Source organism: Puerhibacterium sp. TATVAM-FAB25 (assembly GCF_046535855.1).
Classification (GTDB): domain Bacteria; phylum Actinomycetota; class Actinomycetes; order Actinomycetales; family Cellulomonadaceae; genus Puerhibacterium; species Puerhibacterium variabilis_A.
In genome coordinates this window covers 1-81,547 of record NZ_JAXUAK010000015.1, presented here as the reverse complement: position 1 = coordinate 81,547, position 81,547 = coordinate 1, and the positions used below count along the sequence as shown (strand labels likewise).

The window sequence follows — 81,547 nt, the reverse complement described above, 5'->3', positions numbered from 1 at the left end:
AGGTCCCGGCCGCCGCGCGGCCGGGACCCGGCCCGCGGGTCAGTCGCGGGTGCCGAACTCCCAGTGCCAGGCCTCGGGCTTGCGCCCGTCCGCCTGGGCCCACTCGGGGTTGCGCCAGCCGAAGCGGCCGGCGTTCTCGACCATCCACGCGTGCTGGGCGCTCGAGCGCTCCTGGATACCGCCGCCCAGGTCGACCGCCACGCCCCAGCCGTGGTTGGAGTAGCCCGGCTTGGCGGCCCAGAACCCGCGGGCGGCCTTGGTGGCGACCTGCGCCTCGAACGAGCGGTAGGTGTCGTTGATCGTCAGGTGCGTCCCGAACCGGGCGCGGTAGGCCTCGTCGAGGCGCTCGAGCGCCTCGGTGGCGTCGCAGCGCAGCCGCTCGCCCGACGCGAACGACAGGTCGCACAGCGCCTCGACGGGCACGTAGCCGTTCCTCGCCCCGGCGGCCAGGCGCGCGGCCTTTTCGGCGCGGCTCTTGTCCACCTTGGTCTTGGCGGCCTGCTGGTCGGCCGCCTCCGGCCGGTCCACCGCCTTCGGCTTCGGCTTCGGCTTGGGGACCGGGCGCGGCGTGACGTCGACGGCCGCCGCCGCGGTGGTCTTCTGCAGCAGCGACTCGAGCGCCTTGGTGGTCTTCGCGAGCTCGGCCGCGGTCTTGGCGCCGAGGGCGCGGGGCTCGGCCGCGCGGGCGGGGGCCGCCGGGGCTGCTGCCGCGGCGTTCGCCGTGGTGCCCTTCGACAGGGTCTTCGACAGCGCCTTCGGCAGGCTCTTCGCGAGGCTCGTGGTGCCGCCCGGCGCGGCCTGCGCCGGCGTGAGGGTCGGGCCGGCGAGGTCCGCCAGCGCGGGCACCGCGGCGACGGTCGCGGACGCGGCGAGGTGGCCGCCCGTGGCGGTGCCGCCGCCGCGGGTCTGCGGGGCGCTCGCCGCGGCCGTGGTGGCGGCGCGCTCCCCGGCCCGGGACGCCACCGCGCCGCGCTGCTCGACGGCGGCGTCGGCCGGCGACGTGGCGGCGGGGGCGGCGCTGGTGCTGCCGTCCACGAGCTTGCGCAGCTGCGCCGTGGCCTTCGCGATCTGCGAGCGCTGCGCGCGGCTGGCGGCGGACTCGCGGACGACGAAGTCGGCGCGGCCGAGCACCTGCCCGGCCTTGGCGAGGGCCTCGGGCGTGGCCTGGGGCACCGGGGCGGTGGGCGTGGCAGGCGTCGTGGCGCTCGCCGCCGGTGCGGCGTCCTGCGCCGGCGCGGCGGCGGCGGTGGTGAGGTTCGCCGTGACGAGGGTGGCGGCCAGCGCGACGGTGGCCAGGGTGGCGCCGCCGGAGCGGCGCAGGCGTGCTCGCCGGGCGTCCCGCTCTCGGCGCAGGGAAGATCGGGTGGGGTTCGTGACAGTCAAGCGCTCGGTTCCTCGAAGGTCCGGTGCGGCGAGCGGATCGCTCGTCTTGGTCGGTCGTCCATGTAAGGCGGCGGCCGGAGGCGTACCAAATATGGTTCCGGTCTGCAACCCGGCCAGACCCGGACAATCCCGGACGACCCGGGGTGCCCAGGCGCGCCCGAGGTGAGTGACCTCACCGCCGGCGGCCCCGCCCGTGGCGCCGCGCGCCGCCGCCCCGCGGTCCGGTGCGCCGGCCCCGCGCGAGCCGCGCCGGCGACCCGCGTGCCCGGCATCCGGGACGCGGCGTCCCGCGGCGGCCGTCGGGACGCGCGGCGGACGCACCGGCGGCGTTCACTGGCTCGCTATGACGACCCCTCGCCCCCGACCGGACGGCACCGGCCCCGTGGACGGCACCGCCCCTGCGGACGGCAGGGCGGACCGCGCCCCGGCCGGGCCCGCCGCCCCCGTGACGGTGTCCGTCCACCGCGTCGTGAGCCCCGACCGCGTGCCCGAGGTCACCGCCTGGGTCCAGGCCGGCGTGCGGCTGGCGAACCGGTGGGACGGCTTCCTCGGTTCCGGCTGGATCCGCGCCGCCGAGGGCTCGAGCGACTGGTACATGCTCTACCGCTTCGCCGACGCCGCGCGGCTCGAGGCATGGGAGCGCTCGGCCGAGCGCGCGCAGTGGCTGGCGCAGGGCGCGGGGCTCGTGCAGGAGCGGCGCGTCGAGCGCCGCACCGGCATCGAGGGCTGGTTCGACGCGCCGCTGCGCACCGACGAGCCCGCGGGCGCCCCGCTGCTGCCCGCCCCGCCGCGGTGGAAGCAGGCCACCGCCATCTGGCTCGGCTTCTTCCCCGTCAACCTCGCGTTCACGCTGCTGCTCGGCTGGGCCGCGCCGTCCTCGGCGCAGTGGCCCGTGCTGGTGCGGGTGCTCGTGTCCACCCTGGTGCTGACGCCGATCATGGCGTGCTGGGTGCTGCCGTGGGTCACCGCCCGCCTGCGGCCCTGGCTGCACGCGCCCCGGCGGGCGCGCGCCGCCGCGGGGTGACCTCGGCGGGCGCCTCGGCGGGCACCTCGGCGGGCACCTCGGCGGGCGCCGGCCACGCCGGGCGTTCGCCAGGAGAGAGACGCCCAGCGAGCACCCAGGGGGACGTTCCTAGGGTGGAGCCATGCCCGCCGACATGCCCTCCGACGCCGAGCTCGAGGCGACCGCGAGCCTGGGCGTGACCTTCGCCTGGGCCCTGGGCGGGGTCGCCGCCGCGTTCGTGCTCGCCACCGTCCTGTCCGTGACCGTGCGCCGCATCGGCCGGCGCAGCCCGCTGGCGCGGGAGATGTCCCTGCGCATGCGCCGTCCCACCCGCGTCCTGCTCATGGTCGTGGCCGTGGCGCTCGCGGTGCGCTACAGCGCCGACCCCGACGAGCCGTGGCTCCCGGTCCTGCAGCACCTGCTGCTCATCGCCGGCATCGTCGCGTTCACGTGGCTCGTGGGGGCGTTCGCGTTCGTGGTCGAGGACCGGGTGCTGGCCCGCGTCCCGCTCGACGTGGCCGACAACCGGCACGCGCGGCGCCTGCGCACCCAGGTCACCATCGTGCGGCGGCTGACCGTGGCCGTCCTGGTGGTGTGCGGCGCGGCCGCGGTGCTGCTCACCTTCCCCGAGGCGCGGGCCGCCGGCGCCAGCCTCTTCGCCTCCGCCGGCCTGCTGTCGATCGTGGCCGGCCTCGCCGCCCAGACCTCGCTGGCCAACGTCTTCGCCGGGATGCAGATCGCGTTCACCGACGCCATCCGGGTCGACGACGTCGTCGTCCTCGAGGGCGAGTGGGGGCGCATCGAGGAGATCACCCTGACGTACGTGGTGGTGCACGTCTGGGACGACCGGCGGCTGATCCTGCCCTCGACCTACTTCACGACCACGCCGTTCCAGAACTGGACGCGCCGCTCCGCCGAGCTGCTCGGCACCGTGGAGCTCGACCTCGACTTCCAGGTGTCGTTCCGGGCGATGCGCGCCGAGCTCGACCGGCTGCTGGCGCGCACCGAGCTGTGGGACGAGCGCGTGGGCATCCTCCAGGTCACGGACGCCGTCGGCGGCACGGTGCGGGTGCGCGTGCTGGTGAGCGCGGTGGACGCGCCGACCCTGTTCGACCTGCGCTGCTTCGTCCGCGAGGGCCTCGTCGAGTGGCTGCAGGCGGAGGCGCCCCAGGCCCTGCCGCGCACCCGCCTCGAGGGCGTCCCGCGCGACGGAGGCTTCCTCGCCGAGCCGGCGTTGCCGCCGCTGGAGGCCGGCGAGGCGGTCGGGGAGGCGGCCCCCGCGCCGGTCGCCGCCGACGGCGGCGCGCCCGTCGGGGCGGGGAACGGCGGGTCGCCGGACCGCGAGGTCCGCCCCGCCGCGGCCGAGGCGCCCGGTGCCGCCGCAGGGCCGGGCCGGGAGCCCCTGGAGCGGGCCGAGGAACGGCCGCACGAGCGGGAGGGCGAGCCGCGCACGGAGCGGCGGCGCACCCCGGCGCGGCGCTCGGTGCGGGTGCGCGTGGCCCCGGACGGCGGCTCGTCGCCGGCGGCGCCCGAGGACCCGACCGTGCTCGTCGCGCCGCCGGGCTCGCGGCGTCGTGCCCACGGCACAGAGCCCGAGGCGGCGCCCGAGGCGGCGCCCGAGGCGGCGCACGAGACGGCGCACGCGGCGGCCGCGGCGCTGGCCGCGGGCGAGACCGTGGTGCTCGGGGCCGTGCGGGCGCCGGACGCCCCCGAGCCGGACGGGGGCGGCGCCGAGCGCTCGGCCCTGTTCACCGGCAGCCTCGCGGCCGTGGAGCGGTCGCGGCACTTCAGCGGCCCGTCGGAGGAGGTGGTCCGCGAGCGCGAGCTGCGCGCGGAGCGGGACCCCACGGTCGAGGCCGCGCCCGCGTCCCACGACGGGGCGGGCGGGGCGGGGCGCCCGGCGGGCGCCACGGCCGTCGGGCCCGACGACGCCGGGCGCGAGCCCTGAGCGGGCCCGCGCCCGGCGGGTGGTGCTGAGCGGCCCCGCGGCGGTCGGCGACCGCCGCGGGGGGGCTCACGCGCGCTCGGTAGCCACGGCGTCGGCCACGAACGCCGCCGGCGCGTCGAGCGCGGCGGTGACCTCGGGCTCCTCGAGCGTGGCGGCCGGCAGGGCCACCGGCTCCCGCTCGGTGGCGCCGACCAGCAGCTCCACCATCGCGGCGCCCTCGGCGTGCGGCAGCGCCAGGCCGAGCGCGGCGGCGAGCGTGGGGGCCTCGTCGATCATCCGGCGGCGGCCGGCGTCGGCGCCCGGCACGAACGCCGGCCCGGCGGCGAGGAACACCGGCTGCGCCCCGTGCCGCGGGTGGTGGCCGTGGTTGCCGAGGTAGCCGCGGAAGTCGTCGTCGCCCTTGCGGACGACCACGCGGCGGTCCAGCGCGCCGCCGACGATCACGCCCGGCTCGGACTCGACCACGTAGGCGAACGGCCCGCCCAGGCCGGTCTCCGCCCGCGCCTCGGCCTCGGTCCACACCCGCTCGACCCGGTACTCCGGTGTCGCCTCGACCTCCCGCAGCAGCTCCTCGACGGCGGCGCGGCGCTCGGGCGTGATGTCGTCGGCGAGGAAGACCTGCCCGGACAGCCCGGCGCTGTGGCAGTAGGCCTCCCAGCCGAGCAGGCGGTGCTCGTCGTCGGTGCGCAGGAAGCCCCGCTCGCGCAGCAGCACGTTGAGGTTGGTGTGCTGCTCGGTGTCGAGGTGGCCGTGGTCGGACACGATGACGACGTTGGTGCGCTCGTGGTCGCCCGTGGCGTCGAGCGCGGCGAGCGCCCGGCCGATCCGCTCGTCGGTGGCCCGCAGCGCCTCGCGCACGTGCTCGCCGGTGGCGCCGTGCAGGTGGCGCGCCGAGTCGACGTCGACGAGGTGCCAGAACAGCACGTCGGGGCGGTCCTCGAGCAGGGTGTCGACGACGACGGCGGTGGACATGTCGTCGTGACGGCGCTTGGGGTGCCACACGGTCTTGTCGCGGTGGCGCTGCCACAGCTCGTGCCCGCGTGGCGAGCAGAACCGCTCCATGGCGGCCTCCAGGCCGCCGAAGTGGTCCTCGTTGGCGATCTCGGGCACCACGACGTCGAACGGCGCCCCGGCGGTGACGGGCCACTGCACGGTCGCGACCGTGAGGCCCGCGGCCTTCGCGGCGTCCATGAGCGTCGGGGCCTGGAGGCGGTCGTACTCCCAGAACCAGTCGGGGTGGGTGATGCCCGGCTGCATGAGGACGTTGTTGAAGATGCCCGAGACGGCCGGCGTGCACCCGGTGACCTGGGCGGTGTGGTTCGGGTAGGTGAGGGTCGGGAAGACCGCCTCGATCTCGGCGACGGCGGCGCGCCCGAGCAGGCGGCCGAACACCGGCAGCGTCCGGGCGTAGGCGATGTCGTCGGCGCCCGACATGGCGTCGACGGAGATGACGATCAGCTTCTGGTTCACGGGGAGCTCCTCGGCGGGGTGCGGCGGGGCGTGCGGCGGGAGGTGCGGGAAAGGGGACGGCCCGGCCGCCCCGAGCGGGGCGACCGGGCCGGCGAGGTCAGGAGCCGAGGACCTTCGCGATGCTCTCGGCGTTCTGCTGGAAGATGCCCTCGAGCTTGCCCTGGAGGTGGGACACCACGGTGGGCACGTCCGCGCCGTCGCCGTAGACCTGCGCCATCGCGGCGTTGATCTCGGTGAGCGACGCCTGGTACCAGCCGATCGGGTCGGCGGTCTGGGCGTTGGCGACCTGCTTCAGCGCCGTGCCGAAGTTCGGGTCGGCCGCGACCAGGTCCTTGACCGTCTGGGTCTCCTGGGCCGCGGTGACGATCGGCAGGTAGCCGGTGTCCTTGTGCCACGTGGCCGAGTTCTCCGGCTGCGCGAGGAACTTGAACAGCTCGGCGCAGGCGTCCTGGCGCTCCTGCGACTCCGCCTTGACGATGCTCAGGCCGGAGCCGCCGGTGGGGACCTTGGGGCCGGGGGTGTCGTGGCCGAGCATGAAGGCCGTGCCGATCTCGAACTCGGCCGCCTCCGTGGCCCCGCGCAGCGACGCCGTCGAGCCGTGCGTCGCGGCGGCGACGCCCGTCTGGAAGTCGGTCATCGCGGCCTTGGCCATGTAGCCGTAGCCGTCGCGGTGGATGAAGTCCTTCTTCCACTGCAGCCACTCGGCGGCCGGGCCGGCGTCGGCCGTCACCTCCGTGTCGGTGGACCACCGGCCGTCCCACGCCCAGATGTGCGACTGGCCGAACCAGCCGTCCTCGGCGCCGAACGCCATCGGCTTGAGCGACTGGCCGCCGGCGTCGAGGGCCAGCAGCGCCGGCGCCATCTCGGCGAACTCGGTCCACGTGGTGGGGCCGGTCTCCGGCAGGCCCGCCTCGCGGAAGCGCTCCCTGTTGAAGTAGAACAGCGGCGTCGAGCGGGCGAACGGCACGACGAACGCCTCGCCGGCGGCGGTCCCCTCGCCGACGTAGTTCTGCATGTACACGTCGAGCGACCACTGGTCGTCGAAGTAGCGGTCCAGCGGGGCCAGGGAGTCGGCCTGCCAGAACTGCAGCCACTGGCGCTCCGGGAAGCAGACGATGTCCGGCACCTGGCGGGCCTGGAGGGCCGCCGTGTACTTCTGGTTCAGGTCGGCGTACGAGCCCTGCGACTCCGCGGCGGCGTAGATCTCGTCCTGGGACTCGTTGAAGGCGTTGAACTGCGCCTGCACGGCCTCGAAGTTCACGCCCGTGAACGGCGCCCAGAACAGGATCGCGGTGCGGCCGGCGTACTGCGACGGCACCTTGACCGGCGCCTGCGAGAAGCCGGAGCGCAGGTTGCTGCTGCCGCCGCTGCTCGCGCCGCCGCCCGCGGCGGGCGACCCGCCGGCGCACGCGGCGAGCGTCGCCGCCGCGCCGCCCGCGCCCAGCAGCGCGAGCAGGGTGCGGCGGTCGAGGACGAGCTGGGAGAGGTTGCTGGACACAGAGGTCTCCTCGGAGTGGGTGTGCAGACCCGGCAGGGGGCCGGGGCGAGGGGGACGGCCCGCAGGCCGGGGGAGCCGGCCGAGGACGCGGCCGGAGGGGGAGCCGGCCGTCGTGGCGGCCGGCCGGGGGCGTCAGCCCTTGAGCGCACCGGCGGCGATGCCGCCCATGATCCGCTTCTGGGCGAGGAAGAAGACGACGAGCATCGGCAGGCCGACCATGACCGTGCCGGCCAGGATCGAGCCCCAGTTGGTGTAGCCCTCCTGGCTGCGCAGGAACATCAGGCCGATCGGCAGCGTGCGCATGTCCGCGGTGCTGGTGACGATGAGCGGCCAGACGAAGTCGTTCCACTTGCCGATGAGCACGATGAGCGTGCCGGTGAGGATCATCGGCTTGCACAGCGGCACGACCAGCGTGAGCATCCGGCGCAGGTGGCCCGCGCCGTCGACCAGCGCGGCGTCGACGAGCTCGCCGGGGACCTGGCGCATCTGCTGGTAGACCAGGAACATCGCGAAGGCGCTGCCCATCCCGGGCAGGATCAGGCCGGCGTAGGTGTTGAGCCAGCCCAGCTCGCCCACGGTGATGTAGTTGACCAGCAGCGTCACGTGGCCCGGCAGCATGAGCGAGCCCAGCACCAGCACGAAGACGGCCTTCTTGAACCGGAACCGCACGAACGCGAACGCGTAGGCGGACAGGACCGCGCAGCCCATCTCGAGGACGGTGCCGACGCCCGTGGTGATGATCGAGTTCACGAAGAACCGGTCGAACGGGGCGGCGTTCCAGGCCTCGGCGAAGTTGGACCACTCGAGGCCGGTGGGCAGCCAGCGCAGCGGCCAGGCGTAGATGTCCTGCTCGGGCTTCACCGACGAGCTGAACAGCCAGTACACCGGGACGACGAACAGCAGCAGCACGCCCGCCAGGAGCACGTACTGGACGATCGTCAGCGGCAGCGGGCGGCGCGTCACGGCGGAACCGGGGCCGGAGGTGGTGGTGCTGCGCCGGCGGCGGCCGCCGCCGCGGGGGCCCGCGGGAGTGGTGGGCGCGGCGTCGGCCGGCGCGGTGGGGGTCTCGACGGCGGCGCTCACGAGTAGTGCACCTTCCTCTCGGCGAAGCGGGTCTGCAGGACGGTGACCACCATGAGGATCACGAACAGGACCGTGGCCGCGGCGGCGGAGGAGCCGATGTCGAACCGCAGGAAGGCCTGGTCGTAGACCATCCAGGTGAGGGTCGTGGAGGAGACCCCGGGCCCGCCGGAGGTCAGGATCGCGATGATGTCGAAGGCCTGGGCGCTGGTGATGATGCCGGTCAGCAGCAGGAAGTAGGTGACCGGGCTGAGCAGCGGCAGCGTCATGCTGCGGAACAGCTTCCAGCCGTGCGCGCCGTCGAGCGACGCTGCCTCGAAGAGGTCCTTCGGCAGGTCGAGGATCGCGGTGTAGTAGATGATCGCGACGAAGCCCAGGCGCTGCCAGGCGTACGCGACGGTGATGGCCCACAGCGACCAGTCCGACGTGGTGGTCCACTGCGGCGAGTCGGCGCCGAAGGCGTTGAACGCCAGGCGGCTCAGGCCGTAGGTGGGGTCGAACATGAACAGCCAGACGATGCCGACGGCGGCGCCCGGCAGCATGTGCGGGGCGAACGTCATGGTCCGGGTCAGGCCGGCGAACCGCAGCCTCCGCGACAGCAGGTAGCCGATGCCCAGCCCGCCGACCAGGGTGCCGCCGACCGTGACCGCGGTGAAGATCCCCGTGTTGGCGAGCACGGTGCCGAACTCCGGGTCCCGGAACAGGTCCACGTAGTTCTGCAGGCCCACGAACACGGGGGACGGGGAGATGAAGTCCCAGTCCATGAGGCTCAGGACGAAGTTGTAGATCGTCGGCCAGTACGAGAACACCAGGATCGCGGCGAGGTTCGGCGCGACCAGCGCGGCGAACAGCAGGCCCTCGCGCAGGCCGCGCCGGCGGCGGACGCGGCGGCGCTCGGCCGACGGGGCCGGGGCGGGAGACGACGCGGGACGGGAGGTGGCCGGGGTGCCGCCCGGGGCCTGCGGCCCGCCGACGTCGGGCCGCGAAGGGGCGGCCGGTTCAGCAACGGTGTGGGTCACGGGCCACATTCGATGGGCCCGCGGTTGCGAGCAGCCGACCGTCAGGCGAATGTGCGCCGAAGCAACGAAGAAAGGTCCGGGAAGGTCCGGCGACCTCGGCGCGAACGGAAGATGACCGCCAGGGGGCGGCCCCGTGCGCGTCGCCCCGGGTCACCCGCGGGCGAGACGTGGGCAGCGCTCGTGGACCTGGTCAGCCCTCGTGCCGCCCGTCCAGGGCGCGCAGCACCTCGGTCTCCTCGGCCGCCGTCAGCCCGGTGACCGTGGCGGCGGGCGTGGCGCGCAGCCACGCCAGCGTGTCGCGGGCGGTCTCGGCGACCGGCCGCGGCCGCAGCCCCGCCGCGAGGGACGCGGCGACGTCGTGGGCGGCCATCCCGCCGAGCTCCGGGCGGGGCAGCCACAGCGGCAGCGACCGCTCCCCGGACCACGGCACCACCCCGGCGGCCTCGAGGGCCCCCCGCGGCACCCACCGCCAGGCCGGCGCCGCGCCGCACCCCGCGGCGACCTCGGCCAGCAGGTCGCCGAGCGGAACCGGCGGCGCGACCGCGTCGAGCACGCCGTCGGCCCGCGCCTCCGCGAGGTCGACGAGCCACGTCGCGAGGTCGCGCACGTCGACCACCTGGACGAGGTCGGCGGGGTCCCCGGGCGCCAGCACGGGGGCGCCCGGCTGCCCGGCCGCCCGCGCCAGCCGCGCGACCCAGTAGGTGAACCGGCCCGTCGGGTCGCCCGGGCCCACGATGAGGCCCGGGCGCACCACCGTGCTGCCGGCGGCGCCGGCCCGCACGAGCTCCTCGCAGGCCACCTTCGCGCCGCCGTAGGTGGCGGGGTCCAGGCCGTCGGCGTCCTCGGGGATCGCGGCGCGCAGCGGCAGCGTGCCGGGGCGGCCGCCGGGCGTCGACTCGTCGGCGTAGACGTTGATCGTCGAGACGAAGACCCAGTGCGCGTGCGGCACGGCGGCCACCGCGGTGCGCACGTGCGAGGGGCGCCGGGCGACGTCGACGACGGCGTCGAACGGCTCGGCGGCGAGCGCGGCCGGCAGGCCCGCGTCGCGGTCGGCGACGACGTGCCGCACCCCGGGCGGGACCGTGCCCGAGACGCCGCGGCTCACGGCCACGACGTCGTGGCCGCGGGCGAGCGCCTCGGCCGCGACGGCCTTCGAGAGGAACACGGTCCCGCCGAGCACCAGGAGCCTCATGCGGCCACCCTGGCCGCTCGCTGCCCTGGCGGCGAGGGGTGTCGCTCAGGGCAGAAGCCCGGCCCCCGCGGCACGCGCGGCACGGCCCTCGAGCCAGCCCGCGAGCCGGTCCGGGCGGTCGGTGATGACGGCGTCGACGCCGGCGGCGAGCAGGCCGTCCCACTGCTGCGCGTCGTTCGCGGTCCACGTCATGACCCGCAGGCCGGCGTCGTGCAGCCGCCCCACGAGCGCCGGGTCCGTCAGCACCATCCCGACGTACGGGTTGCACGCGACCACCGCGAGCTCGGCGGCCACCTCGAGCAGGCGGTCCCACGCCTGGTGCACGAGCCAGCCGCGCGGCAGGTGCGGGGCGACGTCGCGCAGCGCGGCGACGGTCACGGGGTGGAAGGACTGCACGACGACGCGGTCGGCCAGGCCGGCCGCGTCGACCGCGTCGGTGACCCGGCGGGCGTCGTCCGTGGCCCACGAGCCCTTGAGCTCCAGCAGCAGGTCGGTGCCGGGCCGGGCGGCCAGCAGGTCGAGCACCTCGGTGAACGTCGGGACGCGCTGGCCGGCGTACGCGGGGGAGAACGTCACCCCGGCGTCGAGCGCCCGCAGGGCCGCCAGCGGCATCGCGCCGACCGCGCCCGAGCCGTCCGTCGTGGCGTCGACGGTGTCGTCGTGGATGACGACCACCTCGCCGTCCGCGGAGAGCTGGACGTCGATCTCCACCGCGTGGGCCTGCGCCCGCCATGCCGACTCGAGGGCGGCGAGCGTGTTCTGCGGGGCGACGGAGGAGTTGCCGCGGTGGGCGACGACGACGGGGGAGGGGGCGGCGCCTGAGGGCGACGGGGACGGCAGCAGCGTGGTCACGCCGCCACGCTAGGGGCCGGCGAGCACGGTGCGAGCGCCCACCCCGTGGCGCGGGCGGAAGTTCGCCGAGCCTTCACGCGCGCGTCGACCCCGCGCCACCGGACGCCAACGGACGATGGCCCCGGGCCACCGTCGGCGGCCGTTGCCCGGAGCGTGGAACGCCCTGACGTGCAGCGATGTCGAGAATTGAGGACTTTCGCAGAACCGTTGCGAACTTTCACCCTGCGGTCGTCCCGATTCAACCTTGTGGCCCCGCTCACGCCGCACGTCTACTGGTCGCACCACGTTGCAGAGCAGGCGCCAGGGGGGCGCAGGCCGGCTCGAGAAAACGCCGCACGGAGCGGCGTCACATCCGGTCCACCCGTCACAGGGGCACCCATGAGCTCTCGCCGCAACCCCCCGCCGCCGCCCGGCACGCCGCACCCGCACGGCCGCTGTCGAGCACGTCGGTCCCTCGCCGCCCCGCGCAGACGCCCGGCGAGCTGAGCCGCCCCAGCGAACCCACCATCCTCGGCCGACGGCCGCCCGCGCAGCGCGGAGCCACCGCTCCTGGCGCGCCGGCCGCGTCGTCGCCGCCCCGTCCAGAGGAACCTCCATGGTCGTCGAGAAGGACTTCGTGCGCCCAAAAACGGGTGCACCCACGCTCACCCGGGCGCGAGTGCGGTCGCTGTCCGCCCGCGTCTGGGAGCGGGCGGTGCGACGCCGCGTCGCGCTGACGGACGCGGGCGCCGTCGCCATCACGCTCACCGTCGCCTACGTGCTGCGGTTCGAGCAGATCGGCCTCGGCGGCGCCGAGACCGTGCACGTGCGCGACCAGTACGTGCTGGTCTCCGTCGTCATGTTCCTCACCTGGCTCGCGGCGCTGCGCTTCGGCGAGGCCCACGACCCGAAGCTCATGGGCACCGACCCGCACGAGTACATCCGCGTCACCAACGTGACGCTCGCCTACTTCGGCGCCGTCGCCGTGGTCGCCTACCTGCTGCGGTACGACCTGGCGCGCGGGTACGTCGCGATCGCCATGCCGCTGGGCCTGGTGCTGCTCAACCTCGGGCGGCTGGTGCACCGGCGCCTGCTCGAGTCGGAGCGGCGGGCCGGCCGGCACATCACGCGGGCCCTCGTGGTCGGCGGCCGGGACAGCGTCACCCAGCTGGTGGACGAGCTGAGCCGCGACCCCCGGGTCGTCCTCGAGACCATCGCCGCCTGCGTGCCGGGCGGGGCGATCGAGCCGTTCGAGGACGTGCGCGGCGTGCCCGTGGTCGGCGACGTCCCGGACGCCGCACAGCGGGCGCGCCACCTGGGCGCCGACGCCGTGATCGTCACGAGCTGCGACATGGTCACGCCGCGCTCGGTCAAGCGCCTCGCGTGGGACCTGGAGTCGGTCGGCGCCGACCTCATCCTGGCGCCCGCGCTGACGGACGTGGCCGGGCCGCGCGTGCGGACGCGGCCCGTGGCGGGCCTGCCGCTGATGCACGTGGAGGCGCCCGGCTACACCGGCCCGCAGCTGGTGGTGAAGCGCACGTTCGACCTGGTGGGTGCCGTGGCCCTCCTGCTCGTCCTGGCGGTGCCGCTGGCCGTGATCGCCCTGGCCGTGCTGCTGACGAGCCCCGGGCCGGTCTTCTTCGCGCAGGAGCGCATCGGCCTCGGCGGCCGCCCCTTCACGATGTACAAGTTCCGGTCGATGGTGCCGGACGCCGAGGCGCGGCTGGAGAGCATCCGCATCCTCGACGAGGGCAACGGCCTGCTGTTCAAGATGAAGGACGACCCGCGGGTCACCCGGATCGGCAAGTTCCTGCGCCGCTACTCCCTCGACGAGCTGCCGCAGCTGTTCAACGTGGTCACCGGCGCGATGAGCCTGGTGGGCCCGCGCCCGCAGCTGCCCCGCGAGGTCGCGCTGCACGACGGCGAGATCGGCCGGCGCCTGCTGGTGCGGCCCGGGCTCACCGGGCTGTGGCAGGTCAAGGGCCGCTCGGACCTCTCCCTCGAGGAGAGCAAGCGGCTGGACCTCTACTACGTCGAGAACTGGAGCCCGGTCGCCGACATGGGGATCCTCCTCAAGACCTTCCGAGCGGTGGTGAGCCGTCGTGGCGCTTACTGACCTCGCCCGCACGGGCACCGCGCGCACCGCCGGCGCCCGGTCGGCCGCCGAGCCCGACGCCGTCCGCGGCGGAGGGGTGCTGGTGCACGAGTGGATCGAGCGCACCGGCGGCGCCGAGCGCGTGCTCGACCACCTCGTCGAGGAGTTCCCCGAGGCGCCGGTCATGTGCCTGTGGGACGACGCGCCGGGACGCTACCCGGGCACCACGGTCCGCGAGTCGGTGCTGGCGCGCACCCCGCTGCGGCGGCACAAGGCGCTGACCGCCCCGCTCATGCCGTCGGTGTGGCACCGGCCGTGGCCGGGCGTCGAGGACCCCGAGTGGGTGCTCGCGACCAGTCACTCCTTCGGCCACCACTTCTGCACCGGCCCGGCCGCGCGCGGCGCGCGCACCCTCGCGTACGTCCACACCCCGGCCCGCTTCCTGTGGGCGCCGGAGAGCGACCCGCGCGGCCGGCACCCTGTCGTCGGGCTGGCCGCCCCCGCGCTGCGCCGCGTCGACCGTCGCCGTGCGCGGCGGCTCGACGACGTCGCGGCGAACAGCCGCTTCGTCCGGGCCCGCATCGCGCTCAGCTGGGGCCGCGACGCGCGCGTCATCCACCCGCCGGTCGACGTGGCCGCCCTGACGCGGGTCGCGGACTGGGCGGACGAGGTCGCCGGCGACGAGCGCGCCGTCCTCGACTCCCTGCCGGCGGCCTTCGTGCTCGGGGCCTCCCGCCTGGTGGCCTACAAGCGCCTCGACCTGGTCATCCGGGCGGGCGAGGCGGTGGGCCTGCCCGTGGTGCTGGTCGGCGAGGGGCCGCAGGCGGGCCGGCTCGCGGAGCTGGCCGCCGCGGCGTCCGTGCCGGTGCGGTTCGTCGGCGCGGTCTCGGACGCGCTGCTGCGGGCGCTCATGCAGCGGGCGCTGGCCTACGTGTTCCCGCCGGTCGAGGACTTCGGGATCCTGCCCGTCGAGGCCATGGCGCTCGGGGCGCCCACGGTGGTCAACGCCGAGGGCGGCGCCCGCGAGAGCGTCGAGCGGCTCGGCCTCGGCGTCGTCGCCGAGAGCCTCGACGACGCCGGCCTGCGCCGTGCGGTCGAGGCCGCCGCCGCCCTGCCGCGCGCTGACGTCAGCGCGCTGGCGGAGCGCACCTTCGGTGTCCGTCGGTTCCGTCGCGAGGTGCGCGACTGGGTCGACGGGGGATGACTCCGGTCGCCTTCGGGCGTCCGGTGCGCCACGCCGGTCGGGCTGCCATACCCCCCTGGGCAGCCCGACCGGCGTCGGTGTTTCCTGTGCCGGTGTCTCCAGCGGGTGCCGACGGTGCCGGCGTCAGGCGTGCGGCACGACGACGGCGCGGCCGCTGAGCTCGCCGGCCTCGAGGCGGCGGTAGGCGTCGAGCGCGTCGTCCATGGCGAACCGCTCGACCTGCGGGGTGATCTGGCCGGCCCGGTACATGGCCACGACCTCGTAGAGCTCCTCGATGGTGCCCCAGTAGGTGTTGGTCAGCTCGGCCTCGTACGGGTTGCCGAAGAAGGACCAGTCCACGGTGCCGTTGGCCACGCCGACCACGGTGATGCGGCCCTGGCGCGCGACGACCTGCTGCGCGGTGCGGATCGTGGGCGCGGCACCGACGAAGTCGAACACGGCGTCGACGCCCCGGCCGCCGGTGAGCTCGCGGATCGCCTCGACCTGGCCCTCGCCGCCCGGCACGGTGACGGCGCCGTTCGCCGCCGCGCGCTCCATGGCGTCGGCCTTCATGTCGGTGGCGATGACGGTGGCACCGGTGAGCGCGGTGAGGATCTGCACGGCGACCTGCCCGAGGCCGCCGAGGCCGATGACCAGGGCGGTGCGCCCGCCGCCCGCGAGCTTCGGCAGGGCGAGCTTGATGGCGTGGTACGGCGTGAGGCCGGCGTCGCTGAGCGGCGCGGCGGCCACCGGGTCGGCGTCGCCGAGCGGCACGAGGTTGCGGGCCGGCACGGTCACGTACTCCGCCATGCCGCCGTCGCGGCCGATGCCGGTGGCCAGGTAGTCCATCGACGCGACGTTGTGGCAGTAGGTGTCCTGGCCGCGGGAGCAGGCGGGGCAGTGGCCGCAGCCGATGGGGCCGTACACGAGGTAGGCGGCGCCCTTCTCGAACCCGGTCACGCCGACGCCGACCTCCTCGACCCAGCCCGAGACCTCGTGGCCCAGCACGAAGGCCGGCGGGATGGCGCCGGGGGTGTCCGGGGTGAACTCCTTGTAGATGCTGACGTCGGAGTGGCAGGCGCCCGAGCCGGCGACCTTCAGCAGCACCTCGCCGGGGCCCGGTGTCGGGCGCGCGACCTCGGTCAGCGAGGGGAACGTCTGGAAGTGCTCGAAGACGACGGCGCGCATCGCGGCGGCGGTGGTTGCGGTGCCCTCCGGGGCGGTGGTGGTCACGTCCTGGCCTTTCGACGGAACGGCGGACGGACCGGGCGGCCCGCCCTCCCGGTCAGTCTTCGCCCCGGTACGGGGCTCTCGGCGCCAGGACAGGTGGTGGGGGTGATGTTTGTGAGCCGATTCACGACCGTCCGGTCGGGGTGCCGCCCGGTCGGGTGAGGAATCGGGTGAGCCGGGGGGTGAAAACCCCGCCCGGCCCCGGCGCCGGGCGGTCGGCCCTGCCCTCCGGCGCGATGCTGCGGTGATGGAGGAGCGGCTCCACCGGTACGTGCGCCTGGTGCTCGAGGTCGAGGTCGAGGTGGTCGACCCTGCGGCGCTGCGCGCGGCCGTGCTCAAGTGCTCCTCGGACGACGAGCTCTGGGCCGTGATCGAACGGGCGGTGTCGGAGCGCCCGCTGCGGGACCGCAACGAGCACGACGCCGCCACCGCGGCCACCGACGCCCTGTGGGAGTCGCGGGCGTGGCCGATCTTCGTGCAGCGCCTGCGGGCTGCCGGGCTGTCGGCCGTCGCCTACAGCAGCTTCATCCCGCGGATCCGCAAGGACGACGACCCGGACACGCTGCGCGCGATCCCGGAGCTGCCGGCGCGGCGCAACGACGGATCGGTGCCGCGCGCGGCGGAGCGGTCGGCGTCGGTGGAGGAGGACGGGCTGTCCTGACGCGTCCCGAGCGGTCCGCTCGGTGCCGTCGACCGGTCAGCCGCCGGAGCCCGTGGGGTCGACCGGCGCCCGGTCACCCGCCGGCAGGTCACCCCGCTCGACCGGCCGGGACGCCTCCGGGACGTCGGCGAAGAGTTCGCCGAGCTCGCCCGCGGTAGGCACGCGCACGGCGCCCGCCGCCGCCCGCATGGTCGCCGCGTCGACGTCCGTGCCCTCCAGGCGCACCGTGGCCTGGCCCAGGGTGGCGGTGCACGCGTAGGCCGACCGTCCGACGTCGGGGAGCGTCTCGCAGGGCTCGTCCGCGCCCCCTCGGTCGGTCGTCAGGAGCACCGTGGCGACGCCGGCGTCACCGCTGCGGACGTACGCCGCAGACATCCCGTCGGTGCCCGAGACGCCCACCGACTGCGGTGCCAGCTCGAAGCCCTCGAGGTCGAGCACGTACACGAGCTCGGGTGCCACGCCGGCCGGAGCGGCCCGGGCCGCGATCGCCGCCGGGTCGGCCCGCTCGGCGGGGCGGGCACAGCCGGCGACCGCGACGCCGACGGCCAGCCCGGCCGTGACGGCTGCCAGGGCGGCGCTCGTGAGGCGGTGCCGGTCGGGAGCCATGGCGGCACGCTATCGGACCGTGACGGCGGTCACGTCGAGCACCGACGACGAGGACGGGTCGTGCCGGTCGGGTGGGCCCCGTGGGGATCGAACCCACAACCCGCGGATTAAAAGTCCGCTGCTCTGCCGATTGAGCTAGAGGCCCGGGGGCGGCGCACTTCAGTCGGGAGAACCCAGGGGACCAGGGGAAGGGAAACCCTGCCTCGACGCCCAGCGCTGACCGCTCGGGACAGCCTACGCGGGCGTGTGGACTGTCGGCGGGCATCAGGCGCCCGCGGAGTCGGGTGCGGTGTGCCGGGTGTGTACCTGCGGGTACCGCCACTGTCGAGGGGCGAGCCGCCCGTGACGACGCTACCGGCCTTCATCGCCCACACGGTTGGATCGGCAGCGGGATGCTCACGGTCCGCTCGACGAGCGTCCCGCGGCCCCCAGTTCGATCATGAATCCGTCAAGGGCCGCCCAGCCCACCGACCCCTTCGCCGAGGACGGCCACACCATGTCGCTGCACAGCACCCAGAAGTCCATCGCCGGGCGCATCCGGCCCACCGCGGCCCATCTGTGGGCGGCCTGACCGATCGCCCGCGTGCCGTGGTCTGAGCGACGACGGGCCGCCCGACCGTCGCCGGCCGCACCGCCCCGACACCGGCCGCATCTGCGACGGATCGCGCGCCACCGATCCATGGACCCGACGGAGGATCCACTCTTGACGACCGACGCGCCCCCGTGGGCCGGCTCATACGCACCCGGGGTGCCGCTGCACCTGGACTACCCCGACCGCTCGCTGGTCGACCAGCTCGGGTCGACCGTGGAGCGGTACGGGGACGCCGTGGCGCTGGACTTCCTGGGCCGCACCACGACCTACGCCGCCCTCGCCGAGCAGGTCGAGCGGGTCGCGGAGGGTCTGCGCCGGCTCGACGTCGGTCCCGGTGACCCGGTCGCGCTGCTGATGCCGACGTGCCCGCAGCACGTGGTCGCGTTCTTCGCCGTGCTGCGTCTCGGGGCGGTCGTGGTCGAGCACAACCCGCTCTACACGACCGAGGAGCTGCGGGCGCCCTTCCGCGACCACGGAGCGCGGGTGGCCGTGGTGTGGGACAAGGTCGTGCCGGTCGTCGAGGCACTCCAGCAGGACTGCCCGCTGGAGCACGTCGTCGCGGTCGACCTGACCGCGGCGCTGCCGCTGGCGAAGCGGCTCGCGCTGCGGCTGCCGGTCCCACGGGCCCGCGCGGCCCGCGCCGAGCTCACCGCGTCCGCGCCGGGCGCCGTGGCGTACGGGGAGCTGCTCGCGGCCCCACCGGTCGCGCCCGATCACCCGCGCCCGGCGCCCGACGACGTCGCGCTCGTGCTCTACACCTCCGGGACGACCGGTGTCCCCAAGGGTGCGCAGCTGCGGCACCGCAACCTGGTGGCCAACTGCGTCCAGGGCCAGGCCTGGGTGCCGGGGCTGCGCGAGGGCGAGGAGACGTTCCTGGTCGCGCTGCCGCTCTTCCACGCCTATGGCGCCACCGCGTCGATGCTGTTGGGGGTGGCGCTCGGCGCGCGCCTGGTCCTGCTGCCCCGGCCTGACGTGAACCTCGTTCTCGACGCGGTGCGCCGCCGGACGCCGACCTTCGTGCCCGCGGTGCCGCCGATCTACCGCCGCGTCCTCGAGGAGGCCGAGCGCCGCGGGGTGCCGCTGCGCGGCATCCGCTACGCGCTCTCGGGCGCGATGCCGCTCCCCGCGGAACTGGTCGAGAAGTGGGAGGCTGCCACAGGGGGTCTGCTCGTCGAGGGCTACGGCCTCACCGAGACCTCGCCGGTCATCGTCGGCAACCCGATGTCATCCGCCCGGCGACCCGGCGCGATCGGCGTGCCGTTCCCCGACGTCGAGGTCCGCGTTGCAGACCGCGACGACCTGGACCACGACGTGCCGCTCGGTGAGCCCGGCGAGCTGCTGGTGCGCGGACCGCAGGTCTTCGACGGCTACCGCGGCCGGCCGGAGGAGACGGCGGCGGCGTTCCACGACGGCTGGTTCCGCACGGGCGACGTGGTCACCATGAGCGACGACGGCTTCCTCACGGTTGTCGACCGGGTCAAGGAGCTGGTGATCACCGGCGGCTTCAACGTCTACCCCAGCGAGGTCGAGGCCGCCCTGCGCAGCCACCCCGACGTCGCTGACGCCGCGGTGGTCGGGCTGGCCGACGGTTCGGGGAGCGAGCAGGTGGTCGCCGCGGTCGTCGCCGCGCCCGGGCGCACGCCCGACCTGGCGGTGCTGGACGCGCACGCGCGCGCAGCGCTCACGCCGTACAAGGTGCCGCGCCGCTACGTCTTGGTCGACGAGCTGCCGACGAACCCGATGGGCAAGGTGCTGCGCCGCGAGGTGGCGGCACGGCTGGGCTCCGCGAGCTAGACACCTGCGCCGGCCCCAGGTCCGGCGCGGCGGGCCGCCACGACGCGCCCGGGCGCGCGACACGCTGGGGAGAGGGCGGCAGGCCGATCGCTGGGGAGCTCGCGGAGCTGACACCGACGGCGGCACTCACCGCGTCGAGGCCCATTCCGGTCGTCGCAGGGATGCGTTCCATGACGGGGCGGGAGGCGTCCTGCAACCCGAGTGATCGTTCCTGGAGGTCAGGCACCAAAGTTGCAGGTCCGAGCCAAATTGTGCTTCCCCCAGAGGCCCGGGGGCTCGCTCGACTCGTCCCAGCGCCGACCTTCCGGGCCTGGCGCGTGGAGCGTCCGGGTGCCGGGTGCCGACGCGGCGAACGGCCCGGGCACGACCGTGCCCCGGGGGACGCCGAAGATGTCTGCGCTCAGGTCCAGGTCGGACCCGTCGGGGTTGGTGTAGCCCGTCTCGGCCTGGTAGCTCAGCCCGAGGCGCGCGGTCGTCACCGGGGCGACGGCGTCGAGGGCGCCCGTGTCGGAGATGTCGACGCGCACGGTGCCGCGCTCGGCGTCGACCACCTCGACGCGCACCGGTGACGTGCCGACGACCTGGGCCGTGGCCTCCGCGCGGAACGGCTCGGCGCCGTCGGCGTAGAGGTTGCCCTCGACCCAGACCGGGAGGCGCGGCCCGGCCAGCGCGCTGCCGTCCTCGTGCGGGTACTCCTGCGGCGTCGGGCAGGCGTCGTACTGCGAGGTGCCCACCGGGGTGGGGACGAAGGTGGCCTGGCCGGGCACGCCGTCCATGTCGATCGCGCCTGACCAGAAGCTCGCCAGCGCCGGTTCCGCCGGGGCCTGCGGGTCGGCGCGGTCGTGGCGCGCACCGTCGCCGACGAAGACGTTGTTGTAGAAGTGGTCGTCGCCGCCGAGGATGTTCGAGACGCCGTAGACGGCCGTGGAGTGCGGCAGGTGGTACGGGGTGTACCGCTGGTGCTCGGTGCAGCTCGCGATGCGGCCCGCGACGTAGTTGTGCACGTAGGCGCCCCCGGTGGACATGTCCTTGACCGCCCACGGCGACAGGAACAGGTTCGAGTCCACGAGGTAGGGGCCGTGGCAGACCTCGACCATGAGGTCCTCGGCGGTGGAGGCGTAGAAGACGTTGCGCCGCACCAGGGTGCCCTGGGCCTGCCAGTCGAGCCACAGGGCGCGGTGCGTGTGATGGATGGTGTTGCCGCTGATCACGGTGTCGATGGCGGCATGCAGCTTGATCCCGGCCACCTCGGCGCCGTGCCACTGCCGCTTCACGTGGATGCGCGAGATGTGGTTGTCGGCGATGGTCGAGAACGCCGCCCCCAGGTGCCCGACGATGCCGGCCTGCTCGCAGTCCCGGATCGTGTTGCGGCGCACCGTGTGGGAGCCGACGTGGTCCCGGCTCCACGGGTGCGGCTCGCCGGCGCCGGGCCCGCGCAGGGCGAGCGCCCGCTGGATCACCTCACGCTCGCGCTGCGTGCCGCCCTTGGCGCCCTTCGGCCCCGCGGCTGCCTCGTTCTGCCCGGTGCTGGCCTCCTTGCCCAGCGAGACGCCGACGTTCTTCGAGTCGGTGATCGTGTTGTCCTCGATCACCCAGCCCTTCGACCAGTGCGGGCCGACGAGGCCCTCCTGCAGCGCGGTGGGCGGGGCCCACTGCGTGGCGGCCTTCGTCAGGGTGAAGCCGCGCACCGTGATGTGGTCGATGCCCGTGGCCGCGGGCCAGAAGACGAACGTGCGCACGTTGATCTCGATCTCGTGCTCGGCCGGGTCGGCGCCCCCGAAGTTGGCCCAGATCGTCGTGACGTCGTCGCCCACCTCGCAGTACCAGGTCAGCAGGGAGCCGGCCGGGTCGAACGAGTCCCTGGTGAACTGCGGGCGCTCCACGCCGTCCAGCGTCAGCGACTCGTACATCGACGTGCAGTCGAGGTACACCTCGCCGGTGTGCCAGGTGTTGACCCGGTCGAAGAACCAGTCGCCGCCGATGCGCTCGGCGTACGGGTTGCGCGACCCGAACAGGGTGTTCGGCACGGACGTCACCCACACCTGGCCCGCGGAGCCGGGGTGGGGACGCCAGTCGGTGATCACCTCGGCGCCCGAGATCGTGACCGGTTCGTACCGGCCGTCCGCGCCGCGCGCGGCCTGGTAGGTGATCGGCGCAGCGGCCGTGCCGCCGCGCGGCGGGTTCACCCACTCGCGGTACACGCCCTCGTGCACGACGACGGTGTCCCCTGGCCGTGCCAGCGCCGCGGCCGCGCCGATGGTGAGCAGGGGCGCCTCGGCGCTCCCGACGGCGGTGTCGGACCCGGACTTCGCGACGTGCAGCTCCACGCCCGCAACCGTAGCCGCGGGCTCCCCGTGCGGAGGGACCCACGCGGCGGCCGTGTCCGCCCGGCCGCTCCGCGGTCCGCCGGTGACCCCTTCCACGGCCGATGCCCTCACGATCGGCGGAGCGCGGCCGATAGGAGGGCACCAGGAGCCGAGCCAGGGGGCCCAGTGCTCGGCGACGTCAGACGGTGGTCCAGGAGGACGACGTGACTCACGTCCACGACGTCGCGCGCCAGCACGACCTCGCGCTGGTGGCGGTCGCGGCACTGCTGTGCCTGGCGGGAGCCTGGGCCACGTCCCGGTTCTTCCGCCGGATGACCGAGGACGGCGCCACGCAGCGCTACGGCTGGCTGTTCCTGACCGCCCTGGCGAGCGGCGTGACCATCTGGGCCACCCACTTCGTGGCGATGCTCGGGTTCGACGTCGGCGTGCCCGTCGCGCTCGAGACACCGCTCACCGCCGCGTCGCTGCTCGTCGCGGTGGCCGGCAGCGCGGTGGGCTTCCTGACCGGCGCGACGGGGCACAGGTCGTCCGTCCGGCCCGTCCTCGGCGGGGTGGTCGTCGGCCTCGCGGTCTCCGCCATGCACTACGTCGGGATGGCGGCCTACCGCGTGGACGGCGTCGTCTCGTGGGACACGCCGCGCGTCGTGCTCTCCGTCGTGCTCTCCGTGCTGCTGTCCACGGCAGCCCTGCTCGTCGCCCGACGCGCCCGCCGGCACGGCTGGGACGCCATGGCGGCGTTGCTCGCGCTGGCGGTGCTGGCGCTGCACCTCACCGGGATGAGCGCGATGCACGTCACGCCCGCGGGGGCCGAGGGCGAGCTCCCGGCGCCGGGCTCCCGGTACGTCCTCGCCATCGCCGTCGCAGCGGTCGCGTTCGTCATCATCGGTGCCGGGACGGCGGGCTACCTGATCGACGCCCGCAGCCGGGCGGCGTCGGTGGAGCGCTTCCGGCGGCTGGCCATGCAGGACGTCCTGACCGGGCTGCCCAACCGGGCCAGCTTCAACGAGCGGCTCGAGGCGGAGATCGGACGGGCGTGGGAGCGGCGCGGCCGGCTCGCGCTCGTGGTGCTGGACGTCGACAACTTCAAGGAGATCAACGACCAGCGCGGGCACGGCGTGGGCGACGAGGTGCTGCGCGCGCTCGGGGGCCGGTTCGCTGCGCTGGCGGACCACGTCGACGGCGCGTTCGTCGCGCGGGTGGGCGGTGACGAGTTCGTCGCCACCGTCCGGGTGGGCGGGGAGGGGGACCTCGGCTCCTTCCTCGCCGAGCTGGCGCGGACGCAGTCCGCACCGGTCCGCGTCGGCGCCGACGTCGTCCCGCTGCGGGTGAGCACCGGCGTCGCCGTCTTCCCCACGGACGCCCCGGACGCCGAGAACCTCGTCAACAACGCGGACCTGGCGATGTACCGCGCGAAGCGTGACCCGGTGCAGGACGTCTGCTTCTACGACGCCGCGGTGGACGAGCGCACCCGGCAGCGGCGCAGCCTCGCGACGGACCTGCGCGGCGCGGTCGACCGTGGGGAGCTCTTCCTCCACTACCAGCCGCAGACCGCCGTCGGGACGGGCGAGGTCGACGGGTACGAGGCGCTGGTCCGCTGGCGGCACCCGCAGCTGGGGCCGGTCTCCCCGGGCGAGTTCATCCCGCTGGCCGAGGAGAACGGCCTGATCGTGCCGATCGGTGCGTGGGTGCTGCGGACGGCGTGCGCCGAGGCGGCCACCTGGGACCCGCCGCTGCGGGTGGCGGTGAACGTCTCGGCCGTCCAGCTCGCGCACACCGACCTGGTGGAGACGGTCCGCCAGGCGCTGGAGGAGTCCGGGCTGCCCCCGGAGCGGCTGGAGCTCGAGGTGACGGAGACGGCCGTCTTCACGGACCGGGAGCGTGCGCGCCGGGCGCTCGAGGACCTCCGGGCCATGGGCGTCGGCCTCGCGCTGGACGACTTCGGCGTCGGCTACTCCTCGCTCGACGTGCTGCGGTCCTTCCCGTTCGGCCGGATCAAGATCGACCGCTCCTTCTTCTCGGGCGAGGCCACCGTGGCGCAGACGGTCGAGCTCATCCATGCCGTCCTCTCGCTGGGCAGGACGTTCGGGATGTCCGTGCTGGCGGAGGGCATCGAGACCGTCGACCAGCTGGCGCTCCTGCACGACGTGGGCTGCGAGGGCGCGCAGGGCTACCTGCTCGGGCGGCCCGCCCCGCTGGAGGAGCTCGTGCGCTCGGGCCGCCTGCGCCTCGCCGCCTGACGGGGCGGCGCTACGCCAGGCTCAGGCGGTACCACCGCGGTGCGGTGCGGTCCATCGGCCAGCCCAGGCCCGCCGTGCTCGCGGGCTCGTCGGCGTCGACGGACCAGCCCGGGAACGCCGCCTCGACGTCCGCGCGAGACGCACCCCCGATCATCGAGCGCAGGCGGGTGGGACCGAACGCCAGCATCAGCAGCGCCGCGCCGGGGTTCGCGAGCGCGGTCACGCCCCGACCCTCGGCGGCACGCTGCCGTGCGTCGAACCCCTGGAAGCAGCCGACGTCGAGGAACAGGTCGAACGTGCCCAGGTCGGCCGTCTCCAGACGGGTGACGTCGCCCACCACGAACGTGACGCCCGCGCCTGCTCGTCGTCGCGCCTCGTCCACCGCCTGCGGCACGAGGTCGACGCCGACGGCGTCCCAACCGCGTCGGGCCAGCTCCGGGGTGTACTGCCCCCGGCCGCAGCCGAGGTCCAGCGCCCGGCCGAGCGGGGGTGCGCGGCCGGCCACCTCCCGGTCGAAGAGGGCGTCGACGCTCGGGGCCGCGGCGGTGCGATAGCCCTCCCAGGGGCGCAGGCCCGCCCGGTAGAGGGCGCGGTACGCCAGCCCGTTCAGGAGCGTGCGAGTCGTCATGGCAGTCTTCGCCTCCTGGGCGCCCGGCGCGCCGCCGTCCGCGGCGACGCGCCTCTCCACGTCCCAGGCGACGCCCTGGGGCCGCCTGGCGGACCACCCGTTCCGGGTCATGCGCGCGCGACGACGCGGCCGCACGATGACGGTGGGCGCCGCGGCTGCCGCGGCGGTGGTCGCGGAGGGAGCAGTCGTGGCCCTTCCCTGGCGGGTGCGCATCCTCGGTGCTGCGATCGATCGCGCGGTGGGGCCGTACGCACGGATGTCGGACGCCAAGCTGCGGATGCTCCGCGCGCACCCGGGCCCGCGGTGGGTCGGAGAGCTCCTCAACGGCCGACCCGCACCGACGGTGAGCATCGCGGAGCTCGCGGTGCCCGGACCGGCCGGGCAGGTGCCGGCCCTGTGGTACCGGCCCCACGGGTGGCGGACGACCGACCGGCGGCCGGTCGTCGTCGACCTGCCCGGCGGAGGCTTCGTGTTCGGCGACCGCACCATGACGACGTGGCTCGGCAGCCGGCTCGCCGCGCGGCTCGGTGCCGTCGTCGTGGCGCCCAGCTACCGACAGGCTCCGGAGCACCCCGTACCGGCCGCGGGCGAGGACTGCTACGCCGTCACTGCGTGGGCCGCGGAACATGCCGCCGACCTCGGCGCCGACGCGGGGCGTCTGGCGGTGGTGGGAGAGAGCGCCGGGGCGACGTTGGCCGCCGTGGTCACCCTGATGGCGCGGGCGCGCGGGGCGCCGCGGATCCGCGCCCAGGCACTGCTCCAGGGCGCTTTCGACCTTCGACCCGACGCCCCGGCGATGACCGCGCGCCAGGGCTGGCCGTTCGGGCGGTCCGCCGACGTCCCGGACCAGGTGGCCGCCTATCTCGGCGGTCACGGTCACCCGGAGGACCCGCTCGTCTCGCCGCTGCTGGCGCCCGACCACGCCGGGCTCCCGCCCGCCTTCGTCCTCACCGCCGACCACGACTACGTCCAGGAGGACGGACGCCGCTACGCCCGGGCGCTGCACGCCGCCGGCGTGCCCGTCGAGCACGCGCACTACGCCGACAGCCCGCACGGGATCTTCTCGTTCCCGGGGTGGTGCGCGGCGTCGGGCCCGGCGCTCGACCGGCCGACGGCGTTCCTCGAGCGCGCGCTCGCGCCTCGCCCGGCGCCGCCGGACCGACCCCGGGCGACGGCTCAGGGCCGCGGGTCCCGGCGTGACCAGGGCTTCTCGTCGCGCCGCGCCCCCAGGCCGGCCGCGCACCGGCGGCAGACGCCGGTGACCCGGTCGGCGTAGCCGCCCGTCGCCGGCTGCACGTCCGCCCAGGTGACGTGCGGGAAGCGTCGCAGCCCCTCGCGTGCCAGCGGGAGGCCGCAGACGGTCTGGTTGGTGCCCGGCAGCCAGGCGTGCACGTCGCCGGCCGGCGCGCGCACGTTGTCGTCGGGGTCCGTCCACTCTCCGGTGGCGGCGACCGAGGCGTTCTTGAGCCGTGGCGGCACGTCGTCCCCTTCCGCGAGTCCGGCGGCCCCGTCCGGGGCCCTCGCTGCCCAGGATCGCCCAGCGCACCGACGCCGGCATGCGGGCGCCCGCCGCCGCTCCGCGGAGACCTCGAGCGGCGCAGCGGCGCACCGTATCCCCGCGGCGGCGCACCTGTCCTGCGCAGTCTCGTCATGCGGGAGGTTTCGCCGAATCCGCGTCTCAGCCTTGCGTCGCTCCAGTCCCGTTGCTTCGGTGGAACGTGCCCGCAAGAACCGATGAGAAGGAGCTCAGCGTGCTCACCGTCACCGACAACGCCCGCTCGGTCGTCCAGGACCTGGCCCAGCAGGCCGGCGTGCCCGCCGAGGGCGGCCTCCGCATCGCGCAGTCCGCCGGCCAGCCCGGCAACTTCGAGCTCGCGCTCGTGCCGTCCCCGCAGCCTGAGGACCAGGTGGTCGACGAGGCCGGCAGCACCCACGTCTTCGTCGAGAAGGAGGCCGCCACGGCGCTGGACTCCCTGACGCTCGACACCGACCCGGGCGCCTCCGGCCCCGGGTTCGTGCTCACGCCGCAGGACTGAGCTCCCGCGGCCCCCGTGGGACCGACGTCCCGCGCCAGGCACGCCCGACGGCGGGTCGCCCCTTCGGGGGCGGCCCGCCGTCGTCGTGCTGGCGCGACCGCGACCGCGGCCGCCGCGCCCGCGGCGCGGCGTCAGGCCGCCGGCCCCACGATCCACCACGCGCCGAGCACCAGCGCGCCCACGGTGACCAGCAGGAACATCGCCACCCAGAACAGCCCGGGCAGCCGGGTCAGCCGCGCGAGCTGGTCGGCGTCGGACTGGCGCGCCTGGCCGCGCGCCCGCTGGGACTGCAGCTCCAGCACCGGCCGCACGGACCCCAGCAGCAGGAACCAGGTCACCGCGTACGCCACCGTCGACTGCGCGTCCGGCTCCAGCCACCATGACACCGCCACGAGCGCGACGCCGGCGAGCAGCACCGACCACAGCCCGAACAGGTTGCGGATCTTCAGCAGCAGCACCGCCAGCAGCGCCACCAGGAGCCACAGCAGCCCGACGGCGTAGCCGGCGCGCAGCAGCCACGCGGCGCCGAGGCCCACGAGCCCCGGGCCCACGTACCCGGCGAACGACGTCACGACCATGCCGACGCCGCGCGGCCGGCCGGCGGAGATGGTCAGCCCGGAGGTGTCCGAGTGCAGCCGGATGCCGTCGAGCCGCCGCCCGGTCAGGGTGGCGGCCAGGGCGTGGGCGCCCTCGTGCGCGATCGTGACCACGTGCCGCGCGGTGCGCCAGACCGGCGTCACCAGCACGACGGCGAGCGCGGCCAGCCCGGCGGCGAGCACCACGGCCTGCGGCGGCGCCGCGACCGGCGTCGTCGCTGCCGTCCAGATCTGCTGCACCACGTCGCCGGCGGCGGCGAGGAACCCGGAGAACGAGGCGGGGGAGTCGTCCACGGCGGCCATGCAACCACAGCCGCCTGGGGCTGGGCGGCAGGCCGCGGGGAGGTCCGGTGCAGGGGCCGCGCGGCCGCGGCAGGGCCTCCGGCGGACCGCTGCGGGGTCGCCGGGGGCAACGGCATGAGACACTGGGTGCTTCCTGGCCGCGCGGCGATCCGCCGCGCGCCGCGCGTCGTGGTGAACCTCCTTCGCGACGCACCACCACCGCCGCGGCAGCCGCGCGCTCGACGGAGCCCGTCGACGAGGCGTGCGCCGCGCCCTGCCCGAGAGACTTCTTTTGACCTCCTTCGCCGATCTCGGCCTGCCCGCGCCCGTCGTCACCTCGCTGACCGACCGCGGCATCACCACCCCGTTCCCCATCCAGGCGGCCTCGCTGCCCGACTCCCTGGCCGGAAAGGACGTGCTCGGCCGCGGCCGCACCGGCTCCGGCAAGACGCTCGCGTTCGCGCTGCCCGTCGTCGCCCGCCTCGCCGCCGGCGGCGCGCGCCGCAGCGCCCCGCGCCGCCCGCGCGCCCTCGTCCTGGCCCCCACCCGCGAGCTCGCCTCGCAGATCGACGCCACGACGGCGCCGCTGGCCCAGGCCCTCGGTCTGCGCACCACCACGGTGTTCGGCGGCGTCTCGCAGAACAAGCAGGTCGCGGCGCTCGACGCCGGCGTCGACGTGCTCATCGCGTGCCCGGGCCGCCTCGAGGACCTGCTGAACCAGAAGCTGCTGAGCCTCGACGACGTCGAGATCACGGTGCTCGACGAGGCCGACCACATGGCCGACCTGGGCTTCCTGCCCGGCGTCAAGCGGATCATGGACCGCACCCCGGCCCGCGGGCAGCGCCTGCTGTTCAGCGCCACGCTGGACAACGGCGTCGACGTGCTGGTCAAGCGGTACCTGCACGCCCCCGTGACGCACTCGGTCGACGAGGCCGCCGCCCCGCCGCCGAAGATGACCCACCACATCCTCGCCGTGGCCGACGCCGCGGTGAAGCGCGACGTGGTGCACCAGCTCGCCTCCGGCACCGGCCGCCGCGTGCTGTTCACCCGCACCAAGCACCAGGCCAAGAAGCTCGCCAAGCAGCTCACCGCGGCCGGCGTGCCCGCCGTGGACCTGCACGGCAACCTCGGCCAGGGCGCGCGCGAGCGCAACCTCGCCGCGTTCTCCTCCGGCGAGGTCCGCGTGCTGGTCGCCACGGACATCGCCGCGCGCGGCATCCACGTCGACGACGTGGAGCTCGTCGTGCACGTCGACCCGCCGGCGGAGCACAAGGCCTACCTGCACCGCTCCGGGCGCACCGCTCGCGCCGGCTCCGGCGGCGACGTCGTCACCGTGATGCTCCCCGAGCAGCGCGGCGACGTGAAGGACCTGACCCGCAAGGCCCGCATCGACGCCCGCCCGCGCGACGTGGTGGCCGGCGACCCGGTCGTGACGGCCCTGGTGGGCGAGGTCGCCGCGTACGTCCCGCCGGCCCCGCCGGCGCCGGCGCCCCAGCAGGGCGGCCGGTCCCCGCAGGGCGGCCGCTCGCGCGGCCGCGGCGGCCGCCAGGGCGCGCCGGCCGCGGGCGGCGCCCGCCCCGCCGGCACGGTGACCCCGGCGGCCGCGCACCCCGGCACGCACGGGCCCGCCGCCTCGTCGGCGCACCCCGGCGGCGCGCCCGCGACGGCGGACGGCGGCTCCACGGGGGCGCGGCGTCGTCGCCGCGGCGGCCGCGGCCGCGGCGGTGCCGGCACCGGCGGCGGGAACACCGGCGGCCGCGGCACGGTTGCCCGCGGTGGAGGTGTGTCGCGATGACCGAGCAGACCAAGTACGACGTGACCAAGACCGACGACCAGTGGCGGGTCGAGCTGAACCCCATGGAGTTCGCCGTCCTGCGGCAGGCGGCCACGGAGCGACCGTTCACCGGTGAGCTCCTCGGCGAGCACCGCACCGGCGTCTACCGGTGTCGGGCCTGCGGCAACGAGCTGTTCCGCTCCGACACCAAGTTCGACGCCCACTGCGGGTGGCCGAGCTTCTACAGCCCGCTCGCGGGCGACCGGGTCGAGCTGCTGGAGGACCGCAGCCACGGCATGGTGCGCACCGAGGTGCGCTGCGCGCGGTGCGGGTCGCACCTGGGGCACGTGTTCGACGACGCCCCGCAGACCCCGACGGGCGACCGCTACTGCATGAACTCGGTCAGCCTGTCCTTCGAGCCGGTCGAGGACTGAGACAGGACTGAGCCGTCCGCCCGGCCCGCTCCCGCAGGCCGGGCGGACGAGGACGCCGACGCCGCAGGGCCGGTGCACGCGAGTCGCGTGCACCGGCCCTGCGTCGTTCGCGGGAGCCCGGCGGCGGGCGTCACTGGTTGGCGTCGCGCCAGCGCACCCAGTCCTCGGAGTAGCGGCGCAGCAGCGTGGCGAGCTGTGCGACCTCGCCCTCGTCCCACGCGCCCAGCGACTGCCGCATCGCCTCGACGCGGCTGTCCCGCGCCCGGGCGAAGCGCTGCTCGCCGTCGGCGGTCAGGGTGATGCGCTGGCCGCGGGTGTCGTCCGGGTCCACCTCGCGGTGGATGAGCCCGAGCGCCTCGAGCCGCGACAGCTGCCGCGACACCGTCGCGCGGCCCACGCCGAAGTGCGCCGCGAGGTCCGAGCCGCGGGTGCCCGGGTTCATGTGGATGTGCGCCAGCAGCGGGTAGGCGCTGGCGTCGAGCTCCGGGTGCACGCGCCGCGCCGTCTGCGTGCCCGTGGACTGCGCGCGACGCACGATGAGGCGGATCTCGCGCTCCAGCGCCCCGAACGGGTCCGTCGCGGGGTCGGGCGGCGTCTGGTGCGACTCGGAGGTCATGCGCCCATCATGGCGCCTCACCGGTTCGTTCGGGACCGGAAATCGCCCCTGCGGAGCGGAAATCGCCCACCCCGGGTGGCGGCTCGCCCGGGGACGACGGCGGCGCGGCACCCCGGGAGGGTGCCGCGCCGTCGTGGGGCCGTGGGCCGGGCGGGCGCGGTGCCGCGGTCAGCCGCGCGGCGCGGCGTCCCGGCCGCCGGCGCGCGCGCCGTCGTCGCCCGCCACCGCGGCGGCGGTGAGCTCCTCGCCGACCGTGTCGGCGCCGGCCGCGATCGCGGTCTTCGACCGCTCCTCGGCCGCCTGCTCCTCGAGCAGCTGCTCGACCCCGGAGCGGGTGCCCAGCGGGATCTCCTTGAGGAAGATCACGCAGACCAGGGCGACGACCGCCATCGGCACGGCGATCAGGAAGATCTCGCCGATGCCGTGGGCGTAGGCGTCCTGGATGATCGTGCGCACGGGCGCCGGGACCTGCGACAGGTCCGGCACGGCGGCGGAGCCGCCCATCACGTCGGCGGGCACGCCGAGCCGGGCGAGGCCGGACGCGATGTCCTCCTTGACCGTGTTGGCGAGCACCGCCCCCAGGGCCGAGACGCCCACCGCACCGCCGAGGGAGCGGAAGAACGCGACGGCCGACGTGCCGGACCCCATCTCGCTGACGTGCAAGGTGTTCTGCGTGGCCAGGACGAGGTTCTGCATGAGGGCGCCGACGGACAGGCCGAGGCCGAACAGGTAGACCGAGATGAGCACGAAGCTGGTGTGCGCGTCGATGGTCGACATGCCCACGAGCGCGGCGATGAAGACCACCGCGCCGCCGACCATGATCGCCTTGTACCGGCCGGTCCGCGAGATGATCCGGCCGAACACGATGCCGGCCAGCATGGTGCCGACGACCATGGGGATCGTCAGCAGGCCCGACTCGGTGGGCGTCTTGCCGCGGGCCAGCTGCAGGTACTGCGACAGGAACACCGCGGTGCCGAACATGGCGACGCCGACGGCGATCGAGCCGATGACGGCCAGCACGAAGGTGCGGTTGGCGAAGAGGTGCAGCGGGATGATCGGCTCGGCGACCACGCGCTCGACGAGCACGGCCACGACGAGCGAGGCGACGGCGCCGCCGACCATCGCGGCGGTCTGCCACGAGCCCCAGGCGAACTGGTCGCCGGCGAACGTGACCCACAGCAGCAGGAGCGCCACGCCGAGAGAGATGAACACCGCGCCCCAGTAGTCGATCCGCACGGTCCGGTGCGGCCGAGGGGGCAGGTGCAGGGTCTTCTGCAGCACGACGATCGCGGCGATCGCGAACGGCACGCCCACGAAGAAGTTCCAGCGCCAGCCGAGCGGGCTGTCGGTGATGACGCCGCCGAGCAGCGGGCCGCCCACCTGGGAGATCGCCATGAACCCGCCGATGAGGCCCATGTACCGGCCGCGCTCGCGCGGCGAGACGATGTCCGCGACCAGCACGGTCGCCAGCGCCATGAGGCCGCCGGCGCCGACGCCCTGCACCGCGCGGAACCCGATCAGCATGCTCATGTTCTGGGACAGGCCCGCGGCGGCGGCCGAGAGCACGGTGATCACGAGGGCCAGCTGGACCAGCATCTTGCGGTTGAACAGGTCCGCGAACTTGCCCCACAGCGGCGTGCTGACGGTCTGCGTCAGCAGCGTGGCAGTGACGACCCAGGTGTAGGCGTGCTGCGAGCCGCCCAGGTCGCTGACGATGCGGGGCATCGAGGTGGAGGTGATGGTCGCCGCCAGCAGGGCGACGAACATGCCCAGGATGATCCCCGAGAGCGCCTCGAGGACCTGGCGGTGCGTCATCGCCGGGGTGTTCCCCGGCGACGGCGCCGCGGGGGCCGTGGTTCGGTCAGACATTCGTGCTCTCTTCTTTGGCGTTCTCGTAGCTCGTGATGGCAGCCGCGACCCTGCGGATGTGGAAAGCCGCTTCGGCGACGTCCTGGTCGGTCCAGTCGACGAAGACCTTGGCGAAGACCTGGGAGAACTCGTCCTTGACCTGGTCGACGAGCGCGCGCCCGGCGTCGGTCAGCTCGAGCAGCCGCACGCGCCGGTCCGCCTCGTCGACGGTGCGCCGCACGTACCCGCCGTCCACCAGCTGGCCGACCTGCCGGCTCGCCACCGACACGTCGACGCGCAGCCGGGCGGCGACGTCGGTGATCTGCACCGGCCCGCACAGCGCCAGCATGCGGATCACCCCGATGCCCGCGCGGGGCCAGCCCAGGCGGTGGGTCAGCCGGGCGGCGGCCTCCCGCTGGGCGCGTCCGAGCTCCTCCAGGGCGGTGAGGATGTCGCCGTGGCTGCCGGTGTCGGCGGGGGTGTCGGCGGGGGTGTCGGCGGGGGTGTCGACGGCGGTGCCGGAGCCGGGGGCGGCGGGCTCGGAGAGGGATGCGCTCGTGAGCATCACGGTCCTCCTTGGTTGCTGCACACAACTATATTTCTGGTGCTTGCAGCAAGCAAGTAGTTCGGGTGTGACGTGCGCGACGGCCCGCACCCCCGGCAGCACGACGACGGCGCGCGCCCCGGGTGGGGACGCGCGCCGTCGTCGTGCCGCCGCTGGGGGCGCGGCCGGCGGGTGGCTCAGGCCGCGGCCGTGCGGGCCTCCTCGCCCATGTCCTCGAGCTCCTTGCCCTTGGTCTCCTGCACCTTGCCCAGCACGAAGAAGAAGGACAGCGCCGCGAAGATCGCGTACATGAAGTAGGGGATCGAGGCGCCGAACGCGTCGAGCATCGGCGGGAACGTCATCGTGATCGCGAAGTTGGCGATCCACTGCATCGCCGCGGCGACGCCGAGCGCCGCGGCGCGGATGCGGTTGGGGAACATCTCGCCGAGCAGGACCCAGACCAGCGGGCCCCAGGTGGCGCCGAAGAACACCACGAACAGGTTGGCGGCGACGAGCGCCACGACGCCCCAGGCGCCCGGCAGCGTGATGTTCTCGCCAGAGCCGGTCGACTGCGTGAACGCGATCGCCATGAGGGCGAGCGTCACCGTCATGCCGGCCGAGCCGATGAGCAGCATCGGGCGGCGGCCGACCTTGTCGACCAGCGCGATGGCGATGAACGTCACGACGACGTTGGTGACCGACGTGATCGTCGAGACGGTGAACGCCTGCGACTCGTCGAAGCCGACCGCCTGCCACAGCGTCGTCGAGTAGTAGAAGATCACGTTGATGCCGACGAACTGCTGGAACACCGACAGCAGGATGCCGACCCACACGATCGGCTTGAGGCCCAGCGCGCTGCCGCGCAGCGTGCCGAGCTCGGCGTTCTGCTCGTCCGCGGCGATGGAGCGGTGGATCTGGCCGAGGCGGTCGTCGACGTCCTCGTCCGGGCCGAGCACGGACGCCAGGACGGCGCGGGCCTCGGCGTCGCGGCCCTTGGCCGCGAGGTAGCGCGGCGACTCCGGCATGCGCAGCGCCAGGATGCCGTAGACGGCGGCCGGCACGACGCAGACCAGGAACATCCAGCGCCAGGCCTCCCAGCCGAGCCACAGCTCCTCGGCGGCGCCGCCGGCGGAGGTCGCCAGGACCTGGTCGGAGAGGAGGGCGGCGAAGATGCCGACGGTGATCGCGAGCTGCTGCAGCGAGCCCAGCCGGCCGCGCATCGCGGCCGGGGCGATCTCGGCGATGTAGGCCGGGGCGATGACCGAGGCGATGCCGATGCCGACGCCGGCCATGAAGCGCCAGATCGCCAGGTCCCAGGCGCTGAAGGCGATCGCCGACAGGACCGACGAGACGAAGAACAGCACGGCGCCGAGCACCATGACGCGGGTGCGGCCCTGGCGGTCGGCGAGGCGGCCACCGGCCCAGGCGCCGAGGGCGCAGCCGAGCAGGGCGACCGCCACGACGAAGCCGGTCACGGCCGCGCTGAGCGAGAACTGCCCCTCGATGGCGTCGACGGCACCGTTGATGACCGACGAGTCGAAGCCGAAGAGGAACCCGCCGACGGCGGCGGCGAACGCGAGCCCCAGCGCCTTGCGGTGCGCGGAGCTCGCGGTGGTTCCTGTCGGACTGGGTCTGGTGCTGGGCGCGTCGCTCACGCGGGGCTCCTCGGGTCGGGTGCGGGTCAGGGAGATCAGCGGAACTCCGCGGTGCGCCGGCCGGTGCTCGTGGCAGGCGGGCGCCGTCGAGTCCGGCCTCGATGCTACGACTGGTCCGGACCACCGGCGCGCCAGGGGTGCCGGGCGGGCGGTCGCCCCGGGGCGCCGGACGGGCGGTCGCCCGGGGTGGTGGCGGGCCCCGGCCGCGGTGCCAGACTGGCACGGTGAGCGACCGCGACCCCCGCCCCCGCTTCCGCCGGCCCGCCATGCTCGACCCCCGCGAGGCCGAGGCGCTGCCGGGCTCCGTCGACCCCGCGCTGCGCGACGAGGTGGCGCACACCACCGCCCGCGCCGTCGTGCACCGCGCCCGCGCGGCGGAGGACCCCGAGGTCGTCGCCCGGCTGGTGCAGCTCGTGGAGCGCGAAGGGCTCGACGTCGTCGCCTCCCTGTGGGCCGACGCCGCGCCCGTCTCGCTGCCCGGCGCCCTGTGGCGGCTGTACGTGCTGCGCGAGTGGGTGCGGCGCGACGCGCACACCATCGGCCTGCGCTACCGGCTCGGCGTCGACGCCGCCCCGGTGCACGAGGCGGTCGCGGGCGTGCCGCGCCCGCCCGCCCCCGAGGACCTGCGCGCCCTGGCCGACCAGGTGCTGTCCGGCGTCTACGCCGGCGACCTCGCCGTCGCGCTGGAGCGCGCCGCCTCGTTCTGCCGCATCCTCGCCACCGGCGCCGCGTTCGACGCCGACGCCCGCGAGGTCGCCGACCCGGCCGGGGCCACCCAGATGACCCGCGGCGCCGCCGACCTGCAGCGCACCGCGCAGGAGCTCGAGCAGGCGGCGGGCCTGTGGCGCGCCGACCGGCTCGACTGAGCCCGGACCGAGCCGGACCGAGCCCGGACCCGGACCGAGCCCGGACCCGGACCGAGCCCGGGCCGGGCCGGGCGCGCCTCAGCCGGCGCGGCGGCGTCGCGCAGGCCACACCGCCCCGGGAATGCGCGCCGCGCGAGGTCGGTTAGTCTGGTTCGTGCGACGCCGGGCTGCGGTAGCCCCGGGCTCCATCTTCAGCCGCTACGAGCGGCCACGCGCCGAGAGGCGCTCCCGGTCCGGCGTCGCACACCACTCCTTCCCCGGACCACCGGGACCCTCGGCGTCGTCCCCACGACGCCCCGGCGCTGTCGCCGCTGGCCGCGGCGCCGCAACCGTCGACCGGACGACACACCGCGCGTTGGTCGGCACCGCTCGCGTCGCCCTACGCTGTGAGGGATCTGTCCTCTCGACCAGGAGAACGACGTGCGCCTGCGCCTGACACCGCGCGACACCACCTACTTCGACCTCTTCGCCGCGCTCGCGCAGCACAACGTCACCGGCGCCGGCCTCCTGGCCGAGCTGCTCGGCGCCGACCGGGCGGGCCGCAAGGCCATCGCGAAGCGGTTCGTCGACGCGGAGCACCTGGCGGACGACGCCGCGCACGCCATCATGAAGCGGCTCAACCAGACGTTCGTCACCCCGTTCGACCGGGACGACATCTACGGCCTCGCCTCCGCGCTGGACGACTGCATGGACGCGATGGAGGAGGCTGCCGACCTCATCGTGCTGTACAAGGTCGAGGCCCTGCCGGCGCGCGTGTCCGAGGTCGTGCAGGTGCTGCAGCGCAGCGCCGAGCTCACCGCCGAGGCGATGCCGCGGCTGCGCTCGATGGAGCAGCTCTCCGAGTACTGGGTCGAGATCAACCGGCTCGAGAACCAGGGCGACAAGCTGCACCGCAAGCTCGTGGCGGAGCTCTTCGACGACCTGGCCGGCGACCCGGTCACGCTCATCAAGCTCAAGGAGATCGTCGACGTCCTCGAGGACGCCTGCGACGCCTTCGAGCAGGTGGCCAACATGGTCGAGACGATCGCGCTCAAGGAGTCCTGAGGCGTGGAAGCAGCCCTCGTCGTCCTCGTGGTGGCCCTGGCCCTCGGGTTCGACTACACCAACGGCTTCCACGACGCGGCGAACGCCATCGCCACGTCGGTCTCGACGCGGGCGCTGACCCCGCGCGTGGCGCTGCTCATGGCCGCCGTCATGAACTTCGTCGGCGCCCTGCTCGGCACCGAGGTGGCCGAGACGATCGCGCACTCGATCATCGACCTCGACAGCCAGACCAGCCACACCGTGCTGGTGGTGGTGCTGTGCGCGCTCGTCGGCGCGATCGTGTGGAACCTCATCACCTGGTGGTTCGGGCTGCCGTCGTCGTCCACGCACTCGCTCATCGGCGGGCTCGTGGGCGCCGGGCTCGCCGGCGGGCTGCTGGTCTACTGGGGCAACGTGTACGACAAGGTCGTGCTGCCCATGGTGATCTCGCCGCTGGTCGGCTTCGGCCTGGCGTTCCTTGCCATGGTGGCGGTGCTGTGGATCTGGCGGAACGCCGCCCCGTCCCGCACCACCCGCCGGTTCCGGCACGCGCAGACCGTCTCGGCCGCCGCGATGGCGCTGGGCCACGGCCTGCAGGACGCCCAGAAGACGATGGGCGTCATCTACATGGCGCTGCTCACCGTCGGGTGGGCCGACCGCGACGCCGGCATCCCGCTGTGGGTCAAGCTCGCCGCCGCGGCCGCCATCTCGCTCGGCACCTACTCGGGCGGCTGGCGCATCATGCGCACGCTCGGCCGGCGCATCATCGAGCTCGACCCGGCGCGCGGCTTCGTGGCCGAGTCGGTCGCCGCGACCGTGCTGTACGTCAACGCGTTCGCGCTGCACGCCCCCGTGTCGACGACGCACACGATCACCTCGGCGATCATGGGCGTCGGCGCCACCCGCCGGCTGTCGGCCGTGCGCTGGGGCGTGGCCAAGAACATCGCGTTCGCCTGGATCCTCACCATCCCGGCCGCGGCGCTCGTGGCGGCGCTGGCCACGTGGGCGCTGACCCCCCTCCTGGGCTGAGGCGTCGCTCCTGCCTGCACCGCTCGCCCTTCCAGGGTGTCAGCGCCGGTGTCAGTACGAGCGCAGGCCATGGCGTGCGCTCGTGCTGACAGGTGCGGCCGCAGCCGCGGCGCCGGGTCGCAGGTAGTGCTCGAGCACCGCCCGCACGCGCTCCGGTTCCACCCGCAGCGCTGCCGCGGGGATGCGCAGGCGCACCGTGCGGTCGTCCGGCAGCAGCTCCGCGTCGCGCATCAGGTCGGCGTACCAGCGCGCGGCCTCCATGTGCCCGACGCCGTCGACCTCCACGACGAGCCGCCGCCCGTCCGGGAGCTGCCACACCGCGTCGAGGTAGCGCCACCGGCCACGAGAGTCCCGACGGCGTTCCTGCTGCAGCGGCGGCGGCAGCCGCGCCTCGCGACACAGGCGCACCAGGTCGATCTCGCTCAGGGCGTCGGCCCCGCCGGCGATGTCGGCGAGGCTGCGCCGCATGAGCGTGCGGAAGCGCACCTTGCCCACGCGGTCGAGCTGCTCGGCGAGCCGGTCTGGTGTCGTGAGCCCTTGCTGCACGGTGGCGGCGAGCAGCCCGACGGCGGTCCGGCCCGACGGCTGCCACGCCGCGGCGTCGACGGCGCACCGTTCCACGCGAAACACCGGCAGGCCGTCGCGCCGCACCATGTCCTCGGCGGCGAACCGCCGCGACTCGTGGACCACGACGCCGACCGGCCGGAAGGGCTTCGCCCCGCGCGGCACGACGACGTGCTGCCCCGGCCGGTCCCAGCCGGTCAGCCCGTGGCGCGCCAGGCCGGTCCACGACCCCACGGCCACGTCGCCTGGTGCCCCGAGGACGGCGAGCCACAGGCGGCCGTCGGCGTCCAGAGGACCGGTGTGCACGATGACGAGGTCCTGGCAGACCAGCCGCCAGCGCCCCGCGGCGACGTGCTCCGCCACGTGCCCGCGCCGGTACCCGAGCGCGCGGAGCTGTTCGCGGTTCACCACGCCGTGCTGCCGTAGCGCGAGGGCGGCGAGGGCCGTGTCCTGGAGAGCCTGCCGCGATCCCGTCATGGCACCCGAGCGTGCGTGCTCGGCGGGCTGCTGGGCTCCGGTCGGCAGCCCGCCTGTGGACGACGCCACGGAGGACCGCCTTGTGGGAGCGGTCCGGCGGACTCGCTCCCCAGGTTGTCAGTACCAGCGCAGGCCATGCCGTGCGCTGGTACTGACAGGCGGGTTGGCGGGGCAGGATGACGGGAGTCAGGTGAGCGGCGGGGTCACGTGCTCCGCCGCCACCACCCGCGGGCCCTTGGCCGTCAGCGCCACGTGAGCCACCAGCATCTCGCCCGGCTCCAGGTACGGGTCCTTGCCGGGCAGCGCGTCGGCCACCGAGCGGCGCGAGTGCTGGCCCAGCACGTCGAGCACCGTGGACAGCACCGGGCGGTGCGTGCACAGCACCGACGACCGCGGCGTCTCCAGCAGCTGGCGCACCGCCGCGGCCACCCGTGCGGGGGAGCGCTCGTGCTCCACCTCGGCCAGGTGCTCGCTGTACTCCGGGCGCACGCCGGCGGCCCGCACGTACGGCTCCACGGTGGCGGCGCACCGCTCCCAGCGCGAGCTGAGCACCGTCGTCACGCCGTAGGCGGCCAGCACCGGCACCACCGCCGCGGCGTGCGCGTACCCGAGCGGCGTGAGCGGCCGGTCCGGCTCCTCGCCGTGCCAGGCGTCGCGCGGCGTCGCCCGCCCGTGGCGCACGATGACGACGGCGTGGGTGTCCAGGCGCCCGTGCTCGAACTCGTTGACCAGCGCCGCGAGCGGCTTGCGGTCGGCGCGGCGCGTGAGGATCCGCGGCGCGTCCGCGGCGTCGACCCACTCGACCTTGTCGATCTCGTCGGGGCTCGCCGGGGCCAGCGGCGGGCGCGCCGCGAGCGGCGCGCGGTCGCCCGGCACCCTCGCCTCGCGCGCCGCCCAGTACCGCACGGTCTTCCACCGGCCCTCGGGCAGCTTGTACCGCAGGCCCGGCAGGGACGGGCCGATGATCACGGGGCCGCCGGTCTCCTCGGCCACCTCGCGCACGGCCGCGGCCTGCTCCGGCTCGGCGGCCTCGAGCTTGCCCTTGGGCCACGACCAGTCGTCGTACCGCGGGCGGTGCACCACCTGCACCTGCAGCCGGCCGTCCGCGACGCGCCACACGAGCCCGCCCGCGGTGCGCACCGCGGGCGTCCGGGCCGCGGCGCTCACGAGGCGGGCCCGGCAGCCCGCCGACGGCGGCCCGCGCCGCCGCAGAGCACGCACCCGCGCGGGGTGGCGCCCCCGCGGCCGGCCGGCACCTCCCGCCGCCCCCCGGGCGTCACCGGTCGCGCCCCGGGCGTCACCGGTCGCGCTCCGGGCGACGGCGGTGGCGGCGCACGAGCTCGGCCTGCAGGTCGGTCAGCGGCCGGCCGTCGTCGTCGTACGCGTGCCGCACCCACGACCCGTCGGCGTGCAGGTGCCAGCTGGCCGTCTCGTCCGCCATGGAGCGGTCGACCAGGCCGACGAGCTCCTCGATCTGCCCGGGGTCGGTGATGCGCACGAGCGCCTCGACGCGGCGGTCGAGGTTGCGGTGCATGAGGTCGGCCGAGCCGATGAACACCTCGGGGCCGCTCTCGGGGCCCTCGCCGAGCGCCGGGCCGGCGGCGTTGGCGAACGCGAAGATCCGCGAGTGCTCGAGGAACCGCCCCAGGAGCGAGCGCACCCGGATGTTCTCGCTGAGCCCCGGCACGCCCGGGCGCACCGCGCAGATGCCGCGCACCACCAGGTCGACCTGCACGCCGGCCTGCGACGCGCGGTACAGCGCGTCGATGGTGGCCTCGTCGACGGCGGAGTTGACCTTCATCTTGATCCACGCCTCGTGGCCGGCGCGGGCCGCGTCGGCCTCCCGGTCGATGCGCTCGACGAGGCCGGCGCGCACGGACCGCGGCGCCACGAGCAGGCGGTGGAACCGCGACTGCGGCGCGTAGCCGGACAGCTGGTTGAACAGCCGCGTGAGGTCCTGGCCGACGTCGGAGTCGCACGTCAGCAGGCCGTGGTCGGTGTACAGGCGCGCGGTCTTGGGGTGGTAGTTGCCGGTGCCGACGTGGCAGTAGCGGCGCAGCCCGTCGCGCTCCTGGCGCACCACGAGCGAGAGCTTGGCGTGCGTCTTGAGCCCGACGATGCCGTAGACCACGTGGACGCCGGCCTCCTCGAGCTTGCGGGCCCAGGAGATGTTGGCCTGCTCGTCGAACCTCGCCTTGATCTCCACCAGGGCCAGCACCTGCTTGCCGGCCTCCGCGGCGTCGATGAGCGCGTCGACGATCGGCGAGTCGCCCGAGGTGCGGTACAGCGTCTGCTTGATGGCCAGCACGCGGGGGTCGGCGGCCGCCTGCTCGAGGAACGTCTGCACCGAGGTGGAGAACGAGTCGTAGGGGTGGTGCAGCAGCACGTCGCGCCGGCGGATGGCGGCGAAGACGTCGGTGGGCTTAGCCGACTCCACCTCGGCGAGCTGGCGGTGCGTCGTCGGCACGAACGAGGAGTAGTGCAGGTTCGACCGCTCGATGTCGGCGATGATGTTCAGGCCCGTGAGGTCGAGCGGCGCGGGCAGCTCGTAGACCTCGTCGTCCTCGACGCCCAGCTCGCGCACGAGCAGGTCGCGGATGCGCGGGCTGATCGTCTCCGCCAGCTCGAGGCGCACCGGCGGGCCGAACCGGCGGCGCAGCAGCTCCTTCTCCATCGCCTGCAGCAGGTTCTCGGCGTCGTCCTCCTCGACCTCCACGTCCTCGTTGCGGGTGACGCGGAAGGTGTGGGACTCCACGACCTCCATGCCCGGGAAGAGGTGGTCGAGGTGCTGGGCGATGACCTCCTCGAGCGGCACGAACGACGTCGGGGTGGTGCGGCGCGAGCTGCCCGACGCCGTCGGGTCGCTCGGGCGGCCGCGCTCGTCGACGGCGATGAACCGCGGCAGCAGCGGCGGCACCTTGACGCGGGCGAAGTGCTCCTTGTCGGTCAGCGGGTTGCGCACCACGACCGCGAGGTTGAGCGACAGGCCGGAGATGTAGGGGAACGGGTGCGCCGGGTCCACCGCCAGGGGCGTCAGCACCGGGAAGATCTGCTTGCGGAAGAACTTGTGCAGGCGCTCCTGCTCGCGCTGCTCCAGGTCCTGCCAGTGCACGATCGTGATGCCCTCGGCGGCCAGGGCCGGCTGCACGTCGTTCGCGAAGACCTCGGCGTGCCGGGACATGAGCTCATGCGCGCCCTTGCTGATGCCGGCGAGCACCTCGAGGGGCGACAGGCCCGACGCCGCGGTGACCGCGATGCCCGTGGCGATGCGCCGCTTGAGGCCGGCGACGCGGACCATGAAGAACTCGTCGAGGTTCGAGGCGAAGATGGCCAGGAACCGCACCCGCTCCAGCAGCGGCAGGTGGGGGTCCTCCGCGAGCTCGAGGACGCGCTCGTTGAACGCCAGCCAGCTCAGCTCGCGGTCGGCGAACCGGTCCTCGGGCAGCGGCTCGGGGCTCACCGGCGAGGGCTTGGCGTGCTCCAGCAGGCCGTCGTCCGGCTCCTCGGCGATGTGCTCGGCGATGTGCGCCGCCAGCTGCGGGTCCAGCGGGGTCCGGCGCGCCGCCTTCTCCTCCTCCGTCGACGGCGCGAACCGGCCGCTCGCGTCGCGCTGGCGGGGCGTTCGCGGGCTCGTGGCGCTCATGGTGCCCATCGTGGCACCGAATGGTGAACCGCGGGTGACGGGACGGCGGTGAACCCGCTGCTGGCGCGTCCGCAGCCCGGTCCGAGCAGGGTCGCGGGACGCCCGGGCCGGGGCTCTGGCGCGAGGCTCAGGACCGGCCGTACTGCACGTCGACGGCGGCGCGCTCGAACCCGACGCGGGCGTACGTGGCGAGCGCGGGGGTGTTGTCGCCGTCGACGTAGAGCACGCCGCGCGAGCAGCCGACGCGCGCGAGGTGGGCAAGCCCGACGGCGGTGAGCACCCCGCCCAGGCCGCGGCCCTGGTGGTCGGGGTCCACGCCCACCGCGTAGACCTCGCCGTCGCGGGCGCCGGCCCCCTGGTCCGGCTCCACCTTGGTCCACACGTACCCGGCGGGGCTGCCGTCGGGCGCCGTCACCAGGAAGAGCCCGGCGGCGTCGAACCACGGCTCGGCCTGGCGCTGGCGCAGGTCGGCCACCGTGAGGCGGCCCTGCTCGGGGTGCGCCGCGAACGCGCGGGCGTTGAGCGCCACCCACGCCTCGTCGTCGTCCCCCGGCCGGATCGTGCGGACCTCGTACCCGGCGGGCAGCCGGCCGAGAGCGGCGGCCATGGCGTCGGGGGCGGCGCCCGGGGTGGCGTCGGCCGGGGCGTCGACAGTGGGGAGCGGCGTGGCGAGCAGCAGGAGCTCGCGCACGACGGCGTAGCCGGCGGCCGCGGCGAGGGCGCGGGCCGCGGGGAGGTCGCCGTGCGCCCACACCCGCAGGTCCTTGCCGCGCTGGCCGGGCGTGCCGGAGAACATGGGCAGGCGGGCGTCGCGCTCCGCGGTGCGCAGCAGCAGGCGTCCCACCCCGCCGCGCCGGTGCTCCGGGGCGACCACGAGCTCGGCGCTGGCGACGTCGCCGGAGCGGTCGTCCTGCAGGTAGCCCACCACCTCGCCGGAGCGCGAGCGCGCCACCGCATGGGTCAGCCACGGCTCGTCGGCGCCGAGGCGCAGCAGCGGCTGCTCCGACAGCGGCGCGACGCCGTCGACCTCCTCGGCGCGGGCCGCGAGGGCGCGGACGGCGTCCTGGACGGCGGGGGCGAGCGGGCCGATCTCGAGCGGGGGAGGGGTGCGCACCGGCCCATTGTCGCGGACGGCGCCGTGGGGCATCAGTCGTCCGCGGACCTGTTGGTCGACAGCCCGGCCGCGATGAGCTCCATCACCGACGAGTCGGCCAGCGTGGTGGCGTCCCCGACGGTGCGGTTCTCGGCCACGTCGCGCAGCAGGCGGCGCATGATCTTGCCGGAGCGCGTCTTGGGCAGCTCGGGCACCACGAGGATGCGCTTCGGCTTGGCGATCGGGCCGATCTCCTTGGCCACGTGGGCGCGCAGCTCCTGCTGCACCTCGTGGGCGCCGTCGGGCGTGCCGGCCCGCTCGGCGTGCTCGCCGCGCAGGATGACGAACGCGACCACGGCCTGGCCCGTGGTGTCGTCCGCGGCGCCCACGACGGCGGCCTCGGCCACGATGTCGTGCGACACCAGCGCCGACTCGATCTCGGTCGTGGACAGGCGGTGGCCCGAGACGTTCATGACGTCGTCGACCCGCCCGAGCAGCCAGATGTCGCCGTCCTCGTCCTTCTTCGCGCCGTCGCCGGCGAAGTACAGGCCGGGGAAGCGCGACCAGTACGTGTCCTTGAAGCGCTGCAGGTCGCCCCAGATGCCGCGCAGCATGGACGGCCACGGCTCGGTGAGCACCAGGTAGCCGCCTCCGCCGTCCGGCACCGGGCGCGCCTCGTCGTCGACGACGTCGGCCGCGACGCCTGGCAGCGGCACCTGCGCCGAGCCGGGCTTGGCCGCGGTGACGCCGGGCAGCGGGCTGATCATGATGGCGCCGGTCTCGGTCTGCCACCAGGTGTCCACGATCGGCGTGCGGTCGCCGCCGATCACCCGGCGGTACCACATCCAGGCCTCGGGGTTGATCGGCTCGCCGACCGACCCGAGCACCCGCAGGGACGACAGGTCGAACCCCGCGGGGACGTCCTCGCCCCACTTCATGCACGTACGGATGGCGGTCGGCGCGGTGTACAGGATCGAGACCTTGTACTTCTCCACCAGCTCCCACCACCGGCCGCGGTGCGGGGTGTCCGGCGTGCCCTCGTAGAGCACCTGCGTGGCGCCGTTGACCAGCGGGCCGTAGACGACGTACGAGTGGCCGGTCACCCAGCCGATGTCCGCGGTGCACCAGTACACGTCGGTCTCCGGCTTGAGGTCGAAGACGTTCTTGTGCGTGTAGGCCGTCTGGGTCAGGTAGCCGCCGGTGGTGTGCAGGATGCCCTTCGGCTTCCCCGTGGTGCCGGAGGTGTAGAGGATGTACAGCGGGTGCTCGGCCCCGACCCACACCGGCTCGTGGAAGGTGTCGGCCGCCTCGACGGCCTCGTGCCACCACACGTCGCGGCCCTCGGTCCACGCCACGTCCTGGCCCGTGCGGCGCACCACCAGCACGTGCCGCACCGAGCTCGCGCCCGCGCCGGACAGCGCCTCGTCCACGGCGGGCTTGAGCGCGCTCGGGGCGCCGCGGCGGTAGCCGCCGTCGGCGGTGATGACGAGCGTGGCCTCGGCGTCGGCGATGCGGCTGCGCAGCGCGTCGGCGGAGAAGCCGCCGAAGACGACCGAGTGCGGCGCGCCCAGGCGCGCGCAGGCGAGCATCGCGACGACCGACTCGACCAGCATCGGCATGTAGATGACCACGCGGTCGCCCTTGCCGACGCCCAGCGCGGCGAGCGCGTTGGCGGCCCGCACGACCTCGCGCTGCAGGTCGGCGTACGTGACGGTGCGGGTGTCGCCGGGCTCGCCCTCGAAGTGCAGGGCCACCCGGTCGCCGTGGCCGGCCTCGACGTGCCGGTCGACGGCGTTGTAGGCCGCGTTGAGGGTGCCGTCGGCGAACCACCGCGCCACCGGGGCCTCGGACCAGTCCAGCGTCTGCGTGAACGGCGTCTTCCAGGTCACCAGCTCGCGGGCCTGCTGCGCCCAGAACTCCAGCCGGTCGGCGCGGGCCTCGTCGTACAGCGACGCCTGGGCGTTGGCCTGCGCGGCGAACTCGGGGCTCGGCGGGAACGCGCGCGTCTCGTGCAGGAGGTTCTCGAGGCTGGGGCCGCGGTCGGCGGCCGTGCCGCCCGACGTCGTCGTGGGCTGGGTGTCCGTCATCGGGTTGACCTCCGTGCGCGTCGTCGCGTGTGCAGTGCGGGCGGGGCCGCGAGCCCGCGGGCCCCGCTGCGGGCGAGTGTAGACCGCAGGCGTGACCGCGCTCACGCCGGTGCGTCACACGGTCGCCACGGGCGACAGGTGGTGACCGACGAGACGGTCGCCTCGGGAATCGGTGCGGCGGTCGCGGCTGTTGAGGACGACCGTGAGCCTCCTCTTCGAGCCCCTGCGGCTGCGTGACCTGACCGTGAAGAACCGTGTCTGGCTGGCCCCGATGTGCCAGTACTCGTCCACCGACGGGATGCCGGACGACTGGACGCTGGTCCACCTCGGCGCCCGCGCCCAGGGCGGGTTCGGCCTGATCCTCACCGAGGCCACCGCCGTCGTGCCCGAGGGCCGGATCACCCCGCAGGACGCGGGGCTGTGGAACGACGCCCAGCGCGACGCGTGGGCGCGGGTCGTCGACTTCGTGCACGCCCAGGGCGCCGCGATCGGCGTGCAGCTCGCGCACGCCGGCCGCAAGGCCTCCACCTACCGCCCGTGGGCCGAGTCCCAGGGCACCGTGCCGGCCGCCGAGGGGGGCTGGGACACCCTCGCGCCGTCCGCCGACGCCTTCCCCGGCTACGCGGCGCCGCAGGAGATGACCGCCGAGCAGGTGGCCGCCGTCCCCGGGCAGTTCGCCGACGCCGCCCGGCGCGCCCACGAGGCCGGCTTCGACGTCGTCGAGGTGCACGCCGCGCACGGCTACCTGCTGCACCAGTTCCTCTCCCCGCTGTCCAACCGCCGCACCGACGCCTACGGCGGCTCGCCGGAGGACCGCGCCCGGCTGCTGGTCGAGACCGTCGACGCGGTGCGCGCCGTCTGGCCCGAGGGCAAGCCGGTGATCGTGCGCGTCTCGGCCACCGACTGGCGCGAGGACGGCCTGCAGGTCGACGACGTCGCCGCCGTCGCCAAGGAGCTCGCCGGGCACGGCGTGGACCTCGTCGACGTGTCCACCGGCGGCGTCGCGCCGGCCGAGATCACCGTGGGCCCGGGCTACCAGGTGCCGCACGCGCGCCGCGTGCGCGAGGTGACGGGCATGCCGACCGGTGCGGTCGGCCTCATCACCTCGGCCGCCCAGGCCGAGCAGGTGCTGGTCGACGGCGCCGCCGACGTCGTGCTGCTGGGCCGCGAGGCGCTGCGCGACCCGCACTGGCCGCTGCGCGCCGCGCACGACCTCGGCGTCAGGGCCGGCACGTCGCACCGGCCGGCACCGGAGGGGCAGGGCATCGCCTGGGCCCCGCAGTACGAGCGCGGCGCCTGGCGCTGAGCGGGCGTTGAGCAGCGCGCCGAGGCGAGCGCTGTCGCGGCGCCGGCACGGGCGTTGACACGATCGCGGCACCCGGGGGATCACGGTCGGTCGTCCGGGTGCCGCTCTCGCCGTCGGGCACGGGGAACAGGCGCATCGTCCGCTCATCGTGACGGGGAACGCCCCGTGCGATGTGTCCTCGACGTGGACTTTCTTTGCGTGGGTCCCGTGCCCGGCCGTTCTGTGCTTCCACTCCCATGGAACGCCTGCCGTGGGGCGCGCGCAAGGGCTGCGGCGGGGCGGCTCGACGGCGGCTCAGCGGCGGCGCAGCAGGCGCCACGCGGCCCAGCCCACCGCGCCCGCGGCGAGCGCGCCCGCCGCGGCGAGCACCGGCGTCGGCGGGCGCATCGCGACCCGCAGGGCGACCGGCCGCGTGAAGGTCAGCACGCCCCAGCCGTGCTCGGCGGCGAGCCGGCGCATGGTCCGGTCCGGGTTCACGGCGTACGCGTGCCCGACGGCGCGCAGCATCGGCGCGTCGGTCACCGAGTCGGTGTACGCGTAGCTCTGCGCGAGGTCGTACCCCCGCTCGGCGGCGAGCCGGCGCATCGCCTCGGCCTTGTTCTCGCCGTAGGCGTAGAAGTCGATCCGTCCGGTGTAGCGGCCGTCCTCGACGCTCATGCGGGTGGCGACGACGTGGTCGGCGCCCAGCACGGTGGCGATGGGCTCGACGAGCTCGGCGCCCGACGCCGAGACGACGACGACGTCGTGCCCCAGGTCGTGGTGCTCGGCGATGAGGCCGACGGCCTCGGCGTAGACGTACGGGTCGATGAGCTCGTGCACCGTCTCGGCGACGATCTGCTGCACCTTGCCCACGTCCCAGCCGGTGGCCAGCTCGGACAGGTGCTTGCGCATCCGCTCGGTCTGGTCGGCGTCCGCGCTGCCCAGCGCGAACAGGAAGTGGGCGTAGGCGCTGCGCAGCACGTCGCCCCGGGTCACCAGGCCGCCCCGGTAGAAGGGCTTGGAGAAGGCCGCCGACGCGCTCGTGGCGATGATCGTCTTGTCGAGGTCGAAGAACGCCGCGACGCGACCGGCGGTGCTGGTGGGCGCCGGCTCGTCGTGCGCCTCGCGGTCCTGCTCGCGCGTCGGCTCGGTCACGCGCCCGAGCCTATCGGGGGCGGGGCGCGGTCCTGGGCGCGAACGGCGGCTCGCGTGGTCGGGGGTTGGTGCACAGTTCTTGTGCACGAGTTCTGTGCAGAGATACCGTGCACGCATGAGCGACGTCCCGGAGCGCCCGTACACGCACGTCGAGCTGACGGCCGAGTCGGTCAGGGTGCTGGCGCACCCGCTGCGCTCGCGGCTGCTCTCGGCGCTGCGCAAGGGCGGGCCCGCGTCGGCGACCCGGCTGGCCGCCGAGCTGCAGACGAACACGGGCGCGACGAGCTACCACCTGCGCCGGCTCGAGTCGGTGGGGCTCGTGGCGGACACGGGAGAGGGGCGCGGCAAGGAGCGGATCTGGCGCGCGACCACCGCCAGCCACGGGTGGCGCGGGTCGGCGTTCGCCGACGACGAGGACGCCCGGACCGCGCTGGGCTGGCTCGTGCGGGGCTACCACCAGCAGTTCGACGAGGAGTACGCGCGGTGGCTCGACGCCGCGGACGCCTGGCCGGCGCCGTGGCAGGACGTGAGCGGCATGAGCGACGCGTGGGTCGAGGTGACGCCGGAGCAGGCGCGGGCGATGCAGGACGAGCTCGCCGCCGTCGTCGACCGCTACCTGAGCGCCGGCGCTGGCGACCCGGCCGCCCGGCGGCTGCACGTCTACCGCGTCGCGTTCCCGCTCGACCCGAGCGACGTGCCGGGCGAAGGCGACGACGGTGGTGCGCCGGCGTCTGACGGCGGCGACGGGGCGGGCGACGGTGCGCCGTCGGACGACGGCGGCGCGGCATGAGCGCCACCGGGCGGGGCGTGCTGGAACCGGCGCAGGCGAGGCGCGTGCTGCTGCTGCTCACCGTGACCCGGTGGTTCCCGATCGGCGTGGTCCTGACGGCCACGACGCTGCTGCCCGTCGAGCGCGGGCTGTCGGTGGCGCAGACCCTGACGCTGGCCTCCGTGACCGGGCTGCTCGTCTTCGCGCTCGAGCTGCCGACGGCCGGGGTCGCCGACGCCCTGGGCCGCCGCCCCGTGCTGCTGGCGGCGGCCGCGATGCAGGTGCTGGCGGCGTCGCTGTTCGCGAGCGCCCAGACGTTCTGGGGCTTCGCCGCCGCCGCGGCGGCGACGGGCGCGTTCCGCGCGCTGGACTCGGGCCCGCTCGAGGCGTGGTTCGTCGACACGGTGCACGCGACCCGGCCGGGCGCCGACGTCGACCGCTCGCTGTCCCAGCAGGGCACCGTCCTGGGCGTCGCGATCGCGGCGGGCGCCCTGGTCTCCGGCGGGCTCGTGTGGTGGCACCCGGTGGCCGCGTGGTCGGCGCTCACGCTGCCGACGGTGGTCCACGCGGGCCTCGCCGTGGTGCACCTGGTCGCCGTGGCCGTGCTGCTGCGCGAGCCTGCGGCGGTGCGCGCGCCGCAGCGCCGCACGGGCGTCGCCGCACGGCTGCGGGCCGCGGCGTCGTCGGCCGGTCGCGCCCCGCGCGCGATCGCGGACGGCCTGCGGCTGGTGCGGGCCGATCGCGTGCTGCTCAGCCTGCTGCTGGTCGAGGTCTTCGCCGCCGCCGCGATGATCGTCTTCGAGTCGTTCCAGCCGCTGCGCCTCGGCGAGCTGCTCGGGACGCCCGAGCGGGCGGGCGCCGTCATGGGGCCCGTGGCGTCGGTGGGCTGGGCGGTGTTCGCGCTGGGCTCCGGGCTGGCGGGGCTGGCGTCGGCGCGGCTCGGGGTGGCGCGCACGGCGCTCGCGGCCCGCGTGCTCAACGGCGTGGGCGCGGTGGTGATGGGGCTGGTGGCCGGGCCGGCGGCGCTGGTGGTGGCGTACCTGGTGACCTACGGGCTGCACGGCAGCGGCGGGCCGGTGTACAGCACGCTGCTGCACCGGCAGGCGCAGGCGAGCAACCGGGCGACGGTGCTCTCGCTGGCGTCGATGACGATGTTCGTCGCGTACTCCGTCCTGGCCCCGGCGCTGGGGGCGCTGGCCGACGCCGTGTCCACGCCCGCGGCGATGGTGGCGGGGGGCGCGTTCAGCGTGCTCGGGGCGGCGTGCTTCGTGCCGGCCCTGCGCCGCGAGAAGGCGCTCGCGGCCGAGGGGCGGGTCGCCGAGCGCGTGTAGCGCTCGCGGGGCGGCGCCCCCAGGGGCGGCGGCGCGGCCGGCGTCCACATCCCGGCCCGCGGGGCGCGCCGCCGCCACGCCCGGCGGCCCAGGGTGGCCGGCATGGACGAACGGACACGGACCTGGACGACGGCGCCCGGCGGCGCGGCGGGTGCCCTCGGTGCCCCGGCGACGGGCGGCCGGTCGCGCGTCGTCGCCGTCGTGGGCGCCTGCGGCGGCGCGGGCACGAGCACCGTCGCCGCGGCCCTCGCCCACGGGCTGCGCCGGGCCGCCGGCCGCGGCGTGCTCGTGGACCTCGACGCGCCCGGGCCGGGCGTCGAGGTGCTGCTGGGCGTCGAGGGGGAGCCGGGCGCGCGCTGGCCGGAGCTGGCCGCCGCACGCGGCGAGGTGGACGGCCGGGGCCTGGTGGCGGCGCTGCCGCGCTGGGGGTCTGTGCCCGTGCTGTCGGCGTCGCGGCTGCGTCCCGAGGCGCCCGACGACGACGTCGTGCTCGACGTCTGCGCCGGGCTCCTGCGCGCGGGCGAGCACGTGGTGCTCGACCTGCCGCGTCGCTGGACGCCCGCGGTCCGAGCGCTGCTGGCCGGCGGCGACGACGTGCTGCTCGTGGCGCCGCTGACGATGCCCGGCGCGGCCGGTGCCGTGGCGGCAGCGACGGCGGTGGCGGCGGCGCGCGGCGGCCGCGGGCCGGACGACGGCGCGCACCAGGCCGGCGGGCGTGGCCGGCCCGCGGACGGGCCGGGCGGCCGGGCGTCCGCCCGCCTGGTGTGCCGGCGGTCCGGGCCCGGGCGGGTGGACCCGGCCGACCTCGAGACGCTCGTCGGGATGCCCCTGGCGGCGGTCGTCCCGGCGGACCGGCGGCTGGCGGCGGCCGTCGAGCGCGGTGAGGGGCCGCCCGTGGGACGGCGGACGGCGCTGGGGCGCCTCGGGGACGACCTCGCCGCGGCGGTCGGTAAGGGTGAGGGCGACCCGGGCCTCGGTGGCGCGGGGCTTCGGGCTGCGAGACGCGGTGGCGCGGCCGGGTCCACCGGGCCGCTGCCGGCCGCCACGCGGAGCGGGCTGCACGGCGGGGCGGGCGCGGCATGAGGCGCGCGGCGATCGAGCCCGGCCTGCTCGACGAGGTGCGCACGCGGCTCGGCACCGGCCCTGCGGCACGGACCGGCGCCGGGCCCGACGAGGCCGACGTCGCGGACGCCCTGCGCGCCAGCGGGCGCGTGCTGGGCAGCGACGCCCTGCGCGACCTCACCCGGGCCGCCCGCGCGGAGCTCACCGGCGCCGGCCCGCTGCAGCCGCTGCTCGAGCTGCCCGGCGTCACCGACGTGCTGGTCAACGGCCCGCAGGAGGTGTGGGTCGACCGCGGGGCGGGGCTGGAGCGCACCGCGGTCGACCTCGGGACGCCCGCGGCGGTGCGCGCGCTCGCGGTGCGGCTCGCCGCCGTCGCGGGGCAGCGGCTCGACGACGCGGCGCCCGTGGTGGACGGCATGCTGCCGGACGGCACCCGCCTGCACGCCGTCGTCGAGCCCGTCGCCCCCGCCGGCGCCGTCGTGTCCCTGCGCGTGCTGCGCCAGGCCGCCTTCACCCTCGACGCGCTGGCAGCCCACGGCGCGGTGCCGCGTGCCTGGGCGGGCCTGCTGCGCGCGCTCGTGGCGGGGCGGGCCAATGTGCTGATCTCGGGCGGCACGGGCACCGGAAAGACGACGCTCCTGGCCGCGCTGCTGGGGCTGGTCCCCGCCGACGAGCGGGTGGTGACCGTGGAGGAGGCGCGCGAGCTGGCGCCGGAGCACCCGCACGTGGTGCACCTGGCCGCCCGGCGCGCGAACGTCGAGGGCGCCGGCGCGGTCGGCCTCACGGACCTCGTTCGCGCGGCGCTGCGCATGCGGCCCGACCGCCTGGTGGTCGGCGAGTGCCGCGGCGCGGAGGTGCGCGAGGTGCTGCTCGCCATGAACACCGGCCACGACGGCGGGCTGGCCACGCTGCACGCCAACGCCGTCGAGCACGTGCCCGCCCGGCTCGAGGCGCTCGCGGCGCTGGCGGGCATGCCGCGCGACGCCGTCGCCGCCCAGGCCGCCGCGGCGGTCGACGTCGTGCTGCACGTGCGCCGCGAGCGCGGCCGCCGGTTCGTCGCCGAGGTGGGGGTGGCCGGCCGGCGCGACCCAGGCGAGCTCGAGGTGCGTGCCGCCGCGCGGTGGGACGGCCGTGCGGCCGCACCGCAGGTGGCCGACGCCGTGGCGTGGGCGCGGCTCGAGGGGCGGTGGGGGCCGTGGTGAGCGGCGCGGCCCTGGCGGCCGGCCTCGCCGCCGCGGCCGCGGCGTGGCTCGCGACCGCACCCGGCGGGCGCCGCGCGGTCGTGGCGCTCGCCGCGCCCGGCGGCACCGCCGCCGTCCGGCCCGGGCGGCCGCGGCGGCGCCCGGGCGCGCGGGTCGACGGGGACGCTGTGCAGGTGCGCGTCGTCGTCGCGCAGGTCGCCGCCCTGCTGCGCTCCGGCGCTCCGCCCGGCGCGGCGTGGACGCGCGCCACCGGCGTGCCGGTCGACGACGCCGGGGTGCCCGACGAGGTCGCGCTCGCCCCGGTGGTCGGGGGCGAGGGGCACGCCCGCTCCGTCGTCGCCGCGACCCGGCTGGCGCTCGACGTGGGCGCGCCGCTGGGGCGGGTGCTCGAGGCGGTGTCGGACACGCTCGTCGCCGAGGCGGAGGCGCAGGCCGAGCGCGACGCCGCGCTCGCCGGCCCGCGGGCGACGGCGCGGGTGCTGCAGTGGCTGCCGGCCGCGGGCGCGCTGCTCGGCTGGGTCCTGGGCGCCGACCCGCTGGCCACGGCCACGGACGGCGGCGCGGGCAGCGCCGCCGTGGGCCTGGGCCTGGTGCTGCTGGCCGCCGGGCGCTGGTGGACGGGGCGCCTCGTCGCGGCGGCCCGCCGGGCGGGAGAGGCGTCGTGACGGCGGCGACGGGCGCGCTGGTCACCCTGCTGGTGCTGGCGGCGTGCGCGCCCTGGGCGGTGGTGGAGCGGGCCGCACGACGCCGCTCCCGCCGCCTCGACGAGCAGGTCCCCGCCACCGGCGGGCGCCACGGCCCCCGCGTGGACGTGCCGGTGGTGCTCGAGCTCCTCGGCGCCGCCCTCCGTGCGGGCGCGGGCGTCCCGCGGGCCCTGCAGGCGGTCGGCGGCGCCGTGGGCCGCGACGACGGGCGGGCGCTCCGGCAGGTCGCCGACGCGCTGCGCCTCGGGGCTGCCTGGGACGCCGCGTGGCGCGACGCCCCCGAGCGCCTCGGCACCGTGCACCGCGCGCTGCGGCCCGCCTGGGTCGACGGTGCGGCTCCGGGCGAGTCGCTGCGCGCGGCGGGGGAGGAGCTGCGCCGCGAGCGCCGCAACGCCGCCCGGACCGCCGCGGCACGGCTCGGTGTCCGGCTCGTCCTGCCGCTCGGTGCCTGCTACCTGCCGGCGTTCGTCCTCGTCGGCCTCGCGCCCGTGCTGCTCGCCCTCGGCATCGACCTGCTCTCCGGCTGACCCCGGGAGCCCGCAGACCCCGCCGTGCCACGGCGGGCCCGGGCGCGGCACCCGCCGTCGCCCGGCACCACAACACCAGCGACACCACGCACGACGACCCAGGAGGAGACATGACCACCACCCTCATCGCCGCCGCGGGAGCGCCCGACGGTCGGCCCGCCAGCCAGCGTGCCGTCGACAACCCGCGGCCCGCCGACCTGCGGACCGCCGACCCGGCGCGGGACGCCCCCGACCCCGAGGCCGGGCTGGCCACCGCGGAGTACGCGATCGCCACCATCGCCGCCGTCGGGTTCGCGGGGCTGCTCGTCGCCGTGCTCAAGAGCGACACGGTCCGCGGGCTGCTCGAGAACATCGTCAGCACCGCGCTGTCGATCGGCTGACGCCCGTGGGACGCCGGACGGACACCCGCCCCGCCGGGCGCGAGCGCGGCTCGGTGACCGCCGAGCTCGCGGTCGGGCTGCCGGTGGTGGTGCTGCTGCTCGTCGCGGTGCTCACCCTCGCGGCCGCGTCCACCGCGCAGATGCGCGCGCTGGACGCGGCCCGCGCGGGGGCCCGGGCGCTCGCGATCGGGGAGGACGACGCCGCCGTGCGGCAGGCGGTGGCGCGGGTGGGCGGCGCCGACGCGGCGATGACGCTGCAGCGCGACGGCTCGTGGGTGGCGGTCACCGTCACCCGGCCCGTGGCGGGCGGCTGGCTCGCCGCCGCCCCGCTGCGCGCGAGCGGCAGCGCCACCGCGTGGGTCGAGCCGTGACCGCTCGGGCCGCGCGGAGCGGCGAGCGGGGCGCGGGCACCGTGCTGCTGCTCGGCGTCGCCGCGGTGGTCGTGCTGCTCGCCCTGGCCGTGGCGGCGCTCGGCGCCGCGCAGCGCGTCCGGGGCGCGGCGCAGGCGGCCGCCGACCTCGGCGCGCTCGCCGCGGCCACCGCGCTGCGCGACGGTCGTGACCCGTGCGGCACCGCCGCCGCGGCGGTAGGCCGCAACCACGCCGGGCTCGCCGCCTGCCACGTCGAGGGCGGCGGCGTCGTCGCCGTGCGGGCCGCCCGGCCCGCCGCGGGGCCGGGCGGCTCCTGGGCCGGACTGCTCGGCACCGCCGAGGCGCACGCCCGTGCCGGGCCGCGGCCGGGCACGGCGCCCGGCGCTACGACGGCCGGGGCGACGACGGCCGGTGCGACGACGGCCGGCAGGACACCTGCGGGTAGGACGCCGGCCGGTGCGGTCGCGCCTGCTGCCGCACCGGCCGGCGTGGCGGGGTCAGGACGGGTTGACCCGGAACAGCTGCGCACGCTCGCGGATGAGCCGGGCGCGGCCCAGGCGCGGCTTGTCGGACCCGTCGCGGATGACGCCGCCGGAGGCCTCGAAGTCGGTGAGGAAGTCGATCGCCCAGGCGACGTCCGCCGGGGACGGGCTGAAGGACTCGTTGACCACGGCGGGCTGCTCGAGGTCGAGGCACAGCTTGCCCGTCATGCCGAGGGCGACGGCGTCGGCGGACTGCTCGCGCACCAGGGGGTGGCTCGTGCCGACCGTCGGTCCGTCGATCGGGCCGGTGAGCCCGCCGATGCGCGAGGCGGTGACGAGGCGCGAGCGCGGGTAGGCCATGGCGAGCGGCTCGTTCGCGGTGCCGGTGTCGCGGCGGTAGTCGCCGGACCCGAAGGCCAGGCGGAAGACGCCGGGGGCGCGGGCGATCGACACGGCGTCCTCGATGCCCAGCGCCGACTCCACGAGCGCGATCACGGGCAGGTGCCCGCCGAGGCGCTGGACGGTGTCGACCACCTCGTCGGGGCTCTCGGTCTTGGCGAGCATCACGCCGGCCAGGCCGGGCGCGTCGCGCAGGGCGGCGACGTCGTCGGCCCACGCCGCGGAGCTGCGCTCGTTGATGCGCACCCAGGCGCGGCCGCCGGCCGCCAGCCACTCGAGCACGCCCGCGCGGGCGGAGTCCTTGAGGCTGTCGTCCACCGCGTCCTCGCAGTCGAGGATCACCTGGTCGGCGCGCGAGAGCTGCGCGGCGTCGAACAGCTCGGTCCGCAGCGCGGACAGCAGCAGCCACGACCGGGCGTGGGCGGGGGCAACGCGGGCGTCCTCGCGGGAGCGGCGGCGCTCGTCGAGGGAGATGTCGGTCGTCACCCCGCGATGCTACGCAGCCTGCGGCGCGTGGCTCAGCACCACGTCCAACAACGTCACCGCCGCCGCCTTGTCCAGGGGGGAGTTGTAGCTGCCGCACTTCGGCGACTGGACGCACGCGGGGCACCCGTGGTCGCACGGGCAGGCCACGATGGCGTCGCGCGTGGCACGCAGCCACGTGGCGCCCAGCTCGTAGCCGCGCTCGGCGAAGCCCGCGCCGCCCGGGTAGGCGTCGTAGACGAACACGGTGGCCTGGCCGGTGTCGGCGTGCAGCGCGGTCGACACCCCGCCCAGGTCCCAGCGGTCGCAGGTGGCCAGCAGCGGCAGCAGGCCGATCGAGGCGTGCTCGGCCGCGTGCAGCGCGCCCGGCACCACGTCGGGCGTCAGGCCCGCGGCCTCGAGGACGTCGTCGGGCACGGACCACCACACCGCGGTCGTCGCGAGCGTGCGGCTGGGCAGGTCGAGCGCCTCGGTGCCCAGGACCTGCATGTCGGGCAGGCGGCGCCGCTCGAAGCTGACGACCTGGCTGGTCACCTCGACCGGCCCCAGGCCCCAGGTGATCGGCCCCCACGAACGCTCGACCACCTCGCGCGAGCCCTCGGGCGCCTCGGCGGGCTCCTCGATCGCGATCTCCATGACCTCCCGCGACCAGGTGCCGTGGTCGACGTCGCGGCGAACCACGAGCGCCACCCGGTCGGTGAGGTCCAGGCGGTCGACGACGAACGTGACGCCCTGGTGCACGTACACGGCGCCGTCGTGCACCTGCCCGTCGGCGCTGCCGGCGTCCACCGTGCCGAGCAGGCGGCCCGTGGTCGCCTCGACCACCCGCACCGGCTGGCCGCCGCTGCCGCGCAGGTCGGCCAGGCCGGCCGCCGGCTGCGCGTGCGTCCAGTACCACCCGGAGGGCCGCCGGCGCAGCAGTCCGCGCGCCACCAGCACGTCGAGCACCTCGCGCACCTTCGCCGGGTCGCCGAAGTCCGTCAGGTCGTCGCCGCGCAGCGGGATCTCCTGCGCCGCGGCGCACAGCTGCGGGGCCAGCACGTACGGGTTGGTCGGGTCGAACACCGTGGCCTCGAGCGGGGCGTCGAACACCGCCTCCGGGTGCGTCACCAGGTACGTGTCCAGCGGGTCCTCGCGGGCGACGAACACGGCGACCCCGTCGGCGCCGGCGCGCCCGGCGCGGCCGGCCTGCTGCCACAGCGACATCCGCGTGCCGGGCCAGCCGGCGATGAGCACGGCGTCCAGCCCGGAGATGTCCACGCCCAGCTCGAGCGCGTTCGTGGTGGCCAGGCCGAGCAGCGCGCCGGTGCGCACGGCGTCCTCCAGCGCCCGGCGCTCCTCGGGCAGGTACCCGCCGCGGTACGCGGCGACGCGGTGGCTCAGCTCGGTGGACACCGGGCGCAGGTGGTCGCGCGCCTGCTGCGCCACCGACTCCGCGCCGCGGCGCGAGCGCGTGAAGGCGAGCGTCCGGGCCCCGTGCGCGGCGAGGTCGGCGAGCAGGTCGGCGGCCTCCGCGGTGGCGGAGCGGCGCGGGTGCTCCGCCGCACCCTCCGCGGTGACCACGGTGGGGCCGTCGGTCTCGACGTGCGCCGGGTCCAGCGGGTCCGGCAGCGCCCAGGGGTCGTCGTCCATCGCGGGGCCGTCGCCGGACGCCGAGGTCCGCTCGAACGCGAACGAGTCGAGCTCCGGGGGCTGCCACAGCGCCACGGTGCGCCGCCCGGCGGGCGAGGCGTCCTGGTCGACGGCGACGACGTCGTCCGGCGCGACGCCGAGCAGCCGGGCCGTGCTCGCGGCGGGGTCGGCCGTCGTCGCGCTCGCGACGACGAAGGTCAGCGGCCCGGGCGCGCCCACGGTGCCGGTGGCGCCGTCGGCGCCGTCCCGGTCGCGCGCCGAGCCGCCGGCGCCCCCTGCGTCCGCGGCCCTGGGCCGGTAGTGCGCCGCGAGCCGGGCGAGCCGCCGCAGCACGAGCGCCACGTGGGCGCCGAACACCCCCCGGTAGGTGTGCCCCTCGTCGACGACGACGTACCGCAGCCCGCGCAGGAACCGCGCCCAGCGCCGGTGGCCCGGCAGCATCGAGAAGTGCAGGAAGTCGGGGTTGGTGAGGACGACGTCGGCGTGCTCGGTGACCCAGCGGCGCTCCTCGGACGGCGTGTCGCCGTCGCAGGTCGCCACCCGCAGGTCGCCGCCGCCCGGCCCGGCGGCCTCGCGCGTCGCGGCGACCACCCGCTGCAGGCCCGCGAGCTGGTCGGCGGCCAGCGCCTTGGTGGGGGACAGGTAGAGCACGGACCCGCGGCGCTGCGGGGGCAGCTCGCGCCCGACGGCGGTCAGCGCCGGGAGCCAGAACGCGAGCGACTTGCCCGAGCCGGTCGACGTCGCCAGGGCGACGTCCCGCGCTGCCCACGCGGCGTCGGCCGCCTGGACCTGGTGCACCCACGGCCGCTCGACGCCGAGCGCGCGGTAGCCGTCGACCAGCGCGGGGTCGGCCCAGCCGGGCCAGTCCGCGGTGCGCCCCGCCCGCCCGGGCAGGGTGCGCACGTGGGTGAGGCGGTCCGCGCGGGCACCGCCGGCGACCAGCACGTCGAGCAGCGGGTGCGCGGCGTCGTGCAGCCCGGCGTCGGTCGACCCGGGAGCGGGCGACGAGGAGGGACGCTGCGGCACCCCGCCATCCTCCCACCCGGGGCGGCGCCACTCAGCCGCGCAGCACCTGCGCCATCGCCCGGCTCAGGTACCAGGGGTCCACCACGGCGGTCATCTCCCGCGCGGAGTGCATCGACAGGATCGGCGCGCCCACGTCGACCGTGCGGATGCCGAGCCGCGTGGTCGTGATGGGGCCGATCGTCGAGCCGCAGGGGATCGAGTTGTTGGAGACGAACTCCTGGGACGGCACCCCGGCCGCCGCGCAGGCCGCCTGCCAGCGGGCCGCGCCGTGGGCGTCGGTGGAGTAGCGCTGGTTGGCGTTGATCTTGAGGATCGGCCCGCCGCCGACCACCGGCCGGACGGCCGGGTCGTGCCGCTCGGGGTAGTTCGGGTGCACGCCGTGGCCGACGTCGGAGCTGATGTGGAACGACGCGGCGAAGGCCCGCGCCCGCTCCTCGGCGGAGGCGCCGAGCGCGGCGGAGACGCGCAGCAGCACGTCCTCGAGGAACGGGCCGGCGGCGCCGGAGCGGGACGCCGAGCCGATCTCCTCGTGGTCGAACGCGGCGACCATCGCGATCGGGCCGGCCGCGGGCGCGCCCTCGGCGGCCAGGTCCAGCAGCGCGGTGGTCGCGGCGTGCGTCGAGAGCAGGTTGTCCAGCCGGCCGGACGCCCACAGCGCCTGGTCGGCCCCGAACGCGCGCGGCGCCTGGGTGTCGGCGACGACGACGTCGTAGCCCAGCACCTGGTCGCGGTCCACGCCCGCGCCCCCGGCCGTCGCGGCGAGCGCGGCGAGCAGGTCCGCGCCGTCGCCGAGCCCGGCGGACAGGCCCCACACCGGCTGGGTGTGCCGCTGCTTGTCGAGGGTGAGCCCGTCGTTGACGGACCGGTCCAGGTGGATCGCCAGCTGTGGGATGCGCAGGAACGGCCCGGTGCGCACCAGGTGCTCGGCGCCGTCGGCGGTGACGACCCGGCCGGCGAGCTCCAGCTCGCGGTCCAGCCACGAGCTGAGCAGCGGGCCGCCGTAGACCTCGACGCCGGCCTGCGCGAACCCGGCCCCGCCCGTGGTGGGGTGCGGCTTGAGCTTGAAGCCGGGGGAGTCGGTGTGCGCGCCCACGATCGTGAACGGCGTCGTCGCGCCCGCCGACGTCGGCACCGCGAACGCGACCGCCGAGCCGTCCCGCACGACGACGTACCGGCCACCCGGCGCGACCTCCCAGGCGGCGGCCTCGTCCAGCCGGGCGAAGCCCGCGGCCTCGACGCGGCGGGCGACCTCCGCGGCGGCGTGGAACGACGACGGCGAGGCGGTGACGAAGGCGCCCAGGTCCTCGGCGTGGGCGCGGGCCTCGCCGGGCACGGGGCGAGCGGGCACGGGGGTGGCAGGCATGGCTGCAGTCTTCCACGCAGCCCCGACGCGCCCGGGCCCGGGGCCTCGGCCGACGCCGCCGGGACACGCGACTGGTCGTACCTTTCGTGACGCCCGTCACATGTGGTTAGACTCGCGCATCCCGCCGTCAACGGTGCCGGCGGGAACCTCTTCTTGAGGGGGGCGGGCTCCAGCACCGGGGCCCGAGCGCAGCGCAAGGCACCACGAGGCCCAGGCAGCTCGTCGAGGAGGACGGATGCTCACTCTCGGGACCACCAGCATCATCATCGTCGCGGTCATCGCGCTCATAGGCCTCGCGGCCCTCGGCTGCGCGCTCGTCCTGCGACGGCAGGTCCTCGCGGCCGGCGAGGGCACCGAGCGGATGCGGGACATCGCCCGGGCGGTCCAGGAGGGTGCGGCGGCCTATCTCAACCGGCAGTTCCGCACGCTGGGCTGGTTCGCGATCGTCGTGTTCGCGCTGCTGTTCCTGCTGCCGGGCGACGGCGGCGTCCGGGTGGGGCGCAGCGTGGCGTTCCTGTTCGGGGCGGCGTTCTCCGCGGCGATCGGCTACCTCGGCATGTGGCTGGCCGTGCGCGCCAACGTGCGCGTCGCCGCGGCGGCCACGCAGCCGGGCGGACGCGCCGTCGGCGCCCGGATCGCGTTCCGCACCGGCGGCGTGGTCGGCATGTCGGTGGTGGGCCTGGGCCTGCTCGGCGCGGCGCTCGTCGTGCTCGGCTACCGCGAGGACGCGCCGGCGGTGCTGGAGGGTTTCGGCTTCGGCGCCGCGCTGCTGGCGATGTTCATGCGCGTCGGCGGCGGCATCTTCACCAAGGCGGCCGACGTCGGCGCGGACCTGGTGGGCAAGGTGGAGCAGGGCATCCCCGAGGACGACCCGCGCAACGCCGCCACCATCGCCGACAACGTGGGCGACAACGTCGGCGACTGCGCCGGCATGGCCGCCGACCTCTTCGAGTCCTACGCCGTGACCCTGGTGGCGGCCCTCATCCTCGGCAAGGCCGCGATGGGGGAGCAGGGCCTGGTGTTCCCGCTGATCGTCACGGCGATCGGCGCGTTCGTCGCGCTGCTCGGCGTGCTCGTCACCCGGGTGCGCGGCAACGAGAGCGGCCTGGCGGCGATCAACCGCGGCTTCTACGTCTCGGCCGTGGCCGGGGCGGCGCTGGCCGCCGTCGCCGCGTTCGCCTACCTGCCCGGCTCGTTCGCCGGGCTCGGCGGCACCGCCGACCTCGGCGACGTCACCGCCGACCCGCGGGTGGTCGCCAGCCTGGCGGTCGTCATCGGCGTCGTGCTGGCCGGCATCATCCTGTGGATCACCGGGTACTTCACCGGCACGACGTCGAGGCCGACGCTGCACGTGGCCGCCACCAGCCGCACCGGCGCGGCCACCGTGGTGCTGTCCGGCATCGGCGTCGGCTTCCAGTCCGCCGTCTGGACCGCCGGCATCATCGCCGCGGCGATCTGCGGGGTGTTCCTGCTGGCCGGCGGCTCGGTGTGGCTGTCGCTGTTCCTGGTGGCGCTGGCCGGGTGCGGCCTGCTGACCACGGTGGGCGTCATCGTCGCGATGGACACGTTCGGCCCGGTCAGCGACAACGCGCAGGGCATCGCCGAGATGTCGGGGGACGTCGACGAGGTGGGCGCGCAGACGCTGACCGACCTCGACGCCGTCGGCAACACCACCAAGGCGATCACCAAGGGCATCGCCATCGCCACCGCGGTGCTGGCCGCCACGGCGCTGTTCGGCTCGTACGCCGACGCCGTCTCCGCCGCGCTGGCGGACGTGACCGACCCGGGCACCGGCCTGGTCGCCGCGATGCTCGACTACCAGATCACCTCGCCTATCACCCTCGTGGGCGTCATCCTCGGCGCCGCGACGGTGTTCCTGTTCTCCGGCCTGGCCGTCGACGCCGTGACCCGCGCCGCCGGCGCGATCGTGCTGGAGGTGCGCCGCCAGTTCCGCGAGCACCCCGGGATCATGACGTTCGAGGAGCGCCCCGAGTACGGCCGCGTCGTCGACATCTGCACCCGCGACTCCCTGCGCGAGCTGGCCACGCCCGGCCTGCTCGCGGCGTTCGCGCCGATCGCGGTGGGCTTCGGCCTGGGCGTCGGGCCGCTCGCCGGGTTCCTCGCCGGGGCCATCGGCGCCGGCGTGCTCATGGCCATCTTCCTGGCCAACTCCGGCGGCGCCTGGGACAACGCGAAGAAGATCGTCGAGGACGGCGCCCACGGCGGCAAGGGCTCGGAGGCGCACGCCGCCACGGTCATCGGCGACACCGTCGGCGACCCGTTCAAGGACACGGCCGGCCCGGCGATCAACCCGCTCATCAAGGTGATGAACCTCGTCTCGGTGCTCATCGCGCCCGCCGTGGTGGTGCTCAGCGTGCCGGCCGACGCCAACACCGCGCTGCGGGTCGCGATCGCCCTGGTGGCCGCCGGGATCGCGCTCGGCGCCGTCGCGCTCTCGCGGATGCGCGCCGCCCGCGCCGACCGGGAGCCCGAGCCGCGCGCCGTCCAGGCCGGCCTGGGCTGACGCCCCGCCCGGGACGCCCCGCCCGGGACGCCCCGCCCGGGACGCCCCGCCCGGGACGCCCCGCCCGGCGCACCGGCGCACCGAGGCGTCGGTGGTCGGCGGCCGGGCTGTGCGTCGTCGGGGGCCCGTGGCAGCATCGGCCCGTGCCCGTCCGCCCTGTCTCGGTCGCCGACCTCGCGCCCTGCGCCGGCCTCGACCTGCGCGCCCTGCGCGCGGCGGTCGGCGCGGCCGTGTTCGAGCGCGGCGAGGACTACGCCGCCCGCGGCACGGTGGGCCCCGTGCGCTGGGACTCGGGCGCCGACGAGCTCGCCGCCGCCGTGCGCGGCTCCGGGCTGCGCCCCTACGAGGCGCGCGTCGGCCTCGCGCTCGAGGCGGACCGGACCGAGGCGACGACGCTCACCTGCACCTGCCCCGTGCGCCGCGACTGCAAGCACGCGGTGGCGCTCGCGGTGACGGCGGTCCGTCTGGCGCGGGCCGGCCTCGCCGCCGACGACCGCGGCGCCGGGCCCGGAGACTGGCGGCGCGCCGTGGAGGCGTGGACGGTGCGCGGCACGCGGCGCCCCGCCCTCGGCGCGGCGCCCCTCGAGGTCTTCGCACCCGGCGCCGGCGAGCCGGCCCCGCCCACGCCGCTCGGGCTGCGCTTCCGGGTCGACGCCGCGCTGGACGGCGACGGCGACCTGCCCGGGCTCGCCCTGCGCCCGGTGCGCCGCGGCTCGTCGGGCCGCTGGGCGGGCGGCACCGAGGTGGACTGGGTGGGGCTGCAGCACTCCGCGGGCGGCGGCCGGTACGCCGCCGGGCAGCGGGAGTGGTTCGCCGAGCTGGGGCGCGCGCACCGCACCGACCGGCGCCCGTTCGGCTCGGGCGGCACGCGCACGTGGCGGTACGCCGAGGACTTCACCGGCGCCGCGTTCTGGACGCTGCTCGCCGAGGCGCGCGACCGGGGCGTCGCGCTGGTGGGCGAGAGCGACGCCGACGAGGTGGTGCTCTGCGACGCCGCCACCGTGGGTCTCGACGTGCGGCGCGACGCCGCCGGAGGCGCTGTGCTCCAGCCGTACGTCGCGTTCGCCGGGGTCGCGTTCGCCGGGGTCGGGAAGGGCGCGGTCGATGACGGCGCGGCCGGGGACGGCGCGGCCGGGGACGGCGCGGTCGGGGACGGCGCGGCCGACGGGTCCGCGGACCCGGCCGCCGCTGACGTCGTCGTGCCCGCCGAGCACGCCGCACCCGTCGCCGCCCGCGGGCTGTTCGCGGTGCACGACGGCGGCGGCCGGCGCCGCCTGCTGCTGGCGCCCGCGACGCTCGACGCGGCGACGACCGCCCTGCTGGGCAGCGGCCCCGTGCACGTGCCGGCCGACGCCGTCGACGAGCTGGTCGCCGAGCACCTGCCCGCCCTGCGCCGCCGGACCGTGGTGGGCAGCAGCGACGGCAGCGTCGTCGTGCCCGAGGAGGCCCGGCCGGTGCTCGTGCTCGAGGTGTCCGCGCCCCGGCTCGACCGCGTCGCGCTGCACTGGCACTGGGAGTACCGCGCACAGGGCGCGGTGCAGGCGCGCCACCCGCTCGAGATCGACCTGGCCGACGCCGCCGCGACGGCCGCCCGCGACATCCCGGCCGAGCGCCGCGTGCGCCGCGTCGCCGCCGGCGCCCTGCACGGGCTGCCCGGCCTGGCGGGCCTGGCGCCGCAGGTGGGCCAGGAGGTGTCCGGCATCGGCGCCCTGCACCTCGCCACCCGCGGCCTGCCGGCGCTCGCCGCCCTCGACGACGTCGAGGTCCGCGGGGCCGACGCGCTGCCCGAGTACCGCGAGTCGACCGCCGCGCCGGAGATCACCGCGACGCTCGGCCGCAGCGACGACCCCGACTGGTTCGACCTCGGCATCCAGGTCGCCGTGGAGGGCCGGCACGTGCCGTTCGTCGCGCTGTTCACGGCGCTGGCCCGCGGCCTGAGCCACCTGGTGCTCGAGGACGGCACGTACGTGCGGCTCGACCAGCCGGCCTTCGCGACCCTGCGCGAGCTCGTCGAGGAGTCCGCCCGGCTCGAGGGGCGCGCGCCGACCGGGCCGCACCCGCCGCGCGTCAGCCGGTTCCAGGCGGGCTGGTGGGCCGACATGGCCGACGCCGCCGACACCGTCGTCGTCGACCCGGTGTGGGAGGAGTCCGCCGGCGCCCTGCTCGCCCTGCGGGACGCGCTCGACGGCGACGCGACGGCCGCCCCCGCCGCCGGGCTGCCGGCGGGCCTGCACGCCGAGCTGCGCCCCTACCAGCGGCAGGCGTTCGAGTGGCTGGCCTTCCTGCACCACCACCGGCTCGGCGGGATCCTGGCCGACGACATGGGACTGGGCAAGACGCTGGAGACCCTGGCGCTGCTCGCGCACGCCCGCGAGCAGGCGCCGGGCGCGCCGCCGTTCCTCGTGGTGGCCCCCGCGTCCGTGCTGGGCAACTGGGTGGACGAGGCCGCCCGGTTCGCGCCCGGCCTGCGCGTGGTGACGATGGACGCCACCCCCGCGCGGCTCGGCCGCGCGCCGGCGGAGATCGCCGCGGGCGCCGACGTCGTCGTCACCACCTACGCGCTGCTGCGCCTGGCGTTCGACGACCTGTCCGCGCTGGAGTGGTCCGGCCTGGTGCTCGACGAGGCGCAGGCGGTCAAGAACGCCCGCACCCGCGTGCACGAGTGCGCCCGCACGCTGCGCGCGCCGTTCCGGCTGGCGATCACCGGCACGCCGCTGGAGAACGACCTCACCGAGCTGTGGGCGCTGCTCAGCGTGGTGGCGCCCGGGCTGTTCCCGTCGCTGGGGCGGTTCCGCGACGACTACGTCAAGCCGGTCGAGGCCGGCGACACCGCGCGGCTGGACCGGCTGCGCCGCCGCGTGCGGCCGCTGCTGCTGCGGCGCACCAAGGAGCAGGTGGCGCCCGAGCTGCCGGCCCGCCAGGAGCAGGTGCTGCGGGTCGAGCTCGCGCCGCGCCACCGCCGGGCCTACGACACGTTCCTGCACCGCGAGCGCCGCCACCTGCTGGGGCTGCTGGACGACTTCGAGAACCAGCGGTTCGCGGTGTTCCGCTCCCTGACGCTGCTGCGGCGCATGGCGCTGGACGCGTCGCTGGTGGAGCCGGAGAAGGACGCCGACGTGCCGTCGAGCAAGCTCGACGCGCTGTTCGAGCAGCTCGAGGAGGTGCTCGCCGAGGGGCACCGGGCCCTCGTGTTCAGCCAGTTCACCAGCTATCTCGGCAAGGTGGCCGACCGCTGCCGCGACGCCGGGATCGACTTCGCCTACCTCGACGGCGCCACCCGCCGCCGCGCCGACGTCGTGCGGGCGTTCAAGGAGGGCTCGGCCCCGCTGTTCCTCATCAGCCTCAAGGCCGGCGGGTTCGGGCTCAACCTCACCGAGGCGGACTACGTCTTCCTCCTCGACCCCTGGTGGAACCCCGCCGCCGAGGCGCAGGCCGTCGACCGCACGCACCGCATCGGGCAGGAGCGGCCGGTCATGGTGGTGCGGCTGGTGGCCGACGGCACCATCGAGGAGAAGGTCATGGCGCTGCAGCAGAAGAAGGCGCGGCTGGTCGGGGCGGTGCTCGACGACGGCAACGCCTCCTTCGCCGGCGCGCTCGGCGCCGACGACGTGCGGGCGCTGCTGCTCGACGCCTGACGCGCGGCGCGCCACGGGGCGGCCGGGGACGTCCGCCGCCGAGCGTGCGGCGCGCCCGCGCGGGGCTGTGACCAGCGCTGGTGCCACGTGAAACACTGCGGTCGCGGGCCGGGACGGCCCGCCACGACGTCGTCGCGCGGAGGAACCATGTCCACACCCGACTCGCCCGGACAGCCCCACGAGCCCTCGGCGCAGGGCGCGGGTGCGGCGCCCGACCAGGAGCCGGCGCCCTTCGCCGCGCCGCAGGGCCCCGCCGCGCCGCAGGGCCCCGCCGCGCCGCAGGGCCCCGCCGCGCCGCAGGGCCCCGCCGCGCCGCAGGGCCCCGCCGCGCCGAGCCCGGCCCCGCAGGGCTCCGCCCCGCAGGACGCGCCGCCGCCGGCCTACGGCCAGTACGCGCCGCCGTCGTCCCCGCCGGCCTACGGCCAGTACGCGCCGCCGTCGTCCCCGCCGGCCTACGGCCAGTACGCGCCGCCGTCGTCCCCCACCGGGTGGGAGTCCGGGCAGGCCTCGCCCGGAGCGCCCGGCCACGGCGCGCCCGGCTACGGCGCCCCTGGCTACGGCGCCGCGCAGCCCGGCCCGTACGGGCAGCAGGCCTACGGGACCTACGGCGGGGGCCGGCCGGGCCAGGGCCCGCAGGCCTGGACCGCCACCGACCGCCCGGGCATCGTGCCGCTGCGCCCGCTGACGCTCGGCGAGGTCTTCGACGGTTCCTTCGGCGCGCTGCGCCACAACCCGCGCGTCATGCTCGGCCTGTCGGCGCTGGTGCTGACCGTCGCCACGGTCGTCGGCGCGCTGCTCGCCCAGCTGGTCGTGCCCGCCTTCGCCGGGATGCTGGGCGGGCTGACCTCCGACCTGCCGGCCGCGGACCAGGCGGAGCTCGACGCCCTCGGCCTCGACTCGATGTTCGCGCAGGCGTACGGCGTCGCCGGCGGCATGGGCATCGTCCTCGCCCTGGTCACGCCGGTGCTCTACGGCATCCTCACGGTGTCGGTGTCCCGCTCGGTGCTGGGCGACAAGCTGTCCGTCGCGGCCGTGTGGAGCCGCGTGCGGCCGCGGCTGTGGGTGCTCGTCGGCTGGGCGCTGCTGCAGGGCGTCGGGGCCTCGCTGCTGCTGGCCGTCGCGGTCGTCGTGACGATCCTCCTCGCCGTCCTCGCGGGCGAGGCGAGCGGCTGGCTCGCGGCGCTCGTCGTCATCGCCCTCCTCGGGGTCATGGTCGTGGTCGGCGTGTGGCTCTGGATCCGCCTCCTGCTGGTCCCGGCGGCCCTGGTGCTCGAGGGGCAGCGGCTGTGGGCGACCGTGCGCCGCGCGTGGCGGCTGACCCACGGCGTGTTCTGGCGGCTGCTCGGCATCACGCTGCTGGCCAACGTCCTCGTCGGCTTCGTCGGCCAGATCGTCTCCGGCCTCCTCGGTGGCGTGGGCGGCGCGCTCCTCGGCTTCTCGGCGATGAGCGGCGGCGACCTGCCCACGGCGGGCCTCGTCGCGGTCACGGCGCTGTCGTCCCTCGTCGCCTCGCTCGTGCAGGTCGTGTTCATGTCCGGCGTCACGGGGCTGCTGTACGTGGACACGCGCATGCGGCGCGAGGGCTTCGACGTCACGCTCACCGCGGCGGCGCAGCAGGTGGCGGCGCAGCGCGGCGACGGGTCCACGCGCTGGTGACCCGCGCGAGCCGGCGCGATTTCTCCCGGCGGCCCGGCGTGGTTCACCATGGAGCAATGCGCGCCCCCGAACCTGGTCACCGCAGGCTCCGCCGCGCCGCCGTCACGGCGGCGCTGCTGCTGGGGGCCTCCGCGCTGGGCGCGTGCACCGGTGCCGCCGACGACGAGCCGTCGGGCGCGGCGTCCGCCGTGTCCGTGCCGTCCGACGCCGTGATGCCGGAGTCCGACGGCGGCGCGGAGCCGCAGGACGAGGCGAGCGCCGCGGCGTCGGCGTCGCCGACGGCGTCCCCCACCGCCTCCCCGGCGGAGGGCGAGGCCGCCTGCGCCGACCTGCAGGCGGCGTGGAACGAGACGAACAAGGCGCTGGTGGACCTCAGCCCGCAGCACCCGCGCGCGCTCGTGCACAGCTTCCGCACGGCGGCCAAGGCGATGGCGTCGGTGGAGCCGCCGGCGGCCGTGGCCGACGCGTGGGGCGACATGACCGGCTACCTCGACACGGTCGACGGGGCGCTGCAGGAGGTCGAGGCCGACGACGCCGCCGCGGTCTCGCAGGCGGTCGAGGAGGCCGTCGACGCCGACGACACCACCACGGCGACGGCCGCGAGCAAGGACATCACCGCCTACATCTCCGGCGGCTGCCAGGGCTGACCGGGCGCCCGCGCCCGGCGTCGGTGGGGACCGGCGGCGTGGCCGACGTCGGGGATCATGGGGGCATGCCCGCCCCCGCTGACCGACCCGCCGATCACGCCGCCGTGCCCACCGTGCCCACCGTGCCCCTGCCCGAGCACGCGCCCGCCCCCGTCCTGGACGCGGCCGCCGCGGACGCGCTGCGCACCGACCTGGCCGCCGCCGGGTTCACGGTCGACGGGGTGGGCGACCTGCTCGGCGAGCTCGCCGCCGGGGCGCTGCACCGCGAGCAGGCCGTGCCCGCCCGGCGCGCCGTCGCCGCCGCGGTCGCGGGCCGCGCGCCGTCGTCGTGGGACCCGCGGGCCACGCTCAGCCGCCTGTTCCTGCTCGGCGGGGAGGTGCCGCGCGCGGCGCTCGACGCCGCGCTGCCGCAGGTGCGCACCGCGGGCCTGGTGCGTGCGGGCGTCGTGGTGGCGGCCGGGCACGGCGACGACGACGCCGTGCGCGCCGCCGTCGACCTGCGGCCCTACGCGGCCGAGGACGCCTCGGGCGCGGTCGAGTGGTGGCTGGCCTCGGACCTCGGCGAGCTGGCGCGCGGCGGCGCCATCGCCAACGACCACGTGCTCGGCGCCGGCGGGGCGTCGCTGACGCTCGCCCAGGTCACCGTGCGCGAGCCCGTCGGCCGGGTGCTCGACCTCGGCACGGGCTGCGGCATCCAAGCCCTGCACGCCGCCCGGCACGCGCGCCGCGTGGTCGGCACCGACGTCTCGGCCCGCGCCCTGGACTTCGCCCGCTTCAACGCGCTGCTCGACGCCCCCGGGCTGGGCGACGCGCTCGAACTGCGCCTGGGTTCGATGCTGGAGCCGGTCGCCGGCGAGGCGTTCGACCTCGTGGTGAGCAACCCGCCGTTCGTCATCACGCCGCACGCCGGGGCCGCCGGGCGCGCCGTCGAGGAGGCCCTCGGCGCGTTCGAGTACCGTGACGGCGGGCGCTCGGGCGACGACCTGGTGCGCGACCTCGTCACCTCCGTCGGCTCCGTGCTGGCGCCCGGCGGCACCGCGCAGCTGCTGGGCAACTGGGAGCACCGGCGCGGCGAGCGGTGGACCGACCGGGTGGGGGAGTGGCTCGACGCCTCGGGCCTGGACGGCTGGGTGATCCAGCGCGAGCTGCTGGACCCGGCCGAGTACGCCGAGACCTGGATCCGCGACGGCGGCACCACGCCGGACCGCGACCCGGCCGGCTGGGCCGCGGCGTACGGGGCCTGGCTCGACGACTTCGCCTCCCGGGACGTCGAGGCGGTCGGCTTCGGCATCGTCACGCTGCGCAGGCCGCTCGACGCCGGGCGCGAGCGCCTGCGCCGCCTGGAGGAGCACACCGGCTCGGTGCGCCAGCCGCTGGGGGCGCACCTGGCCGCGTCGCTCGCCGCGCACGAGTGGCTCGCCGCCCGCGACGACGCCGCGCTCGCCGCCCAGCGGCTCGTCGTCGCGCCGGACGTCACCGAGGAGCGCTACCTCACGCCCGGCGCCGGTGACCCCAACGTGGTGCTGCTGCGCCAGGGCGACGGGCTGGGCCGGGCCGTGCACGCGTCCACGGGGCTGGCGGCGCTGGTCGGGGCGTGCGACGGCGAGCTCGCCGTCGGGCAGATCGCCGGGGCGATCGCGGCGCTGTTCGACGTCGACGCCGCCGCCCTGTCCGCCGAGCTGCTGCCCGCCGTGCGCGGCCTGGTGCGCGACGGGTTCCTGCGCCCGGCCTGAGCGCTCCCTCGACGGGTCCGCCCGGGTCGATCACGCGGCGGACACACGTGCCGGATACCGTTGCCGCATGCTCGACACCACCCGGCCGCAGCCGCGGCCCACGCCGCCCGCCCCGCGCCCGGAGGCCCGCCTGGCTCCCCGCCGGGCGCCCGGGTGGGTGGCGGTCGTGGTGGCGCTGGTCGCCGCCCTCGGGGTGCACCTCACGTGGCAGGTGTTCGTGGCCACGGCCCGCGGCCAGCGGGTCGACGGCATGGCGTTCGACGGCGCGGAGCACGGCCAGGGCACGCTGTGGGTGCTGGCGGAGCCGGTGCTCGACGTCGTGTCGAACACCTTCGTGCTCGCCGGCATCGGCGTGGCGGTGCTGCTCGCGCTGGTCCGGCGCCGCTGGGTGCTGGCGCTCCAGGTGGCCGCGCTGATCGTCGGGGCGAACGTCACCACGCAGGTGCTCAAGCGCTGGGTGTACGACCGGCCGGACCTGCTGCCCGGCTGGGACGGCCCCAACGCCCTGCCCAGCGGCCACACCACCGTGGCCGCCTCGATCGCCGCGGCCCTGCTGCTCGCCGCGCCGCGCGGGTGGCGCCCGCTGGTCGCCGTCGCGGGGGCGGCGTGGGCCGCGGCCACCGGCCTGTCGACGATGGTCGGCCAGTGGCACCGCCCCTCGGAGGTCGTGGCCGCGCTGCTCGTGGTGCTCGTGTGGGGTGCGGCGGTGTGCGCGCTGACGCCCGCCTCGTCGCTCGACCGGCCGCGCTCGCCCGACGACCGGATGTCGACGCCCGGGTCGAAGGTCGTGGCGGGCCTGATGCTCCTCGGCGGCGCCGCGGCCGGGGCGGTGGCCGCGGTGGTGCTCGGCGGCCTGGCGAGCGGGTCGTCGAAGGTGCCGTTCGAGGGCGACGTCACCGCGTACGCCGGCGGCGCGTGCGGCGTGCTCGGGGTGACGGCCCTGGTCTTCGGCGTGCTGCTGCTCCTGCGGCAGGCCTCGGCGCGGCCGGCGCGGTAGCCGCCGCGCCGGCGCCGCCCGTCGTCGCCGCGCCGCCGTCCGCCCTCCGCACGGGCCCCTGACGGCCGCCGCCGAGGGCGATACAGTCTCCCGAGCGCTCGTGGCGTACCGTGTCGAGGACCGGTCGCCCGGCGGGACCGCCCCCCGCCCCCTTCTCGCAGCGCCGCTCGATTCCCGTCGGAAAGCAGGAACGGATGCCCCAGCCACGCAAGCTCGTGATCGTCGAGTCGCCGACCAAGGCTCGCAAGATCGCCGGCTACCTCGGGGACGACTTCGAGGTCGAGGCCAGCGTCGGCCACATCCGTGACCTCCCGCAGCCGTCGGAGCTCCCGGCGGACATGAAGAAGGGCCCCTACGGCAAGTTCGCCGTCGACGTCGACAACGGGTTCGACCCCTACTACGAGGTGTACGCGGACAAGAAGGCCAAGGTCCGCGAGCTGAAGAAGGCCCTCAAGGAGGCCGACGAGCTCTTCCTCGCCACCGACGAGGACCGCGAGGGCGAGGCCATCGCCTGGCACCTGATCCAGGAGCTCAAGCCCAAGGTCCCCGTCAAGCGGATGGTGTTCCACGAGATCACCCGCGAGGCGATCCTGCGGGCGCTGGAGAACACGCGCGAGCTGGACGACCACCTCGTCGACGCCCAGGAGACGCGGCGCATCCTCGACCGCCTCTACGGCTACGAGGTCTCCCCGGTGCTGTGGCGCAAGGTGCGCCAGGGCCTGTCGGCCGGCCGCGTGCAGTCCGTCGCGACGCGCCTGGTCGTCGAGCGCGAGCGCGAGCGCATGGCGTTCGTCGCCGTCGACTACTGGGACGTCACGGGGCAGTTCGCGCCCACGGGCGGGCCCGACGCCGGGCAGGCCTTCCGCGCCCGGCTCACCGCGCTCGGCGCCGACCGTGTCGCCTCCGGCCGCGACTTCGACGACGCCGGCCGGCTGCGGACCCGCTCCGGGCGCGCCGACGGCGGCGTCGTGCACCTGGACGAGGCCACGGCGCGCGCCGTCGTCGCGGGCCTCGCCGACGCGGGCGAGTCGCTTGCAGGTGGCGGCTTCGCCGTGCGCTCGCTCGAGACCAAGCCGTACTCCCGCAAGCCCGCCGCGCCGTTCACCACCTCCACGCTGCAGCAGGAGGCGGGCCGCAAGCTGCGGATGAACGCCCGCCAGACGATGCGCACCGCGCAGTCGCTGTACGAGAACGGCTACATCACCTACATGCGCACGGACTCGCCGTCGCTGTCGGTGGAGGCCACCGACGCCGCGCGCCGGCAGGCCGCCGAGCTGTACGGCGCCGAGTACGTGCCGGGCTCGCCGCGCGTGTACGCCTCCAAGAACAAGGGCGCCCAGGAGGCGCACGAGGCCATCCGCCCCGCCGGCGACTCCTTCCGCACCCCGGCGCAGGTGGCGCGCGAGCTGAGCGGCGACCAGTTCCGGTTGTACGAGCTGATCTGGAAGCGCACGGTCGCCTCGCAGATGGCCGACGCCAAGGGCTCGACGGCGTCGGTGCGCCTGGCCGCGCCGCTCGCCGCCGCGGCGGGCGAGCACGCGGGCAAGGACGCCGTCTTCTCCGCCTCGGGCACCGTCATCACCTTCCGCGGGTTCCTCGCGGCCTACGAGGAGGGCACGGACGCGGCCGAGGACGACGCCGCGCCCAACGAGCGCGACGCGCGCCTGCCGCGCATGGCCGAGGGCGACGCGCTGGCGGGCGAGGACCTCGTCGCCGACGGGCACACCACCAGCCCGCCGGCCCGCTACACCGAGGCGTCGCTGGTCAAGGCGCTCGAGGAGCTCGGCATCGGCCGGCCCTCGACGTACGCCGCGACGATCTCGACCGTCCAGGACCGCGGCTACGTGCGCACCCGCGGCCAGGCCCTGGTGCCGACGTGGCTGGCGTTCGCCGTCACGCGGCTGCTCGAGGAGCACTTCCACTGGCTGGTGGACTACCGGTTCACCGCCGAGATGGAGGAGGACCTCGACGAGATCGCCGCCGGCCAGCGTGAGCGGGCCGCGTGGCTGACCCGGTTCTACTGGGGCGACGGCTCCGGCGACCAGGGCGGCTGGGGCCTGCGCGACATCGTGGCCAACCTCGGCGACATCGACGCCGCGGCGGTCAACTCCGTGGAGATCGGCGAGGGCATCCGCGTGCGCGTCGGCCGCTACGGCCCGTACGTCGAGGACCTCGGCGCCGAGGTGGAAGAGGGGCAGAACCCGCCGCGCGCCTCCATCCCCGAGGACCTCGCGCCCGACGAGCTCACCGTGGCCAAGGCCCGCGAGCTCCTCGTCGCCGGCGGCGAGGAGGGCCGCACCCTCGGCACCGACCCCGAGACGGGGCACACGATCGTGGCCAAGGCCGGCCGGTACGGCCCGTACGTCACCGAGCTGCTGCCCGAGCCGGAGCTCGACCCGGGCCTCAGCGCCGCCCAGCGCAAGAAGGCGCTCGCCGCGCTGCCCAAGCCGCGCACCGGCTCGCTGTTCAAGACGATGACGCTCGAGACGGTCACGCTCGACGACGCGCTGCGGCTGCTGTCCCTGCCGCGCGTCGTGGGCACCGACCCGGAGTCGGGCGAGGAGATCACCGCGCAGAACGGCCGCTACGGCCCGTACCTCAAGAAGGGCACGGACTCGCGGACGATCGCGTCGGAGGACCAGCTCCTGACGATCACGCTGGACGAGGCGCTGAAGATCTACGCCGAGCCGAAGCGCGGCCGCGGCGCCCGGGCGGCCACCGCGCCGCTGCGCGAGCTGGGCGACGACCCGACCAGCGGCAAGCCGATCGTGGTCAAGGACGGCCGGTTCGGCCCGTACGTCACCGACGGCGAGACCAACCGGACGCTCCCGCGCGACGTGACGCCCGAGTCGATCACGCCGGAGCGCGCGGTCGAGCTGCTGGCCGAGAAGCGCGCGGCCGGCCCCGCCAAGAAGCGCACCACCCGCTCGACGTCGTCGCGCGCGAAGACCGCGACGAAGAGCACGACGGCGAAGAAGCGCGGCACGGCGGCGAAGTAGGACGCTCCTGCCGGCGCGGCGGGCCGTGGCGTAGGTTGCGGGCATGACCATCGCCGACGTCGTCGACCCGTCCGCCTACGCCCCGCGCCTGACCGCCGCCGACCTCGGCGGCACCGTGCCCGACCTCATGGCCGCCCCGCCCGTGCGCTGGGGCGTGCTGGGCGCGGGGAACATCGCGGCGTCCTTCTCCGACGGCGTCCGCCTGCGCACGCAGGGCACGGTCGTGGCCGTCGGCTCGCGCGACGCCGTCAAGGCGCAGGCGTTCGCCGACGCGCACGCCCCGGCGGCCCGCGCGCACGGCTCGTACGAGGAGCTGGTGGCCGACCCCGACGTCGAGGTCGTCTACGTCGCCACGCCGCACTCCCACCACCTCGAGCACGCCCTGCTGGCGGTCCGCGCCGGCAAGCACGTGCTGGTGGAGAAGCCGCTGACCCGCTCGGCCGCGGAGTCGCGCACCCTGCTCGACGCCGCCCGCGAGGCCGGGGTGTTCTGCATGGAGGCGCTGTGGACGCGGTTCCTGCCGCACGTCGCGGCGCTGCGCGGGGTGATCGCGCGCGGCGAGATCGGCGAGGTGCGCACCGTGATCGCCGACTTCGCCATCCTCAAGCCGTTCGACCCGGAGCACCGGCTGTACGCGCCCGAGCTGGCCGGCGGTGCGCTGCTGGACCTGGGCATCTACCCGCTGCAGCTCGCCCACGACCTGTTCGGCGTGCCCGACGTGCTGACCGCCCGCGGCACCCTCGCCGAGACCGGCACGGACGACCACGTCGCGCTGGTGCTGGAGTGGGCCGGCGGCCGCCAGGCGCTGCTGCACACCTCCACCCGCGTGGCCGGCCCGGTCGCGGCGACGATCCTCGGCACCGAGGGGCGGATCGACATCCCGCGCGGCTTCCACGCCCCGGTCGACTTCCGCGTCGAGCGGGCCGACGGCAGCACCTCGACCTACACGAGCCCGCAGGGCGAGGGCAAGGCGTACGAGGCGGCCGAGGTGGCCCGCCTGCTCGCCGCCGGCGCCACCCAGAGCCCGCGGCACCCGTGGTCGGACACCCTCGAGCTCATGGAGCTGCTCGACGAGGCCCGCCGCCAGCTGGGCGTGGTGTACCCGGGGGAGTGAGCGCGGCCCGGGTGTGGGCGTCCGCGGTTAGGGTTTCGTCGTGACTTTCCCCGGGTATTTCGTCTCGTTCGAGGGCGGCGACGGCAGCGGCAAGACGACGCAGGCGCGCCTCCTCGGGCAGTGGCTGGGGGAGGTCACCGGGCGCGAGGTCGTGCTCACCCGCGAGCCGGGCGGCACGCCGCTCGGCGCCGAGCTGCGCCGGCTCGTGCTGCACGGCGACCACGTCGACGCGCGGGCCGAGGCGCTGCTGTACGCGGCCGACCGCGCCCACCACGTCGCCACCCTGGTGCGCCCCGCGCTCGCCCGTGGCGCCGTCGTCATCACCGACCGCTACCTCGACTCCTCGGTGGCCTACCAGGCGGGCGGCCGGGAGCTGTCCGAGGAGGACGTCGAGAGCCTGTCGCTGTGGGCCACGCACGGCCTGCTGCCCGACGTGACGATCCTGCTCGACGTCGACCCCGAGGTCTCCGCCGCCCGGCTGTCCGGCGCGCCGGACCGGCTGGAGCGGGCTGGGCAGGGCTTCCACCGCCGCGCCCGCGAGACGTTCCTGCGCCGCGCCGCCGCCGAGCCGGCCCGCTGGGTCGTGATCGACGCGGCGGCGCCGCTGGAGGACGTCCAGGCGCAGATCCGCGTCGACGTCGCCGCCCGCCTCGACCTCACGCCGGTGGTCGAGGAGGCCGCGGCCGTGGCCGCCCCCGAGCTGCCGCCCGGCACCGTCGGCGAGCCGGCGGAGGACCTCGACGAGCCCGAGGGCGTGGCGGGCGACGCCGTGGCGGGCGACGCGCGATGAGCGTCTGGGACGACGTCGTCGGCCAGGAGCAGGCCGTGGCCGTGCTGCGCCGTGCCGCCACCGACCCGGCGGCGATGACGCACGCCTGGCTGATCACCGGCCCGCCCGGGTCCGGCCGCTCGGTCGCGGCGCGGGCGTTCGCGGCGTCCCTGCAGTGCACGGGCTCCGACGGCGAGACCGGCGGCTGCGGCCGCTGTCACCAGTGCACGACGACGATGGCGGGCACCCACCCGGACGTCACCGTCGTGGCCACGGACAAGGTGGTCATCGCCATCGACGAGGTGCGCGACCTCATCGGCACCGCCGCCCGCACGCCGTCGCTCGGGCGCCGCCGCGTCATCGTGGTCGAGGACGCCGACCGGATGGCCGAGCGCACCACGAACGTGCTGCTCAAGGCTATCGAGGAGCCGCCGGCGCACACCGTGTGGGTGCTGTGCGCCCCGAGCGTCCAGGACGTGCTGCCCACCATCCGCTCGCGCTGCCGCGGCGTGGTGCTGCGCGTGCCGCCGCCGCAGGCGGTGGCCGACCTGGTGGTGCGGCGCGACGGCGTGGACCCGGCGACGGCGCTCGCCGCGGCGCGGGCCGCGCAGAGCCACGTCGGCCTGGCCCGGCGTCTGGCCCGCGACCCCGGCGCCCGCGAGCGGCGCGCCCGGGTGCTCGACGTGGCCCGCCGCATCCGTGGCGTGGGCGACGCCGTCCTGGCCGCGAACGAGCTGGTCGAGGTCGCCAAGGCGGAGGCCAAGGCCGCCACGGAGGAGCGGGACGCCCAGGAGCGGGCCGAGCTGATGCGCGCGCTCGGCGTCGGGGAGGGCGAGACGCTGCCGCCGCGGCTGCGCTCGCAGCTCAAGCAGCTCGAGGACGACCAGAAGCGCCGCGCCACCCGCCGCCAGCGCGACGTGCTGGACCGGGCCATGGTGGACCTGCTGTCGCTCTACCGGGACGTGCTGGTGGTGCAGCTCGGCGCCGACGTCGAGCTGGTCAACGCCGCGGAGGCGGGCCTGGTGCGCACCCTGGCGGCGGACTCCACGCCGGAGCAGACCATCCGCCGCATGGACGCGATCGGCACGGCGCGCGAGCGCCTCGAGGGCAACGTGTCGCCGCTGCTCGCGCTCGAGGCGATGGCGATCGCGCTGCGGCCGCAGGGCTGATCCCGCCCGGCGGCGTGCGGGGTCTCGCCCGGGGCCGGGCGCCGGCCCTAGGGTGCGTCGTACCGGCACAGGAGGTCACCATGCGCAGGTCCCGCACCACGGTCCGGGCGTTCGCCCTGGCCGGCTCGGCCCTCGTCGTCGTGGCCCTCGCGGCCTGCGCCTCGCCGAGCGGTGCCGGCGGCCCGAGCGACGAGGCGCCAACCGCCGGCTCCCCGGACCCCTCGCTGCCCTCGGCGGCTCCGCCCGCGGCGCCGTCGGACGGGACCGACGATCGCCGGCCGGACGCCACCGCGATGGAGCTGGCGCCGGGCTCAGCCGGGCGCGGCCTGCCGGACGGCGTCGGTCCGACGGCCGCCCCGCTGAGCTCGCCGGCCGGCGCAGCGTGGTCGCCCGTGACGGGACTGCTCTACGTCGTCACGTACGGCTCGAGCTCCTGCCCGGTGCTCGCCGAGCCCGAGGCCCCCGGCGACGCCGCGGGCGTGACGGTGACGCTGGTGCCGCCGTCCGGCGACCGGATGTGCACCGCCGACTGGGCCGCCACCACGAGCGTCGTGGCCGTCCCCGTCGGCGCCGACGCCGGGACGCCGCTCGCCGTCACGCTGGGCGACCACGGCGTCGTCGAGGTGTCGCCGCGGCCCGCCGCCGGCGCGACCGGCCCGGCCGCGTGGGTGCCGGCGGACTGAGCCGGCCGACGGGACCGGCCGACGGGGTCGACCGGCGGGGCCGACCGCCCGACCTGCCCGACCCGCCCGGGCGTCCTGCCGGGTCTGCACAACCCGTCCACACGTGGTCGCGGGATCGGCGCGGAGCGCCCGATAGGTTGTGCGGGTGAAGTCCCCCTCCACCTCTCCTCGGCACACGCTTGCCTCCGTCGTCTCCGCGCTCCTGGCGACCGTCCTGCTGATGGCGGGCTGCTCGGCACCGAGCCGTTCGCAGACGCCGCTCGACGACGCGACCGCCGGCGGCACGACGGCCCAGGGCGCGCCGGAGGGCTTCGAGGCGTACTACTCCCAGTCGCTGGAGTGGAGCGACTGCGGCGGCGGCTTCGAGTGCGCGACGGCGTCCGCGCCGACGTCGTGGCAGGACGCCGACTCCGACCCGATCGAGCTGGCGCTCAAGCGGCACACCGCCACGGGCGAGCGCCAGGGCTCGCTGCTGGTCAACCCCGGCGGGCCGGGCGGCTCCGGCGTCGACTACGTCACCAGCGCGTGGGAGGGCATGGGCAAGAAGGTGCGCGGCGCGTACGACGTGGTCGGCTTCGACCCGCGCGGCGTGGGGCAGTCGACGGCGGTGCGCTGCTTCGACGACGAGCGCAAGGACGAGTCGCTGGCCAAGGACTTCGACACCACCGAGGCCGGCCTGGCCGCGATGGCGGACGAGTACGCCGCCTGGGGCGCGGCGTGCGCGGAGAACACCGGCGACCTGCTCGGCCACGTGGACACGCAGTCGGCCGCGCGGGACATGGACATGCTGCGCGCCGTGGTGGGCGACGAGAAGCTCAACTACCTCGGCTTCTCCTACGGCACGCAGCTCGGCGCCACCTACGCCGGGCTGTTCCCGGACCGCGTGGGCGCGATGGTGCTGGACGGCGCCATCGACGTCACGCTCGGCTCCGACGAGATGTCCGAGGGCCAGGCGGCCGGGTTCGAGCGAGCGCTGCGCAACTACGTGGCCGACTGCCAGGCCGGCTCGGGCTGCCCGCTGACGGGCGACGTCGACGCCGGAATGAAGCAGGTGCGCGACATCCTCGACCACGCCTACGACTCGCCGTACCCGACCTCGAGCGGCCGGCGCGTCACCCAGAGCCTCGCGTTCTACGGCGTGGCCGTGACGCTGTACGACGAGCGCAGCTGGCCGGTGCTGACCCAGGCCCTCGAGGAGGTCACCACGCAGGGCACGGGCGACGCGTTCCTGTACCTGGCCGACTTCTACAACGACCGCAACACCGACGGCAGCTACGCCACGAACTCCTCCGAGGCGTTCCGCGCCGTGAGCTGCCTGGACTCGCGCGGCACGGAGGACGTCGCGCAGATGCAGGCCGAGGCGGAGCAGATCGAGGAGGTCGCCCCGACCGTGGGCCGGTTCTTCTCCTACAGCGGGCTCACCTGCCACGACTGGCCGGCCCCGGTGGTGGACCAGGAGTTCGACCTGTCCGCGGAGGGCGCCCCGCCCATCGTCGTCATCGGCACCACGCAGGACCCGGCCACGCCGTACGAGTGGGCCGAGAAGCTGGCGGGCACGCTGGACTCCGGCACCCTGGTGACCTACGACGGCGAGGGCCACACGGCCTACGGGCGGTCCAACTCCTGCATCGTCGACGCGGTGGACGGGTTCCTCGTGGACGGCACGGCGCCGGAAGACGGGCTGACCTGCTGACGTCCCCGCGGAAGCGGGGCCTGACGTGCGGCGACGGCGGTGCGGCCGCCCCCGCCGCCGGGCGTTTTGGAACGGGGACCCGGCGTCGGGTACGGTAGTCCCCGCTCGCCGATCCGCACGGAGACGGTCGAGCACGCCGCCTTAGCTCAGTCGGCAGAGCGATTCACTCGTAATGAATAGGTCGTGGGTTCGATTCCCACAGGCGGCTCCGACAGAAGCCCCTGACCAGCGGAGACGCAGGTCAGGGGCTTCGTGCATCTCGGGTGCGGGCGTCGAGAAGGGCGATTTGTCTTGTGGATGCCCCACAAATGCCCCACTTATTGGTCGCCACCTGCGCGTATGGGCGACCGCCGATGCCCCGTTGCCCGCAGGGTGTGGTGCACGCGGCGCACCTGGCGGGCATGGATGAGCACATCATCAGCGACGGCGTCGTCGAGCGGCTGTGGACCCTGGACGACCTCGCGGCCTTCCTGCAGGTTCCCAAGGACACGATCCGCACCTGGTCGAAGCACGGGGACGGGCCCAGGGGCTACAAGGTCGGCCGGCACGTGCGGTTCAAGGCCTCCGACGTCGCGGCGTGGTTGGAGTCCCGCGACACCCGCGGTGCGCCAGAGCGACCTGCACACGAGAGCGATCACAGGTCGGCGCGGGCGGGCTCCGCCTACGACCCGGAGAGCGAGTGGGAGGACCTGGGGTGACCGCCGGGCGCCCGCGGCACCCGCTCGGCAGCCAGGGGGAGATCAGCGTCGCGCCGCACGGCAACGGGTGGCGGGCGCGGACCCGGCTGCGCGGGCTGGACGGCCGCGTGCGGGCCGTGTCCGCGACCGGAGCCTCGGAGCGGGCCGCCCGGGCGGCGCTGCGGGAGAAGATCGCCGGGCTGCTGCGCGAGGTCGGCCACGAGCAGACCGTGCGCGGGGTCACCGTGAGCCGGGCGGCGCGTGACTGGTACGACCACGAGGCCGCCGACGGGCGGCTGCGCCCGCAGACACTCGAGGGGTATCTGCGGCTGATCCGCCGCGAGATCGTCCCGCGGCTCGGCGGCCTCGAGCTGGGGGAGCTGACCGTGCGCCGGCTCGAGGAGGAGATCGGCGCGATCGTGGCCACGGGCCAGCGGAACAAGGCGGAGAAGGTCCGCGGGCTGCTGGTCCAGATCCTGGGCCGGGCGGAGCGGCTCGACCTCGTGCGCGGCAACCCGGCCGCCCGCACGAGCACGGTGCGCAAGCCCGTGCCGGACCCGAAGGCGCTGACGATCGAGGAAATCGCCGCCGTGCGCGAGGCGGTGCGCACCTGGCGCGCCAACGACGGCGAGCGGATCGGCAAACGGCCGACCGGAAGCCTGCCGGTCGGCGTCGACCTGATGCTCGGGACCGGCATGCGGATCGGCGAGGCGCTGGCGCTGCTGTGGCGCAACGTCCACCTCGACGACGACGTCCCGACGGTCGAGGTGGAAGCGACGCTCGTCCAGATCAAGGCCCGGTGGCAGAAGGTCGCGCGCGGCGAGCCGGCGTACGACGAGGCGGGCAGAGAGGTCCAGGTGCGGTGGTCGCCGAACCCTCGGGCGAAGGGCCGCTTCGTGCGGGACGCGGCCGGCGAGTGGGTCCAGGTCGGTGGTGGCCTGATCCGTCAGCCGCAGCCCAAGTCGCGCACCGGAGAGCGGGTGATCGTGCTGCCGCGGTTCGCGGCCGACGAGCTGCGCCGCTGGCGTCCCGCCAGGTGGGATCCAGAGGCGCCTGTGTTCCCCACGGGCAGCGGCGGCTTCACCAGCCCCAACAACTACCGCTCCGCGCTGCGGGCGTCGTTGCGCGCCGCCGGCATCGACCCAGAGTCGTTCCACCCGCACCTGCTCCGGTCCACGGTCGCTACCGCGATTGCGCGGTCACGCGAGCACGGGGTGGAGGCCGCTGCGGTGCTCGGCCACCACGCCTCGCTGGTGACGACGAAGCACTACGTCGAGCGCCTGCGCTCCGCGCCCGACGTCACCTCGGCGCTGGACGGCCTCGTCGCCGCGCTGCCTACGGAGGGCGAGCCCCGGGACAAGCGTGCGCCGCGGACTGGGTGGATCCAGCCGACGTTCGACGGAGTGTTCTGACGCTTCCTCGCAGAAGCGCCTCTGTCCGCACCGGGCCGAGCCCGCTGCGGCGTGGTGCGGTCCTCCTGCGCGGCGGACTCCGGTTCCGCCCGCGGGGCGGAACCCAGGACGTTCGGCGCGCACCGATTCTGACGCTTCGACAGACGCGTCGATCTCGCGACCTAGACCCTCGGCGAGCGACGACGCCGAGGCGCCGGCGCCAGCATGAAGCAACCAGCGCGACGGTCGACGAGAGCTGCAGGAGCGATGCCAGGCAGGCTCCGGACGAGGGTGACGGGGCCCGGAGCGACTGCGTAGCCCCTCGCCGATCGGGGCCCCACCAGA

Annotated in this window: 63 protein-coding genes, 2 tRNA genes and 1 pseudogene; 40 read left to right on the top strand and 26 right to left on the bottom strand. The window is 75.9% G+C overall.

Features of this window, described 5'->3' with window-relative positions; translation table 11 throughout:
- Window positions 1–39 precede the first annotated feature (39 nt).
- Window positions 40–1,383 (bottom strand): D-alanyl-D-alanine carboxypeptidase family protein, encoded by a 1,344-nt coding sequence (locus U5M74_RS13240; RefSeq protein WP_410909408.1) that lies wholly within the window; start codon window positions 1,381–1,383, stop codon window positions 40–42.
- 343 nt (window positions 1,384–1,726) lie between these two features.
- Here U5M74_RS13240 and U5M74_RS13235 point away from each other — a divergent pair, with 343 nt between their 5' ends.
- Together U5M74_RS13235 and U5M74_RS13230 are read left to right on the top strand one after the other, a co-directional pair.
- On the top strand, window positions 1,727–2,407 hold the full coding sequence (locus U5M74_RS13235) for an antibiotic biosynthesis monooxygenase (protein ID WP_410909407.1): 681 nt from the start codon (window positions 1,727–1,729) through the stop codon (window positions 2,405–2,407).
- A 121-nt stretch (window positions 2,408–2,528) separates the two neighbouring features.
- Window positions 2,529–4,334 carry a mechanosensitive ion channel domain-containing protein gene (locus U5M74_RS13230; RefSeq protein WP_410909406.1) on the top strand — a complete coding sequence of 602 codons (1,806 nt, stop codon included), beginning with the start codon at window positions 2,529–2,531 and terminating at the stop codon, window positions 4,332–4,334.
- Window positions 4,335–4,400: 66 nt separating this feature from the next.
- Here the strand turns inward: U5M74_RS13230 and U5M74_RS13225 are convergent, their stop codons facing one another.
- The 6 genes from U5M74_RS13225 to U5M74_RS13200 all read right to left on the bottom strand — a co-directional run bounded on the left by U5M74_RS13225 (window position 4,401) and on the right by U5M74_RS13200 (window position 11,445).
- Window positions 4,401–5,804: an ectonucleotide pyrophosphatase/phosphodiesterase gene (locus U5M74_RS13225; RefSeq protein WP_410909405.1), complete on the bottom strand. Its 1,404-nt coding sequence runs from the start codon at window positions 5,802–5,804 to the stop codon at window positions 4,401–4,403.
- 97 nt (window positions 5,805–5,901) lie between these two features.
- Complete coding sequence (locus tag U5M74_RS13220; protein ID WP_410909404.1) at window positions 5,902–7,302, bottom strand: ABC transporter substrate-binding protein; 1,401 nt, start codon at window positions 7,300–7,302, stop codon at window positions 5,902–5,904.
- A gap of 132 nt (window positions 7,303–7,434) precedes the next feature.
- Complete coding sequence (locus tag U5M74_RS13215; protein WP_410909403.1) at window positions 7,435–8,385, bottom strand: carbohydrate ABC transporter permease; 951 nt, start codon at window positions 8,383–8,385, stop codon at window positions 7,435–7,437.
- A complete protein-coding gene (locus tag U5M74_RS13210) occupies window positions 8,382–9,401 on the bottom strand; it encodes a carbohydrate ABC transporter permease (protein WP_410909402.1) in 1,020 nt (339 codons plus the stop codon). The genes U5M74_RS13215 and U5M74_RS13210 overlap by 4 nt, the downstream gene beginning before the upstream one ends.
- 190 nt (window positions 9,402–9,591) lie before the next feature.
- Window positions 9,592–10,593 carry an NAD-dependent epimerase/dehydratase family protein gene (locus U5M74_RS13205; protein WP_410909401.1) on the bottom strand — a complete coding sequence of 334 codons (1,002 nt, stop codon included), beginning with the start codon at window positions 10,591–10,593 and terminating at the stop codon, window positions 9,592–9,594.
- Between the two features lie 45 nt (window positions 10,594–10,638).
- A complete protein-coding gene (locus U5M74_RS13200; RefSeq protein ID WP_410909400.1) occupies window positions 10,639–11,445 on the bottom strand; it encodes a glycerophosphodiester phosphodiesterase in 807 nt (268 codons plus the stop codon).
- 595 nt (window positions 11,446–12,040) lie between these two features.
- Between U5M74_RS13200 and U5M74_RS13195 the strand changes: the two genes are divergently transcribed.
- Both U5M74_RS13195 and U5M74_RS13190 read left to right on the top strand, forming a co-directional pair.
- Window positions 12,041–13,540 (top strand): sugar transferase, encoded by a 1,500-nt coding sequence (locus U5M74_RS13195; RefSeq protein ID WP_410909399.1) that lies wholly within the window; start codon window positions 12,041–12,043, stop codon window positions 13,538–13,540.
- Entirely contained in the window at window positions 13,527–14,723 is a 1,197-nt protein-coding gene (locus tag U5M74_RS13190) for a glycosyltransferase (RefSeq protein WP_410909398.1), read from the top strand. Before U5M74_RS13195 ends, U5M74_RS13190 begins: the two co-directional genes overlap by 14 nt.
- A gap of 123 nt (window positions 14,724–14,846) precedes the next feature.
- On the opposite strand, the gene U5M74_RS13185 is transcribed toward U5M74_RS13190, so the two are convergent.
- The gene (locus U5M74_RS13185) at window positions 14,847–15,890 is read right to left on the bottom strand and encodes an NAD(P)-dependent alcohol dehydrogenase (RefSeq protein ID WP_410909412.1); all 1,044 of its coding nucleotides are present in this window, start codon (window positions 15,888–15,890) and stop codon (window positions 14,847–14,849) included.
- A 289-nt stretch (window positions 15,891–16,179) separates the two neighbouring features.
- Here U5M74_RS13185 and U5M74_RS13180 point away from each other — a divergent pair, with 289 nt between their 5' ends.
- Window positions 16,180–16,593: a hypothetical protein gene (locus U5M74_RS13180; protein WP_410909397.1), complete on the top strand. Its 414-nt coding sequence runs from the start codon at window positions 16,180–16,182 to the stop codon at window positions 16,591–16,593.
- A gap of 36 nt (window positions 16,594–16,629) precedes the next feature.
- Here the strand turns inward: U5M74_RS13180 and U5M74_RS13175 are convergent, their stop codons facing one another.
- On the bottom strand, window positions 16,630–17,199 hold the full coding sequence (locus tag U5M74_RS13175; protein ID WP_410909396.1) for a hypothetical protein: 570 nt from the start codon (window positions 17,197–17,199) through the stop codon (window positions 16,630–16,632).
- 72 nt (window positions 17,200–17,271) lie between these two features.
- Window positions 17,272–17,344, bottom strand: a tRNA-Lys gene (locus tag U5M74_RS13170).
- Window positions 17,345–17,638: 294 nt separating this feature from the next.
- On the opposite strand from U5M74_RS13170, the gene U5M74_RS13165 reads away from it, so the two are divergent.
- Both U5M74_RS13165 and U5M74_RS13160 read left to right on the top strand, forming a co-directional pair.
- A complete protein-coding gene (locus U5M74_RS13165; RefSeq protein WP_410909395.1) occupies window positions 17,639–17,770 on the top strand; it encodes a hypothetical protein in 132 nt (43 codons plus the stop codon).
- A gap of 108 nt (window positions 17,771–17,878) precedes the next feature.
- A complete protein-coding gene (locus U5M74_RS13160; RefSeq protein ID WP_410909394.1) occupies window positions 17,879–19,585 on the top strand; it encodes a long-chain-fatty-acid--CoA ligase in 1,707 nt (568 codons plus the stop codon).
- Window positions 19,586–19,803: 218 nt separating this feature from the next.
- Here U5M74_RS13160 and U5M74_RS13155 read toward each other — a convergent pair whose 3' ends face one another.
- On the bottom strand, window positions 19,804–21,912 hold the full coding sequence (locus U5M74_RS13155) for a hypothetical protein (RefSeq protein WP_410909393.1): 2,109 nt from the start codon (window positions 21,910–21,912) through the stop codon (window positions 19,804–19,806).
- A 203-nt stretch (window positions 21,913–22,115) separates the two neighbouring features.
- Here U5M74_RS13155 and U5M74_RS13150 point away from each other — a divergent pair, with 203 nt between their 5' ends.
- Window positions 22,116–24,149, top strand: coding sequence for a putative bifunctional diguanylate cyclase/phosphodiesterase (locus U5M74_RS13150; protein ID WP_410909392.1), 2,034 nt, complete (start codon window positions 22,116–22,118; stop codon window positions 24,147–24,149).
- A 10-nt stretch (window positions 24,150–24,159) separates the two neighbouring features.
- Here the strand turns inward: U5M74_RS13150 and U5M74_RS13145 are convergent, their stop codons facing one another.
- Entirely contained in the window at window positions 24,160–24,777 is a 618-nt protein-coding gene (locus U5M74_RS13145) for a class I SAM-dependent methyltransferase (protein ID WP_410909391.1), read from the bottom strand.
- Here U5M74_RS13145 and U5M74_RS13140 point away from each other — a divergent pair.
- Both U5M74_RS13140 and U5M74_RS13135 read left to right on the top strand, forming a co-directional pair.
- Window positions 24,776–26,053 (top strand): alpha/beta hydrolase, encoded by a 1,278-nt coding sequence (locus tag U5M74_RS13140; RefSeq protein WP_410909390.1) that lies wholly within the window; start codon window positions 24,776–24,778, stop codon window positions 26,051–26,053. The two genes, U5M74_RS13145 and U5M74_RS13140, sit on opposite strands and share 2 nt — an antisense overlap.
- 475 nt (window positions 26,054–26,528) lie before the next feature.
- Window positions 26,529–26,813, top strand: a complete 285-nt coding sequence (locus tag U5M74_RS13135) for a Fe-S cluster assembly protein HesB (RefSeq protein ID WP_069982928.1) — start codon at window positions 26,529–26,531, stop codon at window positions 26,811–26,813.
- Between the two features lie 131 nt (window positions 26,814–26,944).
- Here the strand turns inward: U5M74_RS13135 and U5M74_RS13130 are convergent, their stop codons facing one another.
- Complete coding sequence (locus U5M74_RS13130) at window positions 26,945–27,712, bottom strand: M50 family metallopeptidase (RefSeq protein WP_410909389.1); 768 nt, start codon at window positions 27,710–27,712, stop codon at window positions 26,945–26,947.
- A gap of 271 nt (window positions 27,713–27,983) precedes the next feature.
- Between U5M74_RS13130 and U5M74_RS13125 the strand changes: the two genes are divergently transcribed.
- Window positions 27,984–29,486: a DEAD/DEAH box helicase gene (locus U5M74_RS13125; RefSeq protein WP_410909388.1), complete on the top strand. Its 1,503-nt coding sequence runs from the start codon at window positions 27,984–27,986 to the stop codon at window positions 29,484–29,486.
- Window positions 29,483–29,899 carry a peptide-methionine (R)-S-oxide reductase MsrB gene (gene msrB, locus U5M74_RS13120; protein WP_410909387.1) on the top strand — a complete coding sequence of 139 codons (417 nt, stop codon included), beginning with the start codon at window positions 29,483–29,485 and terminating at the stop codon, window positions 29,897–29,899. The genes U5M74_RS13125 and msrB overlap by 4 nt, the downstream gene beginning before the upstream one ends.
- 130 nt (window positions 29,900–30,029) lie before the next feature.
- On the opposite strand, the gene U5M74_RS13115 is transcribed toward msrB, so the two are convergent.
- From U5M74_RS13115 to U5M74_RS13100, 4 genes are all read right to left on the bottom strand, one after another.
- The gene (locus U5M74_RS13115) at window positions 30,030–30,515 is read right to left on the bottom strand and encodes a MarR family winged helix-turn-helix transcriptional regulator (protein ID WP_410909386.1); all 486 of its coding nucleotides are present in this window, start codon (window positions 30,513–30,515) and stop codon (window positions 30,030–30,032) included.
- Window positions 30,516–30,683: 168 nt separating this feature from the next.
- Window positions 30,684–32,384, bottom strand: a complete 1,701-nt coding sequence (locus U5M74_RS13110; protein ID WP_410909385.1) for an MDR family MFS transporter — start codon at window positions 32,382–32,384, stop codon at window positions 30,684–30,686.
- Window positions 32,377–32,928 carry a MarR family winged helix-turn-helix transcriptional regulator gene (locus U5M74_RS13105; RefSeq protein ID WP_410909384.1) on the bottom strand — a complete coding sequence of 184 codons (552 nt, stop codon included), beginning with the start codon at window positions 32,926–32,928 and terminating at the stop codon, window positions 32,377–32,379. Before U5M74_RS13105 ends, U5M74_RS13110 begins: the two co-directional genes overlap by 8 nt.
- Before the next feature lie 176 nt (window positions 32,929–33,104).
- Window positions 33,105–34,562 carry a sugar porter family MFS transporter gene (locus U5M74_RS13100; RefSeq protein ID WP_410909383.1) on the bottom strand — a complete coding sequence of 486 codons (1,458 nt, stop codon included), beginning with the start codon at window positions 34,560–34,562 and terminating at the stop codon, window positions 33,105–33,107.
- 266 nt (window positions 34,563–34,828) lie between these two features.
- On the opposite strand from U5M74_RS13100, the gene U5M74_RS13095 reads away from it, so the two are divergent.
- The 3 genes from U5M74_RS13095 to U5M74_RS13085 all read left to right on the top strand — a co-directional run bounded on the left by U5M74_RS13095 (window position 34,829) and on the right by U5M74_RS13085 (window position 37,480).
- Window positions 34,829–35,428 carry a hypothetical protein gene (locus U5M74_RS13095; RefSeq protein ID WP_410909411.1) on the top strand — a complete coding sequence of 200 codons (600 nt, stop codon included), beginning with the start codon at window positions 34,829–34,831 and terminating at the stop codon, window positions 35,426–35,428.
- A gap of 420 nt (window positions 35,429–35,848) precedes the next feature.
- The gene (locus tag U5M74_RS13090) at window positions 35,849–36,472 is read left to right on the top strand and encodes a DUF47 domain-containing protein (protein WP_410909382.1); all 624 of its coding nucleotides are present in this window, start codon (window positions 35,849–35,851) and stop codon (window positions 36,470–36,472) included.
- 3 nt (window positions 36,473–36,475) lie between these two features.
- Window positions 36,476–37,480 (top strand): inorganic phosphate transporter, encoded by a 1,005-nt coding sequence (locus tag U5M74_RS13085; RefSeq protein ID WP_069984020.1) that lies wholly within the window; start codon window positions 36,476–36,478, stop codon window positions 37,478–37,480.
- Between the two features lie 51 nt (window positions 37,481–37,531).
- Here U5M74_RS13085 and U5M74_RS13080 read toward each other — a convergent pair whose 3' ends face one another.
- The 5 genes from U5M74_RS13080 to acs all read right to left on the bottom strand — a co-directional run bounded on the left by U5M74_RS13080 (window position 37,532) and on the right by acs (window position 45,344).
- Window positions 37,532–38,521 (bottom strand): hypothetical protein, encoded by a 990-nt coding sequence (locus U5M74_RS13080; protein ID WP_410909381.1) that lies wholly within the window; start codon window positions 38,519–38,521, stop codon window positions 37,532–37,534.
- 186 nt (window positions 38,522–38,707) lie between these two features.
- A complete protein-coding gene (locus U5M74_RS13075) occupies window positions 38,708–39,688 on the bottom strand; it encodes an NUDIX hydrolase (protein WP_410909380.1) in 981 nt (326 codons plus the stop codon).
- Between the two features lie 130 nt (window positions 39,689–39,818).
- Complete coding sequence (locus U5M74_RS13070) at window positions 39,819–42,173, bottom strand: RNA degradosome polyphosphate kinase (protein ID WP_410909379.1); 2,355 nt, start codon at window positions 42,171–42,173, stop codon at window positions 39,819–39,821.
- Window positions 42,174–42,291: 118 nt separating this feature from the next.
- Window positions 42,292–43,278, bottom strand: a complete 987-nt coding sequence (mshD, locus tag U5M74_RS13065; RefSeq protein WP_410909378.1) for a mycothiol synthase — start codon at window positions 43,276–43,278, stop codon at window positions 42,292–42,294.
- A 32-nt stretch (window positions 43,279–43,310) separates the two neighbouring features.
- Window positions 43,311–45,344 carry an acetate--CoA ligase gene (acs, locus tag U5M74_RS13060; RefSeq protein WP_410909377.1) on the bottom strand — a complete coding sequence of 678 codons (2,034 nt, stop codon included), beginning with the start codon at window positions 45,342–45,344 and terminating at the stop codon, window positions 43,311–43,313.
- A gap of 202 nt (window positions 45,345–45,546) precedes the next feature.
- Here acs and U5M74_RS13055 point away from each other — a divergent pair, with 202 nt between their 5' ends.
- Entirely contained in the window at window positions 45,547–46,650 is a 1,104-nt protein-coding gene (locus U5M74_RS13055) for an NADH:flavin oxidoreductase/NADH oxidase (protein ID WP_410909376.1), read from the top strand.
- A 294-nt stretch (window positions 46,651–46,944) separates the two neighbouring features.
- Here the strand turns inward: U5M74_RS13055 and U5M74_RS13050 are convergent, their stop codons facing one another.
- Window positions 46,945–47,784, bottom strand: a complete 840-nt coding sequence (locus U5M74_RS13050) for an HAD family hydrolase (RefSeq protein ID WP_410909375.1) — start codon at window positions 47,782–47,784, stop codon at window positions 46,945–46,947.
- Window positions 47,785–47,899: 115 nt separating this feature from the next.
- Here U5M74_RS13050 and U5M74_RS13045 point away from each other — a divergent pair, with 115 nt between their 5' ends.
- The 9 genes and pseudogenes from U5M74_RS13045 to U5M74_RS13005 form a co-directional block, all read left to right on the top strand.
- Window positions 47,900–48,574 carry an ArsR/SmtB family transcription factor gene (locus U5M74_RS13045; RefSeq protein ID WP_410909374.1) on the top strand — a complete coding sequence of 225 codons (675 nt, stop codon included), beginning with the start codon at window positions 47,900–47,902 and terminating at the stop codon, window positions 48,572–48,574.
- A complete protein-coding gene (locus U5M74_RS13040; protein WP_410909373.1) occupies window positions 48,571–49,884 on the top strand; it encodes an MFS transporter in 1,314 nt (437 codons plus the stop codon). The genes U5M74_RS13045 and U5M74_RS13040 overlap by 4 nt, the downstream gene beginning before the upstream one ends.
- Window positions 49,885–49,986: 102 nt before the next feature.
- Entirely contained in the window at window positions 49,987–50,967 is a 981-nt protein-coding gene (locus U5M74_RS13035) for a P-loop NTPase (protein WP_410909372.1), read from the top strand.
- A complete protein-coding gene (locus U5M74_RS13030; RefSeq protein WP_410909371.1) occupies window positions 50,964–52,148 on the top strand; it encodes a TadA family conjugal transfer-associated ATPase in 1,185 nt (394 codons plus the stop codon). Before U5M74_RS13035 ends, U5M74_RS13030 begins: the two co-directional genes overlap by 4 nt.
- On the top strand, window positions 52,145–52,813 hold the full coding sequence (locus tag U5M74_RS13025; RefSeq protein WP_410909370.1) for a type II secretion system F family protein: 669 nt from the start codon (window positions 52,145–52,147) through the stop codon (window positions 52,811–52,813). Before U5M74_RS13030 ends, U5M74_RS13025 begins: the two co-directional genes overlap by 4 nt.
- Entirely contained in the window at window positions 52,810–53,379 is a 570-nt protein-coding gene (locus U5M74_RS13020) for a type II secretion system F family protein (RefSeq protein WP_410909369.1), read from the top strand. The genes U5M74_RS13025 and U5M74_RS13020 overlap by 4 nt, the downstream gene beginning before the upstream one ends.
- Window positions 53,380–53,489: 110 nt before the next feature.
- Complete coding sequence (locus U5M74_RS13015; RefSeq protein ID WP_410909368.1) at window positions 53,490–53,759, top strand: DUF4244 domain-containing protein; 270 nt, start codon at window positions 53,490–53,492, stop codon at window positions 53,757–53,759.
- Window positions 53,760–53,764: 5 nt separating this feature from the next.
- Window positions 53,765–54,130 (top strand): TadE family type IV pilus minor pilin, encoded by a 366-nt coding sequence (locus U5M74_RS13010; RefSeq protein WP_410909367.1) that lies wholly within the window; start codon window positions 53,765–53,767, stop codon window positions 54,128–54,130.
- Window positions 54,031–54,480 (top strand): annotated as a pseudogene (locus U5M74_RS13005) (Rv3654c family TadE-like protein); the annotation flags it as partial. The gene U5M74_RS13010 and the pseudogene U5M74_RS13005, both read left to right, overlap by 100 nt.
- A 147-nt stretch (window positions 54,481–54,627) precedes the next feature.
- Here the strand turns inward: U5M74_RS13005 and U5M74_RS13000 are convergent.
- From U5M74_RS13000 to U5M74_RS12990, 3 genes are all read right to left on the bottom strand, one after another.
- Complete coding sequence (locus U5M74_RS13000; RefSeq protein WP_410909410.1) at window positions 54,628–55,485, bottom strand: HpcH/HpaI aldolase/citrate lyase family protein; 858 nt, start codon at window positions 55,483–55,485, stop codon at window positions 54,628–54,630.
- 21 nt (window positions 55,486–55,506) lie between these two features.
- A complete protein-coding gene (locus U5M74_RS12995; RefSeq protein WP_410909409.1) occupies window positions 55,507–58,071 on the bottom strand; it encodes a DEAD/DEAH box helicase in 2,565 nt (854 codons plus the stop codon).
- Window positions 58,072–58,183: 112 nt separating this feature from the next.
- A complete protein-coding gene (locus tag U5M74_RS12990; RefSeq protein WP_410909366.1) occupies window positions 58,184–59,515 on the bottom strand; it encodes a M18 family aminopeptidase in 1,332 nt (443 codons plus the stop codon).
- 235 nt (window positions 59,516–59,750) lie between these two features.
- Between U5M74_RS12990 and U5M74_RS12985 the strand changes: the two genes are divergently transcribed.
- The 15 genes from U5M74_RS12985 (at window position 59,751) to U5M74_RS12915 (ending at window position 81,223) form a co-directional block, all read left to right on the top strand.
- Window positions 59,751–62,039: a sodium-translocating pyrophosphatase gene (locus tag U5M74_RS12985; RefSeq protein WP_410909365.1), complete on the top strand. Its 2,289-nt coding sequence runs from the start codon at window positions 59,751–59,753 to the stop codon at window positions 62,037–62,039.
- 143 nt (window positions 62,040–62,182) lie between these two features.
- Window positions 62,183–65,674, top strand: a complete 3,492-nt coding sequence (locus U5M74_RS12980) for an SNF2-related protein (protein ID WP_410909364.1) — start codon at window positions 62,183–62,185, stop codon at window positions 65,672–65,674.
- 147 nt (window positions 65,675–65,821) lie between these two features.
- Window positions 65,822–67,330: a hypothetical protein gene (locus tag U5M74_RS12975; RefSeq protein ID WP_410909363.1), complete on the top strand. Its 1,509-nt coding sequence runs from the start codon at window positions 65,822–65,824 to the stop codon at window positions 67,328–67,330.
- A 56-nt stretch (window positions 67,331–67,386) separates the two neighbouring features.
- Entirely contained in the window at window positions 67,387–67,977 is a 591-nt protein-coding gene (locus tag U5M74_RS12970; RefSeq protein WP_410909362.1) for a hypothetical protein, read from the top strand.
- A gap of 65 nt (window positions 67,978–68,042) precedes the next feature.
- Window positions 68,043–69,710 carry a methyltransferase gene (locus U5M74_RS12965; RefSeq protein WP_410909361.1) on the top strand — a complete coding sequence of 556 codons (1,668 nt, stop codon included), beginning with the start codon at window positions 68,043–68,045 and terminating at the stop codon, window positions 69,708–69,710.
- 67 nt (window positions 69,711–69,777) lie between these two features.
- Complete coding sequence (locus U5M74_RS12960) at window positions 69,778–70,707, top strand: phosphatase PAP2 family protein (RefSeq protein ID WP_410909360.1); 930 nt, start codon at window positions 69,778–69,780, stop codon at window positions 70,705–70,707.
- 194 nt (window positions 70,708–70,901) lie between these two features.
- Window positions 70,902–73,706: a type I DNA topoisomerase gene (gene topA / locus U5M74_RS12955; protein WP_410909359.1), complete on the top strand. Its 2,805-nt coding sequence runs from the start codon at window positions 70,902–70,904 to the stop codon at window positions 73,704–73,706.
- A gap of 43 nt (window positions 73,707–73,749) precedes the next feature.
- Window positions 73,750–74,820 (top strand): Gfo/Idh/MocA family protein, encoded by a 1,071-nt coding sequence (locus U5M74_RS12950; protein WP_410909358.1) that lies wholly within the window; start codon window positions 73,750–73,752, stop codon window positions 74,818–74,820.
- Between the two features lie 40 nt (window positions 74,821–74,860).
- Entirely contained in the window at window positions 74,861–75,610 is a 750-nt protein-coding gene (gene tmk, locus U5M74_RS12945) for a dTMP kinase (protein ID WP_410909357.1), read from the top strand.
- Window positions 75,607–76,758: a DNA polymerase III subunit delta' gene (locus U5M74_RS12940; protein WP_410909356.1), complete on the top strand. Its 1,152-nt coding sequence runs from the start codon at window positions 75,607–75,609 to the stop codon at window positions 76,756–76,758. The genes tmk and U5M74_RS12940 overlap by 4 nt, the downstream gene beginning before the upstream one ends.
- An 80-nt stretch (window positions 76,759–76,838) precedes the next feature.
- On the top strand, window positions 76,839–77,441 hold the full coding sequence (locus U5M74_RS12935) for a hypothetical protein (RefSeq protein WP_410909355.1): 603 nt from the start codon (window positions 76,839–76,841) through the stop codon (window positions 77,439–77,441).
- A gap of 145 nt (window positions 77,442–77,586) precedes the next feature.
- Window positions 77,587–79,134: an alpha/beta hydrolase gene (locus U5M74_RS12930; protein WP_410909354.1), complete on the top strand. Its 1,548-nt coding sequence runs from the start codon at window positions 77,587–77,589 to the stop codon at window positions 79,132–79,134.
- 135 nt (window positions 79,135–79,269) lie between these two features.
- Window positions 79,270–79,342 (top strand) — tRNA-Thr (locus tag U5M74_RS12925).
- A 193-nt stretch (window positions 79,343–79,535) separates the two neighbouring features.
- A complete protein-coding gene (locus U5M74_RS12920; protein ID WP_410909353.1) occupies window positions 79,536–79,832 on the top strand; it encodes a helix-turn-helix transcriptional regulator in 297 nt (98 codons plus the stop codon).
- Window positions 79,829–81,223 carry a tyrosine-type recombinase/integrase gene (locus U5M74_RS12915; protein WP_410909352.1) on the top strand — a complete coding sequence of 465 codons (1,395 nt, stop codon included), beginning with the start codon at window positions 79,829–79,831 and terminating at the stop codon, window positions 81,221–81,223. Before U5M74_RS12920 ends, U5M74_RS12915 begins: the two co-directional genes overlap by 4 nt.
- Window positions 81,224–81,547 lie beyond the last annotated feature (324 nt).

Coding starts and splice junctions, on each gene's coding strand:
- U5M74_RS13235 (WP_410909407.1), top strand. CDS start 1,727: ATGACGACCCCTCGCCCCCGACCGGACGGCACCGGCCCCGTGGACGGC.
- U5M74_RS13230 (WP_410909406.1), top strand. CDS start 2,529: ATGCCCGCCGACATGCCCTCCGACGCCGAGCTCGAGGCGACCGCGAGC.
- U5M74_RS13205 (WP_410909401.1), bottom strand. CDS start 10,593: ATGAGGCTCCTGGTGCTCGGCGGGACCGTGTTCCTCTCGAAGGCCGTC.
- U5M74_RS13195 (WP_410909399.1), top strand. CDS start 12,041: ATGGTCGTCGAGAAGGACTTCGTGCGCCCAAAAACGGGTGCACCCACG.
- U5M74_RS13185 (WP_410909412.1), bottom strand. CDS start 15,890: ATGCGCGCCGTCGTCTTCGAGCACTTCCAGACGTTCCCCTCGCTGACC.
- U5M74_RS13180 (WP_410909397.1), top strand. CDS start 16,180: ATGGAGGAGCGGCTCCACCGGTACGTGCGCCTGGTGCTCGAGGTCGAG.
- U5M74_RS13175 (WP_410909396.1), bottom strand. CDS start 17,199: ATGGCTCCCGACCGGCACCGCCTCACGAGCGCCGCCCTGGCAGCCGTC.
- U5M74_RS13165 (WP_410909395.1), top strand. CDS start 17,639: ATGAATCCGTCAAGGGCCGCCCAGCCCACCGACCCCTTCGCCGAGGAC.
- U5M74_RS13160 (WP_410909394.1), top strand. CDS start 17,879: ATGGACCCGACGGAGGATCCACTCTTGACGACCGACGCGCCCCCGTGG.
- U5M74_RS13140 (WP_410909390.1), top strand. CDS start 24,776: ATGGCAGTCTTCGCCTCCTGGGCGCCCGGCGCGCCGCCGTCCGCGGCG.
- U5M74_RS13145 (WP_410909391.1), bottom strand. CDS start 24,777: ATGACGACTCGCACGCTCCTGAACGGGCTGGCGTACCGCGCCCTCTAC.
- U5M74_RS13130 (WP_410909389.1), bottom strand. CDS start 27,712: ATGGCCGCCGTGGACGACTCCCCCGCCTCGTTCTCCGGGTTCCTCGCC.
- msrB (WP_410909387.1), top strand. CDS start 29,483: ATGACCGAGCAGACCAAGTACGACGTGACCAAGACCGACGACCAGTGG.
- U5M74_RS13115 (WP_410909386.1), bottom strand. CDS start 30,515: ATGACCTCCGAGTCGCACCAGACGCCGCCCGACCCCGCGACGGACCCG.
- U5M74_RS13110 (WP_410909385.1), bottom strand. CDS start 32,384: ATGTCTGACCGAACCACGGCCCCCGCGGCGCCGTCGCCGGGGAACACC.
- U5M74_RS13105 (WP_410909384.1), bottom strand. CDS start 32,928: ATGCTCACGAGCGCATCCCTCTCCGAGCCCGCCGCCCCCGGCTCCGGC.
- U5M74_RS13095 (WP_410909411.1), top strand. CDS start 34,829: ATGCTCGACCCCCGCGAGGCCGAGGCGCTGCCGGGCTCCGTCGACCCC.
- U5M74_RS13080 (WP_410909381.1), bottom strand. CDS start 38,521: ATGACGGGATCGCGGCAGGCTCTCCAGGACACGGCCCTCGCCGCCCTC.
- U5M74_RS13070 (WP_410909379.1), bottom strand. CDS start 42,173: ATGGGCACCATGAGCGCCACGAGCCCGCGAACGCCCCGCCAGCGCGAC.
- acs (WP_410909377.1), bottom strand. CDS start 45,344: ATGACGGACACCCAGCCCACGACGACGTCGGGCGGCACGGCCGCCGAC.
- U5M74_RS13045 (WP_410909374.1), top strand. CDS start 47,900: ATGAGCGACGTCCCGGAGCGCCCGTACACGCACGTCGAGCTGACGGCC.
- U5M74_RS13040 (WP_410909373.1), top strand. CDS start 48,571: ATGAGCGCCACCGGGCGGGGCGTGCTGGAACCGGCGCAGGCGAGGCGC.
- U5M74_RS13035 (WP_410909372.1), top strand. CDS start 49,987: ATGGACGAACGGACACGGACCTGGACGACGGCGCCCGGCGGCGCGGCG.
- U5M74_RS13030 (WP_410909371.1), top strand. CDS start 50,964: ATGAGGCGCGCGGCGATCGAGCCCGGCCTGCTCGACGAGGTGCGCACG.
- U5M74_RS13015 (WP_410909368.1), top strand. CDS start 53,490: ATGACCACCACCCTCATCGCCGCCGCGGGAGCGCCCGACGGTCGGCCC.
- U5M74_RS12990 (WP_410909366.1), bottom strand. CDS start 59,515: ATGCCTGCCACCCCCGTGCCCGCTCGCCCCGTGCCCGGCGAGGCCCGC.
- U5M74_RS12985 (WP_410909365.1), top strand. CDS start 59,751: ATGCTCACTCTCGGGACCACCAGCATCATCATCGTCGCGGTCATCGCG.
- U5M74_RS12975 (WP_410909363.1), top strand. CDS start 65,822: ATGTCCACACCCGACTCGCCCGGACAGCCCCACGAGCCCTCGGCGCAG.
- U5M74_RS12970 (WP_410909362.1), top strand. CDS start 67,387: ATGCGCGCCCCCGAACCTGGTCACCGCAGGCTCCGCCGCGCCGCCGTC.
- U5M74_RS12965 (WP_410909361.1), top strand. CDS start 68,043: ATGCCCGCCCCCGCTGACCGACCCGCCGATCACGCCGCCGTGCCCACC.
- U5M74_RS12960 (WP_410909360.1), top strand. CDS start 69,778: ATGCTCGACACCACCCGGCCGCAGCCGCGGCCCACGCCGCCCGCCCCG.
- topA (WP_410909359.1), top strand. CDS start 70,902: ATGCCCCAGCCACGCAAGCTCGTGATCGTCGAGTCGCCGACCAAGGCT.
- U5M74_RS12950 (WP_410909358.1), top strand. CDS start 73,750: ATGACCATCGCCGACGTCGTCGACCCGTCCGCCTACGCCCCGCGCCTG.
- U5M74_RS12940 (WP_410909356.1), top strand. CDS start 75,607: ATGAGCGTCTGGGACGACGTCGTCGGCCAGGAGCAGGCCGTGGCCGTG.
- U5M74_RS12935 (WP_410909355.1), top strand. CDS start 76,839: ATGCGCAGGTCCCGCACCACGGTCCGGGCGTTCGCCCTGGCCGGCTCG.
- U5M74_RS12920 (WP_410909353.1), top strand. CDS start 79,536: ATGGATGAGCACATCATCAGCGACGGCGTCGTCGAGCGGCTGTGGACC.